Origin of the sequence: Flavobacterium phycosphaerae (genome assembly GCF_010119235.1) — a bacterium.
Taxonomy (GTDB): Bacteria; Bacteroidota; Bacteroidia; order Flavobacteriales; family Flavobacteriaceae; genus Flavobacterium; species Flavobacterium phycosphaerae.
In genome coordinates this window covers 2,341,690-2,457,032 of sequence record NZ_JAAATZ010000001.1, presented here as the reverse complement: position 1 = coordinate 2,457,032, position 115,343 = coordinate 2,341,690, and the positions used below count along the sequence as shown (strand labels likewise).

Annotated in this window: 117 protein-coding genes and 1 pseudogene (2 of these 118 only partly in view); 56 read left to right on the top strand and 62 right to left on the bottom strand. The window is 37.6% G+C overall.

All coding sequences use genetic code 11. From position 1 onward, the window contains the following. The 7 genes from GUU89_RS10940 to GUU89_RS10910 form a co-directional block, all read left to right on the top strand. Nucleotides 1–1,336 carry the 3' portion of an HNH endonuclease family protein gene (locus GUU89_RS10940; RefSeq protein ID WP_394350922.1) on the top strand. The gene continues 44 nt to the left of window position 1, outside the view, so only the last 1,336 of its 1,380 coding nucleotides appear in the window; its start codon lies off the left edge, out of view; the stop codon is at nt 1,334–1,336. 2 nt (nt 1,337–1,338) lie between these two features. Further along, complete coding sequence (locus GUU89_RS10935) at nt 1,339–3,195, top strand: AAA family ATPase (protein WP_162127944.1); 1,857 nt, start codon at nt 1,339–1,341, stop codon at nt 3,193–3,195. A 3-nt stretch (nt 3,196–3,198) separates the two neighbouring features. Further along, entirely contained in the window at nt 3,199–3,540 is a 342-nt protein-coding gene (locus tag GUU89_RS10930; protein ID WP_162127943.1) for a hypothetical protein, read from the top strand. A gap of 103 nt (nt 3,541–3,643) precedes the next feature. Further along, a complete protein-coding gene (locus GUU89_RS10925) occupies nt 3,644–6,316 on the top strand; it encodes a UvrD-helicase domain-containing protein (protein WP_162127942.1) in 2,673 nt (890 codons plus the stop codon). Between the two features lie 88 nt (nt 6,317–6,404). Next, nucleotides 6,405–6,638 (top strand): hypothetical protein, encoded by a 234-nt coding sequence (locus GUU89_RS10920; protein WP_162127941.1) that lies wholly within the window; start codon nt 6,405–6,407, stop codon nt 6,636–6,638. A gap of 23 nt (nt 6,639–6,661) precedes the next feature. Continuing rightward, the gene (locus tag GUU89_RS10915; protein WP_162127940.1) at nt 6,662–7,300 is read left to right on the top strand and encodes a tetratricopeptide repeat protein; all 639 of its coding nucleotides are present in this window, start codon (nt 6,662–6,664) and stop codon (nt 7,298–7,300) included. A 584-nt stretch (nt 7,301–7,884) separates the two neighbouring features. Then, a complete protein-coding gene (locus tag GUU89_RS10910; protein ID WP_162127939.1) occupies nt 7,885–10,143 on the top strand; it encodes a CocE/NonD family hydrolase in 2,259 nt (752 codons plus the stop codon). Between the two features lie 409 nt (nt 10,144–10,552). Here the strand turns inward: GUU89_RS10910 and GUU89_RS10905 are convergent, their stop codons facing one another. Then, the gene (locus GUU89_RS10905) at nt 10,553–11,641 is read right to left on the bottom strand and encodes a Fic family protein (RefSeq protein ID WP_162127938.1); all 1,089 of its coding nucleotides are present in this window, start codon (nt 11,639–11,641) and stop codon (nt 10,553–10,555) included. A gap of 489 nt (nt 11,642–12,130) precedes the next feature. Here GUU89_RS10905 and GUU89_RS10900 point away from each other — a divergent pair, with 489 nt between their 5' ends. Then, nucleotides 12,131–12,832 (top strand): VIT1/CCC1 transporter family protein, encoded by a 702-nt coding sequence (locus tag GUU89_RS10900; RefSeq protein WP_162127937.1) that lies wholly within the window; start codon nt 12,131–12,133, stop codon nt 12,830–12,832. 484 nt (nt 12,833–13,316) lie between these two features. On the opposite strand, the gene GUU89_RS10895 is transcribed toward GUU89_RS10900, so the two are convergent. The 3 genes from GUU89_RS10895 to GUU89_RS10885 form a co-directional block, all read right to left on the bottom strand. Further along, nucleotides 13,317–15,305, bottom strand: a complete 1,989-nt coding sequence (locus GUU89_RS10895) for a TonB-dependent receptor plug domain-containing protein (protein ID WP_162127936.1) — start codon at nt 15,303–15,305, stop codon at nt 13,317–13,319. Between the two features lie 68 nt (nt 15,306–15,373). After that, nucleotides 15,374–16,222: a hypothetical protein gene (locus tag GUU89_RS10890; RefSeq protein ID WP_162127935.1), complete on the bottom strand. Its 849-nt coding sequence runs from the start codon at nt 16,220–16,222 to the stop codon at nt 15,374–15,376. A gap of 111 nt (nt 16,223–16,333) precedes the next feature. After that, complete coding sequence (locus GUU89_RS10885) at nt 16,334–16,708, bottom strand: hypothetical protein (RefSeq protein ID WP_235922025.1); 375 nt, start codon at nt 16,706–16,708, stop codon at nt 16,334–16,336. Between the two features lie 157 nt (nt 16,709–16,865). On the opposite strand from GUU89_RS10885, the gene GUU89_RS10880 reads away from it, so the two are divergent. The 5 genes from GUU89_RS10880 to GUU89_RS10860 all read left to right on the top strand — a co-directional run bounded on the left by GUU89_RS10880 (nt 16,866) and on the right by GUU89_RS10860 (nt 21,261). Then, nucleotides 16,866–17,507 (top strand): Crp/Fnr family transcriptional regulator, encoded by a 642-nt coding sequence (locus tag GUU89_RS10880; protein ID WP_235922024.1) that lies wholly within the window; start codon nt 16,866–16,868, stop codon nt 17,505–17,507. After that, nucleotides 17,507–18,727, top strand: coding sequence for a hypothetical protein (locus GUU89_RS10875; protein ID WP_162127934.1), 1,221 nt, complete (start codon nt 17,507–17,509; stop codon nt 18,725–18,727). Before GUU89_RS10880 ends, GUU89_RS10875 begins: the two co-directional genes overlap by 1 nt. A gap of 80 nt (nt 18,728–18,807) precedes the next feature. Then, nucleotides 18,808–19,365: a fasciclin domain-containing protein gene (locus GUU89_RS10870; RefSeq protein ID WP_162127933.1), complete on the top strand. Its 558-nt coding sequence runs from the start codon at nt 18,808–18,810 to the stop codon at nt 19,363–19,365. A gap of 110 nt (nt 19,366–19,475) precedes the next feature. Beyond that, nucleotides 19,476–19,937 (top strand): c-type cytochrome, encoded by a 462-nt coding sequence (locus GUU89_RS10865; protein WP_162127932.1) that lies wholly within the window; start codon nt 19,476–19,478, stop codon nt 19,935–19,937. Further along, nucleotides 19,927–21,261, top strand: a complete 1,335-nt coding sequence (locus GUU89_RS10860; RefSeq protein WP_162127931.1) for a cbb3-type cytochrome c oxidase subunit I — start codon at nt 19,927–19,929, stop codon at nt 21,259–21,261. Before GUU89_RS10865 ends, GUU89_RS10860 begins: the two co-directional genes overlap by 11 nt. On the opposite strand, the gene GUU89_RS10855 is transcribed toward GUU89_RS10860, so the two are convergent. From GUU89_RS10855 to ric, 4 genes are read right to left on the bottom strand one after another with little or no spacing between them, the layout of a single operon-like run. Next, nucleotides 21,251–21,922 carry an anaerobic ribonucleoside-triphosphate reductase activating protein gene (locus GUU89_RS10855; RefSeq protein WP_162127930.1) on the bottom strand — a complete coding sequence of 224 codons (672 nt, stop codon included), beginning with the start codon at nt 21,920–21,922 and terminating at the stop codon, nt 21,251–21,253. The two genes, GUU89_RS10860 and GUU89_RS10855, sit on opposite strands and share 11 nt — an antisense overlap. A gap of 2 nt (nt 21,923–21,924) precedes the next feature. After that, nucleotides 21,925–22,089 carry an anaerobic ribonucleoside-triphosphate reductase gene (nrdD, locus tag GUU89_RS15145; protein WP_162127929.1) on the bottom strand — a complete coding sequence of 55 codons (165 nt, stop codon included), beginning with the start codon at nt 22,087–22,089 and terminating at the stop codon, nt 21,925–21,927. After that, the gene (locus GUU89_RS10845; protein ID WP_162127928.1) at nt 22,073–24,187 is read right to left on the bottom strand and encodes a ribonucleoside triphosphate reductase; all 2,115 of its coding nucleotides are present in this window, start codon (nt 24,185–24,187) and stop codon (nt 22,073–22,075) included. The genes nrdD and GUU89_RS10845 overlap by 17 nt, the downstream gene beginning before the upstream one ends. Nucleotides 24,188–24,199: 12 nt before the next feature. Then, entirely contained in the window at nt 24,200–24,946 is a 747-nt protein-coding gene (ric, locus tag GUU89_RS10840) for an iron-sulfur cluster repair di-iron protein (RefSeq protein WP_162127927.1), read from the bottom strand. Between the two features lie 162 nt (nt 24,947–25,108). Here ric and nadA point away from each other — a divergent pair, with 162 nt between their 5' ends. Continuing rightward, nucleotides 25,109–26,038, top strand: coding sequence for a quinolinate synthase NadA (nadA, locus tag GUU89_RS10835; RefSeq protein WP_162127926.1), 930 nt, complete (start codon nt 25,109–25,111; stop codon nt 26,036–26,038). After that, the gene (nadB, locus tag GUU89_RS10830) at nt 26,038–27,588 is read left to right on the top strand and encodes an L-aspartate oxidase (RefSeq protein WP_162127925.1); all 1,551 of its coding nucleotides are present in this window, start codon (nt 26,038–26,040) and stop codon (nt 27,586–27,588) included. Before nadA ends, nadB begins: the two co-directional genes overlap by 1 nt. On the opposite strand, the gene GUU89_RS10825 is transcribed toward nadB, so the two are convergent. From GUU89_RS10825 to GUU89_RS10785, 9 genes are all read right to left on the bottom strand, one after another. Then, nucleotides 27,565–28,008 carry a CopD family protein gene (locus tag GUU89_RS10825; protein ID WP_162127924.1) on the bottom strand — a complete coding sequence of 148 codons (444 nt, stop codon included), beginning with the start codon at nt 28,006–28,008 and terminating at the stop codon, nt 27,565–27,567. The two genes, nadB and GUU89_RS10825, sit on opposite strands and share 24 nt — an antisense overlap. Continuing rightward, nucleotides 28,008–28,379, bottom strand: coding sequence for a group III truncated hemoglobin (locus tag GUU89_RS10820; RefSeq protein WP_162127923.1), 372 nt, complete (start codon nt 28,377–28,379; stop codon nt 28,008–28,010). Before GUU89_RS10820 ends, GUU89_RS10825 begins: the two co-directional genes overlap by 1 nt. Nucleotides 28,380–28,381: 2 nt before the next feature. Continuing rightward, the gene (locus GUU89_RS10815; protein WP_162127922.1) at nt 28,382–29,149 is read right to left on the bottom strand and encodes an ABC transporter permease subunit; all 768 of its coding nucleotides are present in this window, start codon (nt 29,147–29,149) and stop codon (nt 28,382–28,384) included. Further along, nucleotides 29,133–29,855 (bottom strand): ABC transporter ATP-binding protein, encoded by a 723-nt coding sequence (locus tag GUU89_RS10810; protein WP_162127921.1) that lies wholly within the window; start codon nt 29,853–29,855, stop codon nt 29,133–29,135. The genes GUU89_RS10815 and GUU89_RS10810 overlap by 17 nt, the downstream gene beginning before the upstream one ends. Continuing rightward, the gene (locus GUU89_RS10805) at nt 29,852–31,087 is read right to left on the bottom strand and encodes a nitrous oxide reductase family maturation protein NosD (RefSeq protein ID WP_162127920.1); all 1,236 of its coding nucleotides are present in this window, start codon (nt 31,085–31,087) and stop codon (nt 29,852–29,854) included. Before GUU89_RS10805 ends, GUU89_RS10810 begins: the two co-directional genes overlap by 4 nt. Continuing rightward, nucleotides 31,087–31,515 carry a nitrous oxide reductase accessory protein NosL gene (locus GUU89_RS10800; protein ID WP_162127919.1) on the bottom strand — a complete coding sequence of 143 codons (429 nt, stop codon included), beginning with the start codon at nt 31,513–31,515 and terminating at the stop codon, nt 31,087–31,089. The genes GUU89_RS10805 and GUU89_RS10800 overlap by 1 nt, the downstream gene beginning before the upstream one ends. A 4-nt stretch (nt 31,516–31,519) precedes the next feature. Continuing rightward, nucleotides 31,520–32,107 (bottom strand): hypothetical protein, encoded by a 588-nt coding sequence (locus GUU89_RS10795; RefSeq protein ID WP_162127918.1) that lies wholly within the window; start codon nt 32,105–32,107, stop codon nt 31,520–31,522. Between the two features lie 53 nt (nt 32,108–32,160). Continuing rightward, nucleotides 32,161–34,143, bottom strand: coding sequence for a Sec-dependent nitrous-oxide reductase (nosZ, locus tag GUU89_RS10790; protein ID WP_162127917.1), 1,983 nt, complete (start codon nt 34,141–34,143; stop codon nt 32,161–32,163). Nucleotides 34,144–34,208: 65 nt separating this feature from the next. Further along, nucleotides 34,209–34,685 (bottom strand): c-type cytochrome, encoded by a 477-nt coding sequence (locus tag GUU89_RS10785; protein WP_162127916.1) that lies wholly within the window; start codon nt 34,683–34,685, stop codon nt 34,209–34,211. Nucleotides 34,686–34,891: 206 nt separating this feature from the next. Between GUU89_RS10785 and GUU89_RS10780 the strand changes: the two genes are divergently transcribed. Next, nucleotides 34,892–35,545 (top strand): BON domain-containing protein, encoded by a 654-nt coding sequence (locus GUU89_RS10780; RefSeq protein WP_162127915.1) that lies wholly within the window; start codon nt 34,892–34,894, stop codon nt 35,543–35,545. A 5-nt stretch (nt 35,546–35,550) separates the two neighbouring features. Here the strand turns inward: GUU89_RS10780 and GUU89_RS10775 are convergent, their stop codons facing one another. Next, on the bottom strand, nt 35,551–36,600 hold the full coding sequence (locus GUU89_RS10775; protein ID WP_162127914.1) for a response regulator: 1,050 nt from the start codon (nt 36,598–36,600) through the stop codon (nt 35,551–35,553). Then, a complete protein-coding gene (locus GUU89_RS10770) occupies nt 36,597–37,784 on the bottom strand; it encodes a PAS domain-containing sensor histidine kinase (protein ID WP_162127913.1) in 1,188 nt (395 codons plus the stop codon). The genes GUU89_RS10775 and GUU89_RS10770 overlap by 4 nt, the downstream gene beginning before the upstream one ends. Nucleotides 37,785–37,977: 193 nt before the next feature. On the opposite strand from GUU89_RS10770, the gene GUU89_RS10765 reads away from it, so the two are divergent. From GUU89_RS10765 to GUU89_RS10705, 13 genes are all read left to right on the top strand, one after another. Then, nucleotides 37,978–38,415: a response regulator gene (locus tag GUU89_RS10765; protein WP_162127912.1), complete on the top strand. Its 438-nt coding sequence runs from the start codon at nt 37,978–37,980 to the stop codon at nt 38,413–38,415. 268 nt (nt 38,416–38,683) lie between these two features. Beyond that, on the top strand, nt 38,684–41,746 hold the full coding sequence (locus tag GUU89_RS10760; protein WP_162127911.1) for a PAS domain S-box protein: 3,063 nt from the start codon (nt 38,684–38,686) through the stop codon (nt 41,744–41,746). Between the two features lie 6 nt (nt 41,747–41,752). Then, entirely contained in the window at nt 41,753–42,178 is a 426-nt protein-coding gene (locus tag GUU89_RS10755) for a response regulator (RefSeq protein ID WP_162127910.1), read from the top strand. A gap of 11 nt (nt 42,179–42,189) precedes the next feature. Beyond that, nucleotides 42,190–43,212: a PAS domain S-box protein gene (locus tag GUU89_RS10750; protein ID WP_162127909.1), complete on the top strand. Its 1,023-nt coding sequence runs from the start codon at nt 42,190–42,192 to the stop codon at nt 43,210–43,212. A gap of 157 nt (nt 43,213–43,369) precedes the next feature. Continuing rightward, nucleotides 43,370–43,783, top strand: a complete 414-nt coding sequence (locus GUU89_RS10745) for a response regulator (RefSeq protein WP_162127908.1) — start codon at nt 43,370–43,372, stop codon at nt 43,781–43,783. 31 nt (nt 43,784–43,814) lie between these two features. Then, nucleotides 43,815–46,517 (top strand): PAS domain-containing protein, encoded by a 2,703-nt coding sequence (locus GUU89_RS10740; RefSeq protein ID WP_162127907.1) that lies wholly within the window; start codon nt 43,815–43,817, stop codon nt 46,515–46,517. Beyond that, nucleotides 46,504–46,821 (top strand): Hpt domain-containing protein, encoded by a 318-nt coding sequence (locus GUU89_RS10735; RefSeq protein WP_162127906.1) that lies wholly within the window; start codon nt 46,504–46,506, stop codon nt 46,819–46,821. The genes GUU89_RS10740 and GUU89_RS10735 overlap by 14 nt, the downstream gene beginning before the upstream one ends. A 10-nt stretch (nt 46,822–46,831) precedes the next feature. Next, complete coding sequence (locus tag GUU89_RS10730) at nt 46,832–47,548, top strand: LytR/AlgR family response regulator transcription factor (protein WP_162127905.1); 717 nt, start codon at nt 46,832–46,834, stop codon at nt 47,546–47,548. A 265-nt stretch (nt 47,549–47,813) separates the two neighbouring features. Next, nucleotides 47,814–48,626, top strand: coding sequence for a hypothetical protein (locus tag GUU89_RS10725; protein WP_162127904.1), 813 nt, complete (start codon nt 47,814–47,816; stop codon nt 48,624–48,626). 171 nt (nt 48,627–48,797) lie between these two features. Continuing rightward, nucleotides 48,798–49,250: a hypothetical protein gene (locus GUU89_RS10720; protein ID WP_162127903.1), complete on the top strand. Its 453-nt coding sequence runs from the start codon at nt 48,798–48,800 to the stop codon at nt 49,248–49,250. Nucleotides 49,251–49,267: 17 nt separating this feature from the next. Beyond that, on the top strand, nt 49,268–49,567 hold the full coding sequence (locus tag GUU89_RS10715) for a hypothetical protein (protein ID WP_162127902.1): 300 nt from the start codon (nt 49,268–49,270) through the stop codon (nt 49,565–49,567). Between the two features lie 309 nt (nt 49,568–49,876). Then, nucleotides 49,877–50,080, top strand: coding sequence for a hypothetical protein (locus tag GUU89_RS10710; protein ID WP_162127901.1), 204 nt, complete (start codon nt 49,877–49,879; stop codon nt 50,078–50,080). Between the two features lie 44 nt (nt 50,081–50,124). Beyond that, the gene (locus tag GUU89_RS10705; RefSeq protein ID WP_162127900.1) at nt 50,125–50,616 is read left to right on the top strand and encodes a DNA-deoxyinosine glycosylase; all 492 of its coding nucleotides are present in this window, start codon (nt 50,125–50,127) and stop codon (nt 50,614–50,616) included. Nucleotides 50,617–50,953: 337 nt separating this feature from the next. Here the strand turns inward: GUU89_RS10705 and GUU89_RS10700 are convergent, their stop codons facing one another. From GUU89_RS10700 to GUU89_RS10690, 3 genes are read right to left on the bottom strand one after another with little or no spacing between them, the layout of a single operon-like run. Next, nucleotides 50,954–51,421: an acyl-CoA thioesterase gene (locus GUU89_RS10700; RefSeq protein ID WP_162127899.1), complete on the bottom strand. Its 468-nt coding sequence runs from the start codon at nt 51,419–51,421 to the stop codon at nt 50,954–50,956. A gap of 5 nt (nt 51,422–51,426) precedes the next feature. Next, nucleotides 51,427–52,314, bottom strand: coding sequence for an NHL repeat-containing protein (locus tag GUU89_RS10695; protein WP_162127898.1), 888 nt, complete (start codon nt 52,312–52,314; stop codon nt 51,427–51,429). A 60-nt stretch (nt 52,315–52,374) separates the two neighbouring features. Then, nucleotides 52,375–52,968, bottom strand: a complete 594-nt coding sequence (locus GUU89_RS10690) for a TetR/AcrR family transcriptional regulator (protein WP_235922023.1) — start codon at nt 52,966–52,968, stop codon at nt 52,375–52,377. A gap of 640 nt (nt 52,969–53,608) precedes the next feature. On the opposite strand from GUU89_RS10690, the gene GUU89_RS10685 reads away from it, so the two are divergent. Continuing rightward, a complete protein-coding gene (locus tag GUU89_RS10685) occupies nt 53,609–56,872 on the top strand; it encodes a zinc-dependent metalloprotease (protein ID WP_235922022.1) in 3,264 nt (1,087 codons plus the stop codon). A gap of 130 nt (nt 56,873–57,002) precedes the next feature. On the opposite strand, the gene GUU89_RS10680 is transcribed toward GUU89_RS10685, so the two are convergent. Together GUU89_RS10680 and GUU89_RS10675 are read right to left on the bottom strand one after the other, a co-directional pair. Further along, nucleotides 57,003–58,043 (bottom strand): PLP-dependent cysteine synthase family protein, encoded by a 1,041-nt coding sequence (locus tag GUU89_RS10680; protein WP_162127896.1) that lies wholly within the window; start codon nt 58,041–58,043, stop codon nt 57,003–57,005. A 79-nt stretch (nt 58,044–58,122) separates the two neighbouring features. Next, nucleotides 58,123–60,186 carry a S9 family peptidase gene (locus tag GUU89_RS10675; RefSeq protein ID WP_162127895.1) on the bottom strand — a complete coding sequence of 688 codons (2,064 nt, stop codon included), beginning with the start codon at nt 60,184–60,186 and terminating at the stop codon, nt 58,123–58,125. Nucleotides 60,187–60,310: 124 nt separating this feature from the next. Between GUU89_RS10675 and GUU89_RS10670 the strand changes: the two genes are divergently transcribed. Both GUU89_RS10670 and GUU89_RS10665 read left to right on the top strand, forming a co-directional pair. Continuing rightward, on the top strand, nt 60,311–60,634 hold the full coding sequence (locus tag GUU89_RS10670) for a YbaB/EbfC family nucleoid-associated protein (RefSeq protein WP_162127894.1): 324 nt from the start codon (nt 60,311–60,313) through the stop codon (nt 60,632–60,634). 54 nt (nt 60,635–60,688) lie between these two features. Next, nucleotides 60,689–61,564: a class I SAM-dependent methyltransferase gene (locus tag GUU89_RS10665; RefSeq protein ID WP_162127893.1), complete on the top strand. Its 876-nt coding sequence runs from the start codon at nt 60,689–60,691 to the stop codon at nt 61,562–61,564. 14 nt (nt 61,565–61,578) lie between these two features. Here GUU89_RS10665 and GUU89_RS10660 read toward each other — a convergent pair whose 3' ends face one another. After that, nucleotides 61,579–62,604, bottom strand: coding sequence for a threonine aldolase family protein (locus GUU89_RS10660; RefSeq protein ID WP_162127892.1), 1,026 nt, complete (start codon nt 62,602–62,604; stop codon nt 61,579–61,581). Nucleotides 62,605–62,676: 72 nt separating this feature from the next. Between GUU89_RS10660 and prfB the strand changes: the two genes are divergently transcribed. Together prfB and lpxD are read left to right on the top strand one after the other, a co-directional pair. After that, nucleotides 62,677–63,772 (top strand): peptide chain release factor 2 gene (gene prfB / locus GUU89_RS10655; RefSeq protein ID WP_162127891.1). Its coding sequence is split into 2 segments (ribosomal slippage): nt 62,677–62,739 and nt 62,741–63,772, totalling 1,095 coding nucleotides; the frame shifts between segments, so codons are not numbered across the junction. A gap of 85 nt (nt 63,773–63,857) precedes the next feature. Continuing rightward, nucleotides 63,858–64,856 carry a UDP-3-O-(3-hydroxymyristoyl)glucosamine N-acyltransferase gene (gene lpxD / locus GUU89_RS10650; RefSeq protein ID WP_162127890.1) on the top strand — a complete coding sequence of 333 codons (999 nt, stop codon included), beginning with the start codon at nt 63,858–63,860 and terminating at the stop codon, nt 64,854–64,856. A gap of 229 nt (nt 64,857–65,085) precedes the next feature. Here the strand turns inward: lpxD and GUU89_RS10645 are convergent, their stop codons facing one another. From GUU89_RS10645 to GUU89_RS10630, 4 genes are all read right to left on the bottom strand, one after another. Continuing rightward, nucleotides 65,086–65,853: a dienelactone hydrolase family protein gene (locus GUU89_RS10645; RefSeq protein ID WP_162127889.1), complete on the bottom strand. Its 768-nt coding sequence runs from the start codon at nt 65,851–65,853 to the stop codon at nt 65,086–65,088. A gap of 108 nt (nt 65,854–65,961) precedes the next feature. Then, a complete protein-coding gene (locus GUU89_RS10640) occupies nt 65,962–67,185 on the bottom strand; it encodes a porin (protein WP_162127888.1) in 1,224 nt (407 codons plus the stop codon). Between the two features lie 148 nt (nt 67,186–67,333). Then, complete coding sequence (locus tag GUU89_RS10635) at nt 67,334–68,653, bottom strand: inorganic phosphate transporter (protein ID WP_162127887.1); 1,320 nt, start codon at nt 68,651–68,653, stop codon at nt 67,334–67,336. 21 nt (nt 68,654–68,674) lie between these two features. Next, the gene (locus tag GUU89_RS10630) at nt 68,675–69,319 is read right to left on the bottom strand and encodes a DUF47 domain-containing protein (RefSeq protein WP_162127886.1); all 645 of its coding nucleotides are present in this window, start codon (nt 69,317–69,319) and stop codon (nt 68,675–68,677) included. Nucleotides 69,320–69,948: 629 nt separating this feature from the next. Between GUU89_RS10630 and GUU89_RS10625 the strand changes: the two genes are divergently transcribed. From GUU89_RS10625 to GUU89_RS10610, 4 genes are all read left to right on the top strand, one after another. Continuing rightward, nucleotides 69,949–71,577, top strand: coding sequence for an acyl-CoA carboxylase subunit beta (locus GUU89_RS10625; protein ID WP_162127885.1), 1,629 nt, complete (start codon nt 69,949–69,951; stop codon nt 71,575–71,577). A gap of 5 nt (nt 71,578–71,582) precedes the next feature. Beyond that, on the top strand, nt 71,583–73,232 hold the full coding sequence (locus GUU89_RS10620; RefSeq protein WP_162127884.1) for an RluA family pseudouridine synthase: 1,650 nt from the start codon (nt 71,583–71,585) through the stop codon (nt 73,230–73,232). A 45-nt stretch (nt 73,233–73,277) separates the two neighbouring features. Next, nucleotides 73,278–74,888 (top strand): M1 family metallopeptidase, encoded by a 1,611-nt coding sequence (locus tag GUU89_RS10615; RefSeq protein ID WP_162127883.1) that lies wholly within the window; start codon nt 73,278–73,280, stop codon nt 74,886–74,888. An 81-nt stretch (nt 74,889–74,969) separates the two neighbouring features. Continuing rightward, complete coding sequence (locus GUU89_RS10610) at nt 74,970–75,395, top strand: DoxX family protein (protein WP_162127882.1); 426 nt, start codon at nt 74,970–74,972, stop codon at nt 75,393–75,395. A 66-nt stretch (nt 75,396–75,461) separates the two neighbouring features. Here GUU89_RS10610 and GUU89_RS10605 read toward each other — a convergent pair whose 3' ends face one another. From GUU89_RS10605 to GUU89_RS15345, 3 genes are read right to left on the bottom strand one after another with little or no spacing between them, the layout of a single operon-like run. After that, a complete protein-coding gene (locus tag GUU89_RS10605; protein WP_162127881.1) occupies nt 75,462–76,502 on the bottom strand; it encodes an AMP-binding protein in 1,041 nt (346 codons plus the stop codon). Beyond that, a complete protein-coding gene (locus GUU89_RS10600) occupies nt 76,495–77,244 on the bottom strand; it encodes a CPBP family intramembrane glutamic endopeptidase (RefSeq protein WP_317163887.1) in 750 nt (249 codons plus the stop codon). Before GUU89_RS10600 ends, GUU89_RS10605 begins: the two co-directional genes overlap by 8 nt. A gap of 14 nt (nt 77,245–77,258) precedes the next feature. Beyond that, a complete protein-coding gene (locus GUU89_RS15345) occupies nt 77,259–77,450 on the bottom strand; it encodes a hypothetical protein (protein ID WP_317163886.1) in 192 nt (63 codons plus the stop codon). Nucleotides 77,451–77,519: 69 nt separating this feature from the next. On the opposite strand from GUU89_RS15345, the gene GUU89_RS10595 reads away from it, so the two are divergent. Together GUU89_RS10595 and GUU89_RS10590 are read left to right on the top strand one after the other, a co-directional pair. After that, the gene (locus tag GUU89_RS10595; RefSeq protein WP_162127880.1) at nt 77,520–77,861 is read left to right on the top strand and encodes an ArsC/Spx/MgsR family protein; all 342 of its coding nucleotides are present in this window, start codon (nt 77,520–77,522) and stop codon (nt 77,859–77,861) included. Nucleotides 77,862–77,948: 87 nt separating this feature from the next. Then, nucleotides 77,949–80,498, top strand: coding sequence for an outer membrane beta-barrel family protein (locus GUU89_RS10590; RefSeq protein ID WP_162127879.1), 2,550 nt, complete (start codon nt 77,949–77,951; stop codon nt 80,496–80,498). A 55-nt stretch (nt 80,499–80,553) separates the two neighbouring features. Here the strand turns inward: GUU89_RS10590 and GUU89_RS14795 are convergent, their stop codons facing one another. Continuing rightward, a complete protein-coding gene (locus GUU89_RS14795; protein WP_202924447.1) occupies nt 80,554–80,727 on the bottom strand; it encodes a hypothetical protein in 174 nt (57 codons plus the stop codon). A 217-nt stretch (nt 80,728–80,944) separates the two neighbouring features. On the opposite strand from GUU89_RS14795, the gene fumC reads away from it, so the two are divergent. Beyond that, the gene (fumC, locus tag GUU89_RS10585; protein WP_162127878.1) at nt 80,945–82,330 is read left to right on the top strand and encodes a class II fumarate hydratase; all 1,386 of its coding nucleotides are present in this window, start codon (nt 80,945–80,947) and stop codon (nt 82,328–82,330) included. A gap of 94 nt (nt 82,331–82,424) precedes the next feature. Here fumC and GUU89_RS10580 read toward each other — a convergent pair whose 3' ends face one another. The 4 genes from GUU89_RS10580 to GUU89_RS10565 form a co-directional block, all read right to left on the bottom strand. Then, complete coding sequence (locus tag GUU89_RS10580; protein WP_202924446.1) at nt 82,425–82,928, bottom strand: CAP domain-containing protein; 504 nt, start codon at nt 82,926–82,928, stop codon at nt 82,425–82,427. A 272-nt stretch (nt 82,929–83,200) separates the two neighbouring features. After that, nucleotides 83,201–83,845 (bottom strand): pyridoxamine 5'-phosphate oxidase, encoded by a 645-nt coding sequence (gene pdxH, locus GUU89_RS10575; RefSeq protein ID WP_162127877.1) that lies wholly within the window; start codon nt 83,843–83,845, stop codon nt 83,201–83,203. A gap of 139 nt (nt 83,846–83,984) precedes the next feature. Next, nucleotides 83,985–84,893 carry a ribonuclease Z gene (locus tag GUU89_RS10570; RefSeq protein ID WP_162127876.1) on the bottom strand — a complete coding sequence of 303 codons (909 nt, stop codon included), beginning with the start codon at nt 84,891–84,893 and terminating at the stop codon, nt 83,985–83,987. 4 nt (nt 84,894–84,897) lie between these two features. Beyond that, on the bottom strand, nt 84,898–85,230 hold the full coding sequence (locus GUU89_RS10565) for a ribonuclease Z (protein ID WP_162127875.1): 333 nt from the start codon (nt 85,228–85,230) through the stop codon (nt 84,898–84,900). A 524-nt stretch (nt 85,231–85,754) separates the two neighbouring features. On the opposite strand from GUU89_RS10565, the gene GUU89_RS10560 reads away from it, so the two are divergent. Further along, the gene (locus GUU89_RS10560) at nt 85,755–85,961 is read left to right on the top strand and encodes a hypothetical protein (protein WP_162127874.1); all 207 of its coding nucleotides are present in this window, start codon (nt 85,755–85,757) and stop codon (nt 85,959–85,961) included. An 83-nt stretch (nt 85,962–86,044) separates the two neighbouring features. On the opposite strand, the gene GUU89_RS10555 is transcribed toward GUU89_RS10560, so the two are convergent. From GUU89_RS10555 to GUU89_RS10515, 9 genes are all read right to left on the bottom strand, one after another. Further along, nucleotides 86,045–86,581: a Smr/MutS family protein gene (locus tag GUU89_RS10555; RefSeq protein WP_162128669.1), complete on the bottom strand. Its 537-nt coding sequence runs from the start codon at nt 86,579–86,581 to the stop codon at nt 86,045–86,047. Next, nucleotides 86,562–86,777: a hypothetical protein gene (locus GUU89_RS10550; protein WP_162127873.1), complete on the bottom strand. Its 216-nt coding sequence runs from the start codon at nt 86,775–86,777 to the stop codon at nt 86,562–86,564. The genes GUU89_RS10555 and GUU89_RS10550 overlap by 20 nt, the downstream gene beginning before the upstream one ends. A 72-nt stretch (nt 86,778–86,849) precedes the next feature. Then, nucleotides 86,850–87,329, bottom strand: coding sequence for a DUF5362 family protein (locus GUU89_RS10545; RefSeq protein ID WP_162127872.1), 480 nt, complete (start codon nt 87,327–87,329; stop codon nt 86,850–86,852). A gap of 34 nt (nt 87,330–87,363) precedes the next feature. Further along, nucleotides 87,364–88,644 (bottom strand): ornithine--oxo-acid transaminase, encoded by a 1,281-nt coding sequence (gene rocD / locus GUU89_RS10540; protein ID WP_162127871.1) that lies wholly within the window; start codon nt 88,642–88,644, stop codon nt 87,364–87,366. A gap of 275 nt (nt 88,645–88,919) precedes the next feature. After that, the gene (locus GUU89_RS10535; protein ID WP_162127870.1) at nt 88,920–89,621 is read right to left on the bottom strand and encodes a DUF1003 domain-containing protein; all 702 of its coding nucleotides are present in this window, start codon (nt 89,619–89,621) and stop codon (nt 88,920–88,922) included. Between the two features lie 43 nt (nt 89,622–89,664). Next, nucleotides 89,665–90,213, bottom strand: coding sequence for a DUF1697 domain-containing protein (locus tag GUU89_RS10530; protein WP_162127869.1), 549 nt, complete (start codon nt 90,211–90,213; stop codon nt 89,665–89,667). A gap of 90 nt (nt 90,214–90,303) precedes the next feature. Beyond that, nucleotides 90,304–90,873 (bottom strand): hypothetical protein, encoded by a 570-nt coding sequence (locus GUU89_RS10525; protein WP_162127868.1) that lies wholly within the window; start codon nt 90,871–90,873, stop codon nt 90,304–90,306. Between the two features lie 158 nt (nt 90,874–91,031). Beyond that, entirely contained in the window at nt 91,032–91,625 is a 594-nt protein-coding gene (locus tag GUU89_RS10520) for a hypothetical protein (protein ID WP_162127867.1), read from the bottom strand. Between the two features lie 179 nt (nt 91,626–91,804). After that, nucleotides 91,805–92,305 (bottom strand): hypothetical protein, encoded by a 501-nt coding sequence (locus tag GUU89_RS10515; protein ID WP_162127866.1) that lies wholly within the window; start codon nt 92,303–92,305, stop codon nt 91,805–91,807. Nucleotides 92,306–92,764: 459 nt separating this feature from the next. On the opposite strand from GUU89_RS10515, the gene rlmD reads away from it, so the two are divergent. From rlmD to GUU89_RS10500, 3 genes are read left to right on the top strand one after another with little or no spacing between them, the layout of a single operon-like run. Next, nucleotides 92,765–94,177, top strand: coding sequence for a 23S rRNA (uracil(1939)-C(5))-methyltransferase RlmD (rlmD, locus tag GUU89_RS10510; protein WP_162127865.1), 1,413 nt, complete (start codon nt 92,765–92,767; stop codon nt 94,175–94,177). A 39-nt stretch (nt 94,178–94,216) separates the two neighbouring features. Beyond that, a complete protein-coding gene (locus GUU89_RS10505) occupies nt 94,217–94,714 on the top strand; it encodes a DUF6452 family protein (protein ID WP_162127864.1) in 498 nt (165 codons plus the stop codon). Continuing rightward, nucleotides 94,686–95,441 carry a DUF6048 family protein gene (locus tag GUU89_RS10500; RefSeq protein WP_162127863.1) on the top strand — a complete coding sequence of 252 codons (756 nt, stop codon included), beginning with the start codon at nt 94,686–94,688 and terminating at the stop codon, nt 95,439–95,441. Before GUU89_RS10505 ends, GUU89_RS10500 begins: the two co-directional genes overlap by 29 nt. Nucleotides 95,442–95,546: 105 nt before the next feature. Here GUU89_RS10500 and GUU89_RS10495 read toward each other — a convergent pair whose 3' ends face one another. Continuing rightward, a complete protein-coding gene (locus tag GUU89_RS10495) occupies nt 95,547–95,780 on the bottom strand; it encodes a hypothetical protein (protein ID WP_162127862.1) in 234 nt (77 codons plus the stop codon). A gap of 136 nt (nt 95,781–95,916) precedes the next feature. Here GUU89_RS10495 and GUU89_RS10490 point away from each other — a divergent pair, with 136 nt between their 5' ends. The 7 genes and pseudogenes from GUU89_RS10490 to GUU89_RS10460 all read left to right on the top strand — a co-directional run bounded on the left by GUU89_RS10490 (nt 95,917) and on the right by GUU89_RS10460 (nt 100,377). Next, nucleotides 95,917–96,135, top strand: a complete 219-nt coding sequence (locus GUU89_RS10490; protein ID WP_162127861.1) for a hypothetical protein — start codon at nt 95,917–95,919, stop codon at nt 96,133–96,135. Beyond that, on the top strand, nt 96,122–96,505 hold the full coding sequence (locus GUU89_RS10485) for a hypothetical protein (RefSeq protein WP_162127860.1): 384 nt from the start codon (nt 96,122–96,124) through the stop codon (nt 96,503–96,505). Before GUU89_RS10490 ends, GUU89_RS10485 begins: the two co-directional genes overlap by 14 nt. 7 nt (nt 96,506–96,512) lie before the next feature. Further along, nucleotides 96,513–97,355 carry a GNAT family N-acetyltransferase gene (locus GUU89_RS10480; RefSeq protein WP_162127859.1) on the top strand — a complete coding sequence of 281 codons (843 nt, stop codon included), beginning with the start codon at nt 96,513–96,515 and terminating at the stop codon, nt 97,353–97,355. Nucleotides 97,356–97,408: 53 nt separating this feature from the next. Then, a pseudogene (locus tag GUU89_RS10475) lies at nt 97,409–97,932 on the top strand (hypothetical protein). Nucleotides 97,933–98,003: 71 nt separating this feature from the next. Beyond that, on the top strand, nt 98,004–98,531 hold the full coding sequence (locus GUU89_RS10470) for a superoxide dismutase family protein (protein WP_162127858.1): 528 nt from the start codon (nt 98,004–98,006) through the stop codon (nt 98,529–98,531). A 6-nt stretch (nt 98,532–98,537) separates the two neighbouring features. Then, complete coding sequence (locus GUU89_RS10465; RefSeq protein ID WP_162127857.1) at nt 98,538–99,113, top strand: YdeI/OmpD-associated family protein; 576 nt, start codon at nt 98,538–98,540, stop codon at nt 99,111–99,113. 70 nt (nt 99,114–99,183) lie between these two features. After that, nucleotides 99,184–100,377, top strand: coding sequence for an LETM1-related biofilm-associated protein (locus tag GUU89_RS10460; protein WP_162127856.1), 1,194 nt, complete (start codon nt 99,184–99,186; stop codon nt 100,375–100,377). A 48-nt stretch (nt 100,378–100,425) separates the two neighbouring features. On the opposite strand, the gene GUU89_RS10455 is transcribed toward GUU89_RS10460, so the two are convergent. From GUU89_RS10455 to GUU89_RS10445, 3 genes are all read right to left on the bottom strand, one after another. Then, on the bottom strand, nt 100,426–101,061 hold the full coding sequence (locus tag GUU89_RS10455) for a carbonic anhydrase family protein (protein ID WP_162127855.1): 636 nt from the start codon (nt 101,059–101,061) through the stop codon (nt 100,426–100,428). Nucleotides 101,062–101,073: 12 nt separating this feature from the next. Next, nucleotides 101,074–102,669 carry a SulP family inorganic anion transporter gene (locus tag GUU89_RS10450; protein WP_162127854.1) on the bottom strand — a complete coding sequence of 532 codons (1,596 nt, stop codon included), beginning with the start codon at nt 102,667–102,669 and terminating at the stop codon, nt 101,074–101,076. A gap of 63 nt (nt 102,670–102,732) precedes the next feature. Continuing rightward, nucleotides 102,733–103,041, bottom strand: a complete 309-nt coding sequence (locus GUU89_RS10445; protein ID WP_162127853.1) for a hypothetical protein — start codon at nt 103,039–103,041, stop codon at nt 102,733–102,735. Between the two features lie 92 nt (nt 103,042–103,133). On the opposite strand from GUU89_RS10445, the gene GUU89_RS10440 reads away from it, so the two are divergent. Then, a complete protein-coding gene (locus GUU89_RS10440; protein WP_162127852.1) occupies nt 103,134–104,075 on the top strand; it encodes a LysR substrate-binding domain-containing protein in 942 nt (313 codons plus the stop codon). 34 nt (nt 104,076–104,109) lie between these two features. Here GUU89_RS10440 and GUU89_RS10435 read toward each other — a convergent pair whose 3' ends face one another. From GUU89_RS10435 to GUU89_RS10415, 5 genes are all read right to left on the bottom strand, one after another. Then, nucleotides 104,110–104,304, bottom strand: a complete 195-nt coding sequence (locus GUU89_RS10435; protein ID WP_162127851.1) for a hypothetical protein — start codon at nt 104,302–104,304, stop codon at nt 104,110–104,112. A gap of 476 nt (nt 104,305–104,780) precedes the next feature. Next, on the bottom strand, nt 104,781–104,978 hold the full coding sequence (locus GUU89_RS10430; RefSeq protein ID WP_162127850.1) for a hypothetical protein: 198 nt from the start codon (nt 104,976–104,978) through the stop codon (nt 104,781–104,783). Nucleotides 104,979–105,095: 117 nt separating this feature from the next. Next, a complete protein-coding gene (gene mnmD / locus GUU89_RS10425) occupies nt 105,096–105,767 on the bottom strand; it encodes a tRNA (5-methylaminomethyl-2-thiouridine)(34)-methyltransferase MnmD (protein ID WP_162127849.1) in 672 nt (223 codons plus the stop codon). Between the two features lie 3 nt (nt 105,768–105,770). Further along, the gene (locus tag GUU89_RS10420; protein WP_162127848.1) at nt 105,771–106,235 is read right to left on the bottom strand and encodes a hypothetical protein; all 465 of its coding nucleotides are present in this window, start codon (nt 106,233–106,235) and stop codon (nt 105,771–105,773) included. A gap of 12 nt (nt 106,236–106,247) precedes the next feature. Further along, nucleotides 106,248–106,751 (bottom strand): DUF4920 domain-containing protein, encoded by a 504-nt coding sequence (locus tag GUU89_RS10415; RefSeq protein ID WP_162127847.1) that lies wholly within the window; start codon nt 106,749–106,751, stop codon nt 106,248–106,250. Nucleotides 106,752–107,033: 282 nt separating this feature from the next. Between GUU89_RS10415 and GUU89_RS10410 the strand changes: the two genes are divergently transcribed. The 3 genes from GUU89_RS10410 to GUU89_RS10400 all read left to right on the top strand — a co-directional run bounded on the left by GUU89_RS10410 (nt 107,034) and on the right by GUU89_RS10400 (nt 110,357). Continuing rightward, nucleotides 107,034–108,101 (top strand): branched-chain amino acid aminotransferase, encoded by a 1,068-nt coding sequence (locus tag GUU89_RS10410; RefSeq protein ID WP_162127846.1) that lies wholly within the window; start codon nt 107,034–107,036, stop codon nt 108,099–108,101. A gap of 112 nt (nt 108,102–108,213) precedes the next feature. Further along, complete coding sequence (hemN, locus tag GUU89_RS10405; RefSeq protein ID WP_162127845.1) at nt 108,214–109,581, top strand: oxygen-independent coproporphyrinogen III oxidase; 1,368 nt, start codon at nt 108,214–108,216, stop codon at nt 109,579–109,581. Between the two features lie 44 nt (nt 109,582–109,625). Beyond that, complete coding sequence (locus tag GUU89_RS10400; protein ID WP_162127844.1) at nt 109,626–110,357, top strand: sulfite exporter TauE/SafE family protein; 732 nt, start codon at nt 109,626–109,628, stop codon at nt 110,355–110,357. Nucleotides 110,358–110,405: 48 nt separating this feature from the next. Here GUU89_RS10400 and GUU89_RS10395 read toward each other — a convergent pair whose 3' ends face one another. The 7 genes in view from GUU89_RS10395 to ccoN are tightly spaced (at most 32 nt apart) and all read right to left on the bottom strand, a layout consistent with a single transcriptional unit that may run on beyond the window. After that, nucleotides 110,406–110,636: a YdcH family protein gene (locus tag GUU89_RS10395; protein ID WP_162127843.1), complete on the bottom strand. Its 231-nt coding sequence runs from the start codon at nt 110,634–110,636 to the stop codon at nt 110,406–110,408. Between the two features lie 25 nt (nt 110,637–110,661). Further along, nucleotides 110,662–111,366: a sulfite exporter TauE/SafE family protein gene (locus tag GUU89_RS10390; RefSeq protein ID WP_162127842.1), complete on the bottom strand. Its 705-nt coding sequence runs from the start codon at nt 111,364–111,366 to the stop codon at nt 110,662–110,664. A gap of 3 nt (nt 111,367–111,369) precedes the next feature. Then, nucleotides 111,370–111,825: a FixH family protein gene (locus tag GUU89_RS10385; protein WP_317163885.1), complete on the bottom strand. Its 456-nt coding sequence runs from the start codon at nt 111,823–111,825 to the stop codon at nt 111,370–111,372. A gap of 15 nt (nt 111,826–111,840) precedes the next feature. Then, a complete protein-coding gene (ccoG, locus tag GUU89_RS10380; RefSeq protein WP_162127841.1) occupies nt 111,841–113,262 on the bottom strand; it encodes a cytochrome c oxidase accessory protein CcoG in 1,422 nt (473 codons plus the stop codon). A 32-nt stretch (nt 113,263–113,294) separates the two neighbouring features. Next, the gene (locus GUU89_RS10375) at nt 113,295–114,239 is read right to left on the bottom strand and encodes a cbb3-type cytochrome c oxidase N-terminal domain-containing protein (RefSeq protein WP_162127840.1); all 945 of its coding nucleotides are present in this window, start codon (nt 114,237–114,239) and stop codon (nt 113,295–113,297) included. Nucleotides 114,240–114,258: 19 nt separating this feature from the next. Further along, on the bottom strand, nt 114,259–114,426 hold the full coding sequence (locus tag GUU89_RS10370; RefSeq protein ID WP_162127839.1) for a CcoQ/FixQ family Cbb3-type cytochrome c oxidase assembly chaperone: 168 nt from the start codon (nt 114,424–114,426) through the stop codon (nt 114,259–114,261). A 9-nt stretch (nt 114,427–114,435) separates the two neighbouring features. Next, a protein-coding gene (gene ccoN, locus GUU89_RS10365) for a cytochrome-c oxidase, cbb3-type subunit I (RefSeq protein ID WP_162127838.1) crosses the window boundary here: on the bottom strand, nt 114,436–115,343 show its 3' portion. Its footprint extends 1,276 nt past the window's final position; only the last 908 of its 2,184 coding nucleotides appear in the window; its start codon lies off the right edge, out of view; it ends in the stop codon at nt 114,436–114,438.

The following is a 115,343-nucleotide window of genomic DNA, read 5'->3' as shown; positions in this document are numbered from 1 at the left end:
TTTTGAATACAAAGAAGATTTTGTTACTCGTCCGCCCTATCAAAGGAAAGTTGTTTGGAGTAGAAAGAAAAAACAAGCGCTTATGGATAGCTTGTTCAGACGTTATTACATTCCAAAATTAGTTGTTCGTGAAGTTCGATTAGCGGACAATAGAACCGTTAATGAAATTGTAGATGGTCAACAAAGAATTACTACTGTTCAAGATTTTTTTGACAATCAATATCCTCTACCAAAATCGCTTCAAGATATTTCTAAGGATTTAGCCGGTAAGTATTATAAAGATTTAGATACTGAAATCAGGAAGTTTATTGACAAGTCCTTAAAATATCAAGCCGATGTAATCAAAAATATTGACCAACCATCAAGTGTAGAGCATCAATTAATTGCAACTGATATTTTTTGGCGTTTACAACAAGGCGAAACACTAAACTACATGGAAATTGCTCATGCACAATTATCTAGTTTAACTCGCAACTTCATAGTTAAATATTCTGATGACTTAACTTTTGATTATACTAAATATGAGCCAATTGATAGTAATCCTGACAAGATGCCTTTCTTTAAATTATTAAATGTTGATAATGACAGGATGAAACATTTACAATTTATGGCTCGTTTCATTTTAATAGAAAATGCTAATGGCTATGCCGATTTAAGTGATAAAAAAATATCAGAATTTATAGATGATGAAAAAAAGGAAGACGGGATTGGTAATTATTCCTTTGAAAACAAACCTATTGCGATTGAAGTAAGAAAAAATCTTAAAGCTTTTTATGATATTTTTAAAGACGATCCAATGCTTGATGATACAAATGGTATCAAAGAGCTTTCGATTGAGTATTTTATTATTTCAGTCTATATGATTATTAGACACCTCAGAATGTATTATATTTTGGATGAATCAACACAATTAATGATGAGAGAATTCATATATGATTTTCATAAAAGGTGGAAAACCTATGATGAAACGACAGATAATGATATGTTAACGTTTTGCAACAGAAGACAACAAGGGGAAAATGATTTGGAAGTAAGAGATATGATTATGAGACAAATATTCTTCCAATATTTAAAAGATAAAAATTTTGAGCTAAAAGAAAAAGACCAACAAAGAGCATTTTCTGAATTGCAAAGAATACTTATATATAGAAAAGGTAAAGGACATTGTCAAGCATGTTTAAGAGAAGGAAAAACAGAAAAAGATGCTAGAGTAAGTTGGTCAAAATACCAAGCAGACCATGTAATACCACATTCTAAAGGAGGACAAACACACATTGATAATGGAGAGCTTTTATGTACTTATCACAACCTATCGAAAGGAGCTAAAACAAATTAAAGATGAAAATTAAAACCATTTCCATTAATAAATACAAAGCTTTTACCAAAGAAGAAAAAATACCAATAGACGAAAAAAACGTTTTTATTTATGGTGAAAATGGTAGTGGTAAAAGTTCCTTTTATTATGCTTTGAAAGATTTTTTTCAATCAAGTGTTGAACCAATAGATATGGCTTCTTTGAGAAACTATACTTTAACAGATGGATTAACAGATTGTTCTATAGAGATAGAATTTACGGGTACAATACGAAATATACTAAACGAGACAACTAAAAGTACTAATACACCTCAAATATCAGATGCAAATCGGTTAAAAAGTTTTCTAACATACAAGCATTTATTAGGTATTCATAATGTAAAAATTTCACAAGAAATTGATGTTTTTGAATTAGTAGTGAATGGTGTTTTAAAACATTTTAAATCAGCCACAATAACTGGAGGTGTAGAATTAGGAGTTCTTTGGCTGGATTTGCTTAATGAGCATAAAAAAGATTACGGAAGTGGTAAAGAATTTTATTTTGCTCGTCAAAAAAAAGCGTCTGTAGAACGAAAAGCAATTGCTTTTAATAACGCCATAAACAAACTTTTTTTAACTGGAAATCCAGATTATTTAGCTCCAGGAGTAAATAAAATATTAGAAAAATTATCACCCGGGTTAAAGATAGAATTTAATAGGCATACAGTTACGGTTAATGAATGGGGTTATATAACAATGCCTAAAATAATTTTAGAAGTTGAATCACAAGGAGTGTCACTAAATACTAAAGCTCCGCATTTTTCATTAAACGAAGCTAAACTATCGGCAATTGCAATAAGTATTTTTTTAGGAGCAATTGTCAAACAGAGTCCATTTTCAAAAGAAATTAAACCACTATTTTTAGATGATATTTTAATTGGTTTAGATAATGAGAATAGGTTAAAACTTCTTCATTTATTACAAGAAAAAGATGTGCCTACTGCAGATAAAGTTTTCAAGGATTTTCAAATTTTTATTACTACTTACGACAGGCATTGGTATGAAGTTGCAAAACTAAATTTATCAAACTGGAAATTTATTGAGTTCTATAAAGGAACAAATGGTCCAGAAATAAATCACAATCAAAAAACTAATATTGAAAGAGCACGGTGTTATTTAAATGCCTATGATTTTCCAGCTTGTGCCAATTATTTAAGAAAAGAATGTGAAAATGTATTAAAAGAGAAACTTCTTGAAACATACAAAGTTGGTAAAGGAATAAAAGGGTTAGTCAAACCACCCGATTTAGAAACTTTAATTAATAGGTTAAAAGAATATTACGAGGATCTTGGATTGGAGCCACCTTTTAATTTAGTGGAAAGTTTACAAAATTACAAAAGCATTCTTTTCAATCCAATGTCACATAGCGATTTGGAAAGTCCAATTTATAAAAATGATCTCGAGTTAGCATTTAAAACAATCGACGATTTGCAGAAAATAGTTTTGCCTACAAGAAAGATAATAATAAGTAAAGGAACTTTATTTAATCTTACACTGCCTACAATAAATTATTCAGCTGAAATTGTTACTGCAAAAGATATTTATTTAGTTGAGCATAATGCTATTAAGAGTATTAGTCCAATAGATATATTTTTTAAAACTTGGAGGAGAGAAGGTGTCGAGTATGCAATACCAACGGGTAGTCCTGCAATAGCTTACGCCAATGCTGGGCTTCTTGATAGAATAAAGAATAGTCCATTTTCAATTGAAAAAGCAATAAATGGTTTAAATATTACCTGTAATGATAGAGGTCAAGCTGAAGTCATAGAGGAGGAAATTTTAAAAGCATTGGTCTCTGATGGTAAAACTGTTTTCGACATTATTGATGAATCAAAAAAATAGAAAATGGAAGAATTTAGAGGGTTAGTTTTATACAACTTAGAACTAGATGGTAACTTAAATGGTGTTTATACTAATAATCATCCAGACTTGAGAGGTCAAATTTTTACCGAAACAGCAAGGTTACGCGACGATACAATAATAGTTGACGAAACTCAAATTCGAGTTTATGATTGTTTTTATTTTGATGCAGTTGATGGTAGCATAAATTGCACTTTAACTTTTAATATCACTAACAGAATTATTACAGCAACCTGGACACTTAACGGTAGAGTTATCTTTACAGGGGAAGGCTTTCAAATGAATGACAGACAAATTGCTATTTCTTATTGGCACGCTGATAATTAATAAAATATGGAAGCTAGTTTATGATTCGTTCCAATAGCTATATTACCCCGCTCTGCCAAGTCTCCAGACTTCGCCCTAGTTTAGTACTATAACACCATAATATATGATAGTAAACTTAATTATCATTATTGCCACACTAAGCGGTTGTGTATTTGTGTATCGACATTACAGTGCCCAAATAAAATACGAAGACCCTACTTACCTAGCCAACTTGCAACAAATCCATGTGTTCTTTGATACAATACAACGATTTGATGATTATGTTACTTGGGTTGAGCGCGACCAAATAAAAAAGGAGTTTGCTGCTATCGGAGAATATTTTAAGAACAAATCCAACTATTACAGCAAAGAAGAAAAAGTAGCCCAATTTAATGACGTCTTTCAAAATTTTGACCATTATATAGTGACTTACAACCAAAAGTATGTACTATCTCAAAAAGAAAAATTACAACTGTATTTTAACAACATTGAAGGCAAACAATTGGATGAGCAACAACGCACAGCCGTCATCACAGACGAATACTCCAACTTAATCATTGCCGGTGCCGGTTCAGGGAAAACCTTGACCATACTTGGCAAAGTAAAATACTTACTGGAACAGAAAAATGTGGCCCCCGAAGATATCCTCTTGCTGTCGTTTACCAAGAAAACCGTTGATGAATTAAATGAACGACTCCAAAAAATTGGACTGGGTGCCCGAGCCACAACTTTTCACAAATTGGGGTATGACACCATAAAAAAATTCCAAGCCACGGTTCCTGCCGTAACCAATGAAAACACCTTAAGTAAAGTAGTCAAAACGTATTTACAGGAAGAAATCTTTAACGAAGAAGAAGCTTTAAAAGCCTATATTACCTATGTGGCTTGTTATATGAATATCCCGGAGGGACACGAAAGTTTTGAATCGCTTGGCGAGAAGCTAGACACTGAAAAAGGGATTGATTTTCAAACCTTAAAATCCAAATGCGAGCCTGAACCTTTGAACAAAGTGGCTAAAGCCGACCTAGACACCCTACAAGGCGAAAAAGTAAAAAGTGTAGAAGAACTTACTATTGCCAATTTTTTCTACTTGAATGGTATTGCGTACGAATATGAAAAACCATATCCTCACGGAGATACGATGTATCGACCTGATTTTTATCTGAAGGATTACGATATTTATTTAGAGCATTTTGGCGTTGATGAAAATAACGAAGCCAAGTGGCTCACTCCGTTCAAGGAGAAGGAATACATTGAGCAAATGGAGTTAAAAAGAGCCAAGCATATAACACACAATACTAAACTATTAGAAACCTATTCTTATTACAGTAGAAAGAATATTTTGCTGGACAAATTAACCGAAATGTTGGAAAACGAAAAGGTTGTTTTTAAGCCTAGGGATATAAAAAGCATCTACACCAAAGTCACGGAAAACGACAAGAGTTTCGGAAAAGAAATCATTAAACTTCTTGAAACCTTCATCACGCTAAGCAAATCAAGACAATTAAACTATGATGCGATAACGACGTTGTTTTTAGACCGTAAGAAAGCCGCAAATAGCTTCATGCTGGAAAGACAAGAAATCTTTTTAACGTTTGCCCTTCCCATTCTGAAAAAATACGACAATACACTCAAAGAGTTAAGTGAAATTGATTTTAACGATATGATTAATCAAGCCACTGATCTCATAAAAGCAAACCAACCGCCCTACTCCTATCAACACATTATTATTGACGAATATCAGGACATCTCCTATTCCCGCTTTAGTTTGATTAAAGAAATCAGAGAATTATCAAGAGCCCGATTAATCTGTGTGGGTGACGATTGGCAATCCATTTATCGCTTCGCCGGTAGTGATATATCGTTGTTTAGTAATTTTGGCAACTATGTGGGTAAGCACGAGCAATTGTTTATTGAACAAACCTACCGCAATTCACAATCGCTTATTGACATCACTTCGACCTACATTCAAAAAAACAAAAAACAAATAAAAAAGAATCCAAAATCCAAAAAAGAACCTTTGGAAAACCCCATCAAGTTAGTTTATTATTCCCAAAACAATGCCGATGCCGTTTTCATCAATGAGATTCAAGCGCTAATAGACAAAAATGGTAACAAGCCAATTTTGGTTTTAGGCCGTCACAGTTTTGACATCAATGAATTTATTAAGCTTACCCCCAACAGCAGCATAAAGTATTACGAACGCACTGATAAATTAGAAGTTAAAGGATTTGAAGACATAGACATTAAATACATAACGGTACACAAATCAAAAGGTTTAGAAGCAGATAATGTCATTGTAATCAACCTCAAAAATCATTTACTCGGTTTTCCTAACAAAATGACCGATGACCCGATGTTATCATTATTGCTCAGTGATGATGAAGAATATCGTTTTGCGGAAGAACGACGATTGTTTTATGTAGCACTAACCAGAACAAAAAACGAAGCCGTGTTACTGATCCCGAATGATGTCTCATTATTTGCTGAAGAATTGGCAACAGACAATGAGTTTTTGATTACGGCAAATCATGAAACACTAAGCAAAACCAATTGTCCTTATTGCCAAACAGGGCATCTTGTCATTAGAGAAAACCCTATTACAAACAATCAATTTTTAGGTTGTTCACATTATCCGAGTTGTAACCAAACATTTAACACCATAGAAATTTTAGAAAACTCTATCCTATGCCCAACTTGCAAAAGTGGTTTTATGGCAAAAAGAAAAGGACCTTACAGCACTTTTTTAGGTTGCACTAATTACCCTAAATGCACTAAAACGATACATTTGCACTAATTATGCTCAAGCATATCGGATGTCGAAGACCCATTGCTCTTCAAAGTCTCCCGACTTCGCCCCTGCAAAACCCTATAATTAATAAAACATGAATAAAACAACACTCCTGCTTTTCTTACTGATTACGAGTTCACTATCCTTTGGGCAACAGTATAAAACGGTAACCATCATCAAAGAGCGCACCTATGCCTTAAACGGAGGAGCTCGTTCGTATATTGATGGACAGTCAAGAGAAATTATAAAGATTGACTTACCGGAAAACGCTAAAGGGTGCTATTATAGTTTTACCACAACCCCGGGACTAGTGGGACCCCATTATTAAATTTAGGGTTACAATTAGGCGCAATGGTTTATGGCGGTCCGGCAGGTTCAGCCATTGCTTCTCAAATAAAAGTACCCGAGGGATCCCAAGCCATAGATGTCTATGTCCTTACAGCGAAAAACACTACGCTTTTTATGAATAAAGAGGATGCTAAATTCAAATACCATAGAGACATCAGTATCTTAAATGCCAAAGAGGCCGTGCAGTATATTGATACCGGTAAATATGGTAACTCTTTTTATATAGGGTTAAGAAATCCGTCGGCTTTGAGTGGCATCAACATCAAAATAGAAGTCGTAGCTGTGGTAGATGAAGCCAAAATTGATACTAAAAAGGCCATTTTGTATGGCAATATGGGTTGGAAAGCCTATGAAAATAAAGACTATAAAAAGGCGCTGTTTTATAACAAAAAAGCCGTGACTTTTGATCCTAATTTATCATTTGTAAAATTTAATATTGGTTTATTGTACTTGGTACAAGGCAAAGAGGAAGCGGAAGAAAGTTACTTAGAAGCCATCGCTACTTGCAAAAAGGACCAAGACCCCATAGGTTCTCTAAAAACAGCTTTAGAGGATATTAGAGAGCTTAAAGCTACAAACCCAAACCTCAAAAGTTTAAGTGAAATAGAGTATTTGCTAGTTAATGAAATTGGCGAAAAGTAACTTCTCCTTATTTAGCAGCTTACAATTGTAAAAGGTGCCAATGGTTAAAAGAGGCCCTTCGACAGGCTCAGGGTGACAGTAGTGTTTTGGATTGTATCTATCTTATAAAAGTAATACATCATAACTTTATGAACTTACAATTAAACCCACCTTTGTCAGTCTGAGCTTGTCGAAGACCCTTGTTTGGTGTTTAGGATTGAATGAAGCCCTTCGACTGGCTCAGGGTGACAGTTGAGTTACGGATTGTATTTATGGTAAAAAAGTAACACATCATAACTTTATGAACTTACAATTAAACCCACCTTTGTCAGTCTGAGCCTGTCGAAGACCCTTGTTTGGTGTTTAGGATTGAATGAAGCCCTTCGACTGGCTCAGGGTGACAGTTGAGTTACGGATTGTATTTATGGTAAAAAAGTAACACATCTTAACTTTATGAATTTACAATTAAACCCACCTTTGTCAGTCTGTCCCGATAGCTATCGGGAGTCGAAGACCCTTTGCTCTTCAAATTCTCCCGACTTCGCAATCCACCCATTTGCCACTACTAAAACTATTTTGTAGTATTGTATATCAAACCGTTAGCCATGAAACAGAACACTACGCTTTTCCGTACCGCTTTGCTCCTGCTGTGGGCCACCATGGGAATGGCTCAAACCATCTCCTTTCCGCGTCAACAACATACCGACAGTCTTTCACTCGCTAAATACATGCCGGTGTTGGCTCAAAAAACCATTGCCGTATACCAAAAGAAAAAGGGACCCAACTATAACGATAATTTGTTTCGACTGCAACTGGTGGCTCAAAACTATGCGGTGGTCGCCCCTATCATTCGTGACTATGCGCTGGAGAGTTTTGGCGACAGCGTTTCACTCAAAGCCATGGGAATTGCCTATCGCTGGTATGCCAATGTGATGCTGGCAAAACCTAAAAACAAAAAAGAGTTTGCTGCCTTGTTTCAACAGCAGTTTCAAAAAAAGTACGACACCTTTGATACCGAAGGCCAAAATATGGTGGAGGGCTACTATAACAAAAACCTCAAAGAGTTGCGAAGCGACTTCCATACCAAACTGGGCCACCTCGCCGGCAAAGATGTCATCACTCTCGAAAACGCCATCGCCCTGTGCAAGAGTTATTGCAGTTATTTGGTGTTTAGCCACACGTTGGCGTTGGGTCAGGAACAACTCAAAATAAGTTCGGACAAAAAATACCATATCGATGAAAATGTAATCGTACCACTCCGAGATGGCGGCACGGTAGCGCTGACGGTAGTGCGCTCCAAACAAGCCACTACGCCCCTGCCCGTGGTATTGAGATTTAATATCTATGCCGGCAATGATACACCCCAATGCAAAGATGCGGCCAACCGAGGCTTTGTGGGAGTGATAGCCAACACCCGAGGGAAAAGACTCAGCAACGATGCCATAGAACCGTTTGAACACGATGCCAAAGACAGTTATGAAATCATCGATTGGATCAGCAAACAGCCTTGGTGCAACGGCAAAGTCGGCATGTATGGCGGAAGCTATTTAGGCTTTAGTCAGTGGGCCGCTGCCAAATACAAACATCCGGCCTTAAAAACTATCGTACCGCAGGTGTCAGTGGGTATCGGCATTGATTTCCCGAAACACAACGGCGTATTTTTAAGTTATATGTTGCGATGGCTCCATTTTGTGACCAATAACAAACTGACCGACCTCGCTGAATTCAGTGATGCCACCCGTTGGAGTAAGGTGTTTAAAGATTACTACACTTCGGGTAAACCTTTTAATACACTCGACAGTATCGAAGGCCGCCCTAATGTCTTGTTCCAACGCTGGCTGGCTCACCCGGACTACGACAGCTACTGGCAAAACATGACTCCTCAAAAGGAAGAGTTTGCCGATATCGATATTCCGATACTAACCACCACCGGCTATTATGACGACGACCAGGTGGGTGCCCTGCACTACTACAAAGAATATCAAAAATGGAATAAAAATGACCAACAGTATTTGCTCATAGGGCCCTATGACCATTTTGGTGCACAAGGGTATCCGTTGGCGACTTTGAACGATTACAAGATTGACGAAGTGGCCAATATATCCATACAGAATATCGTTTTTCAATGGTTTGACTACACCTTAAAAGACGGTCCCAAACCGGAACTGTTGAAAGACAAAGTTACCTATCAAGTGATGGGCGCCAACACTTGGCGGCATGCCCCCTCTATCGACGGCATGCACAATGCTGTGATGCGACTGCATGTGGGGAGCCATCACCAACTGACCAAAACTCCCGAAAGCACCACGGGTTTTATCACCCAGGAAATCAATTTCAAAGACCGAACCGATTACAAGGAGGTCAGCGACAATGCCTATTGCGGCTTTGAAGCTATAGCACCCAAGACGCTGCCGGCAGACAACAACCTGATGGTACTGGAAAGCGACCCGTTAGACGCTCCTATGGTGCTAAGTGGTTTCCCAAAGGCCTACCTCGATATCGAAATCAACAAAAAAGACTTGGATATCGTATTCCAACTGTATGAAAAGAAACCTGACGGTAGCTATTTTGCGCTGTCCAACAACCTACAAAGAGCCAGTTTGGCCAAAGACCGCACCAAAAGACACTTACTGACGCCCAACGAAAAACAGCAGATCCCTTTTGAGAATACGTTCCTCACCTGCCGCCAATTGCAAAAAGGAAGCCGTATCGTGATTTTGCTGGGGGTTAATAAAACGGCAGATTGTCAAATCAATTACGGTACCGGCAAGGAGGTCAGCGAAGAATCGATCAAAGATGCGGAGGAGCCGCTCAAAATCAAATGGTACCATTCGAGCATCTTTGAATTGCCGGTGCAACCCTAACCATGGTCATTGGAAAACAATATCGGTTTGCCTACGGAAAGAGACTATCAATGCCCATTTGTGCTCTGCGAAGTCTCCCGACTTAGCCTCTGCTCCCATACTTATAAAATTTGATCACTCGAGAACTAATCACCCCGAGCTAAGCCCTTCGACCCTTCGACAAGCTCAGGGTGACAGTTGAGTTATGGATTGTATTTATCTTATAAAAGTAACACATCATAACTTTACGAACTTACAATTAAATATACCGTTGTCAGTCTGAGCCTGTCGAAGACCCTTGCTGCGTGCTGATGGTAAAAGAAGCCCTTCGACCCACGACAGGCTCAGGGTGACAGTGAGGTGTTAATTGTATTTGTGTCAAAAAAGAAACACATCCTAATTTAAACAACTTACAATTAAATATATTGATTTAAGAAGTTTTCATAGCATACGAAGTACTTCTACCACTACCTTCCTGTTCAAGAATACCTTTACTCATTAAATCCTGAATATCTCTAAGCGATGTATCAGTAGATACTTTGGTTATTTTGGCATATTTAGAAACCGTCAGTTTACCAAAGAAATCATCAAGCAGCAACTGAAGTATTTTTTGTTGGCGTGGGTTAAACTCCGTAATACGATGCGTTTCCCAAAATTGAGCCCGCTTCAAGGTGGCTGCTATCGTTTCATCGGTCTGTTCCATCGAGTGTAACAAGCAAGTAAGAAACCATTTCAACCAAGAGGTGATATCGGAATCTCCTTTTTGGGTGCTTTCCAGTATAGCATAATAACCATTGCGGTCGGCCTGTATTTGTGCCGACATCGAGTAAAACCGTTGTTTACTTTGGTCAGCACGCGCCAATTGCATATCCGTTAATGCGCGCGTAATTCTGCCGTTACCGTCGTCAAAGGGATGTATCGTAACAAACCACAGATGCGCAAAAGCAGCTTTAAGCACAGGATCCATATCTTGATCGGCATTAAACCAATCTAAAAAGGCATTCATTGCTGCCGGTATTGTATCCGCACTCGGAGCTTCAAAATGGATGGTTTCTTTTCCCATCGGTCCGGAGGTTACTTGCATAGCATCATCACGCCAAGCGGCCGTCTTTATTTTATACATACCGCTTCGGCCGGTCGGGAAAAGTGCCGCATGCCAGCCAAATAAGCGTTCATCGCTTAATGGAATAGTATAGTGCTGCGTAGCATCCAATAGCATTTCTACAACCCCTTCAACATTGCGTTCGGCAGGAACAGCTCCGGCAATTTCAATACCCAAACGTCGCGCAATAGAAGAACGTACTTGCTCCGGATTCAATTGCTCTCCTTCAATCTCACTCGACTTCACCACATCCAAAGTCAATGTTTTAAGCACGGTCTCCTCTTGCAGCCTAAAGCCAAGTCCTTGCATTACACCAAGTATTTTACCTTGCCTATGCCTAACTTTCCCAAGCAACGGAGTAATTACTTCAGCATCCCAAGTGAATTTCGTCCAATCTTTTCTTTGATGAATATACATATTTACCGCATTTTTGCGGTAAATATAAGCCTTTTTTACCGCAAACAACCCATAGTGCGGTGATTAGTTCTCTTTATCACCGCTTTTTTGCGGTAAAAAGAAATGTATATCACCGCATAAAAACCAAAAGCCCTTCGACAAGCTCAGGGTGACAGTTGAGTTATGGATTGTATTTATCTTATAAAAGTAACACATCATAACTTTACGAACTTACAATTAAATATACCGTTGTCAGTCTGAGCCTGTCGAAGACCTTGCTTAGTACCTAGGGATGAAAGAAGCCCTACACTACGCTGCCCTATCCGGAGTTACAAAGATAAACGGAGGCGTCGAAGAAGGCAATGAGGATTAAACCGTATAATCAAATTAAAATTTGTAAATTTAAATGCGATTCAAAAACAGGGTCGCATTTGGAGTAGGCAAAGTAAAACAGTTACTCTTTTTTACTGTATGCCTGATTTTAAGCCAACCTTTTAAAAAGTATAAAAAATGATAACCATCGACAATTATTTAGACAGCCATTACATTCACCGAAGCAATTGGTTACGAGCGGCGGTTTTAGGCGCTAACGACGGCATAATATCTATTTCGAGTTTGGCCATTGGAGTGGCTGCCGCCAGTGAAACCAGAGAACCTATAGTTTTAGCCACCGTGGCAGGACTTGTAGCCGGAGCTTTATCAATGGCTGCCGGGGAGTATGTTTCGGTAAGCTCACAAACCGATACCGAAAAGGCAGACATAGCCAGAGAAATGCAAGAACTACAAGACATGCCGGAAGAAGAGCTGCAGATATTAGCCCAAATCTATGAAAAGAGAGGCCTGAAGAAAGAAACCGCATTACAAGTAGCCATGGAACTAACAGAGCACGATGTACTAGCCGCTCATATCAGAGATGAACTGGGAATAACCGAAATCAGTCAAGCCAAACCAATTCAAGCGGCCTTAGCTTCGGGAGCCGCCTTTACTGTGGGAGGAGTGTTACCAATGCTTGGGGTACTTTTTGCCCCGGTTAAAGGAATGGAATATTGGCTGTATGGCTTTACCATAATTTCGCTAATGGTTTTGGGTACCATAGCAGCCAAAACGGGCGGCTCAAATATAAGAAAAGCCATTTTACGGATAACGATTTGGGGGACTATCGCGATGGTATTATCAGCCGGTGTCGGCTACATTTTTGGAGTCAAAGTATAAAGGGAAAACTGCCATAAAAACGGAACAACAATAGGTAAATCTTACGGCTTGAATTTTATGTAAAAAAAGGCCCTTCGACAGGCTCAGGGTGACAGTTAGGTATTAATTGTATTTACCTTATAAAAGTAATACATCATAATTTTACGAACTTACAATTAAACCCACCTTTGTCAGTCTGTCCCGATAAGCTATCGGGAGTCGAAGACCCAGCTTAGTACTGATGGATGAAAGAAGCCCTTCGACAGGCTCAGGGTGACATTGGATTTATTGATTGTATTTATCTTATAAAAGCAACACATCAAAACTTTACGAACTTACAATTAAATATACAATTGTCAGTCTGAGCTTGTCGAAGACCTTGCTTAGTACTGATGGTGAAAAAAGCCCTTCGACTAGCCTGGAATGACAACCATTTTATATGTAAAAAAGCCGATTAGAAAACTAATCGGCTTTTTGGGTATGTAGTAAGACAATCCTATTGGCTTTAAAAACTAACCGTTACATTGATAAACCCATTGCGTCCCATACGAGGCAGGTTGTTCCAATCGGTATAGGTAGAATAATAAGTATCTAGCACGTTCTCAACTCCGGCTTTCAGTTGCAGTTTGCTTTGATACCAAGAAAACTTATATCCGAAACTCATATTGACGATGGCATAGTCAGGCGTCTTGTCTTCTCCATATGCAGCATTGTAGTTAGTTTGCACCGCGTTGCCTTGCAGGGCGATTTCGGCTGAAAATTTATCTTTATAATACTGCAACGAAGAGGCATAACTAAACGGGGCAATAAAAGGTAAATTGTCGTTATGGTTGTCTGTGCCGGTACTTAGCACCCATTGTGAATGCCATTTCAACTGTTTGGTGAATTGATAATCTGCTGTAAGGTTCACATTGGCAATGGTAGCATAATCCAAAGCGGTGTACACTTTTACCCCGTTGGCTCCGATAGTCATCGGAACTAAAGTGGCATTGGGCTGCGCCATGATATAGTTGGCAATATGAAAATAGGAACCCGAAAGTTTGAGCCCTACTTTTCCTTTTTTATAGCCTATGTACCCATTACCTTCCCATGATTTTTCGTTTTGCAACCCCGGATTCCCAATGTGATCAAAGCCGTCAAAACTGTTGAACAAATAAAATCCGTAGCCTTCAGACACCGAGGGGGCTCTTTCGCCGTAGCCTCCCCCTATGCCGTATTCCCAACCGGCTTTGGCATAGTTGTAATTAACAGCCAAACTTTTCAGAAAGCGTTGTTTGGGCGAAGCCATTTCGGGATAAAAAATCTGTAAACTTTCGAGTCCGAATGTACTGGCCACGGTATTGGAATGAAAACCGGCACTGGCCGAAACTTTAATCCCGGAGTGGCAATTCAGCAGGTAATTATCTTCTAAAAAGAGCCCTTGATAAAAGGTTCTGACATCCGGCCAAGTATACATAAACATAGCACTTTCAGTAGGGTCAGCAGGATACATGGTCATTTCGGCCACCGATTGGTTGTAAAAAGCATTGAGATTCAACAGCCAATGATGACGCTCCCACTGGGCTTTCAGTTTAGAGTAATAGCCATAGGTTTTACTCCAACCCGGCATGTCCATGTGGATGGGAACAAAAGGACGATTAGTATCATCCATGCGGTGGGTAATGGTATTAAAATAAACTTTGGTTTCCCAATCTTTAATAAAAGAATGCATCGGGATGTACTGCAACTTCAACGAACTGATAAGAGCCTCAGCCAAAGAAACATCCATAGGCAAAGCGGGATAGCCCACATCGGTGGCTTTATCATAAATTACGGAAGCTTCGACCAGTTTGTTTTGGCCCAGTTTATAGCCCAAGGTGGTAGACAGATTCATTTTCCTGAATTGGGAAAATTGGATTTCCTTATGGTTACCGTCGGTATAATTTTCGGCATCTCGAAACATAAAATCGGTATCCGCATAAAACAAACTGTCGGCATAACTTACCGAGGTACCGATGATTTTTTGTCGGTTGTTGGTTTCATACCCACTGTTGAGATTAACCTCCCACTTTTTTTCGCCAAATTGGTTGCGGTTGCGTTTTAAGTCGATTGACCCTCCGATGGTACTGCCAAAACAAGCGCCTTCCTGCCCCGAACCAATAGTGGCCTCGGATAAATTAGACACTTCCACATAGGAAGTAATGGGATCCATTTTATCGGTACAGGCCCCAAAAATTCGCATCCCGTCAATGGTAATTAAGGTTCTTTCGGTGGCCATGTTATTGATAATAGGTTCCCAGGCATAAGACCCTCGTTTAATCATATCCACTTTGGCGGATTGTTGAAGGTATTCATCCAGAGAAGACAGTACTTTGCTTTGCTTTTCAAAAAGTGGGGCCTTTTTGCCAATCACAATAACTTCCTGCAATTCTTTGGGTTTGAGGGTATCGTTTACTTGTTGTTGTGCCAGCATAGAAAAAGAAGACAGCAGCAAAAGCGGTATATAATATTTCATGATGCTTAGGGTTAAAAAGGGTCAGAAAAAGTAGCGCGCACTGACCCTTTATTACTTTTATAGGCGAATTAAATTTCTAAATCAAAGTACAAGCTACTCTCGGTAACCGTATCCGAAATGGCTTCTCCTTTCAATACGGTACCGTCAGAGTTTAGTAATTGTAAATTGATTTTCCAATAGCCGGTCATCGTCAACGACATTTTGCCGGCGTATAAATCACCTGAACCCAATTGTAGAGCATCCACATTATTAGGAGAACCGTGATTACCCATACTTGGCATTCTCGGATCGATTTTTAGAGTATAACCATCCACTACCGGAAAGTGCATCATATCCTGCATTTTAAAAATACCCACTATCATATCATTAACCGCCACTTTAGGATGGTGAGGCTCAGCATAAGCCACAACATATTTTACTCCGTCAGTACCGGTAAACGTGGCTACTTTTCTTCTTAGTGATGCCGGTACATCAAGGGTAGTCGTAACCGTATAAGCCACGCCGTTGATGGTGTAGTCAATTTTTAAGTCCCAATATTCCGTGTCATTTTGAGGCATTTGAAAAACAATGTAGCCTTCATATAATGTACCGTTAGGAGTGGTTTTTTCTACAGCAGAATTGGGGCAGGAATGCGTCATCATGGTCATGTGCATCAGCGGCATCCAGCTCACTTCGGCATCCTTTACATAGGCATTGGTAGCATTGTCTTTGATTCTTAGTTTGATTTCGTTGTAACCTTGTTCTACAGTCATGTGCGAATACAATTCAATGGTATGGGTGTCATTGCTTACTTCTTTGAATTTAGTGATATCCGCTAATTCGTCGGTTACTTCAGTGGTGTCATCAGAAGAAGAACAAGAAGTTAATACCATGGTCAAGGCTAATACAGTCAGTATATTTTTTACAATACGTTTCATTTTTATTATTTTTAAGATTATAGAATAGTAGGTCTGAAAAGAAAACTCTTCAAACAATTTGGACATAAATCGTCCGGTTGATTTCAAGATAAAACCAACAAAGAATAAAACTTAAACGCTAAAAAGGGGTGGGTGAAATACGGAATGATTAGTCAAATAGCCGTATAAATTAGTATATCCTACAGGGCTTTCGGTAACTCCTGCATCATACACAAGTAAAGATTCAAAGGATGGTAACGCTTCACAAAACAATACTTCATTTTCAGTTCCCGTATTTTTTTTATCGGAGGAAATCGGCTTTTCGTTTTCGGCCGCTTTAGCCAATTCTTTCATCAAATGACATTTTCCGTTACAATGCATTTGGGGTTTGGCCTTATTGACACAAAGTACTTTAGCGATGTAATCATAATTCACCACATAATCCACCACCGGAAACACCGGTTTAAATAATAGGAAAAATGTTAATATTACAATCGTTACTTTCACTTGGCTAAAAATTGTTTAACTTTATAAAGCTTAAATTAAATAGTTGTTAAACTACTTCTCATTCTTGTTGCAAATTTAAGTCAGGAAAAAGGAAAGACAATATGACCACGGTCATATTTTTAATGTTTTTATATCCTCTACTTTTGCGAACTAAGAAGTGATTCCGGCGCTAGGTTGGGATTATGAGGTTAATACACTTAAAATCAATATGCAAATAGATTTAGATTTACTCTTTACCTGGGGAGCAATAGCTAAGGAATACAAAAAAGGCGAAATGATTTTTTGTGAAGAGGAAATGGCTAATTTTTATTTTCAGATTATCGAAGGGAGTATCCGAATGTACAATTCAAATGATGAAGGAAAAGAATTTACACAAGGCTATTTTTCAGACGGACAAAGTTTCGGTGAACCGCCGCTGTTTATTGATGAATGCTACCCCTCTACGGCTGTAGCCTTTCAAGACAGTAAAATTGTAAAGTTGTCCAAAGACAAACTGCTCAAAATTTTGGATGAATATCCCGCCGTGCAAAAGAAGTTTTTAAACCTAATGTGCCGTCGCATACACTCTAAAGCCCTCACTTCTAAAGACATTATTAATCAAAAGCCCGAATTCAGAATTATGGCATTTTTAAACGCACATAAAAAAGGAAAGAACTGCAACGAGAAAGAACTGGTCCCGTTTACCCGTCAGGAAATTGCCAACTTCACCGGACTCCGAGTGGAAACGGTAATCCGAGCACTCTCAAAGATGAGTAAAGGCAGAAAAGTGGACATTATCAATCATAAAATATATTACTAATGACCTTTAACAGTAAGTTTTGGTTAAAATTCTCCCTAATCAATCTGTTGCTTGTAGCCCTGCTTGGACTTTTGATGCGATACAAAATTGGGTTTGAATTTCCTTATTTCAATCAAAAAAGCCTGCAACACTCCCACTCCCATTTTGCTTTTGCCGGTTGGATTAGCCATACCTTAATGGTGCTGATGATTACTTATTTAAGTAAAAAAAGTAACCTAACCATCAATTTTAAAAAATATAACTTCATTCTTATCGCCAATTTAGTTTGTGCTTACGGCATGTTACTTGCCTTTATCATTCAGGGCTATGGTGCGTTTTCGATCACTTTTTCTACAGTATCGCTATTCGTTTCTTATGCGTTCGGCTATACTTTTATCAAGCATTTGAAGTCATTGCCTGCCGGTGATTTGACCAAAAAATGGTTTACAGCGGCTATCTTTTTTAATATCATTTCTTCATTGGGCACCTTTGCTTTAGCTTACATGATGATTACCCAAAATATACATCAGGAAGAATACTTAGCGTCTATTTACTACTACCTGCATTTTCAGTACAATGGATGGTTTTTCTTTAGCTGTATGGGATTAGTCTACGGTTTTTTAAACCTGACCAAAGCCGAAAATCCGTTTTTTGATATAGCCTTCAAATTATTTTTCTTTTCGTGCCTGCCGGCGTATTTCTTATCCACCCTTTGGGCTGATTTACCGGTTTGGTTGTATGTGCTAACCGTGTTGGCGGCTTTGACACAAGCCATAGCTTGGTATAATTTATTAATCATCATAGTTAAAACCAAAAGAGACTATCTGACCAACTTCCCTTATTTTTTACGCTACATTTTGCTTTTTGTAGCCTTGGCAGTTAGTATCAAAGTACTGCTGCAATTGGGGTCTACCATACCTTCCGTCAGCAAATTGGCTTTTGGTTTCCGACCGATAGTGATTGCTTATTTGCACTTAGTGCTATTGGCTATTATCAGCCTATTTTTGTTGTTCTACATTTATGCCAATCATTTAATCCACAGCAGCCCAAAAATAAAACTGGGCGTGATTATTTTTTCTGTCGGTGTGCTGCTCAATGAAATTATATTAGCGGTGCAAGGTATTGCTTCGTTTAGTTATACACTGATTCCTTATGCTAACGAGCTACTTTTTGGTGCCGCCGTGGTCTTGGTCAGCGGTATAAGTCTAACGGCATTTTACTCTATAAAAAAAGTAAAATAGCTATTAATTTATGACTCAACGCATAAAATAACCGTTTCATAATTAAGTACTTTGTATGTATAAACCAAGTATTTATTATCATGAAAAAATCAATTAAAACTTTGCTATTGTTGGGCTTACTTGTAGCCGTAGGTTGCAAACAAACCGATCAAGCTCCCACCGAAACCACCACCGAAACCACTACAACCGCAGGTCCTACAGGGCAATCCGGAGTGAAAGATGAAACTTCCAGTCCTAATATTGTTCAAACGGCTGTAGGCAGTAAAGACCATACCACTTTAGTAACCGCAGTAAAAGCTGCCGAATTGGTAGATGCCTTGAGCAACGCAGGTCCATTTACTGTATTTGCACCAACTAACGCGGCCTTCGACAAACTACCGGCAGGCACCGTAGAGGACTTATTAAAACCGGAAAACAAAGAAAAACTGTCTAACATCTTAGGGTATCACACTTATGTAGGTTCGCTTAAAACCGAGTATATGCAGGATGGTCAGGAGTTTGACATGGTTTTTGGCGGCAAAGTTAAAATCACCAAAAAAGGCGATAAAACCTTTGTCAACGGTTCCGAAATACTAGCCTCTATCCCAACCTCTAACGGAATTATCCATGTTATTGGCGATGTACTTTTACCAAAATAAAATATAATTATTAATTCAAATCAATTATTTCTTTTAGTAAAGTTGAAAAAGCGTGAATTGTTTTAATTCACGCTTTTTTGTGACTCAAATCATATAGAATTTGTACTGTAATGCTTCAATTTGCAGTATTCTATCACGTTAATGTAATGCACACCTCTTTAAAATATCTAATCCTACTGCTGAGCCTGATTACCTTATTTGCACTATACAATACGGCCATTTATACTTCAGACAGAGCCGTAACCCTATCTGCAAAAGCCATGGAAGGCGAAAATCTTTGGCTCAACCACAATTGCAATGCCTGCCATCAAATTTATGGTTTAGGCGGCTATCTGGGGCCTGATTTGACCAATACTTATTCGAGAATCAACAATGAAAAATACTTCAAAGCTATAATCAACAGCGGTGTAAAAGCTATGCCTCAATTTCATTTTAACGAAAAAGAAAAAGTCGCGCTGATTCAGTTTTTGAAAGAGATTGATCATACCGGGTATTATCCGAACCAAAAAGCTGTTATTGAACCTAACGGCTGGGTAACCCTGAAATACAAAAGCCCTGTTTATGAAAAATAACCGCTATCCTTTTTATTTTATCTCAGTTGGTTTAGTAGCTTTACTGCTGGGACTACTATGTGGTTTATTGGCCGGATTTCAATACATCATCCCCGATTTTATAAAATCGGTTTTACCCTTTACGGCCTTGCGCCCCTTGCATACTTTGTTGGTGGTATCGTGGATTTTACTAACAGCGATGGGTGGAATATATTATTATTTAGAGTTGAATTTTGAAGAAAGAAAAGCCAATACAAATCTAATTCGTTGGCACTTTTGGCTGTTTATCGCTACCGGATTGGGAATCATTTATGCCTATGTGGGTAGCCATTTTGGTGGAAAAGAATACCTGGAATTCCCAAGCTACTTCTACTTCCCGATACTGTTAGGCTGGATACTGTTTGGTCTGAATTATTTTAAAATCACCAAAGCTTCCTTTAAAAGCTGGCCGGTGTATTACTGGATGTGGGGCACCGGAATTGTGTTTATGATTTACCATTTTACCGAAGCTCATCTTTGGCTTTTACCCTATTTTAAAGGGCATTTCATTCAAAATACAGCCCTGCAGTGGAAAGCCGGTGGTTCTTATGTTGGTTCCTGGAACATGTTGGTTTACGGCACTTCGTTGTATGTCATAACTAAAATCAGCCAGGATGACCGTTATGCCCATTCCAAGAAAGCCTTTTTCTTTTATTTTCTCGGACTCACCAATCTAATGTTTGGCTGGGCGCATCATGTATACATAGTACCCACAGCTCCATGGATCAGATATTTGGCTTATGGCATCAGCATGACCGAGTGGATCATTCTTTTCTCTATACTGTACGATTGGAAAAAGAATTTAGGCAAAGAAGCTATCCTGAATTATCCTTTGGCGAATGGTTTTATGAAACTGGCTAATTTTTGGGTGTTTTTAAATATTATTTTAGCCTTGTTAATCTCTATTCCGTCTATTAACCTTTTTACCCACGGTACCCATATAACAGTAGCTCATTCTATGGGAACGACTATCGGAATAAATACTTTGATTTTATTGTCTTCGGTTACTTTTATTTTAGAATCAACCCATCAAATTACGGCACAGGCCAAACGCAAAATACAACGGAGCCTCCGCTTTTTTAATAGTGCTTTTGTGGGATTCTGGTTGACGCTGTTGATTTTGGGAACTAAGAAAGGGTATTGGACTTACTTTGACCAACAAAGGACATTCGGCGAATTTCAGGATTCATTACATGGCTTCTACATACTGTTTTTCCTTTTTGGAATAAGCATGGCCATTGGACTTTACTTGATTGTATTTGAATTGCTCAACAGTGTAAAGACACTCCTAAAAATCAATCCCTGAAAACCACATTGATAGTGGGACCGGCGTTGAGTTGGGCAGCTTTAATTTTAACCGAAGCAGGCAAAGGCACTAAGGTTTCTGTATTATTTCGGAAGAACTGCAAGTAATAATTTCCGGAATAGTGATGGGTTTTTAAATACCCTATCATTTCGTTGAGTTCAGTTATACTAAGCAACTCCGAATGATAAGTGGTTCTGATTTCAAACGGAATGCCGCTCTGCTGAAGCAGAAGAAAAGATTCTTCAAACGCCAAAAACAAATCCGATTGTGTAATTTTTTGAAATTGCTGCGGTGTAGCTTTAAAATCCAAGGCTACATAATCGATTAAATTTTTATCGATTAATTGGTGTAAAACCTCAGGGCGGGAACCGTTAGTGTCTATTTTGACCAAAAACCCCATGGCTTTGACCGCGCTTATTTGTTCAATACTATTTTTGTGTATCAAACATTCGCCCCCACTGAAAACCACGCCCTCCAACAACCCTTTTCGGGATTGTAAAAAAGAAATTGCTTCAGGAAAAGTTACGACACCTTTTCCTAAAACAATTTCCGGATTATAACAATACAAACACCTCATGTTGCAACCGGCATACCAAAAAATGCAAGCTGATTTATGGGGAAAATCCAACAACGTAAACGGTGTTATACTGTGAAGGGCCATGCTCAGTTTTTACATTCCTGAAAATGGATGCGTTGCTTGTGCTCCCCTTTTTTGCCGATATTAAAACTTTCTACCGGTCGGTGATAGCCCATTACGCGGGTGTAAACCAAACATTTGGTTCGCAAATGCTGATTTTGTGCGGCAATTTCGTTAGTCTTTGTTTTCATATTTAGCTTGATTTTGGTTTTCCAATATAACTTCATCACATTTCGGACAGTATTCGTGTTCACCGTTCAAATAACCATGAATCGGGCAAACGCTGAATACCGGAGTTACTGTGATATAAGGCAATTTGAATTTAGTCAGTACCGTTTTCACAAAGTTTTTGCAAGCTTCGGCCGAACTGATTCGCTCATTCATATACAAATGCAGTACGGTACCGCCGGTGTATTTACACTGCAATTCATCCTGCATCAATAACGCTTCAAAAGGGTCTTGGGTATAATCCACCGGAATTTGAGAGCTGTTGGTGTAATAGATATTCTCCTCCATTCCGGCTTGAAGAATGTTCGGATATCGCTTTTTGTCTTCTTTGGCAAAACGATAGGTAGTCCCCTCAGCAGGGGTGGCTTCGAGATTGTAAAGGTTGCCGGTTTCTTCCTGAAATTCTTTCATTCGGTTGCGGATATGATCTAAAATCTCCATACAAAATTCGTGACCAAACTTAGTGGTAATATCCTCTCTGTCATCGGTAAAATTGCGGACCATTTCATTCATTCCGTTAACTCCAATAGTCGAAAAATGATTTCTGAAATGCGGTAAATAACGTTTGGTGTACGGGTACAATCCACGGTCGTACATTTCCTGAATAAATTGGCGTTTTTTCTCTAAAGTTGATTTAGCCAGCAGCATCAATTTATCCAATTGTTGCAGCAACCCTTCTTTATCTCTTTCATATAAATAGCCCAAACGCGCCATATTAATGGTAACAACACCAATACTTCCGGTCATTTCGGCACTGCCAAATAATCCGTTCCCGCGTTTCAACAACTCTCTCAAATCAAGTTGCAAACGACAGCACATACTGCGAACGGCATTGGGTTTATAGGCATTAGGGTTTTCCACTCTTTGGCCTTCCTCATCCAAAACATACTGACTTCCGATAAAATTCTGAAAATAAGAAGACCCTATCTTAGCCGTGTTTTCAAACAGCAACTCGGTATTTTCGCCCTCCCAATCAAAATCCTCCGTTATATTAACTGTCGGTATCGGAAAAGTAAACGGTTGTCCGTTAGCATCTCCTTCAGTCATAACAGTATAATAGGCTTTATTTATCAGATTCATTTCAGTTTGAAAATGTTCGTAACGCAACTCTGAAAGCGAAGTAACACCGCGTTCATTAGCACGAGTTAAGACATTTTTATCAATAATGTTTTCCAATAAATGCCTGTCATTTTTGGTCGGAATCTGCTCTTTCAAATCGGCCGGAACGACCCAATCCAACGTAATATTGGTAAAGGGCGATTGTCCCCAGCGTGCCGGTACATTCAAATTATAAACAAAACTCCGAATAGCTTTCAGCACCTCATCAAAAGACAAATTATCTTTAAAAACATAAGGCGCTAAGTAGGTATCAAACGAACTGAACGCTTGGGCTCCGGCCCACTCACTTTGGAGTATTCCGAGAAAATTGGCCATTTGACCCAAAGCCTCTCTGAAATGTGACGGAGCTTTACTTTCTACTCGGCCTCTTACGCCGTTGAAGCCGTCATTCAGCAAAACTCTTAAACTCCAGCCGGCACAATAACCGGTCAGGCAATCTAAGTCGTGAATGTGTACATCCCCGTTGCGATGGGCATAGCCTTCTTCTTTAGAATACACTTTATCCAACCAATAATTGGCGATAATCTTGCCGGCTACATTATTCACCAAACCGGCATTAGAATACGAAGTATTGGCATTAGCATTGATACGCCAGTCGGTTTGAGAGATGTATTCTTCTATGGTTTGCGTACTATCAACATAAGTGGTGTCGTCATTTAATCCCTGAATGTGCTCACGTTGCAGTTTTCGGGTATGCCGATACAACATAAAAGAGCGCATGACAGCAAAGTACTCTTTCTCAAAAAGGGTTTTCTCAATGATATCCTGAATTTCTTCTACCGCCCAAGTATCTTTGGTGTCGATAATGGCCATAACTTTTTCAAAAACCTGCTCGTCAAAAGGCACTACCACGCTGTTAAAGCTTTTAATGATAGCCTCTTTTATTTTATACCGAGCAAAGGGTTTGTACTCACCGTTTCTTTTGATAACATATTTTTCCATGAAGAATAAGTTTTACAGTAGTGAATGTTCTAAATTGTCGAGAATGGTAAACTGTTTTTCCAATACTTGAGCTCCGGGAAAAAGAATGTTATTTTCCAAATGGATGTGTTTGTGCAAATCTTCTTCAAACTCTTTCAGCATCGCAAAAGTTACTTTATACGTTTCGCAGGCATCGGCCGGTGGCGTATATTGATTAGTCAATTCGGCTATTTTAGCAAATCGCTCCCCTTCGATAGTGTGTTCATCCTGCATCATACTAATGGGATTATCCACCGTTCCAAAATGTGGTACTGATATCGAATCGCTCTTGGTTTGGGTCATTCGTTTGATAAATGGGAATAAGATTAGTTCTTCTTTCATCATGTGCTTGGCTAACTCACCCGAACCTTCGATAAATAAGGTATTGATTTCAAATAACTCCGGATGGTGACCACCGTGTACTTTACAGAGTTTATCCAAATACATACGAAGCACCGCTGATTTTTCCTCTACATAGCGATGGTGTGTTTTTTCGATATAATCCACCAATAAATCCAAAGGCCAGGATTTAAAATCGATACTTTGATTATTTCCCATGTTCATGACAGCGTTGATTTCTGTTTCTAAAACAGCGGAACTAATTTGTTTTTTTTCGCAGGCTTCGGCCAAAGTACGATGCCCTTTGCAGCAAAAATCTATTCCGTATTTTGAAAATACAGCAGCAGTTCTGAAATCATCAGCTACGTATTCACCAATTGTTTTTTTGTTTATGGTTTCCATTTTATATGTGTTTTAATTTATTTCAATATTACACACTAATGAGGTTAGCCGAATATGATTTAAATCATATAAAAGCTTAGTTTTCAGCAGTTATTTTGCATAGCAATCAGGGTTTACTTTTCACTACTGAATTTCACCCGTTTACCCTTACTATACAATACTATGCAAGCACTTAAAGAAAAAATACTGGCTTTAAAAAAAGTCAAAAATGCCGTAATCTTGGCGCATTATTATCAGGAACCCGACATTCAGGAAATAGCCGATTATGTAGGCGACAGTTTAGGATTATCCCAAGAAGCGGCCAAAGCAGATGCCGACATTATACTGTTTGCCGGGGTACATTTTATGGCCGAAACCGCTAAAATTTTGAATCCGAATAAAAAAGTAATCCTTCCTGATTTGAACGCCGGATGCTCGTTGGCCGAATCGTGCCCGCCGGAAATCTTCCAAAAATTTATAACCGCGCATCCCGATCATATTGTGATTACTTATGTCAACTGCTCGGCTGAGATTAAAGCGATGAGTCATTTGGTGTGTACTTCTTCCAATGCGGTGAAAATAGTGGCCTCAGTACCTAAAAACATTCCCATTATTTTCGCTCCCGATAAAAACCTCGGACGGTATATAGAACAACAAACCGGCAGAAAGATGGTGCTGTGGGATGGTTCTTGTGTTGTACACGAAGCTTTTTCGTTAGACAAGCTGATTGCCCTACATCAAAAACATCCGAACGCTAAAATCATTGCGCATCCCGAATCGGAAAAGCATATACTGGACACTGCGGCTTATGTCGGCTCTACTTCGGGTATGATTGACTATGTAAAAACCAGCTCGGCCAGCGAATTTATAGTGGCTACTGAAGCCGGAATCCTTTACAAAATGCAACAGGAAGTTCCCGATAAAATCTTAATTCCGGCACCCTCCGTAGAAAACAATACTTGCGCTTGCAGTGAATGTGGTTTTATGAAGATGAATACGCTGCAGAAAGTATACGATTGTTTGGTAAACGAAAGTCCGGAAATCAAAGTCGCTGCAACCATCAGAACCAAAGCTTTAGTTCCCATTGAACGCATGCTCGAATTATCTAACTAATGATACATACCGATTACTTAATTATAGGTTCCGGAGTCGCCGGATTGACATTGGCCCTGAAAATGGCAGAACGATTCCCTGACCGAACAGTAGCTATAGTCACCAAATCTACAGCAGACGAGTCTAACACCAAATACGCTCAGGGCGGCATTGCTGTGGTGCAAAACGAGAGCGATGACAGTTTTAAAAAACACATTGAAGACACACTTATCTGCGGGGATGGTTTATGCGATACCAGTGTAGTAGAAATGGTCGTTACCGAAGGGCCGAAACGCCTGCAGGAGCTCATTACTTGGGGTGCCCAATTTGACGTGGCCGCTGATGGTCATCTTGATTTAGGCCGAGAAGGCGGTCATTCCAAAAACCGCGTGGTGCATCATAAAGATCAAACCGGTTACGAAATTGAAAGCACCATTTTAGCGCAAGTTCGAAAAATGAGCACTATTGCGTTGTATGATTTTCATTTTGCACTCAATTTAATAACCCGTGACGATAAATGCCTGGGGGCTTTTGTGCTGAATGAACAAACCCATGAAATTATGGTGTTTGCATCCGATTATACGATACTCGCCACCGGGGGCATTGGGAAGCTTTACGGGCATACCACCAATCCGGCTATAGCTACGGGTGACGGAATTGCCATGGCCAATCGGGCCGGTGCGGTTATAACGGATATGGAGTTCATTCAGTTTCACCCAACGGCTTTATACCATAAAGACTTAAGCGCAACGTTTTTAATTTCGGAAGCGGTTCGTGGTTTTGGCGCTTGCCTGAGAACCAAAGTCGGTCGGCAGTTTATGCCTGATTATGATACCAGAGGTGATTTGGCTTCCAGAGATATTGTATCGCAAAGCATTGAAAAAGAACTTAAAAAATCAGGCGATGCTTGTGTTTATTTGGATTGTACCCATTTGAATGCTAGTGCCTTTCAAGAACATTTTCCAATGATTTATGAAAACTGTAAACTTTTGAATATCCATATTGAAAAAGATTGGATTCCGGTTATTCCGGCGCAGCATTACTTGTGTGGCGGGATTTCGGTGGATCAACATGGACAAACCTCAATAGCTAATTTATTTGCCTGTGGAGAATGTGCCCGCACCGGCTTACATGGAGCCAATCGATTGGCATCTAATTCGCTGTTAGAAGCTTTGGTTTATGCGGATAACATCTTTCAATTTCTGGCTAAAGCAACTATAAACCAAGCCGAACCGGTACAAACGCTTTCGGAATGGAAATACAATTACGGTTCCTTGATTGATCCTGAGTTTTTACTGAAGATGAAATCGGAATTGCAGGTACTGATGCAAAAAAATGTGGGAATAGTTCGGAATGACACTGCTTTATTTCAAGCGCAAATGCAACTCAAAATTTGGCAGAATCAAGTTGCCGGTTTGGAAAGAAGACACCGAACCAGTAAAGAAGTTTATGAATTAAAAAATATGATAGCCGTTGGTATACTCGTTGTAGAACAGTCGATTAAGCGAAAAGAAAACAAAGGCGGCTTTGTAAAAGAATCAGGCTCCTTACAAACCACCAATTCTTATTAAACTACCCAGTACCAACATGGCTACGCCGATAAGCGTTACTAAAATAATTTGCAGCGCTGCTTTGGGAAGTTCTTTTGAAGTCAGTTTAGGGAATAAAAACAATTGGGCATTAACCGCCAATCCTACTGTAATCAACAGCAAAATTAATTTGACAGAAACCACCTTTTCTATACCGCCGGAAAATGAAAACCAATGGGTGAAGGTTACATCATAATCATACGCCATTAAAATTCCGGTTAATACCGAAACAACTAAAGCGGGCATGCCGATAGGTTCAAACTTGTCTTTGAAGTTTTGTATTATAGTTACATCCTTATTTCTCATAGCTTCCGATAAGAATCTGAGCGATAAGAATAAATGTCCTCCCACCCAAATGGTGGCAGCCAATAAGTGCGCAATTAAAAGAAGATGGTGGTACATTAGGTCAATGTTTTATACATCATAAAGGAAGCAATATTCATAGCCCTGTTTTTAATTTCTTCGGCTTTCGGTCCTTCAAAAAGTTTGTCTACTGTAGCCGTAAATAATAAGGTCCAGTGGATAAACTGTTCTTGGTTCATGGCGCTTTTGGCGTGTAACTCTTTGTGTTTCATCATGGGATTTCCGTTGTAATTGGCGGTACAAAAGAGTATGTTTTCCCAAAAGTCATACATTTTGGGCAAGTGCGTATCCCAATTCACCTTGGCCACTTCGGTAAATAAATACCCTATAACGGAATCGGTTTTGACTTTTGTATAAAAAGCATTGACCAATTTTTCAATGTCTTTACGGTTTCTTATATCGGTTTTCATCACTATAAATCTTTACGGTTGAATCTTCTGAGGGAAATAAAAAACGGAATGATGGCCCAAAAACAAAGCAGTAAAAAAGAAACGGTCAGTCCAATGGTTGTGCCGAAAAAATCTTTAAAAATAGCTCCGGTATAACCCATCATCGCGGAAACGTCGAGGTGCAATAAAATTTGGATACGAGCCAAGTCAATCGGACTCAAAGCGGTAACGCCTACCATCGCATTTTCGATAGGATAATCGGAAAACTGGAATAACAAAAACAGCACCATACCGTCAAACAGCAACGCAAAATAGAGCCAAGTCATAATAGCAATCCCAATTCCTTTGGCCTTATCACGCGTCATTATCGAACTCAGAAAAGCTAAAGCCACGAACACGACGGAGATCAAACAGCCAACCACAAGCATCATCAGTCCTACTCCATCGGGAGAATTAACCAATAACGGAATGCCGGCACCAACAAAAAAGGCCAATATCATAGACAATGAAAGTCCGAAAAACAAACTCAACCATATCTTTCTACGTTTAACCGGTTGGCTCAACAACAATTCAATAAACTCTGAACTGTTGTATAAATAAATCGTGGAAAACAATATGGAAACTAAGGGAACGGTAAATAAAATTACGTTCAATATCGTGAGTATTCCTTTGGCGGAATTGTCTTCTAAAGCAAAGGAACTCCAAGACAACACAGCCAAAATAAGCGTATAGGCCAATACGATTTTGTTCTTCAGTATGTCGAGCAAAATGATTTTAATGATTCTGTTCATCTTTGTTTTTCTTTAGGATTTGGGCAATGGCTTTGGATATTTTATCTTCTCCGGTTTCTGATTGTAACAAGTCGACTTTTTTATGAAAATAGACCTTTCCTTCCTGCATGAAAATAATTTCGGTAATCAAATCATCCAACTCGCTTAACAAGTGGGAAGTAATAAAAATGAGCTTACCTTTCTCTTTTTCCTTTATGATTTTTTCTTTCAGAATTTCAGAAGCCAAAGGATCTAAACCGGCTGTCGGCTCGTCTAAAATCAAAACATCCGGGTTGAACAAAAAGGCCAAAACAGCACTTATCTTTTGGGTAGTTCCGCCGGATAAGGTGCGCATTTTTTTATCGTACATTTTTTCGATTTCAAAAGCTTTCAGCAAGTCTTCATCCAACTCACTTTGACAGTTTCTGATTTTTTTAATCATGTCGATAATCTGACCGATACTCATGTTATCCGGATAGCGGCCAATTTGTGGCATATAACCAATGTTTTCTCGGTACAAATATTCTTTGAGCACAGTTTTTCCGTTAAATTCTATTGAACCTTTATCGGGCAAAACCATTCCGAGTATAGATTTAATCAAAGTGGTTTTTCCGCAACCATTTGGTCCGATTAGCGCGATGCATTCCCCTTTTTTACAGGAAAGATTCACATCCGAAAGCACTTCGAGTTTACCGAATTTTTTATAAATATTTTTTATTTCAATCATAGTGGTAGTGACTTCATTAGGGGCGTTTTGTCAACAAAATTATCCGGAGTTATGCTGGGCAGTACTTTTTCGGATTTGTCCAGTAAGGTAATCATAAAGCTTCGGTAGAGTAACATGGTGGAAGCATTTTTTTCGGTCAACACCGCAAATAAGCTCAAAGGATGGTAAGGCACATCTCCTACTCCGTTTTTATCTAAATCGTAGCCTTCATATTTATCCCAATAATTGCTGTTAAAAGTGTTTAATACCAAGCTTCCGTTGGTGCTGATATCAAAAGTATTTTTAAGATAGTTGTTGTTTACAATTTCGTTATCCATGCAACTGGCTTGAATCTTCATGCCCCAGCCGTTGGATATAAAATCATTTTTTTCCACTTTCATTCGGGAGGTCCCTTCCATGTAAATTCCGGAAGTGTTTTTGACAAACTTATTGTTGAAAATATACCCGTCAGCGATTTCTTTGAGCAATAAACCATAAGCGGAATCCCCCCAGTTTTCTTCAAACGTATTGTTAATCATTTTAACCTCTTTGGAAAACATAACAGCTACTCCGGCTCCGTTGTTTTTAAACAAATTGGTAATATAGGAATCGTCATTGGAAAACATAAAATGCAAGCCGTAACGAATATTTTGGGCGGAAATGTTTCTCCAAATCACCGAATTGGTTACAAATTCAAAATAAATACCGTCACGATGGCCCGAAATGGTATTGGCAATAATTTGCAAATTGTCACTTTTCCAGCAATGAACACCGTTTCCGATGAGTTGTTCTTGGGTGCCGTGGGAAACTATATGGTTTCCTTTTACAATGCAATTAGAACAGTTTTGCAGATAAATACCAAAGAAATTATTGTCAAGACGGTTGTTATAAATTTGGACAAACTTTTTGTTATACACTTTGATTCCACACGGATCGTCTAGTGCTGCAAAACCGGAGTTGATAATTTTAAACCCCTGAACTACTACACTATCCGCTTTAACCGATAAAACTTCGCCTTTCTTTTGGGCATCTAAAACCGGGTAATCCTTTCCCAGAAAAGCAATCTTTTTGTAGATTACTATGTTTCCTTCTCTATACAATCCTTTGTGCACCATAACGGTATCACCATCTACAGCAAGGGCAATGGCTTTTTTAATACTTTTTACGGGATAGTGACTTCCCACATGAATGGTGTTGGCCATCATTAGTTGAAAAGCAAAAAGGCAACAAGCTATATAGAGACTATTTTTCATTAGTAACTGCTGTAAAGTTCTTTCCAGGTTAACAATGCGGCTTTATATTTTGACTGATAATCTTTGGCTTCTTTTTCGGAAGTAAAAGCTATGGCATTGCCATGCATCGGGCTGTTTATGGTCCCTCCTTGTAGAAAGAAAGATTTCTCAGCCGGAATCAATGTATTGGCCATTAAATAATCGGAAACAAAAAAAGCTTTATAAGGCACTACTGTGTTTGACTTTGCAAAATGAATCATACAAGCAACATCGTCAAATTTGTAGTATCTGCCTTTTTGGGTAATCAGTTCGGCTCCATATTGGCCGTTGGAGATAGTCATTTTACAAAAATCGCATGCGTCAGTATTTAACTGAATTGGCTTAGGTTCGCCGGAAACACAAGAAGCGAGCACCAGTAAAAGGGCAAAGAAAAGCATCGGTTTTTTCATGAGACTATTGTTTTTTCTTTAGCAAATTATATTCTTTAACTACAATGAACAAAAGCAACACGGCTGCTCCGGTCATCAACCATCCTCCTGTATCCGGAATAGAATAGGCACCAAAATTCAATAACTGTTTGTACCCTAATAACGGTGGCTGATAGGCCATACCCGGAACTTTAATAGCAGCATTAGGATCTAAATTGTGTCCGTATTCATAATTCCAACGGTAAAAATCTGCGGCGGCTAAAAGTATGAATCCAATATAGGTAAATAAGAAGATTTTCACTCCTTTGCGTTTATTGATAAAAATCAAAAGCAATGAAACTAAAGCAAACAGTCCAAAAACAACCGGTAATACCTTGAATTCGGGGAAGTTTTCGGTATGCAACGTTGACATACCAATGTAATGATTCAATCCGTTGATAATATCTACATCACCTCCTATTTTGTTGGCAAACAATTGCAAGACCAATCCTTCCGGATATTGAGGGGCTTCCAATTCTATTCGCCACATCGGAACAAACAGTGAACCGGCAAAGAGCGCTGCTACCATCAAAAGTAACGCTTTTGACAGTAAGGTAATTTTTTGAGTTTTCATAATTGAAAAATAAAAAGGAGCAATTAAAAATTGCTCCTTTGATGAAATGATTTCTATTTTTGGTCGGGAGCAGGTAAATTGGTTCCTAAACTATAAGTTAACGGAACATTGCTTCCTGCCGGAGATACTCTCAAGTACCCTTGCATTTCTTGGTGTAAGGCACTACAGAAATCGGTACAGTAGAATGGGAACATCCCTACTCTGTCCGGACTCCATTTAAGCGTTGAAGTTTCCCCAGGCATAATTAGCAACTCAGCTGTGCTGGCTCCTTTGATGGCAAATCCGTGAGGAACATCCCAGTCTTGCTCTAAGTTAGTGATGTGGAAGTATACTTCATCTCCCATTTTTATACCTTCAATATTATCCGGTGAGAAGTGAGAACGGATACAAGTCATATACACATCAACACGTTTACCGTTACGAACCACTTTGGTTTCTTTTTCTCCTTTGGTTACAAACGGGTGTTTGTTGTCATCCAGTTTGTAGAATTTAAGTTGGCCGTTATTTCTAATCAAGTCAGCCGGTGCCGCTTGAGCGTAGTGAGGCTCTCCAATGGTTGGGAAATCCAAAATCAATTGCATTTTATCGCCGCTGATGTCAAAGATTTGAGCTGATTGGGCTAACTCAGGTCCGGTTGGCAAGTAACGGTCTTTAGTAATTTTATTGTACGCGATTAAGTATTTTCCAAATGGTTTTTTACTGTCACCACCAGGGATACATAAGTGACCAACAGAATAGTAAGTTGGAACTCTGTCTAATACTTTAAGCGATTTGATATCCCATTTTACTACTTCAGAAGATACGAAGAACGTAGTATAAGCATTTCCTTTTCCGTCAAACTCGGTGTGTAATGGTCCTAAGCCCGGTTTTTGAACTTCTCCGTGAAGCGCTGCTTCATATTTAACAACCGGAATACCATCATATTCTCCTTCAAATTGTTTGTTTTTGATAGCATTTTGCAATTTATCAAAACTAAACACCGGAATTAAAGCGGCCAATTTTCCTGAACCTACAATGTATTCTCCTGTTGGGTCAACATCACAACCGTGAGGTGATTTTGGACAAGGAATCATATAACAGATATCTTTCAATTCTTTAGAATCTAAAATCAATACTTGTGTTTTGATTTCAGAAGTGGCGGTATGCGTGCTTTCATTATATACGTTATGCGCATATTTGGTTGGAGTCAGTTTTCCTTTTCCGGCTTTGATATACTCTTCTGCTTTTTTCCAGTTTACGGCCATGATAAAATCTTTATCTTTTTGCGAAGCATTAACTTCTAACAAGGTATTGGCTTGTTCTGTATTGTAGCAAGAGAAGAAGAACCAACCGTGAGATTTTCCTTTACCGGCGTGAGACAAGTCGAAGTTCACCCCAGGACATTGGATTTGGAAAGCAATATCCATTTGGCCTTCCTTACCTACTTTTACAAAGCTTAAGTGACCTTTAAAGTTCTTTTTATAAGTATTAATCGGAACATCACCATTTGAATTATCAGCAGGTACACTAAAACGAGTTCCCGCTACTACATACTCTGTATTCTCAGTGATAAAAGGAGAAGAGTGATTCCCGGCGCTGTTAGGCAACTCGATGATTTCTTTGGTAGTAAATGTTTTTAAATCAATTCGGGCGATACGTGGCGTATTGTTGGCATTACCAAAAACCCAACGACCGTCAACTTCACCATTAGTTTGTGACATTTCGGTATGGTGTAAATCATCCCATGGCACAAATCCGTGCGAGGTGTTTAGCATTGGTTTGGTTTCTTCATTGTAACCGTACCCTTTTTCAGGATCTACAGAGAAAACCGGAATTACACGGAATAATCTTCCGCTTGGCAAACCGTACACACTTAATTGTCCGCTGAATCCACCGGACACGAAGTTGTAAAACTCATCGTATTTTCCCGGAGCTACATAGGCCTTTTGAGCAGCATCACCGCTCACGGCATCTCCGGAGTTTTTAGGTTTACAGGAAATGAGCAAAGCACTCCCCATAGCAATAGTGAATATTGCTTTTACAAATTTATTTTTCATTTTGGTATTGGATTAGATTAACAAATCATTTAAACTCATCACAGAGTTTGACCGGTTATTTTAGTTTATTTAACGCCGTCTATTTTTCGCATATACTCCAAAATATTTCTGGCTTCTGTATCATTTAAGCCTTGATTTGGCATACGTACTAAACAAATTTCTAATTGCGCCTGTACCTTTGGATCTTTGTTTATCATTGGGTCAGGATTGGTGATGAAATTCATAATCCATTGAGGTTGGTGACGTGAAGTAACTCCTTTCCAACCAGGTCCGACTAATTTTTCATCAGTCGCTTTGTGGCAAGAAGTACATTTTACGCCGGATACTTTTTCACCTTCCGTAGCCATGGCTTGATCTAAAGTAGCTCCTAAGTCAACTTTGTCAAATTTTCCTTCTCCTCGGTTTGGATCGTAAGAAGACGGATCAGCTTTGGTTGTAGCCTCTTCTGTTGTAGGTTTTGAAAAATCATCGCCTGATTGTTCCTTTTTGCCACAAGATACAAATAGTAAGCCCACAGCAATAAATAATGATAGTTTGTACATGATAAATCTGTTTTAAAATTTCTTATACAAAGTTGCGGATTAAACAACTGTTAATTTATGACTGAAATCATAACATGAAAAATTTCACAAATAAAACAGTATCCTTTTTCAAAGTGGAAAACCTGAAAAGTATGATATATATCATTTTTTTAGAGTACAGTATGTTACGAATTTTGTACAGTTAAAGACCGTAGATACATTTTCAAATGAAAAGCAACGAAAGCTTACCATTAAAAGTAGCCAATCAGCTCAAAAAGGACGCCTTGTTAAAGGATGTCGAGATAGCTGTGGCCATAAGCAATCGTGAGGTCTTGGTTACCGGTAAGGTCGATAAATTTTTCAAAAAGGAATTGGTATGCAAGCTGGTAAAAGAAGTAACCGGAATTAAAAATGTAGTCGATGCCATTGAGGTAGTTATACCTGAGGAAAATCAACCTCAAGATAAAGATATTATAGCCTCTATTGCCGAGAAATTGGAGAAAAACTTAGGTAGTTCTTATAAAAATATTGACGTTGCTGTAAATGCCGGTCATGTAGTGTTGGATGGCATATTAAAATGGCACTACCAAATACTATTGGCAACGGAATGTATTGCTCTTATTGATGGAATTGTGACTATTCAAAACAACATTACTACAGGTGCTGTTACTGAGCTTCTTCTTAGTGAAAAAGATATCTTAGCAGCTATTTACAAAGAGAAAATGATTACTGCTGATATTACTGTGGATTTGAATGGCCGAAAAGTAACACTAACCGGAAAAGTTCCGACAGCCGCCCAGAAAAATCTGGTGGAAAAAATTGTAACTGACCTCTCCGGCATAGAGGAAGTGGTAAGCAAACTACAAATAGAGAACAACTAACCCTCTTAATTCTTTAGTCGCTCCAGTTTTTGTTCGTTAAGAATAATAATAGTACTCCCCTCCTTTTTGATTAATCCTTCATCACAAAAATCTGTCAGTGTGCGACTTACAGTTTCTTGTGCGGTGCCGGTCATGGCAGCCAAGTTATTGCGACTTACCGTTACACTTTTATCATTGTTGCCCTGCTGGCGGTAAAATTTCAGTAGTCCCTCGGCTACTCTTTTTCGCACCGAATTGTAGGCCAATTGCATTAAATGATCTTCTTTTTCCCTAACCTGATTGGATAATATTCTGATAAACTTTTCGCCTACATCGGGATACTGGCTGATGAACTCTTCAAATTGAGCAATCGGAAATAATATAAGTTGGGAGTCTTCAATAGCAACGGCACTGTCAAGATAAACGCCTTCAGCAAACAAAGCGTTGATGGCCAAAAAATCATCAGGTTCAAAAATTCCGGTAAGCAATTCGCGACCCTCTTCAGTCATTTTGATAGTCTTTACTTTTCCGGATAGCAGCAACCATATTCCTTTTACACTTTCACCTTCGTCATAAATAACGTGTCTTTTTTTGACTGATTTTACCTTTCGCTCATCCAAAGCTTCCTTAAGTAAACCTAAACCGTCTTGTTTTAAGATAAGCTCTTTGATTTTTTCAAAAGATTTGCTGTAAAAGTCTTGTTGAATCTGTTTCTTTTTTAATCTACTTTCAATTGCATTGATTAATTCCACATCATCAAAAGGCTTGGTAAGATAATCATCAGCGCCCATCTCCATCCCTTTGCGAATGTCAATTCTTTCCGATTTGGCCGTAATAAAAATAAAAGGAATGGCTTTCGTTTCTTCATTGGAATGCAATAGTTCAAATACACCATAGCCATCCATACCGGGCATCATAATATCACACAAGATAATATCCGGTTGGTTTTCAATGACAATTTCTGCTCCTTTTTTTCCGTTGTCAGCCTCAAAAACGGTATAGCCTGAAAGACTCAGGATTTCAACAACATTTTCGCGAATGTCGTTGTTGTCTTCAATGATTACTACTTTCGTCATAGTTTGTCAAATAAAAGTGTGAATACTGTTCCTTCATTTACAGTACTGTTAAAAGTTATCTCTCCACCCATCAGCGATACATGGCGGGCCACGATGTTAAGTCCGAGTCCGGTGCCGGGTATACTTCCGGTATTGTGTGCTCTGAAGAAAGCATCGAAAAGGTATTTTTGATCTTCTTTCGGAATTCCGATACCATTGTCCTTGACCGTTATGGTACACTTATTATCATTAAGGGCTGTAATGAATTCAATTTTTGCATTATCACCCGAATATTTTACCGCATTGGTAATTAGGTTTACTATGGAGTTTTTCAATAAATTTTTATCAAGAGTGACTTGGGTTTGTTGTCCTTTGTGTTGATAAGTAATAATCTGAGCTCCTTTAACTAGTAATTGCATTTCTTCAGCAATCTCTTCCCCTAGTTCACTAAGATCAAAGTCGGTATAAGCCGCAGCTACTTTACCGCTTTCCAGTTTTTCCAGTTGAAGGAAGTTATTGAGTATGAAGGTTAGTCCGGCCACCGAACTCTTTATCTTTCCTATATGTTTACTTATATCTTTGCTGTCAAAGGGTTGCGCATATTTGTCAATCAATGACGCCGATAAAAGGACAGCGCTTAAAGGGGTGCGAAATTCATGTGACGCCATCGAAAGGAACCTACTTTTCAAACGGTTGAGTTCTTTTTCATTCTCAAGTGAAATACTGATTTGTTCCTTAGCGTTTTCTAATTCCTGTATGGTATCATTTAATGATTGTGTTCGCCTTTCAACTAATTCTTCCAGGTGCAAGGCATAGTCTTTCAACCTCTCGGTGTCTTCTTTTTGTTGGGTAAGATCGTGTATAAAACCAACATAAAACGTTTGATCAGTATAATGTACTTCGCTTACACCAAGTTGCATTGGAAATTTAGTACCATCTTTTCTAAGGCCTGTCACTTCTCTTCCGATACCAATAATTCTGGGTTTGTGAGTAACATCATAACGATGCAAGTATTGATCATGTTGCAGGCTATCCGGTGGTGGCATTAACATAGAAATGTTTCTTCCAATCATCTCAGAAGGCTCATAACCAAAAAGCTTACTGGCCGATGGATTTACGTGTTCAATTATCCCTTTGGTATCAATGGTTATGATACCGTCAATGGCATTTTGTACAATCGCCTGTAGTAATTCAGAGTTTTTCATTTTTTGGAAAGGCTATAGCGGTTGGATTTCAAATTTAAGCATTTAAATCTTATTTCATCAAAATTTAACTACAATCAGGGACATAATACTTGGTATTTTCAAAAAAACAGTATTCTTGACTACCGTCATATTTTTATAAAGAGCTGTCCTTTAGTTTTGTCCGAATAAAAGAAAACTCTTTAAGTAAACTACTATGGGAACGGAAAAAAATACCGTTAATGTACTGCTGATAGGTGATAATATCGAAACTCGAATTGTGTTTAAAAACGCCTTATCCAAATTAGACCGGTTTTGCCATATTGGAGATTACTACTGTTTAGAAAAAGCGGTGACCAATGCTGCAAAATCACACGAGACTAAACCGGATATCATTTTTCTGGATACCAACATTGATTGCAGTGATGAAGTTAGAAAAATAAGAAACTTGGACAGCTTTAAGAATTCTTCGCTAATCGTTTATGATTCCAATTCAGTTTTAAAAGATACCAACGCTATATTTTCTGAAGGAGCTGATGCTTTTATCAACCAACCTTATGATTTTTCGAGACTTAAAAAGGTCATCAGCACCTTTGTGGATACTCATTTTACATCCAACGGTTTTGAAGGAAACAGACAAACTTATTTCCTGTAATTTTCTTTAAAACATTTACATTTACACAACTTGATATAGCTTTGACTTTTTATCGGGATTTATTTCAAATAAAGAATTGGTAACTCCCAAGAAATGAGCAAAAAACAACTTTTTATTACTTTCAAGTGATTTTTTAACAGTAAAATCATATAAAAACTCAAAATAAAAAGTTAACTTTGGAAAACCACAAAATGCCTCCATTAATAGTAAATTATTAATATTTCTTTTTTTTTCAGAGAAAGAAGCCGGTTTATATTATACTAATATTATGATTGGAAAAAAGGCGCTTTTTGAATTCTTCAAAATTTCACCAACTCCCAGTTTGGTACTATCTCCTGATGCTCCAAAATTTACCATCGTTGATGTAAATGAGGCTTATCTTGAAGCTACCAATTCAAAAAGTAGTGATTTAATAGGAAAAGGAATTTTTGAAGCTTTTCCGGACAATGATAACGACCCTAAGGCAGATGGCGTCAAAAACTTATCTCAATCGCTGCAGACGGTTATTAAAACAAAACTTAAGCATAAAATGGACATTCAAAAGTATGATATTCCTATTCGGGGAACATCCGCTTTTGAAATAAAATATTGGGAACCCGAAAATATTCCTTTGTTGAATGATGACGGGCAATTAAAATTCATAATCCATACGGTAAGAGATATTACAGAAAAAATAACCGCCCAAAAACAGATTAAAGAGTTTGAATATTTTTTTAACAACAGTAATGACTTTTCCTGTATTGCCAATACTGATGGCTATTTTGAAATTACCAATTGTAGTTTTAATAAAATTTTAGGGTATTCTGAAAACGAACTAATCGCAAAACCCTTCATTGATTTTGTGCATCCTGATGATATCGACAACACAATGGAAGCCTATAGTCAATTAAAATCAGGAGCTACGGTAATTCATTTTTTTAATCGTTACCGCAAAAAAAACGGTGAGTATATTTGGTTAGATTGGAATGCTACTCCCAATAACGTTACCGGAAAACTCTATTGTATCGCCAGAGACTTTACAGAGCGCAAAAAAGCAGAAGAGGCTCTTAAATTACTAAACGAAGAATTAGAGCAACGTGTACAAGAACGAACTTCAGATGTTGAAAAAGCGCTGAAACGATTTGAATATGTAACCAAAGCTACTTTTGATGCCATTTGGGACTGGAACCTAATAGAAGATAAAATTTATTGGGGTGATGGTATTGAAAAAATATTCGGCTACAAGTTGTCCGAACTGAAAGATGAAAGTATTGCTTGGACTCAAAACATACATCCGGAGGATATTAAAAAAATAACGGCCAGTTATTATGCCACAGTTAAAAGCAACAAAACCAATTGGATTGAAGAATACCGATACAAAAAAAGTAATGGTCAGTACGCTTATGTAATTAACAAAGGAATTGTAATTCGGGATACTAAAGGCAAAGCTATACGAATCATCGGAGCCATGCAGGACATTACCAAGAGAAAAGAAGAAGAATTGCGATTAAAACTGTTAGAATCGGTAATTACCAATACCAATGATGCCGTAGTTATAAAAGAAGCCAAACCTTCTAAAAATGGAGGGCGTAAAATTGTTTATGTTAATGAATCGTTTACCCGCATGAGCGGTTATACTCAGGAAGAAATTATTGGCAAAACACACAAAATATTACAAGGTCCTAATACCGACAGTAAGGAATTAGAACGTTTTTACAAATCTCTTGATGAGTGGAAACCTTGCGAGGTAACTATCATCAATTATACCAAAACGGGTGAAGAATATTGGGTACAACTCTCTCTAAATCCGGTAACTAATGCCGAAGGAGAATATACCCATTGGATTTCTATTGAACGTGATGTAACCGAGAAAAAAATTGTTGAAGAAGAATTACTAAAACGATTAAAAGAAATATCCGATTATAAATATGCCATTGATGAATCCTCAATAGTGGCTATTACCAACCAAAAGGGAATTATCACTCACGTGAATGATAATTTTTGTAAAATATCCAAGTATGACCGCGAAGAATTATTGGGTCAAGACCATCGCATCATTAACTCCGGTTACCATCCGAAAGAATTTATAAAACGGCTTTGGACCACTATTGCTAAAGGTAAAGTATGGAAAGGTGAGTTAAAAAACAAAGCCAAAGACGGATCCCCATATTGGGTTGATACCACCATAGTTCCTTTTTTAAACGAAGATGGTAAACCTTATCAATATGTAGCCATACGATCTGATATTACTGAAAGAAAAAATCAGGAACAAAAAATAATAGAAACGACACAGCTACTTTCAGAAACTCTGGAAAGTATACAAGATGGATTTTACACGCTTGATAACCAATGGAATATAACCTATTGGAATAAAGAAGCCGAAAGGATATCCGGTAAAACTAAAGACGAAATGATTGGTCGAAACTTTTGGGAGTTGTATGAAGGCCGTATCTCTGAAAAAATTCACACCGCATTTTATAAAGCCAAGGCTCAAAATAAACCGATCAGAATTGAGGTGTATTCTAAAATAACAAGAAATTGGTTTGAATTGAATGCCTTTCCTTCCATAATGGGATTGACGATCTATTTTAAAAATATAACCGAAAGAAAAAAGACCGAATCTAAACTCAAAAAAATAAATCGATCGTTAGAAAATCACGTCAAAGAGCTAGCCATATCCAATCAAGAACTGGAACAATTTGCCTATGTTGCTTCACATGATTTACAGGAACCGCTGCGAATGGTTACCAGTTTTCTTTCTCAAATTGAAAAGAAATACGAAGACGTATTGGATGATAAAGGTAAAAAATACATCTTCTTTGCCGTAGACGGAGCCAAACGAATGCGTCAAATTATACTGGATTTATTAGAGTTTTCAAGAATAGGTAAATACGAAACCAAACTGGAAGAAGTTGATTTGAACTCAGTAGTGGAAGAAATCAAACTTTTGTACTATCAACAAATTGAAGAAAAGAAAGCAACAGTAAATAACGAAGTTTTACCCAAAATAAGGACGCATTCCGCTCCGATAAAACAAGTTTTTCAAAACTTAATCAGCAACGGACTCAAATATTCAGCGCCGGGAATAAATCCAATCATTACCATTTCATGTCAGGAAACCAACACAGCATGGAGATTCGAAATAAAAGACAATGGCATTGGTATCAACAAAGAGTATTTTACTAAAATATTCATCATTTTTCAGCGTTTACACAACAAGGAAGAATACTCGGGAACCGGTATGGGACTCGCGATTACAAAAAAAATTATTGAAAATCTAAGAGGTCATGTTTGGCTAGAATCAGAAGAAGGAAAAGGAACCTCGTTCTTTTTTACTATTCCTAAAAAATAAAATATTATGACGAGACCCATTCACATTTTACTGGTAGAAGACAACGAAGGAGATATTCTTTTAACTACTGAAGCTTTAGCAGAAGGCAAAATAATCAATAAAGTAAGTGTTGCTAAAGACGATAAACAGGCTATAGATTTTTTAAACCAAAAGCCCCCTTTTCAAGATGCGGTAGTGCCTAACCTGATTTTGCTCGACATTAATTTGCCTAAGAAAAACGGCCATGAAGTATTACAATACGTCAAAGACAGTAAAAATTTCAGGCACATTCCTATTATTATGCTTACCACTTCCTCCTCAGAGAAAGATATAATTGAAGCTTATAATCATTACGCTAATTGTTTTATCACCAAACCGGTAGATGTCAATGAATTTATGCAAGCAGTCGCCAAAATAGAAAGTTTCTGGATTAGCGTAGTACAACTTCCTTAAAAAAAACTAGTATGAAACCTATTAAAGATCATAAGCCCTATCAAATTCTGATTGTTGAGGACAACTTAGGCGATTACACGCTCATTGTAGACTATTTGGAAGAGCGTTTTGAGTCACCTGTAATTTCATGGGCAAAAAATTTTAAAGATGCTAAGACCATACTAACGGATAGCAACATCAAATGTGATTTAATATTATTAGACTTAACATTACCGGATAAAAGTGGTGAAGAACTCATTACCGAAATTATACAGCTCAGTCATGAAATTCCGCTAATCATTTTAACGGGTTATTCGGATATTAATTTTGGAATTAAATCCTTATCCCTTGGGGTTTCTGATTACCTGATTAAAGATGAATTGGATTCGAATTCTTTATACAAAAGTATTGTTTACAATATCGAGAGAAAGAAAACACTATTACAACTCGAAACCTCTGAAAGACGCTACAGCGATTTGTTTCACTTGAGCCCACAACCTATGTGGGTTTACGATATTGAAACACTCCGGTTTTTAGATGTAAACTTAGCTGCAGAAAAGCATTATGGATACTCTTTACAGGAGTTTTTGGGAATGACCATTAAAGACATCAGACCTGAAGAAGACATTCCGGAGTTAATTGAAAGAGTAGAATTTCTTAATCAAACCAAAGGCTCCTACTCTATGGGCACCTTCAGGCACAAAAAGAAAAACGGTGAAATTATTTATGTTGAAATTCAAAGTAACACCCTGCCTTTTCAAAATACAACAGGTCGAATTATATTGGCTAATGATGTCACCGAACGATTTACTTATATTGACGCCATCGAAAAGCAAAATGAGAAACTAAAAGAAATTGCCTGGATACAATCACATGTGGTTAGAGCACCGCTTGCTCGAATGATGAGTTTAATAGATATTATCAAAAATTACGGCATCGATGATAATGACAATGAAAAACTATTAACGCACCTATTAGAATCGGCAGAAGAATTAGACATAATTATTAAAGACATCTCAAGAAAATCAGAAGGTATAAACCTAAATAAAAAGTAGAAAACCAAATCAGTATTTTTTTTCATTCATCTGCTAATATAAACCACTCGTCTACATTATTACGTTATTCAACTATAGCTAACGACTGTCAGACGAAATTAAGAACAAACTCAACACCATTAAAATATTTTTGTAATAGAATAACTCCCAAAATCTAATGGTAAAAACATTAAAAATACTATTCATTGAAGATGACTCCATTGAAATTATGAAATTCAACAGAGTCATATCCGCATTGGGATTAACACATCAAATTATTGAAGCCAATAACGGAGAAACTGCATTATCCCTTTTAAAAGAAAAGGATAATTTGCCGCACATCATAATATTAGACCTGAACATGCCAAAACTTAACGGAATAGAATTTTTAACCATTTTAAAAAATGATGCTTTATTAAAATATATTCCAACTATAATCTTAACCACTTCCAGCAATTTTAAGGATGTGAAAGAATGTTACAAAATTGGCATTGCCGGATATATTTTAAAACCTCTGAAATACGAGGACTATGTTTTTAAAATTCAAAAACTATTGGAGTATTGGAGTTGTAATGAATTGATAACGGAATAAAATTAATCGTTTTTCAAAGCAAAGGTATTTTATGGCTGACTTACAATTTACTTTTACGGGGCCTACTTTAAATCATATTTTTCCCTTCTATATCCTAATTGACGAGAATTTGACAATTAAGAGTTTTGGGAACAGTATGGCTAAAATAATGCCTGAATTGGAGGAAGATAAATCGTTTACAACCTATTTTACGATAGTCAGACCTTTTAAAGATAACGTTACCCCCGAAAATTTCAAATCACTCCTCAATCAGTTAATAGTACTTACCTCTAAAGGATTTAATGCTATAACATTAAGAGGCCAGTTTGAGCAACAAGCCAACGGATTTCTTTTCATTGGATCGCCTTGGTTCATGTCTTTGGAAGAAGTTGACAATAAAAAATTGGAAGCTACTGATTTTGCTTACCACGATTCATTATTAGATATACTGCATGTTTTAAACAACCAAGAAAAAAACAACAATGAATTAAAAAACCTCATCGAAACTATTGATAAGCAAAGAAAGCAACTCAAAATTGATAAAGACGAATTAAACAAACTCTCTCTGGTAGCCAGTGCCAATAAAAATGGTGTGGTTTTTACTTATCCGCAAGGCGATATCTTTTGGTGCAACGAAGCCTTTGAATATCTTACCGGATTTTCAAAAGATGAAATTATCGGTAAATCACTGATTGAAGTAGGCCGAGGCAAATTATCCAACAAGAAAGAGATTTATAAAATGATTGATGCCTTTTATAAAGGAGAAGCTTTTGACGTTGAATACATACATACCAAAAAACAAAAAGGAACCTTCCGTTCCAAAATAACAGGTCAACCTATTCTGGACTCTCGAGGCTTAGTATTACAGTACTTTGCTATTATTGAAGATGTCACGCTCGAAAAAGAAAGAGAAGAACAATTAGTACTACTTTCCTCTATAGCTGAAAAAAACAGTAATCCTGTACTCATTTCAGATAAAGATGGAAAAATTGAATGGGTGAATTCGAGTTTTTTAGAACTAACCGAATACTCCTTAGAAGAAGTAATAAAACAAAGACCAGATGTTTTGTTACACGGCCCGGAAACTGATTCGAAAACCATAAATTATCTCAATGAGCAAATCAAAAACGGATTACCTTTTTACTGTGAGATTATAAATTATACCAAATCCAAACAAAAATACTGGGTCCGCATTCAAGGACAGGCCTTACACGATGAGTATGGTAAGATTAAAAAATATTTCACTATACAAGAAGATATTTCCTTTGAAAAAGAATTCAGTCAACAACTTATAGAATCCGAAAACCGATTAAATACTTTGATTGCCAACCTGCAATCCGGAATTTTGTTTGAAAGTGATCATAATAAAATACTATTGGTTAATACCAAATTCTGTTCTTTGTTTGAAATAGATGCCGATCCTGAAGTGCTCAAAGGATTGGATTGCGAGATGATAGCTGTGGGAGTAAAAGATTATTTTAAAAATCCGGATCAATTTTTAACCCGAATTAAAGAAACCTTAGAGCAAAAAGAAATTGTTATTGCTGAAGTAGTTGAACTTACCGATGGCCGCATACTCGAAAGAACGTTTATACCTATTTACAAAGGAGAACGATTAGACGGTTATTTGTGGAGTTATGAAGATGTAACCATCAAGAAAAAATACCGGGAAAGTCTGGAAGCCGAAAGAGAAAAGTACAGCAATATTATTGCCAATATGAATATGGGACTCTTGGAGGTCGATAGTCATGATATTATTAAATTAGCCAATCAGTCATTTGCCGAAATGAGTGGCTACACCACTGATGAATTGCTGGGACATAAAGCCTCTGAATTATTTTTAAACGAGCAAAGCATAGCCATTTTTGAAGAAAAGATAAAAGATCGGTCTGACGGGCTCTCAAACTCCTATGAAATCGCCGTTAACATCAAAACCGGTGAAGAAAAGCATTGGCTTATCAGTGGGGCCCCCAATTATAACGTAAATGGGGAAATCATAGGTTCTATTGGTATTCATTTAGATATTACCGAACAAAAAAAGCTGGAGCATCAAAAAGAACAATTACTAAAACGATTAGAAATACAAAACGAGCGCCTAAATGAATATGCGCATATGGTATCCCACGATTTAAAATCTCCTTTGCGAAGTATTCATGCCTTGATTACTTGGATCAAAGAAGACAATGAAAAGTTGTTTAATAAAGAAACCAACCGCTATTTTGAATTAATTGAAGACAAGGTTGAAAAAATGGATAACCTGATTCAGGGAATTTTGATGTATTCAAAAGTAGATTCCAGCAAAGAAATTACAGAAAAAATAGACTTAAATGAAATAGTAGAAAACTGCATTACCATTATTCATATTCCTGAACATGTGGCAGTAACGATTAAAAAGAAATTACCAACACTGGAAACGGACCGTTTCAGAATGCAACAATTATTTCAAAACTTAATCAGTAATGCCGTCAATTATATAGATAAAAAAGAAGGGCTGGTTGAAATATCATATGTAGAAAATGCAAAAGATTATGTTTTCTCTATCAAAGATAATGGTCAAGGAATTGACACTAAATACCAAGCCAAAATATTTGATTTATTTCAGTCTTTTTCAGATGAAGAAAAAGCAACCGGGATTGGACTTGCCATTGTAAAACGAATAATTAACAATTATAATGGCGATATTTGGATAGAAAGTACGGTAGGAGTTGGCACTACTTTCTTCATTAAACTACCAAAGCATCATGGAAAAGCCTAATATTGAATACATCTTAAAACTTTCAAGAAATGATAAGGTGATAAAACAAAATTTTATCAACATCCTGAAATTTGAATTGCCTATAGAAATTGACGCCTATTACGTGAGTTTGCATCTCAAAAAATGGTCACAAACAATGGGTTGCATTCATAAATTAAAAAATAAAATAGCTATTTTAGGGCTTGAAAACAGTTATCATTTAGCCGATGAATATGAAAAATCGGAACCCAATAGTAGAAAAGATTTACAAATTGAATTTGAAAAAACACTAACTTTAATGCAGCATTATGTAAACTGCCTATAACCCAAAGCATATGAATTGTATTATTATAGATGACGAAATGATGGCCCGAGCGGTAATAGCTCAAATGATTTCATTACATACCGAACTTACTGTCGTAGAAGAATTTTCTAACGCCATAGAAGCCATTAAATACTTAAATAAAAACGAAGTAGAAGTTGTATTCCTTGACATACACATGCCCGATTTTACCGGTTTTGATTTCATAAACACCATCAAAAATCCGCCAAAAATTGTCCTGATTACTTCGGATAAAAATTTTGCTATCAATGCGTTTGAATACGATTGTATAGTTGATTATCTGGTAAAACCAATCACCGAAGAGCGTTTTGAAAAAGCCATGCAAAAATTAAACTGGCGAGTAGATACTCCCAAAAAAGAAGGCGCACTTGTTGATGATAAAATGCCTGCTGACAAAACCAATGAGTTTTATGTCAATATTAGTAACCGTTTGATTAAAATTGATATTCCAACCATAACGATAATCAAAGCCAAAGGAGATTACATTAGTATTAAAACGGATACCAATTCTTATACGGTACACACCACCCTGAAAAAAATTGAAGAGAAATTACCCAAAAACCTGTTTTTAAAAATCCATCGCTCCTATATCATCAATACCAAAAAAATTATTGACATCGAAGACAACAGTGTGTTAATTGGTAAAGATGTGATTCCGGTAAGTCGAGGTAATAAACCCGAGTTAATGAAACGACTTAATTTATTGTAGTCAAGTAGCTTAAATTTATATAGTACCAAAGCCCGAGAGTAAACTAGGAACCAAAACTTAGTTTACTCTTTTTTTATGCGTATTATCGATACCAAAACCCTATAAACAAGCATTATATCGATAAAAAACACCTTTTGTCTTTCAAAAAAAACCATTCGTCTACAGAAAAGCGATACTCAACCGAATTTGAAAAACCTGCAGAACCATTTGTAATAGATTTGCTATAACAAACCCGAATTAGTATCATAACTTAACCCCTAATGTCATGAAAACAATTACTCAAAATCAGATGAAATCAACACGTTGCATCAAACTGTTTTTACTTGTTGTTATTGGTGCTTTTAAAATGCAAGCGGCTACTGTATCAACTGTTAAATCAAAATATTTTGCAGAAACCAACCGTGTTTGGCTAAATGTAACCAATACCAATGGTGCCTTCTCACAAACCTTATTTGGTTACCGTACAGGAGCCACTGACGGTTATGATAACGGTTATGACGGTGCTTATTGGAATGATGGTGCAGTCGCTTTAGCTTCACTTATAGGAGATACCCGATACGCTATCCAATTCAAAGGGCTCCCTTTTTCTGTTAATGATGTGGTCCCTTTAAGTTTTACAGCCTCTCAAGGCGGAACTTATACCTTTGCTATTGATCATATGGATGGCTTTTTTACCTCCTCAACATTTATCGTTTACCTGCACGACAAGTTAACCAATACATATACTAATCTAAAAACAGGAAACTATACTTTTACCAGTAGCAGCGGTAGTTATAACAATCGCTTTGAGTTAACCTATGCCACAGCATCCTCATCTTTAGGAACTGTAACTAACGAGTTCTCAGCCAGCACGCTTGAAGTTTATCATACTGCTAATCAATCCGTAGTTATAAAATCAGGAGATACTATGTTAAATACCATACAGCTTTATACAATTAATGGCCAGGTATTATATGAAAACAAAAAAGTTCACGCTGCTGAAACTACTATCAACAATCTTAACATTACGCAACAAGCAATAATTATTAGAGCCACAACAGAAGACGGCAAAACCGCTGTCAAAAAATGGCTTTATTAGCAAAGAAAACCCTCAGATTTGAGGAAATTCAAGGGTGGTTTATTATATTATTTATTTATTTGACACTAAACCGTTCCGAGAAATCGGGACGGTTTTTAAACTAAATCTTAGCTAAAAGCCCTCTATCAAAAACTACCATGCAATCTGTCGCACAAAAAAATATATTACCTCATGAACACTATTTTCCACAGCCCACAAGATAATCATTTAGAGCATTTTAACACTATTGGATTACTATTTCAGAATCGTATTTACCTGAACAAAAATGACGAATTAGTACAATTTGACATCAGCGAGATTAGAAGAATTTATTTCAAAAAACAACGAAACATAAAAAACAACTCTTTCTTATTCATGCTTTCCTGCATTTTTGCAACGGCCACTGTTTTTTTGGAAAAATATTTAGAACAAAATTATAAGCTTCCACTTTTTCTGTTCTCCGGAATGTTGTTAGTATACTCTTTGGTTAAGAAAAGTTATCGTTATGAAATTTTCCTGATAACATCAAATCATAACTTTACTTCTATACATGTAAATGCCGCTTGTAAAGATCAGGCATGCGAACTTATCTCTTTAATCAAGAGAAAAATTAAAAAGAACAAACAATACCAACAAGCCAGTTAGACAAAAATTACAATGCAATGGGAGTCTACAAATCAAAATTTGGGATTATAAATGAAAGTAACTTATTGCTTTATAAACTAAAGCATCAAGCCATTTCGTTGAATGCTATTGTTGAAGTAAAAATCAGTAAGAAAAAACAAGACTTGAATTATTTTTTAAACTATTTTAAAAGTAATGATTATGATTTTACTATTGTGTTGGATAATCAAGAACAAATTGAATTCTCATTTAACAAAAAGAGTCTGAACAATGCTGCTGCTTTCAAAAACAGAATTCTGCATATGAAATTTAGCCTGCAGGATACTATAAAAGAATAAAACAGGCAACCAACTGCTTAGCAGTACAAGTTGCATACGATTTAAGGGTTATAAATTGAACTTTGAGTTGCCTGTTTCTTTATCATTTAAGTTGTTATAAATTGAGAAAACCCTATATACTACGACTTAAACCTCAATTTGATTAGTTGAAAAAATTAAAAAGCATTTTTAAAACCGTCTCTTTAAATCGAGGCGGTTTTTTTATGACAGGATGTAAATTTTAAAACTTATACAAAAAATACTGTAACACCTTTTCAACTCATTATAAAGAACTTAGCCTAACAGTATTATTACTTAAAAACAGTAATCATGAAAACATCTTATACACTAAGCCTCCTTTTCATAGTAATAATAACAAATCTATGGATACTGCAACAGACAGAACTATCAAGCAAAAAATCAGTTGCACCACCACTACAGCCAATTACTAAACCCGAAAGTATAAAAGATGCTTCAATAGTAACTAAAGAAGATAAAGCGGCAGAGATAGTAGCTCCTTTCAAAGTCTTGTAACCTTTATGATGAGAGATGAATAATCAAAAGTGTATCTTTGGATTATGACTATTACCTCCTTTGCTGCCCTTGCCACTCCCGATGCCAAAACCTTGATTTTAGGCACTATGCCCGGAATACAGTCATTACAAATGCAGCAATACTATGGCAATCAACAAAATCACTTTTGGAAGATAATGTTTACTCTGTTTCAGGAAGAATTTACAACTGATTATGAAATCCGAAAAAAAATGTTACTTAAAAATAACATTGCCTTGTGGGATGTACTGCAGGCATGTGAGCGTTCGGGCAGTTTGGATAGTGCTATTGTAAAAGAAGTGCCTAATGATTTTAACCATTTCCTAAAAAACCATCCTGCTATTACTCACATCTTTTTTAACGGACAAGCTGCGGCAAAATACTTTAAAAAGTATGTTTCTGTTGAAAGAAATTATACTTTAGTCATTCTACCTTCTACGAGTCCTGCTCATGCCGGGATGCCACTTGATAAGAAATTAGCACTATGGCAGGAAATACTTCAGGGTAATTTACTCTAATAAAAAAAAGACTTAATTCCCTCTCATCTAACATTTTATACCGTTTATCTATACCAAAATTCCTATCGTCTTATTTTATTAAAACACTTATAATCAACGACATATATTTGTATCATAATAATGTCAGCAAATTGATTTAGACCATTACGATACCATATACCCTTTTTAGCCCAAAACTTAAAAGTCTCTGAAACAATACTGAATATAGCCCCCTATTACCAACTGTATTCAGTATTGCTTCCCCAAAAAAAACCTGTCAAAATTCAAACAATTATTAGGTTATAGTTTTTTGGATTTTATTTCAACCGAGGCTTACTGAGTCTCGGTTTTTTTGTTACTATATTAATTGCTCTATTCTTTCCTGCAAGGTAGTATATTCAGCTACTTCCCTATTTTCAATGGTTTTAGCCCACTCCATAAAGGAAGGCTCGTGCGGAATTTTTCTTCCTGTTTTAGTGTTTACCGGCACAAAGCGGGTGCGCATTATAGCTTTTAGGTGATTTTGGTTTTCATTTTTCATTTGGGTTTCGACCAAAAGGTATTCGGTATCAGCTTTGAGCAAAGTTGATTGTATGGTTATTGTCTCATTGTATAAGGCCGGACGCAGGTAAGCAATTTCGTGTCCGCCTACTACCCAAGCTATATTGTTTTGGTAAAACTCTTCTAAATTAAGATTGTGGTAATGCTTCAGGTGATCTTCGCGAGCATTTAAAAAATAATCAATATAACGAGCGTTATTTAAATGTCCGAACAAATCACAGTCGCTAAAGCGAACGGTATAAACCGATGTGGGTGTAGTTGTCATACTGTTTATAGTTTTTGGGTTAGTGAAGTATCAATTGAGATAAAGTGCAGCTCTCCTGTGAGCATTGCCGGTACTATCATAGTGTTTCCATTAATAATGAAATCAGCAGGGCCGGCTATGGGTTCGAATAATGGCAATCGATTAATGCGATGGTTAGACAATTGAATGGAAAGCAGTATCCCTTTCTTTTCAAAAGCTACCCAATTACTGGCATATAAAACTTCATTTACTACAGCCAGTCCATCGTATAATCCTTCAGCAGTAGCCAATTGTGTGAAAGTATTGTCTTTCAGATTGATGAAGCCTAGTACACCATTAGCTTTGTTGTTGCTTCCCAATCCATTTACATAAAGCAGGCTTGATTTTTTGTTGCAAAATAAGCCATTGATACCTTGAACCGGTTTATCAATAATGACTTCGGTAAACGCTTTATTGATAAGATTCACTTTGAACAACTTGTTGGTATCGGTTGCGGAAACATAGAGCGTGTTACTGTCCCATACCGCAATATCGTTCAGAAAATGTGTCACTGTGCTAAAATCGATTTGATATAATTTAGTACCCGTCTTTAGTTCAATGGCTACCAAACGATCAATGTCGGTAAGAAATAAAACCCCTTTATCAACGGCTAGTCCCTTGGGAGCATTTAGCTGTTCTTTTACGAAAGCAGAATCTAACACAGTTCCATTGGCATCGAGTTTCCTTACTTTCCCATCTCCGTCTTTGGCATCGGGAGTTAAGGCTTTGCCAATATCCGCAGCATAAAGATAACGTCCTTCTTTCACCACACTTTCAACGTGTTGAAATCCTTTAATGGTTTTGATGCTTTGAGCCTGAATAGCAGTAGCCACTACTAGGCTTCCCAGAAGGAATGTTTTTACCAACTTTTTCATTTTATTTAGGTTTTAATTGATTAATTATATACCGATTGGTATATTTTTTTATAAATTTTTTTATTGCTTTAAATCTTTGATCAAACGTTCTAAATAATCCATACCACTTTTAAGAGCCATAGTGTTACCCGTTACTTTGGTCTGCATCACACCGCCCTGTATTAATGAAATAATCACTGTACACACTTCATTGATATTAATATCAGATTTGATTTCACCTGAGGCAATACCTTCATTCAGTTGTCGTTCCATAGAGCCGCGCCAAAACTGTATCGCATTGGCAGCTTTTGACTTCAGTTGAGGATGAGTATGATCAGCTTCGATGGCGGTATTTAACACTGGGCACCCTCCTTGAAGAAAAGGTAGTTGGAGATAGTTTCTATAAGTTTCGGGATATACCAGCAGTTTATCAATAATCGAAGAGCGGGTTTCCATTTTACTTCGAATATGTGAAACTACACATTGAAAATTATAATCAAAAGCTGCCAAAGCTACCTCATCTTTGTTTTCAAAATTGCCGTATATACTCCCTTTTGTAAGTCCGGTAGCCATAATCATATCACTGAGTGAAGTACAAGCATATCCTTTGCAATTAAAGATAGGTGCGATTTTCTCGATAATAAATTGCTTGGTACGGTCGGCTTTAGAAATCATTTTATTGTTATTATAAAACAAAGATATAAATTAAATATACCGATTAGTATATTTTTCATAAAATAAAAAAACAGCCTCTGTATTATCCCGAAAACAGAGGCTGTCATTCACTATGAAAATTACAAATACAATTCAATTTCACATACTTAAAAGTATTTAATTTTTGTATTAAAATAATACGCAATCCAAAAGCTTATTAAAATCTTATTAACAAACATTCAACTAGTTAGAAATGGGAATTGTATAATTTTTGTCCGTAATTCTATAACACGCCAAAGCATAAAAAGAGTCATCTTCGTAATAGTAAAAGCAATGTTATTTAGTCAAGAGAAGAAGACTTTCACCAAAAAACTAATTTGGTCCTAACAGATAACATTGAAGCTTTCTCGGCAGAAGCAAAAACGTCCCGGTACATCGGGACGTTTTTTTTGCTGACAAAAAGTACCGAAAACTATAAGCTTTACAGGTCATTAGCAATTATACCTTTTAGCCTCAATCAAAATAATAAGTTTTTAACAATTTTCACAATTTATTAAACATTCATCAAGGATATTAGTTTTATTCATAAAACTTATTAATAAAAACTTATATTTGACGCAACTAATTTAACCGAATTATAAGTATGAAAAACAAATTACTCATGGTAGCACTTGTAGCTATCAGCGGGTTTTCTTGGGCTCAAACGAAAAAAGATCCATGGAAACCTACTTCAGAAAAAGCAGATGCTGTTGTTGTAGCCAACAAAAAAAACCTAAGAAGTCCTAAATTATTTGAACTGAACATTGCAGAATTAAAGCAATCTTTAGTGAACGCTCCCAATCGATTTACTTCTGGAAATTCAACTGTTGTTGTATCATTTCCAAATTCAGATGGAGTGCTAGAACGGTACCGCATTAAAGAATCATCAAACATGGAACCTGCTTTAGCTGCGAAATACCCAGAAATTAAATCCTATATCGGACAAGGTATAGACACCCCTACGTCAACTATCTATTTTAGTGTATCACCACTCGGGCTGGAAACTATGGTAGTACATGCCGATCAGTCGGCTGAATTTATAGAACCATTTACAACCGATTTAAGTGCCTATGCTGTATATCGCAAAACGGATAAAGTGGCCTCATTGGATAAATTTGATTGTAAATTAATTCAAAAAGCACATAACGATAGTAACGACAACAGTATGTTGGCCCGACCTAATGCTGACGATGCTTTATTACGTACTTACCGTTTGGCTATGTCGGTTACAGGAGAATATACCACTTATTTTGGCGGAACTAAAGCTTTAGCTTTGGCAGCTATTAACAACACCATGACTCGTGTAAACGGAGTATTTGAAAAAGATTTCTCTGCCCGAATGATATTGATTGCTAATACAGATTCCGTTATTTATACCAGTGCTTCAACTGATCCATATTCACCAGCTTCAGGTTTGGATAATTGGAATTTACAATTAATGAACACATTGAGTTCCGTAATTGGCAATGCTAATTTTGACATTGGTCATCTTTTCGGAGCAACCGGTGGAGGCGGAAATGCAGGTTGTATAGGATGTGTATGTAGTAATGACATGACCACTGAGGTTGTTGGCGGCATAACATCACCTGTTAATTATAAAGGTAGTGGTTATACTTCGCCAAGTGATGGCATACCATCGGGAGATAACTTTGATATCGACTATGTGGCTCATGAAATGGGTCATCAATTTGGTGCCAATCATACCTTTACCCATAGCAACGAAGGGACAGGAGTTCAAATGGAACCGGGCTCAGGCTCAACTATTATGGGCTATGCCGGTATCACCACTTTAGATGTGCAACCTCACTCCGACCCTTACTTTCATTCGGTTAGCATACAACAAGTAACCAATTATATTAAGACAACAACTTGTCAAACCAATACAGCCACAGGAAATGCTATTCCAACTGCCAATGCCGGCTTGGATTACACCATTCCAAAAAGCACTCCGTTTATGTTAACCGGAACCGGTACAGATGCAAATGGTGATACACTAACTTATTGTTGGGAACAATTTAATTCACAAAGCACCGCTGCTGCACCAAGCGCGACTAAAACAACAGGAGTAAATTACAGATCCTATAATCCAACAACATCCCCAACAAGGTATTTTCCTAAAATGTCTTCGGTATTAACCGGAGCTACTACTACGGCTGGTTCTGAAATCACAGTGGAAGCTTTATCTTCTGTTGCCAGAACATTAAATTTCCGATTAACGGTTCGCGATAACAGAGCCGGTGGTTCAGGAAACAATAGTGACGACACAGTTATTACAGTTAACGGAACAGCAGGGCCATTTAGTGTAACTGCCCCTAACACAGCCGTTTCATATGTTGGAAATTCAACTCAAACTATCACTTGGGCTGTGGCCGGAACTACAGCTAATGGTGTAAATTGTGCCAATGTTGATATTTTGATTTCAACAAACGGCGGAACCACTTGGTCTACCCTATTGGCTGCAACACCAAATGATGGAACACAAGCTGTTACGATTCCGAATACCCCGGGAACCACTAATAGAATCATGGTAAAAGGTACTAATCATATTTTCTTTGATGTATCAAATACCAACTTCACTATCACAGCAGGTTCAAGCGACACTACAGCTCCCACCGCACCAACAAGCTTAACCGCTTCAGGAACTACTCAGACTACCACCAACCTATCTTGGACAGCCGCTACTGATAACGTAGCTGTAACCGGATATGATGTGTACCAGGGAGCTACTTTAAAAGGTTCGACTACTACGGCTACAACTTTTGCTGTAACAGGTTTAACTGCTTCAACAGCTTATACTTTTACAGTAAAAGCTAAAGACGCTGCCGGTAATATTTCAGTAGCCAGTAACACTGCTAATGTAACCACTTTAGCCGCCACTGACACAACAGCTCCAACTGCCCCAACCAGCTTAACAGCTTCGGGGACGACACAAACTACAACCAATCTGTCTTGGACTGCCGCTACTGATAACGTAGCCGTAACTGGGTATGATGTATATCAGGGAGCGACCGTAATAGGTTCAACTACCACAGCTACTACTTTTGCTGTGACCGGTTTAACTGCTTCAACAGCTTATGCTTTTACGGTAAAAGCAAAGGACGCTGCAGGAAATATATCTGTGGCAAGTAATACAGCAAACGTTACTACTTTAGCTAACTCGAGTAATGCAACTGACTTATTATTTTCTGAATATATAGAAGGTTCATCCAACAATAAAGCGTTAGAAATTGCCAATAATACCGGAAGCGCTGTTAGTTTATCTGCTTACACAGTAAAAAAACAAACCAATGGAGCCGACGCATGGAGCACAGGTATTACTTTAACCGGAACATTAAACAACGGTGCTAAATTTGTTTTGGTAAACAGTTCCATTAATATTGCTTGTTACAGTACAGCTACGGCCAATGTTTCTTCAGCTGGTGCTGAATTGACTTTCAATGGGAATGATGCTGTCGGTTTATTTAAAAACGGAGTGTTGATTGATATCATAGGAACATTTAATGGAGGAACAGCCAACTTTGCTATAGATGTTACTTTACGCAGAAAAGCAACGGTTTTATCTCCGAATACTACTTTCAATTTAGCAGGTGAATGGGATTCTTTTGCCACTGATACTTGTGGAGGATTAGGAAGTCGACCTGCTGCTGATACTACTGCTGATTTGAATACTATTAAAATGTATCCGAATCCCCTAAAAGGCGATGTAATGTCACTTTCAATGGTTACAAACGGAAACTATAGAATTCTGAATTCATTAGGACAACAAGTAACTATAGGAAAAATTGATAACGGGAATATTACGGTTGGCAATCTAACTACAGGAGTTTATTTATTAGAACTAACTGCTAACGGACAAACTGTGGTAAAACGTTTTATCAAACAGTAAACCCTTAGATTAAATATTAAAAAACAGCCATAAGTATTGCGGCTGTTTTTATTTTACATCATTCAGGAATAATATAAAAAGAAAAACTCCGAGTGGTACTCGGAGTTTTTCTTTTTATCTGTTTTAAAACTTATTTGATAAATTCTACTTTTTGGGCTTCTTCAGCGTTGATACTGTCAAAAAAACCTTGCTCATTCATCCAATCATCACTGAATACTTTACTCATGTAACGAGATCCATGGTCAGGAAAAATAGCAATTACATTACTTTCTTCGGTAAATTCACCTTCTTCAGCATATTGCTTAATGGCTTGCATTACCGCTCCCGATGTATAACCTACAAACAATCCTTCTTTTTTAGCTATTTCACGTGTAGTGTGAGCACTTTGCTCATCATTCACTTTCATAAAATGGTCTATCAAATCGAAATCAGTAGCTGTTGGAATTAAGTTTTTCCCTAATCCTTCTATACGATACGGGTAGATTTCATCAGCATCAAATTCTTTGGTTTCGTGGTATTTTTTCAATACAGAACCAAAAGCATCCACTCCTAAAATTCTAATATTCGGATTTTTTTCTTTTAAATATTTAGCAGCACCCGAAATGGTTCCACCGGTACCACTACAAGCAATCAAGTGGGTAACTTTTCCGTTAGTTTGTTCCCAAATTTCCGGCCCGGTTGATTTGTAATGGGCATCAATATTCAATTGGTTAAAATATTGATTGATGTAGATTGAACCTTTAGTTTCTTCGTGTAAACGCTTTGCTACGTTGTAGTATGAACGTTCATCATCAGCAGAAACATGAGCAGGGCACACATAAACTTTGGCACCTAAACTGCGTAACATATCTATTTTATCTTTAGAAGATTTTGAACTTACCGCCAAGATACAATTGTAACCTTTAATGATACTAACCATAGCCAAACTAAATCCGGTGTTACCCGAAGTCGTTTCGATAATAGTATCACCCGGAGATAAAATTCCTTGTCTTTCAGCTTCTTCAATAATATATAATGCAATTCTGTCTTTGGTAGAGTGACCAGGATTGAAAGCTTCAACCTTAGCGTAAAAATTTCCTGGTAAAGATTCGGTGATTTTATTAAGCTTAATTAGTGGAGTATTCCCTATTAAACTTAATACATTATCGTGAGCTTTTATATCTTCTTTCATAAAATAAATTAGTCAAGGCGTATTAACAAGTCGTTTTTACGGACTTTATAACTTTGCAAATTTAATAAAATATTTTAAACTATCTTTTTATTCCTTCTAAATCTAACAAAAAACTGTATTCTTTGGCTATTTCTCTGATGGCTTCAAATCTCCCTGAAGCACCACCGTGTCCTGCATCCATATTGGTATCTAAATACAGCTGATTAGTATCTGTTTTTAAAACCCTAAGTTTGGCTACCCACTTGGCTGGTTCCCAATACTGTACCTGTGAATCGTGCAATCCGGTTGACACATACATATTCGGATAATCTTGTTTTACTACATTATCATAAGGCGAATAGGAAAGCATATAGTTATAATATTTTTTCACATTCGGGTTTCCCCATTCATCATATTCTCCTGTGGTTAATGGAATCGTATCATCCAACATAGTGGTTACTACATCCACAAACGGCACCTGAGCGATGACTCCATTATACAAAGATGGTGCCATATTCACTACAGCCCCCATCAAAAGTCCTCCGGCCGAACCTCCTTCAGCATACAAATGCTTAGCAGAAGTGTATTTAGTGTCTATTAAAAATTGAGAACAGTCTATAAAATCGGTAAAGGTGTTTTTCTTTTTCAATAATTTGCCGTCTTCATACCATTGCCTGCCCAAATCTTCTCCGCCGCGAATATGTGCAATAGCATAAATATAACCTCGATCAAGCAGCGTTAATCGAACTGATGAAAAATAACAATCCATAGTAGCTCCGTAAGAACCATAAGCGTATAACAAAGTGGGATTGGTTCCGTTTTTCTTTATGCCATTGCGATAAATCATTGATATAGGTACTTTAGTCCCGTCTTTTGCGGTAGCCCAAAGACGCTCTTCAGTATAATTATTTTTATCAAATTGCCCGCCAAGAACTTCATGCTCTTTGAGTATTGTTTTTTCTTTAGTTCGCATATTGAAATCAATGACCGATGACGGAACAGCTAACGACTGAAAACTATAGCGAAGGATTTCGGTATCAAAATCAAGATTGGTAGTGGTGTAAGCAGTGTAAGTTTCACTATCAAAAGGCAAATAGTACTCCCCTGTTCCATCCCATGGCATAATGCGAATATTGTTCAACCCATTGAATCTTTCAGCCACAACAAGATAGTCTTTGAAAATATCAATATCTTCCAATAAAACATCCTCACGATGTCCGATAACATCTACCCAATTTTCCTTTGAAGTAGCGTTTTCAGGTGTTTTCATCAACTTAAAATTAGTGGCTTTGTCTTTATTGGTCACTATATAAAAATGGTCTCCAAAATGCGACATCGAATACTCTAACCCGCGGGTTCTTTTTTGAAACATTTTGAACTTCGCATCAGGCGTGGCTGAAAATACCGTTTGATACTCAGTAGTCAAAGTGCTGCTCGAATTAATGATGATATATTTCTTCGATTTAGATTTATATACCGAAACATCAAAAGTTTCATCTTTTTCAAAATAAACCAAAGTATCCGCCGAAGCTTCAGTACCAACTTTATGCTTATAAATTTTATCTGCACGCAAAGTTTGCTCGTCTTTTCGGGAATAGAAAAGGGTTTGGTTATCACTGGCCCAAGTGGTGCCACCAGTAGTGTTTTCTAATTTTACAGGAAGTATTTCCCCGGTCACTAAATTCTTGATTTGAATAACATATTGTCTTCTGGAAACCGTATCCACTCCATAGCTCGCCCAAATATTATCCTCACTGATACTCAAACCGGCTAAGTTGAAATAAGCGTGACCTTGGGCCATTTCGTTACAATCAAATAAAATTTCTTCCGGAGCTTGTAAACTTCCTTTTTTGCGCGAATGAATCGGATAATCTTTCCCTTTTTCAAACCGGGTGATATAGTAATAACCATTATAAAAATAAGGCACCGATTCATCGTCTTCCTTGATACGAGCTTTCATCTCTTCAAACAAACTGTTCTGAAAATCTTTTGTGTGCGCCGTAGCCTGACGATAGTATTCGTTTTCTTTATTCAGGTAATCAATAACTTTAGGATCTTCTTTTTGGTTTAACCAATAATAATTATCCGTACGGCTGTGACCGTGCTTTTCCAAAATATGTGGAATACTGTCAGCTACCGGTGGAAGTAATAATGTTTCGGGCATGAAATGGTGTTTATTAACTACAAAAATAACCATTCTACTGCCTTTATTTATAGTTTCAATATGAAGTTATACACTTAAAAATTAACAAATCTTTGCTATTTTTGTCACACTAAAACTAAAAAATATGTTTGGAGATATTATGGGTATGATGGGTAAACTAAAAGAAACCCAACAAAAAATTGAGGAAACCAAAAAACGATTAGATACCGTTTTGATTGATGAACAAAGCAATGATGGTTTACTGAAAGTAACACTAACAGCTAACCGAAAGATAAAACACATTGCTGTGGAAGAAAGTTTGTTAACCGACAAAGAGCAACTGGAGGATTATTTGATTCTAGTACTCAATAAAGCTATTGAAAGAGCAACCTCTATAAATGAAACAGAATTGGCAGCAGTGGCCAAAGACGGAATGCCTAATATTCCGGGGATGGACAAATTTTTATAAAAAAAACAATTACTTTTAAAAACTTATTTAGAATAAGTACCTAAAGCCAATAATATGAACCTCAAAGAAAATACGCTAAAGAACGAACAACATTTTGATGCCATTTATGAAAACGTTGACATTACATATACCATAAACGCACTCAACAATTTAGACCATTTTCTTGCTGATGCTAAAGTTACTGACGCCAGTTGGGTTGGGCTGTATCATAACAATTTCGATCAAGATTTAAAAGGGAAAAAAGTACTTGAATTGGGATGTGGCGATTGTCTGAACGCTGCCATAATGAGTGTCCTTGGTGCAGAAGTATACGCCAATGACATTTCGCAAGTGAGCGGTAAAATCATAGAGCAACTGAATAAAAACTATCCATTTGAAAGACCAATACAGTTTGTTTATGGTAATTTTTTGGAAAGTGATTTCCCTGATAATTTCTTCGATATTGTAATTGGTAAAGCTTTTGTTCATCATCTGACCAATGAACAAGAAATTCTTTTTACCGAAAAAATTGTAAAAATATTAAAACCGGAGGGCTTAGTGCGTTATTTTGAACCAGCCATAAATAGCAAATTTTTAGATAGTTTGCGCTACATGGTACCCGTCTCCAAACGACCATCAAGTTTACAACGAAAAAAGTTCAAACTATGGAAAGAAGAAGATCCGCATCCTGAAAGAGATGATTCATCAAAAACCTATAGAGATATAGGGGAAAAGTATTTCAAAAAAACAGAGATAGTCTGCTTTGGAAGTATCGAAAGGTATTACAGATTATTACCTTATGGCAATTTTGCCCGCAAGTTTAGACGTTTGGCCTTCAAAATGGAGCGCTTACTGCCTAAATTTATCAACAACACCTTTTCGCGTTCACAATTGATTATCTATCAATTTCCTTTAAAAAATAAAACTACAAAAAAAGAGTTCTTACTTTAAGAGCTCTTTTTATATCAAAAAGTCATTTTCTCCAAAGCCTCCAAAACATAATCATGCATGACCTGACGGTAATCCAAGTGAGTTACTATACGTAATTTACCTTGCCCCATTGAACTAATTAGAATGCCTTTCGTCTTGAATTTTTCAATCACTGTTTTTTCATCTATTGGTGCTTTCACAGTAAAAATCAAAATATTGGTTTCAGCAGGTTCCACTTTTTCAACCCAAGGCAATCGTTCTAAAACAGCTCCTAATTCTTTGGCTCTTCTATGGTCATCTTCCAATCGGTTGATGTTGTTTTGCAATGCATAAATTCCGGCTGCCGCCAAATAGCCTGACTGGCGTAAATTGCCTCCAAATATCTTTCGAATCCGCAGCGCTTTATGCATCGTTTCTTTATCTGAAATCAAAACTGAACCAATAGGTGCTCCCAATCCTTTAGAAAAACAAACTGATATGGTGTCAAACAATTCTCCAAACTGTTTCGGATGTTGCTTTTTTGTCACGATGGCATTCCACAATCGGGCACCATCCAAATGGTATTTTAAGTTGTTATCGGTACAAACTTGTCTAATCTTTTTTAATTCTTCAATATCGTAACAAGCTCCGCCTCCTTTATTGGTCGTGTTTTCAATACTAACCATTTTAGATAAAGGCGCATGATAAAACTCCGGATCATTAATCCCTCCTTTAACCTGCTCGGCAGTAATCATTCCTCTGTTTCCATCAAGCAAGTTGAAATTTACACCACTGTTAAACGAAGCGCCACCGGCTTCATAAAGGTGAATGTGCGACCATTTATCACAAATAATTTGGTCTCCCGGATTGGTATTCAACTTAATCGCTGTTTGATTAGCCATAGTGCCCGAAGGAAAAAATAAGGCGGCTTCTTTACCAAACAAATCGGCTACCATTCTTTCAAAAGCATTCACGGTAGGATCTTGTTTAAACACATCATCACCCACTTTGGCATTGAACATGGCTTGTAACATTTCCGGAGAAGGTTTGGTTACGGTATCACTGATTAAATTAATTTCCATAAAAAATTTATTTTTATGTAGGGACAAGTCGTGACTTGTCCCTACATTTGCGACTACAAAACTACATTATTTATGACAAATACCGAACAAATTAAAGGTATTGTAGAACGCCTTGGTGCGTTGAGGAGGTATCTTTGACATTGATGCCAAACTTATAGAAATTACCAACGAAGAAGAAAAAACCTTCGCGCCTAACTTTTGGAATAACGCCAAAGAAGCTGAAGTCATTGTAAAAAACCTCCGTTCCAAGAAAAAATGGGTCGAAGATTTCGAAAAAGGCAATGCCATGGCGGAAGAGCTTCAAATTATCTACGAATTTTTCAAAGAAGGTGATGCCACCGAAGAAGAACTCGATAATCAATACGAGCTCACTAATACTCATATAGAAAACCTTGAATTCCGAAACATGCTTTCGGATGAAGGTGACAGTTTGAGTGCCGTGCTGCAAATTACTGCCGGTGCCGGTGGTACTGAGAGTTGCGACTGGGCCTCTATGCTGATGCGTATGTATATGATGTGGGGCGAAAAAGAAGGGTATAAAATCAAAGAATTGAATTTCCAGGAAGGCGAGGTTGCCGGTATTAAAACAGTGACCTTAGAATTTGAAGGCGATTATTCTTTCGGATACTTAAAAGGTGAAAACGGTGTACATCGTTTAGTGCGCATCTCTCCGTTTGACAGCAATGCCAAGCGTCATACTTCTTTTGCTTCTGTTTATGTATATCCGCTGGTAGATGACAGTATCGAGATTGATATCAATCCGGCCGATATTGAAATTACTACTTCCCGCTCCAGTGGTGCCGGTGGTCAGAATGTAAACAAAGTAGAAACCAAAGTACAATTGGTTCACAAACCTACCGGAATTCAAATTCAATGTTCTGAAACACGTTCACAGCAAGACAACCGACAACGAGCTATGCAAATGCTTCGTTCTCAATTGTACGAAATTGAATTAAAAAAGCAACAAGAACAACGCGCCGATATAGAAGCCGGTAAAATGAAAATCGAATGGGGTTCGCAAATCCGTAACTATGTGATGCAACCTTATAAATTGGTCAAAGATGTTCGAACAGGTTATGAAACCAGCGATGTTGACAGTGTCATGAACGGAAATATTGATGCCTTTTTAAAAGCCTATCTGATGATGATGGGACAAAAAGAGGAATAATCAATTCCATTTTTCAGGTTGGAAATATTAGGATATTAAAATCCATTTTCATTTATTTGAGAACTTATTCCAAATCAAAACTACTATGAACACATACACCATTCAGGAAATTAACGACATCTTAGGCGGCGAAATTGTTGGCAGTATTACGCAAAAAATAACAGCTCCCGAGCAATTAGAAACCGCTACTGAAACCGAAATTTCTTTTATTGGTAACAAAAAATATGAAAAATACTGGGAAACTTCCAAAGCTTGTGCTGCGGTGGTGAATCAAGATATTGGTATTGAACCCGGAAATAATCGTGCTTTTATCAAAGTAAAAAATGCGGATTTGGCCATGTCGCAAGTGTTGAACCTCTTTGCACCGTCTCCACCAGTTTTCCATGTTGATATCCATCCAACGGCTGTTATTGACGATAGTGTTTCTCTCGGAAACGGAGTTAAAATAGGCGCCAATTGTTATGTAGGTCCTAATGTTGTTATTGGCGAAAATGTTACTATTTATCCCAATGTTACTATTCTTGATGAATGCACCATCGGAAAACATACCATCATTTGGTCAGGCACTGTAATTCGGGAACGTTGTCATATCGGAATGTATTGTATTTTACATCCCAATTGCACCATCGGAGCAGACGGATTCGGATTCCGCCCTTGTCCGGAAAAAGGCTTGGTCAAAATCCCGCAAATCGGAAATGTAATTTTGGGGAACGGAGTCGAAATTGGCGCCAATTCTTGTGTAGACCGAGGTAAATTCAGCTCTACCGTTTTGGGCGATGGCTGTAAAATTGATAATTTAGTTCAAATCGGACATAATTCTAAATTGGGTAAATTCTGTATTATGGCAGGAAATTCCGGTTTAGCCGGTTCAGTAACTTTAGGCAATGGGGTGATTATAGGCGGAAGTGCTTCGATAAAAGACCACACTTCAATTGGAGACGGAGCCATTGTAGGTGCCGGTTCTGGAGTGGCGTGTGATATTGAAGCCGGTAAAACGGTATTAGGTTATCCGGCTATAGATGCTCGTGATGCCTTAAAACAATGGGCCATTCTAAAAAGATTAGTAAGAGACTCAAACAAATAGTTATGAGTTATGAGTTGAAATGCAAGTTTAATTTTTTTTAAAATAACTCATAATTCATAATTCATAACTCATAATTAAAACCTATATTTGCACCGAGGATTCCGAAAGGAAGTTACACCTCACCGCAATAGTCGATCGCTCCAGATCGACTTTTGTATTTTATATACCTAAGCAAAAGCCCAAAGCAGTATACTGTTTTGGGCTTTTGCATTACTAAATAATAATTGTGTTATAAGGTCTCTTTCAAAAAAGCTAACAGGGCTTCCCAAGAACGTTTGTCTGCCAATTCGTTGTAAGCCGCTCCTTTTGAATTATCGTTTCCAGCATTTTTATCGGTAAAAGAATGTACGGCTTTGGCATAATAAACCATTTGCCAATCGGCTTCAGCTCTTCGCATTTCTTCCTGAAAAGCAGCTATCTCTTGTGCTGATTCATAAGGATCATCGGCTCCGTGAAGCACCAATACTTTGGACGCAATTTTATCAATATCTCTAGTAACATCTCTGCCTAATCCTCCGTGAAATGATACCACTCCTTTTACTTTCATATTGGTTCTGGCAGCTTCAATAGCTCCGGTACCACCAAAACAATAACCCAAAACCACAATGTTATCCGGATTAGCTCCTTGTTTAACCAATTGGTCTAAAGCCAACTTAATTCGGATATGGTATTCTTTGATATTCTTTTTGAAGTATCCGGCTTTTTCTCCGGCTTCGCTGTAGTTTTTCGGACGCTTGCCAGCCCCATAAATATCGGCAACAAATGTCGTATACCCCATGGCAGCCAGTCTGGCAGCGGTATCTTTAGCATGATCATCAATGCCCATCCACGCAGGAAGAATTAAAATCCCCGGTTTGCTCTCAAGCGATTTCTTCGGGCTAACACTAATACCGCTCAAAGCTTGCTCACCATCACGATAGGTTACCTCTTTACCTTGTGAAAAAGCGGTTACCGCACTTTGCAACACCACCACTAATAGTAAAATTTTAGTTTTCATAAGAATTGTTTTTAGCTTATAAATTTAAGAACTATTGGTGAAAACAATTGTTAATTATAAAAATAAAAAAGCGACCGTTAAGCCGCTTAAAATTTATAAAGAAGAATATCAAATTCCGATTTCTACTTGAAAACGTAAGTACCAGTTTTTCTTTGAAGTCCCATTGAAATAATCCAATTCATCAAAAGTAACTTCGGTTTGCATTTTAAAAGTATGTTCCCAAATGTATTTGGTAACTCCAAAGCTGTATTCTTTTGTATTGGGCGTTAACGTTCTGATATCATGCCCTATTTTTTGTATCGAATACCTACCAATGAGTTCATAATTAGAACGTAAATTATAACTCAATTGATAATCAAAACCATTACCCACAAACACATAATTGCTTTCGGTACTATCTAAAGGGTTAATAGCAACAGCATTTTCAGTAGTGGTTCTTGACATATAACTCATCATAGCGGCCCAACCATTGTATTTAAACATAGCATCCAACAGCACTGATTTCATAGTCTTGGGTTCAAACAAATCGTTACCTAACTGACCCTGAGTTCTTCGAGCTCTGTTGTTCTGTTGAAAAGCTCCTGAAAGCATCAACTTAGGCTTTTTCTCGCGAAGCACATCGCCTTCAAAATAAGTCCCGTCTTTGGCAAAAGCACCAAAAGGCAATACTTCTACTTTACCTGTAAAGGCTACCCCATCATCGGCCTTTCCGGTTACATTTCTACCTTCACCTGTAGAAACTGCCGTTTTAAAATTATACGAAAACTTATCCTTGTATTCATTCATTTGATGAACTTGAAAACCAAAATCACGGTCAATAGTAAACTTTGCATTGTTGATGGTTCTGTCTGTTAGTTGCAAGCCTCCGGATGAATTCACGCGTTGACGGTTTCCCGGTAATTTGGTTTGTCCGAAACTAATATTCCAATGCTTGTTAGGACGATAAAAAACTACCGCATCTCGAATAATATTAATATTCTCTCCTTCTTTAACTTCGCCTACATCGCCGGGTGCAAACGATAATTGAATGGCATACAAGAATTTAGGATTTCCTACATAACCGTCAAAACGCAAGCGCAACCTACGAATCTGCCCGTCATAAGCTCCTCTTTCGTCTTCGTTCTTAATATAGGTAACTCGGTTTTGCAAACGAAAACGAATATTTAATTGAAATAAACTATCCGGCGAAGTCATACCAATTCCCTTTCCGTAACTGTAGTAAGGAAGCGCCGATAACTTTATGTCATTATCATGCTTGGTTTGCTCAATCGTTATTTGAGAATAAATGGTTGCTGTGCAAAGCAGCAACAGTAATTGTAAAGATTTTTTCATGTGTAGTGTTGTTGTTTGTTGTTTGTCGTAGTTAGTGTTCGTTTTGGTTTAACGATTAAGTAATGATTAGCAAATGATTTTTTAACAATTAAAAATAGCTTATAAAAAAAGCCAACGATAACGGTTGGCTTTTCTGAGTATAAAAAGATTATAAAAATAATTTCAAGAAATAATAGGTCAACGCAGCCAAAACAGCGGAAACCGGAATGGTCAATATCCAAGCCCATAAAAGCTTAACGGTTACACCCCATCTAACGGCAGAGATTCTTTTAGTTACCCCTACTCCAATAATAGAACCCGTAATGGTATGGGTAGTTGATACCGGAATCTTAAAATGCTCTGTAGTAAATAACGTCAATGCTCCGGCAGATTCAGCCACAACGCCTTCAAAAGCTGTTACTTTCGTGATTTTAGAACCCATCGTTTTGACAATTTTCCAACCACCACTTAAAGTTCCCAAGGCAATTACCGTATAACACGTTAACGGAATCCAGCCCGGCATATTCGATTTAATACCTTTGTCTTCGTCCGGCAAAATCACATTCAAATCCAACCAGCCGTCAGACATATTAAAATGCGGATGAGTTTTCAAAAACACCGCTACCGCAGCAGCAATGATACCCATAACCTTTTGCGAGTCGTTTCCACCATGGCCCAAACTGAAAGCGGCCGAAGATAACAACTGCATTTTTCTTAAAATCTTCTCTGCTTTGGCGGTAGAAAAACTACTGAAGAACAAATTAAATATGGCTAAACTGTAAAATATAATAGCTACCAAGAACCATTTTATATTCGCCGGCTCAAAGAGTACGCTCCATAACTCACTTTCAAATCTTGGCTTTTTAATATCCTCGTAGCCTACCATTACGGTCGACATAAACCAAAAAACCAATGCCATTAAAACTACGGTAAAGATTTTAGGATAAACATTCTTTTTAGAAGAATACATCAGCCAAAGCGAAATGAAATACGAAATGATCATCCCCAATAAAGGCGCAAATACAATAAATAAAATCACTATAAAAACTCCCGAAGGCAACAATTCTCCTTCTTTAGCAGCTTTGTACCAGTTTACGATTTTAAACCCAAAATGCTCCGCATCGGTAACTCCGCGAAAACCATGAGCAATGGCTGCTCCTGCAAAACCACCAATCAAAGTGTGTGAGGATGAGGACGGAATTCCTTTCCACCAAGTGAATAAATTCCAAATAATAGCGGCAATAATCCCGGCCAAAATAACCACCAAGTCAATGCTGGCAGTATTAGCCGTCTTAGCTACCGTATCAGCTACTCCAAATCCAAATACCCAATAAGCCAAAAAGTTAAAAAAAGCCGCCCAAACTACCGCTTGAAATGGCGTTAATACTTTAGTGGCAACAATCGTAGCAATAGAGTTAGCCGCATCGTGAAAACCATTGATATAGTCAAATATCAGGGCCAGAACTATAATTACAATTAGTAATGTCATAATTTCCTAATTGGTTATAATTTATGAGTGTTTAACAGAGATTTGCTCCATTACGTTAGACACACTTTTACATTTATCAGAAGCCATTTCCAAGGCAGACAATACTTCTTTATATTTGATAATGTTTTTAGCATCGGTCTCGTTTTCAAAAATATCCGCAACGGCTTTGTCAAAAACCGAATCGGCTTTGCTTTCCAATTTGTTGATTTTTTTACAAGTATCTTTAATCGCTTTCGGATTCTTCAAATCTTTCAATTCTTTAATTCCAACACCAATCAATTGACAAGCTTCTAAGTTGATTTCCGTCAATTTACGAATCGATTTGGTGATTTTCTCAATTTGGTACAAACGCATTCTACTGGCAGCACCATGCATGTTATCCGCCACGTTATCAATCGCTTTGATTAACGAGTGAATATCCTCACGGTCAAACGGCGTGATAAAGTTACGACTCAATTCTAAGTGCGTTTTATGCGTTATCTCTTCTATGGTAGCTTCAAGCTCTTCCACTTTTCTGTAATATTCTTCTCTTTCCGATTTCGGAGCGTTTACCGCTTCGTGCAGGGTTTCGGCTAACAGAATTAAATTGGCTGAGGCTTGCTCAAATAAAGGAAAGAATTTTTTATCCTTAGGAACTAAAAACTGGAAAATACTGTTTAAAGACATTTTATTGATTTTTTGATGCTGCAAAGGTATTTATATTATGTTAACTCAATATTAACTTATCCATGCAATAACCTGTTTGTGTTTACAATTTCTTAACATTCGCCCAAACGCCTTTTCCAACTTCAAGAGCACCACTCAAAACTTTATCAGTACGTGCTGTCCCGCTGTCCGCGCTACACGGTAGCTCGCTCCCATCGGGGCTAAAAAGTACGTTGGGTGGTCTTCAGGAAAAAATAAAAACTACCCAAACAAAGACACCTAACCAAAAAGTTCGGTACATTGCTTAGTCAGTTCAGAACATTGCTTAGTCAACTCGGAACATAATCTAGTCAGTTCGCAACATTGCCTAGTCAGCTCGGCGCATTGCTTAGTCAGTTCGGGACATTGCCTAGTCAGCTTGGCACAACCTAAAGTAATAACAAGTACTACCTCAGTAAAACCGAATAGGCGCAAAAAATGCGGCCGTTAATCTCAACACATTTACTTTCAAATTTTGAAAACGTTTTCGTATTTTAGCGCACATTTGATATTAAGAGGAGGAAGCCCAGTGGGCTTCAGGTACACGAACTTTAGTTCGTTTAACAGTTAACATATACTAAAACAACACCCAATAAAGCACAATTCTAGCCATGGACATCAACTTCAATAAAAACGAAGACCACAACAAACTCTTACTATCCGATTTAAAACAGCATTTCGCCAAAGTAAAATTAGGCGGAGGTCAAAAACGCATTGAAAAACTGCATTCAGAGGGCAAAATGACCGCCCGCGAACGCATCGATTACCTACTCGACCCAAAAGCCAAAAGCATCGAAATCGGTGCCTTTGTCGGCGATGGTATGTATGCCGAACACGGTGGGTGTCCATCAGGCGGTGTGGTGGTAAAAATAGGCTACATCAAAGGAAAACAATGCATCGTCGTGGCCAATGACGCCACCGTAAAAGCCGGAGCTTGGTTCCCCATCACCGGAAAAAAGAACTTACGTGCCCAAGAAATAGCCATAGAAAATAGATTACCTATAATATACCTGGTCGATTCAGCCGGAGTGTATCTCCCAATGCAGGATGAAATCTTCCCCGATAAAGAACACTTCGGACGTATCTTCCGAAACAATGCGGTGATGAGCAGCATGGGCATTACTCAAATCGCTGCTGTCATGGGCAGTTGCGTTGCCGGTGGTGCTTATCTTCCCATCATGAGCGATGAAGCCATGATAGTAGACAAAACGGGAAGCATCTTCTTGGCCGGAAGCTATTTGGTAAAAGCAGCTATCGGTGAAAACATTGATAACGAAACCCTGGGCGGAGCGACAACCCACTGCGAAATCTCAGGGGTAACCGATTATAAAGCCAAAGACGATAAAGACGCTTTAGACCGAATCAAAAGCATAGTCGGGAAAATTGGCGATTATGACAAAGCAGGTTTCAACAGAGAAACTCCTCAAAAACCGACTTTAGAAGAAAAAGATATTTACGGCATACTACCAAAATCACGCAGCGACCAATACGATATGATGGAAATCATCAAACGCTTGGTTGACAACTCCGAAATGGACATGTACAAGCCTGATTACGGGAAATCCATTATCACTTGCTACGCCCGCATTGACGGTTGGGCAGTAGGAATTGTGGCCAATCAAAGAACAGTTTCCAAAACCAAAAAAGGCGAAATACAGTTTGGTGGCGTAATCTATTCTGATTCTGCGGATAAAGCCACGCGTTTTATTGCCAATTGCAACCAAAAGAAAATTCCGTTAGTTTTCATGCAAGACGTTACCGGATTTATGGTAGGCTCTAAATCAGAACACGGTGGTATTATTAAAGACGGTGCCAAAATGGTAAATGCCGTTTCCAATTCGGTTGTGCCAAAATTCACTGTAATAGTAGGAAACAGCTACGGTGCCGGCAACTACGCCATGTGTGGCAAAGCCTACGACCCTCGATTAATCTTTGCCTGGCCAAGTGCCGAATTAGCGGTAATGGGCGGAACACAAGCCGCAAAAGTATTAGCACAAATCGAAGCCTCTTCGCTAAAAGCCAAAGGAGAAGTCATTGACGAGAAAAAAGAACAAGAACTGTTTGATAAAATTAAAGCGCGTTACGATGCCCAGGTGTCTCCTTATTACGCCGCAGCAAGATTATGGACAGACGCCATCATTGATCCGTTAGAAACACGAACTTGGATTTCCATGGGAATCGAAGCCGCCAACCATGCTCCTATTGAAAAGAAATTTAATTTGGGAGTGATACAGGTTTAGATACAATGCCTAAAACTTTATTTCAAAAGTTCCAACAAAACATCTCGAGCATTCCCATGCCTGAGAAATTCACTTTTCCGTTTTATTACGAGCCGCATCCGTTGAGCCTCATTGCCGCTAAGGAACTACAAGACTACCTGAAATCACAAACCGATTTTGAGCACAATTTTGGTTTAAATGAAAGTCAGCAAGGCCTTGTAATCGGAAAAATGTTTGGCGTATTGGTAGTGCAAAATCAACAAGGGGAATTAGGCTATTTATGGGCCTTTTCCGGAAAATTGGCTGAACAAAATCATTGGCCTTTATTTGTGCCTACGGTATTTGACATGCTAGACCACGATGGTTTCTTTAAAAAAGAGGAAATCAACATCAATCAGCTTAATCGCGACATTGAAATTTTAGAGAATTCGACCGATTATTTAGCTTCAATTGATAATTTGCAAAAAGTCACACAACAAGCTGAAAAAGAAATTTTTGAACAAAAAATAAAAATAAAATCAGGTAAAAAAACTCGTGCCGAAATCAGAAAGAATCCAACCTCTGCTATCGACTTAGAAACCCTCAATAAAGAAAGTCAGGAAGAAGGGATTTTGCTCAAAAAAATGACTCAATATTGGCAATACAAAATTGAGGAAGCAGAAAAAAAAGCAGAAGAATTTACCACCAAAATCAACCAACTCAAAGAAAGCCGTCGTCAAAAATCGGCTGCTTTACAACAACAATTATTTGAGGAATACGCCTTCTTAAATCAGTACAATGAGTTGAAAAGTTTAGGGGAAATATTTAACGGAAATCCACCGGCGGGAGCAGGAGAATGTGCCGCACCCAAGTTGTTGCATTATGCTTTTCAACACGATTTGAAACCCATAACCATGGCGGAGTTTTGGTGGGGACAATCCCCAAAATCTGAAGTCCGAAAACACGAGCAATTCTACCCGGCCTGTACCGGAAAGTGTGAACCCATTTTGGCACACATGCTGAAAGACATTCTTATGGATGACAATCCTTTTAAAGTCAATCCGGCGGAAGGAAAAGAATTAACCATTGTTTTTGAAGATGAGTATTTGGCTTTGGTCAATAAGCCTTCAGAATTTCTTTCGGTTCCCGGAAAGCAAGTGAAAGATTCTGTTTATAGCCGAATGAAAGAACGATATCAGCAAGCCACCGGCCCTTTAGTGGTGCATCGTTTGGATATGTCGACTTCCGGTTTGTTGCTTATCGCCAAAACAGCCGAAGTCCACAAAAAACTGCAATCCCAATTCATCAAACGACAAGTTCAAAAGTGCTACATCGCCTTATTAGATGGCTACATAAAAGAAGACAAAGGCCTAATCGATTTACCCTTGCGAGTTGATTTAGACAACCGTCCTAATCAATTGGTTTGTTATGACTATGGCAAACCGGCTCAGACAAAATGGGAAGTAATTACAAGAAAACCCAATCAAACGTTAATTCATTTCTATCCTATAACAGGCAGAACGCATCAATTGAGGGTTCATGCCGCACATCCATCGGGTTTAAACGCTCCTATCGTTGGCGATGATTTGTATGGAACAAAAGCTAATCGGTTGCATTTGCATGCCGAAAGTATTACCTTTCAACATCCTATCTCGAAAGAAATGATGACGATTACCGTGGCGGCTGACTTTGAGTAACAAAACCTTTAAACCAACTACTAATCCGCAAACAATTTGGGTAACATGAAAAAAATATTGATTTTTAGTTTTGCTTTAATTAGTTTTCAATCGCTTTGGGCACAATTTACCAGAAAAGATTCGTTGCAAGGCGGTTTGCGCCCGGAGCGCACTTGTTATGATGTACTGCGTTATGACTTAAACATCAAAATCAACCCGGACGATAAATCAATTACCGGATATAATGACATTACTTTCAAAGTAGTTGACAATACGGCTAAAATACAATTGGATCTGTTTAAAAACATGCAGATTGATTCCATTATTTGCAATACCAAAAAAGTACGTTACAAAAGAGAATTTAATGCCGTTTTTCTTGATTTCGTTGAAAAACTAACTGCCGGTGCTGAGCAAAAGATTCGCTTCTATTATTCGGGAAAACCTATAATCGCTAAGCGTGCGCCTTGGGATGGTGGTTTTGTTTTTGCTACAGATATTCAAAAAAAACCTTGGGTTGGTGTAGCCTGTCAAGGCACCGGAGCCAGCTTATGGTTTCCTTGCAAAGATTCTCAAAGCGATGAACCTGATTTTGGAGCCACTATGAAAATTGCTGCGCCTACCGGTTTAACAGCCGTTTCTAACGGAAAACTGTTAGGCTCCGAAGACCTATCTAATGGATATACTCGGTGGGATTGGGAAGTTAAAAATCCGATTAACAGTTATGATATCAATGTAACTATTGCCGATTTCGTGCATTTTCATGACAATTACAAAGGGCTGGACTTAGATTATTATGTTTTGCGTGACAACGAAGAAAGAGCCAAAAAGCAATTTGAAGGAGTAAAACCAATGTTGGATTGTTTTCAGTCTAAATTTGGCACCTATCCATTTGCTGAAGACGGATACAAACTAGTGGAAACGCCATATTTAGGTATGGAACATCAAAGCGCTATAGCCTATGGCAATATGTACCTGAAAGGTTATTTAGGACACGATCGTTCTGAAACCGGAATCGGAATGAATTTCGATTATATTATTGTGCATGAAAGCGGACACGAATGGTTCGGCAACAGTATCACAGCCAAAGATATAGCCGATATGTGGCTGCACGAAAGTTTTACCACATACAGTGAAGCGGTATATGTGGAGTGTCAATATGGGTACAACGAAGGGCAAATCTATGTCAACGGATTAAAAAAAACTGTTAATAATGATGGACCTATCCTTGGAAAATATGGTGTGAATCATGAAGGTTCGGGCGATATGTATTCTAAAGGAGCGTTGATGCTCAATACAATTCGTCATTTACTTAATGATGATGACAAATGGTGGAAAATACTTTTGAAATATGCTGAAACCTACCGTCATCAAATCATTGACGGGTCAACAGCTATTGCCTTTTTCAACACCGAAACGGGAATGGATTTAACCAAAGTCTTTAATCAATATTTGCGTTACGGAACCATTCCGAGATTGGAATATCGCATTAACAAAAACCGATTGGAATACCAATGGATAGCCATGGTCGAAGATTTTGACATGCCGGTTGATATTAAAATAAAGGGCGAAAAAATCAGAATCCAACCTACCACAAGTTGGAAAACTTCTAAATACAAAGTAACCAACCTTTCAGAAGTAGAAGTGTTGACCAATGATTTTTTTATTAATGTTAATTAAACGGTTGCTAACTTTTTAAGCTCAAATTTTTATATCTCACTAATAAATAGTAACTTAGATTGAATTTTAAACTTTGTTATTATGGATACTTCAGTAAAAGGTTTGAACAAATGGGCTAACGCTCACACAAATTATTGGCTAGACGCACTTCGAATTGCTTTAGGCGTTTTCTTCATCTACAAAGGCGCTCATTTTATTACCAATAATCAAGATTTTGAAGATTTAATTTCACCTGTCAGTAATTTTATGGGGGGCATGCTTACCTTTCATTACATAGCTGCAGCGCACATTATGGGTGGCATCATGATTATTTTCGGGTTGCTTACCCGATGGGCTATTATTGCACAATTACCCATTTTGGCAGGAGCCATTCTGATTAATTTCTTTGGGCAAATGAATGTCGGTAATTTGCTGTTAGCCTTAGTTATTTTTGGAATCAGTCTGTTTTATGCCTTCTACGGTGGCGGAAAACACTCGGCCGATTATTATTTCAAAATGGAAAAATAAAGTTGCTTGTTCCCAAACGCAACAAAAAAAATGCGCTAAGAGTTTGTTCTTTTAGCGCGTTTTTGATTATAGTAAACTTTCTTTTCTGAGGATTTTGCCGGTGGGAGTATCTTTAAACTTGGGAAGAAAAACAACCTCTTTAGGTTTTTCATATTTGTCTAATGCATCAAATAACGTTGTTTCAAAATTCTCCTCAGCCCCTTCTACAACCAGTATAACTTTTTCGCCCAACTCCGTATCGGGTTTAGCAGCAATAAAAAAGCGCTGATGAATTTTACCGGACAATTTCTGCTCTATCTGTTCAGGAATCAGTTTTATCCCGCCACTATTAATTACGTTGTCCATACGTCCTAAAAACACAAACTGATTTTCATTAACTAATTCTACAATATCATTTGTCACAATAACATCATCGGAAATTCGGGGTGCATGAATAACCAAACAATTTCTATTATCATAAGAAATAGTAACGTCAGGCAAAACCGTGAATGCCTTTTCTCCCAATTTACGAGCCGCAATGTGAGTAATGGTTTCGGTCATCCCATAGGTTTCATATACCTCGGTTTTCAGTTTTAATAATTGTTTCTCTAATGTTTTATTAAGGGCTGCCCCGCCAATAATGACCTTTTTCACTTTCTTTAATTCTGCTACCGAATGCTGTGCCTGCAAAGGAACCATAGCCACAAAATCAAATTCGGTTTCATTATTACGCAACGGATGAGAACTTGGCGCCGTAAATTCTAAATCAAACCCCAAAATCATAGCACGTACCAGCATCATTTTTCCGGCTACGTATTTTACCGGTAAACAATGCAAAGCCTTATCACCGGGATGCAAATCGAAGAAATCTCCCGTAGCTAAAGCCGAATGCACCATCGCCTGCTTACTTACACTGATGGTTTTAGGCGTTCCTGTGGTTCCCGAGGTTTGCATTTCAATATAATCTTTAGAATCAAACCAATCCAGTAGAAAATCGCCCACCGGCTTTTCAAAATCTTCTCCTTCTTTAATGAAACTGTACGCCACACGGCACAAATCCTCTCGGTTAAGATGAAATCCATTCAGTTTAAACTGATTGTGTACATTTTCGTAGGTTGGGTTATTCATAATTTTCGATGTTTTGTGTTGGTGTTGCAGTAGTTTCGACAATATTACCCATTAGCTTTTCTCTCCAATTGGTCCAATGGTATTTTTTACTAAAGATAAATAATAGCAACGGGAAAATGATAAGAACAGGAGCCAAAATTTCAAACCCAACTGAAGGTGTAGAAGTATCTTTAAAGATCGAATTCGTTTGAAAAGCAGACCAGTCTGAAGTAATCAGCAAAGCACCAACCAAGTTATTGGCAGCATGAAACCCCAAAGCCAGTTCCATTCCTTCATCCATCAATGTTATAATACCCAAAAAGAAACCTGTTCCTATATAATAAACCAAAATGATGTAGCCCATTTTGCTGACTTCCGGATTGAAAATATGCATGCTCCCAAATATCACTGAAGTCAATACCAGAGGAAACCAACGGTTCTTAGCCAAAAGCGCGAAACCTTGCATCAAATATCCTCGAAAAACATATTCTTCTGTACTAGTTTGAATGGGAATCATCAGTATACCAATTATCGCCAAAATCAAAAACGGAATCGGTTTAAAATTATAAACAAAGTCACTCGGGTTGCTATAATACATTACCAAGGTTGACCCGGCGGTAAAGGTTCCCCAAACAGCAAAAGAGAAAAATATCCTGCTCCAATCTACTTTTTCTCTTGAAGTGGTGACCGATAAAAAGGTTTGTTTATGAAAATGGCGTACCACCAAAATTATACCCACAAAAGCAAAAACAAAGGAAAGCAAGATGAGAAATAAAGTCAGATTTGGAGATAAAACTTCATCATTCCAGTATCAGTCGTTGGGTAAGGTTTTCCGCTGGAAAATGATTTAAACGCAACAGCAATAGCTAAAGGAATTTGACCAATAGTAGCTGCCAAAATAATTAATATAGAGCCTACAATATATTTCCAAAATTTATTGTGTGGAAAAAAACCGTTTTCTAAAAACATATGCTTGTATTTTTGTTTTGCCTAAATTAACTTTTTTCTAGGAATATTAATTACTTTGCAGAAAAAAAGATGGTACAAGTACTTCATAACCCAAGATGCGGAAAATCAAGAACCTGCTTGGCTTTTCTGGATGATTCCCACAAAGAATACGAAATCATCAACTACTTAACCCACCCTCTTTCGGTAGATGAAATAGAAGTGCTGCTCCAAAAACTTAAGGTAAAACCAATTGAAATTGTTCGTCAAAAAGAGTCCATTTGGATAGAACAATACAAAGGAAAAACACTGTCAGACAAAGCCATAATCGAAGCCATTGCTAAATATCCAATCTTGTTGGAAAGACCTATTGTTATTGACGGAGATAAAGCCATTATTGGTCGGGAACTGGACAAACTGAACGATTTCATTTAGCTTCAACAACTGTTATTTAACAAAGATTTGTGAAATTGAGCTTAAACCAAAACGTACTTTTGCAGTTCTAAGCGCTAAAAATTTCAAATGAGAAACTTCCAGATTATTGCTACCTTATTGCTTTTATGCACTACCTTCTTAGCTATTTCGCAACAAAAACAAGAACGAGCCAAAATCACTATCACCGGAAAAGTAATTGAAAAAACCAGTAAACTTCCTCTGGAATATGCTACGATTACTTTAAAAAACAGTAAAAATCCGAAAATGATTTTTGGAGGAATAACGGATAACAAAGGTGACTATTCAGTTGAAATTAATCCCGGCGTTTATGATGTTACTCTGGAATTCATTTCATTTAAGCCAACCGTAATGGCTCAAAAAAAATTAACCGAAGCTACTAATTTAGGGACGATTGGTTTAGAAGAAGATGCTACACAATTAAACGAAGTGGTGGTTCGTGCCGAAAAAACTACGGTGGAAATCAAACTGGATAAAAAAGTATACAACGTTGGACAAGACATGATTGTAAAAGGAGGAACGGCCAGCGATGTATTGGATAACGTACCTTCTGTAACTGTTGATGCTGATGGGAATGTAGCCCTGCGTGGCAATGATAATGTCAAAATCTTAATTGACGGAAGACCTTCCAATGCCATTAATATAGCCGATGCTTTGCGAACCATTTCGGCAGATGCTTTAGATAAAATTGAAGTAATCACAAATCCATCAGCGCGTTATGATGCTGAAGGCGGTGGCGGAATCATCAATATTGTATTGAAAAAAGGAAAAAACCAAGGTATTAACGGAACTGTAATCGCTACCGTTGGTGATCCGAGAAACTACGGATTAGTAACCAATGTCAATTTCAAAAGCGAAAATTTCAATCTGTTCTCCACCGTTGGCTACAATGACAGCAAATCTCCCGGAAAATCTTTAACCGATACCGATTACCTGAACCCTGACGGAAGTATTCAAAAAACCATCAACGAAAGAAGTACCAGAGAAAGAGGTCGAAAAGGATTCAATTACACCATCGGTATGGATTGGTATTTAGACAAATCGTTGACATGGACAAACTCGTTCAACTATAGAAAAAATGACGGCGCTAACCCGGATAATGTGTTTTTGTATAATTATGAAACCAACAACAATTACATCCGAAATCGTTACAACGACCAATTCACCAATACCCGAGATTTAGAATATGCTTTTAATTTTACTAAGAAATTCAAAAAAGACGGCCATAAATTAACGGTTGACGGCTCCTTCTCTAACAATTTGGATGATGACGATTCCACCATCACAGATTATGTATTGGGACAGGAAAGTTTAGCAAAACAAGAATCAACACTGAATTTACAAACCCAAAAAAGAAACTTATTCCAATCAGATTATGTATTGCCAATAGGTAAAAACAGTCAGTTTGAAGCCGGCTACAAAGGTGATTTTAATGAACTGTTAACCGATTTCAGAGTAGGCAATATTGATGGAAGTGGAAATTACATTCCAAATGCCAACTACACCAACAAACTCGACTACAAAGAAAAAATCAATGCTTTGTACACTCAATTTGGTTCTAAAATCAATAAATTCTCTTATTTGTTAGGCTTGCGCTATGAAGATTCCAACATCGATATCAACCTGTTGACCACAAATGATTTCAATAATAAAAGATACCATAACTTTTTCCCTAGTGCCTTCCTAACCTATCAATTGAATGAAGAAAGTACCGTTTCATTGAATTACAGCAAACGTATTTCAAGACCACGTTCCCGTTTTATCAATCCGTTTTCCAATTATTCGAGTAACGTAAATATTTTTCAAGGAAACCCCGACATCAATCCGTCACTAACCGATGCTTTTGATGTTGGCTATATGAACAAATGGGGAAAAGTTACCTTCTCCACCTCTATGTATTTTAACACCACGAAAGACGTTTTTCAATTCATAAGAAGACCCAGTGGAAATTATGTTGTGACTACAGTTGTTGACGGTGCTGACATACTGAATGAAAACGGACAAGTAATTCAAGTCGTAGGCGGTGCCGATATTACCACACCGGTGATTTTGTCTACGCCTATCAATTTATCCAAAGAAGAACGTTTCGGGTTTGAGTTTAATATCAATTATACACCCTACAAATGGTGGAAGCTAAACGGGAACTTCAACTTTTTCCAAAGCAAAACCTATGGAAATTACTCTTACACCTTAGAAAATACCGAAGAAACAGTTTATCAGGATTTTGGCAATACCGCTGCCAGCTGGTTTACCCGCGTTTCTTCTAAAATAAACCTGCCGTATAAAATTGACTGGCAAACCAACGCCACTTACAATGCACCGCAAACCAATGCACAAGGAAGAAGTTTGGGTGTATTGAGCGCCAATTTAGCCTTCAGCAAAGACATCCTGAAAGACCAAGCCACTATCGCCTTAAACGTAAACGATGTTTTCAATTCTCGAAAAAGAATCAGCGAAACCAATCTGGCTACATTAAATGCCTACAGCGAACAACAATGGCGTCAACGTCAAATCAATCTTTCTTTCACTTACCGTTTCAACAAAATGAAAAACGACAAGGAGAAAGACAAAAGACCAAAAGGAAACCAACAAGACGATAACGGCGATTTCCCCGGTTAACATAACAAAAAAGTCCCGAATTATCGGGACTTTTTTATAAACGCTTAGTTTTAAACTACGCTGTTTGTTCGGCTTCTCTTTTTGCTTTTCTTTCTTGCAATAATTCTTTCACACCACCAAAAATCCAATAAGGAACGATGAAAGTGACTAAGAACATCATCAACCAAAAACCAATGGTTAAAATGGTTAAGAACGCTAAGAAACCTAAATACTGTTGAAATTCAAACATGTTTTCCGGAATTTTTTGAATTATACGCAAATGTAAGTTGAATAATTCAGTCGACCAAAAACAAAACTATTTTTATTCAACAGTTTTAACCGTAAATTTGTTAATAATCATTAGGAGCTGTTCCGGCTGTCCACTATATCTTTTGCCTCGTTTGCAACGAGCCAAAAGGATGCCGTTACCATCCGGGCTAGGGTTCCTCCTATAAACAACACATATTATGGAATTTAGGATAGAAAGTGATACCATGGGCGAAGTAAAAGTCCCTGCCGATAAATACTGGGGCCCCCAAACCGAACGCTCCCGAAACAATTTCAAAATCGGGCCAACTGCTTCTATGCCCAAAGAAATTATTTACGGTTTTGCCTATCTGAAGAAAGCAGCAGCCTATACCAATTGTGATTTAGGAGTACTTTCCGCAGCAAAACGAGATGCCATTGCTCAAGTCTGTGACGAAATCCTCGCCGGACAATTAGAAGACCAATTCCCCTTAGTCATTTGGCAAACCGGTTCAGGCACCCAAAGCAACATGAACGTGAATGAAGTCATTGCCAACAGGGCTCAAGTACGCGCCGGTTTTAAAATTGGCGAAGGCGAACCCGTTTTAAAAGCCAATGACGAGGTCAACAAATCACAATCCTCCAACGATACTTTTCCAACAGCCATGCATATTGCGTGCTACAAAATGGTTATAGAAACTACAATTCCTAATATTGAAAAACTCCGCGATACATTAGATACCAAAGCCAACGCTTTCAAAGACGTAGTTAAAATTGGCCGCACTCATTTGATGGATGCTACCCCATTAACGCTGGGTCAAGAACTTTCAGGTTATGTTGCACAACTCAATCACGGAATTAAAGCACTTAAAAATACCTTACCTCATCTTTCCGAATTGGCGCTTGGCGGCACAGCGGTTGGAACCGGTTTGAATGCCCCGATTGGTTATGATGTCAAAGTCGCCGCATACATTGCTCAATTTACCGGCCATCCGTTTGTAACAGCGCCCAACAAATTTGAAGCCTTAGCTTCCCACGATGCAATAGTCGAAAGTCATGGTGCTTTAAAACAATTAGCCGTTGCCTTAACGAAAATCGCCAACGATATCAGAATGATGGCCTCAGGTCCGCGTTCCGGAATTGGAGAAATCCTCATTCCTGAAAACGAGCCGGGTTCGTCTATTATGCCCGGTAAAGTGAATCCCACCCAATGCGAAGCTTTGACTATGGTTTGTGCTCAAGTCATGGGCAATGATGTAGCCATTACGGTTGGCGGGCTGCAAGGGCATTACGAACTGAATGTCTTTAAACCCATGATGGCAACCAACTTTTTACAATCGGCACGCTTGTTAGGTGAGGCTTGTGCTTCGTTTGACGAACATTGCGCTCAAGGTATTGAACCCAATTACAAACGCATCAAAGAGTTGGTAAACAATTCACTGATGCTGGTTACCGCTTTAAATACCAAGATTGGATATTACAAAGCTGCCGAAATTGCACAAACTGCTCACCAAAATGGAACCACCTTAAAAGAAGAAGCCATTCGTTTGGGCTATGTAACAGCTGAAGATTTTGAAGCTTGGGTAAAACCGGAGGATATGATATAACTAAAAAACCCACTTGGGGAAGTGGGTTTTTAGATCTGTCAAAATCAAACAAAACAATAATCAAACTATTATTTTCTCTTTGTACGCATGGTTATTAAGGTAATTTTTTAATAAACATGTTAGTGTAATATTTTCTCCCGGATACCGGGTCAGTCGTTACGGAAATTCCGAAATGGGTGAAATTCCCTTCAATGTTGGCTCTGTGTGTCGGACTGTTCATCCAGGCACTGAAAGCACTCTCTGCAGTGTTGTAATTGTAAGCTACGTTTTCGCCTACTCTTTCTGCTCCTAATACTTGTTTGAAATTGTCTGAGCGTTGTTGAAAGTAATCGTGGTTTACCACTTTATTCTCAATCATGTAAAGGTTGTGCTCTTCTGATTTGTAAGAGATGTGATTGATAACTTCTAAAGTATTCAATCCAATGCTTTGACGGTAATTGTTGATTAAAGTAACCAGCTTTGACTCAGTGTCGTTGTAATTGTAGGTAGTTACAACTTTTTTGTCTGCTGTAGTGTCTTCAGAAGAATCAGAAGAACAAGATACCATAGTGAACACGATTGCTAACGGCAACAATGCTCTAAACATTTTTGCTTTCATAGTAGTAGGTTAAGTTTTTAATAAAGTAGATGTGGGGCAAACACTTTATTGAATTAATATTGACAGAACGTATTGTTTGATTTGGTTAGACAATTTTACGTATTTTATCGTTTAAAACACAAATAAAATCGATAAACTACACTTTTTATTGTTTTATATAAGAGTAATTCTTACTTAAGTGCATTTCATCGATGCTGAAATTGCATACCGCCAAAACTAAAAAACCACTCCGAAGAGTGGCTTATATAATTACACGATTTGTTTATATTATTTCAAGGTGACAGACGATCAATCTTCCAAGCATAATCGTCTTGGAGTTGATAACGTATCCTATCATGAAGACGATTGGCTCTTCCCTGCCAAAATTCTACTTCAACAGGACGGACTAAAAAGCCACCCCAATGCTCAGGTCTTACTATGGTTTTTCCTGCTAAGTCGGTTTCAAGTTGTTTTAATTTTTCATCCAAAAAATCGCGTGACGGAATCACTTCACTCTGTGGCGAAACAATAGCGCCCAGCTTGCTGCCATCGGGTCTGGAATCAAAGTAATTATCCGAAATGATTTCAGCGGTTTTCTCGGCTATTCCTTTAATTATAACTTGACGCTCCATACTGTGCCAAAAAAACGAAAGACATACCTTAGGATTGGCAATTATGGCTTTTCCTTTTTCAGAATTGTAATTGGTGTAGAAAATAAATCCTTCTTCGTTGAACTTCTTGAGTAATACCACACGAGATTTTGGGAAACCATCTAAACCATGAGTAGCGACCGTCATAGCATTAACTTCTTCGGTACCGTTAAACGCTTCGGTTTCGTAAAACCATTTATGGAATAGGTTGATAGGATCTTCCGGAATGTTGGTTTCCAGCAGTTCGCTTTTCTCGTAGGATTTTCTATAGTTGCTTAAGTCTTTCATTATAGTAGGATTCTCTTGGTGTAAAGTTACTAAGTTTTTAGGTAAAATAAGGACTCCTCTTTAGCCCTGATGGGAGTGGCTACCGTGTAGCGCGGACAGCAGGAATTGCGATTACTCACAAAGCCCGAGCCTTTCGCTCCTACTTATAGTCGAATACTTTACCATCATCAGCCAAGACCGTGTGAGGAAAAATGGTAACCGCTTCTTCTTTAAAAAGTTCAATATTGCTGTAACGCGTGCTGTAATGGCCCAAAATCAATTCGCCCACATTGGCTTTAAGAGCAATTCTAGCGGCTTCTTTGGCGGTACTGTGCATGGTTTTTTCGGCTTTGTCGGCTTCGGTTTCCAGGAAAGTGGTTTCGTGGTAAAGCACGTCAGCGTTTTGAATTATCGGAATAATGGATTCATCATACATAGTGTCACTGCAAAAGGCGTAGCTTTTCGCCGGTTCAGGGTCAAAGGTTAATTCGGCATTTGGAATGATGGTTCCGTCATCTAAAGTGATGTCGCCGCCGTACTTTATTTTTCGGTAATAAACGGGATCTATATTATAGTCTTCGGCTGCTGCAACATTTAGCTTTCTTTCTTTGGCTTTCTCCTGAAACAAAAAACCATTGGTATAAATGCGGTGTTTTAGCGGAATGGTTTTAACCACTACTTTCTCATCTTCAAAAACCACTTCGCTCTCTTTGGATTCCAGTTCGTGAAAATACAGGTTATAGCCCGTAAAAGAATTAGAATAGCGCAGTTGCAACAATATTATTTCTTTAATGCCTTTGGGTCCGTACACATGCAAATCGGTTTGTCGGTTGAGCAGCATGAAGGTAGAAATCAACCCAACAAGTCCATAAAAATGGTCGCCATGCAAATGCGAAATAAAGATGTGGTTGATTTTGGAAAACTTGAGCTTGTTTTTGCGCAACTGCACCTGCGTTCCTTCGCCACAATCAATAAGGAACATACGGTTTCTTATTTCCAGAATTTGAGCCGTGGGATTGGTAATCGATCTTGGGGTGGCAGCGTAGCAGCCCAGTATGGTTAATTTCATTATACTAAAATCCTAAGTCGCGTTCAATTTCTTCCATTTCTATGATGTCATGCGCTTCCAATAGTGTGGGCACCAAAGTAATGCTTTTAGGCACAGCATTGTAGTTCACATTATCGGCTACCAAAACCAAAGACTTTTTCTCCTTTTTATGTGATTTGGTTATATCAGCAAATGCTTTTACATCCTCCATGGTGAGTTCTTTGTCGTGCGATAGGTCGAGGATTAGGTTTTGGTTTTTATACGAATGGCATTCGTGAAGCAGCTTTTGCAAAAAATCCGCTGTATTGCCTTGGGTGTTTTTAATAATAGTGGTGTGGCCTTTGTGTTCTACTTTCATTTTGATTAAGGATTTGATGATTTAGGATTTTTGAAAAGTTTGAAATCCTAATTCCTAATTCCCAAATCCTAAATAATAATATGACGCTAATTTACTAAGATTTGGTCACTCATCGACTATCCGGTCGATAAAATGTAAAGGGTAATGTCGTTCATGGAATTTATTGGTTTTTCATCGGTAAACTACACGTTTTTTTAACATTTCCTAGACGAACGACACAAAAAAAACGCTGAAAACCCCCGAATTCATTGGTTTTGTCGATTAAACGACTTTTGAGGTTAGTTATCGAAAATATTTCCGCTGTGAGGACTGTCGCCGTAGTTTTGACTCAAGAAATAACAACAAAAACAAAATATCATGACAACAGCTAATAACACTTCAACTCAAAAAATGTAACTAACGTTAGATTATTTGTTTTATTCGTTTTATTAGTATTATCATCAACTGGAGTATTTGGACAAAACACTACTACTAAAGTTTTACCAACTACTACAACTCAAGTTTCTGTTGCTAAAGAAACTACAATGGTTGTTACAACTGAAACTGCAGTAGCTTCTAACACTATGGATGTTGCTTCTTGGTTAGTTGGAGGAAACAACACTAACAAAGTAAAAACAAACGCTTCTAACTTCGGTAAAAAACAATTAATCAACGCCGGTGTTACTACTAACAGTGTTTTGGTTAGATCTATCTTGAAAAAAGTTGTTTCTCAAGAAAGCGCAGTAGCTTAATTAATAATAAAGTTTAGTTTAGAGTAAATATATAATTTGGTTAGTTTTGGAAATGAAAAGTCCCGATAAGAATCGGGACTTTTTTATTTAGTGTTTTGTTTGAAATAAACTTCGGTGGCGCCTATACCATATTTTTGATAGTTGGCATCTTGAAAGGTTATCATCTCATAACGCCCCAACATAAAGTCGAGTTCCGCTTTTAAAACCCCATCACCTACTCCATGAATAAATACTATTTTGGGAATTCGGTTTCTAAGAGCAAACTCAATGTGCTTTTTAGCAGTTTCCGATTGCAGGGTTAAGATTTCGTAATTGCTCATCCCTTTATAGCTTTTGACTAACTTCTCAATATGCAAATCAAATTCGGGAATCGGATTTTCTCTTTTATTCTTCTTTTCTTTATTGGTATAGTTGGGCTTGGCAACTTCTTTTTCGCTGATGACCTGATTTTTATTGAAATTAATATTCATAGCACCGGCTGTTTTAATCAGCTCACTGCTTTTGAAGGTCATCATAAAACCGTCTGTGGTTTCAATAGTAACCTCCGAACCTTTAACCTCCATCACAATGCCGTCAATAGCATCGTCTAAAACCGAAACCTTATCTCCCTTCGTTAGCATCATCTTCCTCTTCTATGGTTTTGTCTTCAATACTGTGATTCTGGTTGTGCAATGTTTTAGCACTCAATCGCATCATACCATACATAAAGATTACGATGGCAATGATTAAGATAAATATATTAGGCTTGGCCTTGGTTTGTTCGTATAAACCAACCACTATAGCCACAAGCATTACGGGCAGTATTAGTTTTTTCATAACATTTCTTTAATGCTCAAAAATAAAAAAACCAGCCGGATAAGCTGGTTTTAAACTGTATATATTTTTTTATTACATTCCGGATGCTGCACTGCTTGCGAAACTGGCAGCAAATATGGCAATACCAATAAAAAACAAGATGTACATCGAAATACACACTATGGCAACTATCCCTAAAAACTTATGGTGTGATTTTAAGTTAACCAAAGCATTGCACAATAAATCACTGTTACTGCTATCAATCGCGTCTTTAATTCCTTTTGAATATTTGTACAAATAATAAATAGGGAAGAAATAAACTAATGCCAGGACAATATATACAACTGCTATAACTCCTTTCATGGCACCGAGCATTCCGCCCATCATACCGCCACCCATTACGGGTGCTTCTGTTGGCATAGCAGACATTGCGACCGACATGAATAGGCCCACCAGCAACATAAATCCGATGCCGATAAAACCGAGAATTGATAAAAACATAGTCCATTTAGCACTTACTCTAAGGGCATCAACAGCTTGATCATTTAACGTTAAATTGTTTTGGTTTTCCATAAATATAAAGGTTGGTTGGTTAAAAGGTTACTGATTAGTTTTCAAACTGCTTTAAGGTTTTGATAATGATCGAAACACAATCCAATAATTGCTCTTCATTCATAACCAAAGGCGGTGCAAAACGAATAATATTACCATGAGTGGGTTTGGCCAATAAACCGTTATCACGTAAAGCCATACAGATATTCCAGGCGGTATCACTTTCTTCGGTATCATTAATCACTACAGCATTAAGTAATCCTTTACCACGAACCAACGTAGCAATATTGGACGTTTCAATATACTTAGCCAATTCAGAACGGAAAAGTTTACCTAAACGTCTTGCATTTACGGCCAATTTTTCCTCAGTTACTACATCCAAAGCAGCAATAGCTACTGCCGCAGCGATAGGATTACCGCCAAAAGTAGAACCGTGTTGTCCCGGTTTAATTACATTCATAATAGCATCATTAGCCAATACAGCCGATACCGGATAAGCGCCACCTGACAAAGCTTTTCCTAAAATTAAAATATCCGGGGCAACATATGTGGGTTGTTTTTCACATTGTTTTTCGCAACTACAATTACCGCAAACGGCTAATAACGAACCGGTACGAGCAATTCCGGTTTGAACCTCATCGGCTATAAACAATACGTTATTGTCTTCACACAATGATTTGGCTTTAGCCAGATACCCTTCACTTGGTACATAAACACCGGCCTCTCCTTGTATAGGTTCTACCAAGAATCCGGCAATATTTTTAGACGACTTGATGGCTTTTTCCAACGCCTCGATATCATCGTAAGGTATTCTTATAAATCCTGCAGTATACGGACCAAAGTTTTTACGGGCATTTTCATCATTGGAAAACGAAATGATAGTAGTCGTTCTTCCGTGGAAGTTGCCTTCACAAACAATGATTTGCGCTTCATTTTCGGAGATGCCTTTCTTTTCGTAAGCCCATTTTCTACACAATTTCAAAGCGGTTTCTACAGCTTCGGCACCGGTATTCATCGGCAATACTTTGTCAAAACCAAAATACTTAGTGATATACTCTTCGTAAACGCCTAATTTATCATTGTAAAAAGCACGCGACGTTAAGGTTAACGTTTGCGCCTGCGCTGTCATAGCTCCCACAATTTTAGGGTGACAATGACCCTGATTCACGGCCGAATAAGCCGAAAGGAAATCATAATATTTTTTACCTTCTACATCCCAAACATATACGCCTTCTCCTCTGTTGAGTACAACCGGTAAAGGGTGATAATTGTGGGCTCCATACTTGTTTTCTAATGCAATGGCATCGGTTGAAGTTACTTTTTCTAAAACTGACATTGTAATTGAATTTTTAATCTGCTCTCACTACAGATTACTTTATTAAATCGCCATTCCTTCTTGTGGAGAGAAATCATCCATGTTGTACAAAAGTAAAATTTAATTGCGAATTACGAATTATGAATTACGAATTGTTAGTCCGTAATGTTGATATAGTTACACAACTTTAATTGCAAAATCATAACTTTTAACCTGAACTACATTTTCCTTAACCTCAGCTTATACTATTTATATTCGTAATTCGTAATTCGTAATTCGTAACTCGTAATTCGTAATTATTTCTTAATCCGTTCAAGGATATCATTCATCATCTCAATTTGTACTTTCTGAATTTCAATCAGCTCCTGTTGTTGGTGCATGATAAGATGGTCTAATTTTTCATCCAGCATTCTAATTTCAAGTTCTGATTTCAAATTAATCATATAATCTTTTTTAGCTCTTTCGCGGTCCTTTTCTTCCTGACGGTTTTGACTCATCATAATCACCGGTGCCTGAAGCGCTGCAACACAAGAAAGTATCAGATTCAGTAAAATAAAGGGATAAGGATCAAAGCCTTTGTTCAAGAGTAAAACAACATTAGAAGCTATCCATAAGGAGATAAAAACAAAAAACGAAATAATAAAGGTCCAGCTTCCGCCAAAATCAGCTACTTTATCAGCAACCACCTGCCCTACCGTTCGGGTGTCTTCCTCTTCCTCTACTTTAGAAACAAAGGATTTATCAGTCCCCAAAGATTTCATAACGTTTTTGTGCAAATCTGTAAGCTCTCCCACTTCCGATTGCAAAAAGGCCGCTATATATTTCTCCCGATAAACATTGAGTTCACTACCGGCAATACAGCCGTTGACATCAAAATCAGGATAGTCTTTTTTGATTAAATTAAAAATAGCCGAGCGTATTGACTTGCCCCAAACTCTATCGCTTTCCGGAAAATCAGCACCCGAAATTGAACTTTTAAAAGTGGTTTTGGTTCCCATACTTTAGTAGATTTTTGCTAATTTACAATTAAATAGCGCTGTTCTAAAGTCGCTCCTGAAACATTTTCAACAAAGTATTCACCGTATTCCAATTGCGGGTGGTCGACATCACGTTCATGTTTTTCTCAATCCATTTGTTGTCTAATCGGGTTTTGGCCGGTGAAATGTCATATTTCAAATAAATGCGCTTGCCGTCCAACTGTATTTCGTCGGGTTTAATAAAGTTCAGATTGAGCTGGGTAATCATATTATCGGGCAGTTCCGAAGAAATAAAAGACACATACAGCTTTTTCAAATCAACCCCTTCCTCGTTCAAAAACCCATTGCGGTCTAAACAGGCCTGCAAGTCTTCCTGACCAATAACAATCACCGGAACATCATGACCAAACTGTTTAAAAATTTCCTGCTTGATGTCGAAACCAACCTTACCCGGACTCTCCTCTTCGGTATCCACAAACACATTCCCCGATTGGATATAGGTTACCACATTGGTAAAACCAATACCCTCTAAGGCCTTTTTCAAAGCAACCATATTAATCATTTTATGTCCCGAAACGTTGATGCCGCGAAGAAGGGCTAAGTGGGTTTTCATACACTAGTATTTAGTTCTAAAGATAATAAAATATTTTTGGTTGGGGAATTGGAAGGAACTATTGCGCGAAACCGCTGTTATGTGCAGATTTTATTCTCCACAATGCAAGTAGTTTTTTAAAGCTAAATTCCATGATTCCTGGCTGTTAAATCCATCAACCAGACCGTTTCCATTATTATCAGTAAATGCTTGAATTCCGTGCTGAACCATGTATTTTGGGTGATATTTTGGAATTCCAACTTGTTGAATTGTTTGGCAAATATTACTTAATTCTTTAGAGCCTGATTTAAGTTCTTTTTTTAAACTATCCATCAAATTGGTTTTGTCGTTTTCGTCAATATTTTCCAAAATACTCATTTGGAGAACCATTAAAGCTTGATGTGCACTTTTATCTTTAACTCTAAAAGTGTCATATTTTCCATATACTCCTGCAATAGCAAATAGGCGAGCAGCCTTTTCAAATTGTTTTAATTCAATGCACTTTCCCATTCCAGTTAGAATATCTGCAGGGTTATTTTCGTTTGTAACTTCGGATAAATCAATGCATCCACAAGGTTTTGGAGATTCTAAGTTTCCTTTTGCTTCAATCGAAATGTTCTGCTGAGCATTTGTAAAATTAATTCCAAATGTGAGTAGTGTAATGATAAAAAGGTTCTTCATTGTAAAGGGTTTAAATTTGCACTTAACGTACCGCGGCTTCGCGTCAGTGGCGGGAAGGTTAGCGGTTAGTTGTAAAGATATGTAAATTTCCTCTCGATTTTCCGTTTAAGGAAAATCGATTGCAACTATTGCGTGAAACCGCTGTTAGCGGTAGGCATTTATTGAATTTTTATTAGATACTCTGTAACAGTAAATATTTTTTCGATGAAAACAATAGCAAGCAGTACAAAACCGGTAAAATAGAATAATGAACAAGCAATTCGAATTATCGGTTTAGAGTAGTTTAGAGTATCATGAACAAACCAAAAATCAGTTTTATGTCCACCCCAAATGGTACGCGTTATTATATCTTCGATGCCAGCTTCATTTTTCAGATGTGCAAAAGTGTATTTTTGTAATAATTCAATTAAATTTCCTTGAGTCTTCTGTTTGGACATTATTTTAGATAATTGATTATACAGATATGCTCCTCCTTTTCCAGATTTATCAAAATCTTCAAAAGATTCGAATTTTGAAACAATTTCAGGGCAAAAAATTCCATATAAAAGAGTTCCTAGTGAAATAGACAATGTACTGTAATATAACAATAGCCATGAAATTGGTATTTCAAAGTGTATTTGATACTTCTCAATTAATTGCGCAATTATTGGTAATAAAAAGAATATTACAAAAGCAGATCTTAAAAGTTTAATTTTTCCGACTTGATTAATTGTCGTCCAGTTCAAAAAATATGCTCGATAATTTTTTTCCATGTCTTTATATGTTGAGTGTGTTTATGCTTACCGCTAACGTTTTGGCGCTTGGCGAAGGTGGCGATTTTCACCACAAATGTTGATGCGGAGAACCAAACTTTGGAGAACCCCAAAACCGTCTGCGGAGAACTGAACCGCCACTTTTGCCAAACGCCTGTTATAGCCAGTTTTTCTTTCTGTCAGCATGGTTTCCGTCCAAAATTTATTCCACCACGCTCGTCCAAAGTTAACACTTGTCCGTGCACGTATTTGGGTTGTTGTCTTACAATTTGTTCAAGACCATATGACTTCAAAGTTATTTGTCCTTGTTGTAACTCGATTGTCCATTCGTAAACAAACTTATTTTTCTCTTGCTCTATTTTGCTTTTTAAATAAAGGTCAGCTATTTCCATTAAGTCAAGACAACCACCATCTGTTTTGAAGTCAATATGCAAGTCAAAACACTCTTTAAAAATTAGAGTACATGGAGCAACCCAAAATGTAAATGTCTGTGCTGGAGGAATTGGATGAACCCATTTAAAAATGTAGTCTAAGTCGAGCAAGAAGTCTGCTGTCCAATTATCTTTGCTTTTCTCAATTGTCAGCCCATAAATGTTTGCGTCATGCCAACCCATTTCTTCAAAGTCGTCATGTGTCCAGATACTTTTGTCAAGTTTATATATTTCTGTTTGTTCTTTCATTTTCGGTCGTCCTAAAATTGGCTATAACTCATTAATACCCGAACAACCATTAGTCATTCACTTAACTCTATTTAAGAGCCGGTATAAATTAGTCATTGTAATTTTCCCAAATATACAAATTTCCTACAACAACTGTTAAATTTCGATGCTTTTCATAGGTCCTCAATTGTCTTTTTTAAATTTCTCTAGATTGCCTCTAGATTGCCTCTAGATTGCCTCTAGATTGCTTCTAGATTGCTTCTAGATTGCCTCTAGAGTGCGGCAAGAGTGCCACACATTGCCATAAAGGCAGTTTCTATAGTGCCATAAACCGTTTTTTCACCCCAAAAAGGCATAGATTCATCTCCCCTCACCCACCTACAAAATCCAAAATAAAATTGTAATTCCTAATTCCTAATCCCTAATCCCTAATTCGTAATTCGTAATTCATAATTCGTAATTAAATTCTATTTTTGCGCCATGGGAAGAAAAGTAACCAACAAAGTCATATTTGAAAACATAACGGTTTTAGATGCCGGTGCCAAAGGCGTATCGGTAGCCAAAGCCCCCGAAGGTCAAGTCATCTTTATCCCCAACGTCGTACCTGGCGATGTGGTGGATGTACAAACCCTCAAGAAAAGAAAAGCCTACTTTGAAGGCAAAGCCATTAAATTCCACCAGTATTCTGCCGACAGGGTTGACCCGGTTTGTCAGCATTTCGGGGCTTGTGGCGGCTGCAAATGGCAAAACATGAACTACGACAAACAGTTGTTCTATAAAAACCAAGAGGTATTCAACAACCTTAAACGCATCGGTAAAATTGAGTTGCCCACCTTTGAGCCCATCTTAGGTTCAGCCAAACAATTCTTTTACCGAAACAAAATGGAGTTCGGTTTCTCCGACACCCGTTGGATGACCGATGCCGAAATACAATCAGGAGTCGAATTTGGCAATAAAAATGCCTTAGGCTTTCACATTCCGCGTATGTGGGACAAAATCTTAGACATTGAAAAATGCCATTTGCAAGAAGACCCTTCGAATGCCATTCGCAACGAAATCAAACACTTTGCTACTGACAACAACATAGAGTTCTTCAACGCTCGTCATCATACCGGCCTATTGCGTACGCTGATGATTCGTACCGCCTCTACCGGAGAAATAATGGTGCTGTTGCAGTTTTACAAAGAAGACAAAGCCCAACGCGAACTGTTGCTGAACCATATTTACGAGAAGTTTCCGCAAATTACCTCTTTGCAATATGTGATTAACGGCAAAGCCAATGATACGCTTTACGACCAAGACATCAAACTGTTCAAAGGCCGAGAGTATATCTTAGAAGAAATGGAAGGCTTGCATTTTAGCATTAACGCCAAATCGTTCTACCAAACCAATTCGGACCAAGCTTACGAACTATACAAAATCACTCGTGAATTTGCCGGACTTACCGGTAACGAAGTGGTATATGATTTATACACCGGCACCGGAACCATTGCGCAATTTGTTTCCAAACAAGCTCAAAAAGTGATTGGTGTAGAAGCCGTTCCTGAAGCTATTGCAGATGCTAAAGAAAATGCCAAGCGCAACAGCATCACCAACTGTGAGTTCTATGTAGGCGATATGAAGAATGTTTTCAATGACGACTTCATTGCACAACATGGCCAACCCGATGTCATCATCACCGACCCACCGCGTGACGGGATGCACAAAGATGTAGTGGAACAAATCCTGAAAATAGCGCCTGAGAAAGTGGTTTATGTAAGCTGCAACAGCGCTACCCAAGCCCGTGACTTAGCTTTGATGGACGAACATTACAAGGTAACCCGCGTACGACCGGTAGATATGTTTCCGCAAACGCATCATGTTGAAAATGTTGTACTTTTGGAGAAAAGATAATTAATTACGAGTCACGAATTACGAGTTACGAGTTGTGTTATGAAGAAAATACTGTTACTGTTATTAATTGCTGTTTCGTTCTCCGGTTGTGAGAAGGATGACATCTGTACCGAGGACACTACCCCGCGTTTGGTTTTAGAGTTTTATGACAGTTCTAATCCGGCCAACGTTAAAAATGTAGTGAACCTGAAAGTCAAAGGCGAAGGAGCGCTTAATGACCTAGACCTTGATGTTTTTAATGCAGAAAGTAAGATTAAGTTACCGCTTGACCCCACTAAAAACTCAGTCAAATACAGCTTGATTATGAACAGCACCAGCACTTCGGCTAATGAAGATTTTCTGGAATTTAATTATACCACCCAAACCGTTTATGTGTCCAGAGCTTGTGGCTATAAAGTCGTTTATCAGCTCAATGCTGATGATGGTGTAGTGCAAAGCAACGCGGCCTCACCTGATGTTCCTTGGGTTCAAAACTTAACTATTCAAACCAACGCTATTACCTCTGAAAATGAAACACATATCAAAATTTACTTTTAGTATACTCTTGGTGTTGCTTTCGTTGACAGGCAAGGCTCAAGAAAAGAATACTACGCAAAAAGATAGCATAAAGAAGGACAGTATCGCTCCCAAAAAAGAGCGCTACGGATTACGAGTGGGAGTTGATTTATTCAAACTAACGCGTTCCTTTTACGAAAAAGACTATCGCGGTTTAGAGCTCGTGGGCGATTACCGTTTGACCAGAAGACATTACTTGGCTGCTGAAATTGGGAATGAAGACAAAACCGTTGACGACGACCGCGTAAACTTTACCACCAAAGGAACTTATATCAAAGCCGGTTTTGATTACAACACCTATCAAAATTGGGGCAACATGGAAAACATGATTTATGTGGGCTTACGCTATGGTGTCAGTAGTTTTAGTCAAACATTGAACAGCTATAAAATTTATAACCCGTATCCTTACTTTGGTGAAGCAACAGAAGTCCCGTCAGGAGATAAATTCAATGGATTATCCGCACAATGGATAGAAGTAGTAGCGGGGGTAAAAGCTCAGGTTTTCAATAACTTTTATGTGGGCTTCAGCTTTCGTTTAAACCGCCTGATGTCACAAAAGAAACCCGATACTTTTGACAACCTGTACATTCCGGGCTTCAACCGAACGTATAATGGTAATTTCGGCGTAGGCTTCAACTATACCGTTTCGTATTTCCTTCCGTTATACAAATCAACGGTAAAAGCAAAAAAGACAGAGAAGAAGAAGTAACAATTACGAATTAGAAATTATGAATTAGGAATGGATAATGTTGATTAGTAACTCTTATATATTCTTATCAACTGAAACTCGTAATTCGTAATTCATAATTCGTAATTATTTAACCTCCTTCACTCCTTTCAGGAATATCCATTTCACAAACAGCTTCTCCCCATCTTTGGTTTTAACGGCTTGGAACTTTGGTCCGGCCAACGTTAACACCACAAAAGCGGTAACCGGTACCCAAAACCCTGTAAGGCTTGTATAGCGTTGTAAAATAAAGATTAATGGCACAAACAACACCACAAACGAAAGTAAGTTGTATAGAAAAGCTTTGATTTGTTTAGACATGGTATAATTGATTTTGGTGACCAAAGATAAGCAAATTACCAAATCCGAAAATAACCGTAGCACCAAAGATTCTCCCTCAGCTTTTTTGATTAAATTTGGATACTGTTTAAGGCATACAAATCCCAAATGACGCATCATGAAAACACTGAACCAACTCATGCAGGACATTATACAACTGACTACAGTAATTGAAACACATTATCCTGAGCTGTATAAGTATTTGAGCGAAACTCCTATGGCCTTGGGCGAAGCTACCGAAAAAAAGATCAGCACCACCGATTTAGCGCAATACTTGGAAACACTAAAATCGCAACTGCAACATCACATGGATACCCACACTAATGGTAAAAAATAAACCAAACATAACAACACTGAAGTATATCGCCACCGGGTATTTTATGCTCATTGCCGCCTTGAGTCTGGCAGAAACCCTATGGAATTCAAAAGCCTTTGCTTGGCGCGATATAGTACTTTTAGCTATAGCTTCCCTCCCCTTACTGGTCAATAAACGATTATTTTACTTGGGGTATGGCATCCTGATTAGTTTGATCACCCTAACCATATTGATTGCTTATATTGCCATGCACAACTATAGTCAACCGGACGATTCTTTAGCTTACTTTCTACTGGGTTGCTTGGTGCATGCTTTATCTTTGAGTTGTGCCTTAACATTGATTTATGTCGGAACCTATTCAGCCGAAAAGAACCGATTCCTATTGTTTTAAAAAGAGTATGATTACACTACAAACCCTCGAAAATACGAGCATTGATACTATCCTAAGTACTTTTAATTTAGCGTTTTCCGATTATGTGGTCCCGATGCGGATTACCAAAGAACAATTGCTTCATAAAATCAATGCCGAAAACATACGGTTAGACTATTCCGTTGGCGCTTTTGAGGATAATGAATTAATCGCATTCATCTTGCATGGTTACACTATCAATAACAACAAACACCTGATTTACAATGGCGGAACCGGTGTTATTCCTTCCAAAAGAGGCAACAAACTCACCGCTTTACTATACGACTACCTGCTACCGAAACTTCGTGAAAAACAAATAGATTCCGTTACATTGGAAGTGATTACCACTAATAAACCGGCCATCGTTACTTATGAAAAAACAGGCTTTAAAACGATTCGGACTTTAGATTGCTTCAAAGGCACTATCCAACAAAAAGTTATGCTCGGCACTGCTGATATCCAAGTGATGAATAGTTTAGATTGGAAACAGTTAACCGCCTTTTGGGACTGGCAACCCTCTTGGCAAAATGCCGCTCCCGCTATCGAAAAAAGTAAAACCGATTTAGTTTCCTTAGGTATTTATCAAAATAAGGAGCTCTGCGGGTATTTAATTTTTAATCCGAAAAGCAACCGTATTCAACAATTTGCCATTGCTAAAACCCATCGAAATAAAGGACTGGCCGGTCAATTGATTGGTTTCATTGCCGCCAACTATACTCCTGAAGTTTCGATGATTAACATAGATTCTTCTTCAGCAACCACTATCGCCTTTTTACAAAACTCAGGATTCCAAAAAACCGTTTCACAATATGAAATGGAACTGAAACTGTAGACCCTTTTTTTATTTCAGGCAAATTGCTATTTTAGTGGCTTAATACTATTTATATGAAACTACTTGGAATAGGCTCCAGAATCAATCACTCCGAATACGGAAAAGGCGTAGTAACCAATGTATCTTCCAAAGACTATTGGGTAACTTTTATTGACGGCGGATTAGAAACCATAGCCATTGACAGCGAATTTGAAGTAATCGAAGCCGCTGAAAACGAAGTTGACACCATCAGCTTTTATGATGTTGAGCAAAGTTTATTAACTATCCTGAAAAAATGGAATGGCCTGGGAGAACCGGTAGCCATAGCCGACAAATGGAAAGGCGGCAACATGAAACTGGAACCGGGACAAGCGGGGTTGGCCGGAAAAGACGTGCCGATTGATACCTTCTTTCACAAAATTGTAATGCTCCGCGACCGTCTTAGGGTAATGGAACAAAAATCAACGCCAGTAACTTGGAAGAAATTGAAAAAGTAGAACTGCAACAATACATCACGCGTATTTACGGTAGTTTAACCACTTTCAACGTATTGTTCAAATCGCAAAGTGATTATTTTGTAGGCGAAAAAACCAAGTAAACTTTAACCTTATTTTAAACGAATTTCATTGGGCAATTGCGTACATTTATGCTTCTAAAAAATAAGTTCTCATGAAAAAAATAATCTTAGGAATCGCAGCAGTAGGTTTGCTGATATTCAGTTGCAAAAGTTCAAGTACCAATGACAATACTAAAAAGTTGGAGATTACTTTTGAATCAAAAAGCGGTAGTAACGTAAAAGGAAATGCGGTCTTTACCGAAAAAAACGGCGAAGTAACACTTTTGGCCAAGCTCACCGGATTAAAACCGGGCATCCATGCCATCCACATTCATGAAAAAGCTGATTGTTCTGCAGCCGATGCCGCTTCAGCCGGTGGTCATTGGAATCCCACTTTCAAAAAACACGGTAAATGGGGCGATGCTGAACACCACAAAGGCGATATAGGCAACTTTACTGCCGATGTTGACGGAAATGCTACCGTATTATTCAAAACCGATGAGTGGTGTATTGGCTGTGGTGATGCTACCAAAGATATTTTAAACAAAGGACTGATAGTACACGCCAATCCGGATGATTACACTACACAACCTACCGGAAATGCCGGCGGAAGAGTAGCCTGCTCGGCCATCATAAAATAGTTTCGTTTGGAAGAAAAGGAACATTTATACTTCAAAAATGCTCAGGAATGGCGCGAGTGGTTGCACGAAAATCATCACACTTCAACCGGAGTTTATTTAATCTTTTATCGGGTTGACAGTACGTACGAAAGCATGCGCTGGGAAGAAGCGGTTCAGGTGGCTATTTGTTACGGCTGGATAGATTCTACCGTCAAAAGATTAGACGACGAACGAAGACGCCAAATGTTTACCCCTCGTAAAGACAAAAGTGTTTGGAGCAAACTCAACAAAACCTATATAGAAAAACTGATTGCCGAGAACTTAATGCACGAAAGTGGCTTGCGTAAAATTGAGCTGGCCAAGCAAAACGGTTCATGGGAATCTTTAGACCATGTAGAAGATTTAATTGTACCGAAAGATTTGGAAGCTGCTTTTAAGAAGAATAAAACGGCTTTTGACAACTACAACAACTTTAGTAAAACCTACCGGAAAAGCTATTTGTATTGGCTCAATCAAGCCAAGCGGGAAGAAACCCGAGCCAACCGAATCATTGAAATAGTCAGCCTTTGTGAGCAAAATATAAAAGCACGGGGCACGTTTTAAATTTGATAACGCTTCGGTTACACAATCATCACAAAAATGATTTAGTTTTGCAGAACCAAATTAGGAGCTAATGATTAACCCATCAGTACACGGTTGGATCGATAAATACTTTGCAGAACAGCAACCTTTGCCTCAGACTTTCCCTAGTGATGAGTTGGCATTCTATAGCCAAACCCGCGCTACCGGATTTATATTTGGGCACATCATCAGCTTTGACACACCAAAACCTATAGCTCAACAAGATTGGCTGCCGGAAGAGATTTCAAAACTGGGCATGTTGAATACTTTGTTTCAAATGTACCGTTTGACAAGGCAAAACAATGATTTCGGGCACTTTATTAATGAAACCGTAGCCTTTTATAATCTGTTAACCCCAAAAGGATTTAATCCGTTGCAGAAAATGTTGGCCAGCAGTTCACCCGCCAGTAAACTGGAGAAAATCATACACGAAAGAGTCCAAACCAACGAAGATTTATTCAGCAAGAATTTTTCGCATGTGATCACCAATGCGCTGCTGTTTATTGATGTGTTGGCTTTCAAGCAATATTTGGATAAAGGGGCTTTACCTGAAAAGTATTTCAACCGAATTGAAGATAGTGTCATCAGTGTGATTTCGCTTTCGCTAAAAACCAAAACCGGTATTTCGGCTCACGATGATTTGTTGCTGAAACTATTTGAATCTTCCGTTAGGTATAATAAGTTCAGTCCGACAACCATTCCCAACATAGAGGCGTTGGATTTAAGTTATTTGCAAAATGATTTGGAAAAATTCTACATCATCGATTTGGCCGGCATCAGTTTGTGGAGCGATGAGCAAGTGGAAAATGAAGAACGGTATTTTCTATATAAACTAGGAGAAAAACTAGGTATAGCAGATACATTTGTCTTAGACAGTATTACTTTTGTCAATACTTTTATTTCTAAATACAAAGCGGAAATTCCTTATTTCAACAACTCTAATCCGGTTAAAACGTTTTACGATCAAACTACCGATAGTGTGGTGGTGCTAATCAAAAGAAACAAAAACCGCTTCTTGAAAGAAATCACCGAGAGCAAAGAACTGATGCAACTTTTGGCCAAATCAACCCATAAAGATTTAGATAAAGACGAGAAGAAAAAAATCAAAAAGCAATTGCTCGATATATGTAAAACCGTTCCTTCCTTGACCATTTTTCTTTTACCGGGCGGGAGTTTATTGCTACCTATCTTGATAAAATTTATCCCCAAAATGCTGCCGTCAGCCTTCAACGAAAACGCAGAATAAGCATAAAAAAAGTCGCCTTAAAGCGACTTTTTTCTTTTCCTTTCCATCTTAATCGTGGAGAATTTCTTTTAAAAACTCTACTTCCCCGGTTTCTACATCATAATAACCGCCTACAAAACCAACTTCTCCGTTATTAAACATTTCTCTTAAGACATCGCTGCGTTTTAAGATTTCATCCATAGAATGAATTACGTTAAAATGCGCCACTTCTTCAACAAATTCAGACGACGATTCATCTGTTTTTCCTTGAGCTGAAACTTCGTGTATAGCCGGTTTTATTTTATCCAAAAGTCCGGTAAGATGCCCCAGTTGTACATTACTGCAAGCTCCTTTAATAGCACCGCATTTGCTGTGTCCTAAGACAACCACTAATTTTGAACCGGCTACTTTACAAGCAAATTCCATACTGCCTATGATATCATCGTTCAGTATGTTTCCGGCAACTCTCACGCTAAAAATATCACCCAAACCTTGATCAAAAATAAGCTCAGCAGAAGTTCTCGAATCAATACAACTTAAGATAATGGCAAAAGGCCACTGCCCATTTTTGGTATCATTTACCTGCTCTAATAGGTTACGGTTTACTTTTAAATTACTCATAAAGCGTTTGTTTCCTTCTTTTAAAAATTGAAGGGCTTTGTATGGAGTTAAGGAGGATTGTGTTTCTAATGTATGTGCTTTCATAGTTCTTTTATTTTATTTGTGTTCAACAAAAACGTGTTTTTCTTCTTCGCCGGAATTCACTAAATCATATGATTTTTTGAACCCTACTAATTTAACTTTTATATTTTCTTCTTTGGCTCTGATTTTTTTGAATTCCTTAATTAAATCCAATACATCATGAGCGATATACACCGTGTCATCGGCATTAATAATTACTTTGGAATTCTCCGGAATTGAGTTGAGCGTGGCCTTAATGGCAGCTTTGTTTAAAAAAGAAACTTCTTGTGCCAAATCGATGTGAATGACATCACCATCCTGATATTCTTCTTTTCGGAATAAATAAGCACGTTTCATATTTCCTTTCAGTACAAAAATAACACTGATTATCATTCCGAGTGCAACTCCTTTAAGCAAATCGGTAAAAACTACGGCTACAAAAGTAGCGATAAAGGGAATGAACTGATACTTTCCTTTTTCCCAAAAATGTTTGATAGTCTTGGGATTTGCCAACTTATAGCCTACTAATAATAACACAGCGGCCAGCGTTGCCAAAGGTATTTTGTTAAGTATAACCGGAATAGTCAAAACACTGATCAGCAATAAAAGCCCATGAATGATAGTAGACATTTTCGACTTGGCTCCTGCCGTATTGTTGGCCGTAGTTCTTACCACTACCGAAGTCATCGGTAAGCCTCCTAAAAGAGCGCTAATCATGTTACCGATACCTTGGGCTTTCAACTCCACATTGGTATCTGTATAGCGTTTTTGCGCGTCCATTCTGTCGGCTGCTTCAATACATAAGAGTGTTTCGATAGAGGCTACAACTGCTATCGTAATGGCTACTATCCATACTTTGGCATTACCAATTGCTCCAAAATCAGGCATTATTATTATTGCCTTAAATTCCTCGAGCGAAGTAGGAACCGGTAAGCTCACCAAATGATTTTTAGTAATGGCTAAATTACTTCCTGATTGAATAAAAAACTCATTGAGTAGTACACTCACAATAACTGCTACTAAAGCTGCCGGGACTAATTTTAGCTTCTTTAAAAACTCAATTTTTGTCCAAGCAATTAGAATAAATAATGAAATAATGGTAATAATTATAGAGCCTAATTGAATATGGTGCACTACCGAAAATAACTCCGAGAATGTATTCTCACCATCGGGTTGTAAAAACCCCATGTCGCCTTCATAATCAGGATCATAGCCAAAAGCATGAGGGATTTGTTTAAGAAAAATAATAACCCCTATACCTGCTAACATTCCTTCTATAACATTGGTGGGAAAATAATTGGATATGGAACCCGCCTTGATAAATCCTAATGCCAGCTGTATTAATCCCGCCAAAAGAACAGCAAGTAAAAATATATTAAATGCACCAAGATCTGTTATCGCGGTTAATACTATTGCTGTTAAGCCCGCAGCAGGACCGGAAACGCTTAGATGAGACTGACTGAGATAGCCAACTACAATTCCGCCAATTATTCCGGATATAATCCCGGAAAATAAAGGAGCGCCACTCGCCAAGGCAATGCCAAGACATAAAGGTAACGCCACTAGGAAAACCACTAAACCTGATGCAAAATCAGCTTTAAGGTTCGCCAAAAGATTGATTTTTTTTGTCATACCTATAAATTAATTAAATACATAATGACTCTGTAAAGACAGAGTTTTGAATCATCAGATGTATTAAATCAATTCGGGTGGTGGTGAAAAAATGGTTGAAAAAACATTATCGTGTTTAGATAAGTTTTCAAAAGTAATTTTAGAATTCTTTTGTTGACTCCAATCGAAGAATACAATGGGAGTATCTACATTTAAATTGGCTTTAATCTCTTTTACATTCTTATGAATTTCTTCTTCAGAAAAATTATAGAAAACAGAAATATCAGTGTTCTTTTCAATCAAAGTCACTATGGTTGGTGTTGAAAGAAAAGTAACGAACAAGAGTAATAGCAATCTTGATACCTGTTTCATGCCGCAAAAATAGTGATTCATTAGGTGAATAAATAGCTATTATAAAAAATTTAACAACTGATTACTATAAAGTAAATTGATAGGTTTTATATTTGTATCAAATTTTACTATAAATGACTATTACTCAACTTAAATATGTTTTGGCCGTGGCCGAGCATAAAAATTTTACACTGGCAGCTGAGAAGTGTTTTGTGACACAACCCACCTTGAGCATGCAAATTCAGAAAATAGAAGAAGAATTAGAGATTCAGATTTTTGACCGAACCAAAAAACCGATTCAGCTTACGGAAATCGGACAAAAAATTGTGAATCAGTCTAAGAATATAGTTAATGAAGCTGATAGAATTCAAGATATCGTTGACCAACAGAAAGGGTTTATCGGTGGTGAATTCCGCCTAGGTATCATTCCTACCGTGATGCCAACATTGTTGCCAATGTTCTTAAACAATTTTATTAAAAAATACCCCAAAGTGAAATTGGTTATTGAAGAGTTGAACACCAATGACATTATTGAAAAATTAAAAAACGGGCATTTGGATGCGGCTATAGCGGCTACACCATTGGAAGAAGAAAAAATAAAGGAAATCGTTTTGTATTTCGAACCTTTTGTAGCTTACATTCCGGAAAACAATACTGCTTACAACAAAAAAGAAATCGAAATAGATGATTTAAATATTGATGAGATTTTGTTGCTGCAGGATGGACATTGCTTCCGAGATGGTATACTGAACTTGTGCAAAAATCAGAATCAGAATGAGAAAAACCATTTTCAAATTGAAAGCGGAAGTTTTGAAACCTTGATTAAATTAGCTGATGAAGGATTAGGAATAACGCTCCTTCCCTATTTGCACACTTTAAATTTAAGCGAAAAAGATCAACTGAAATTAAAACATTTTGCCGAACCGAAACCGGCGCGTGAAGTGAGTTTAATTTTTCCTAAAAACGAATTAAAAATTCACATTATTGATGCTTTAAGAAGTACCATTTCAGGAGTTATCAAAGGAGCGATTGCGTTTCAGAATGTACAAATTATCAGTCCGCTGCAAAAAAAATAAGGAGCTGTTGCACCAACTCCTTATTTTCTTTCTGTTAACTAACTACAGATAAACATTGCTTCAGCTCCGGATGTTCGGTTGTGAAATATTGAAGCCATTTTTTTAATTGTTCAACCTCATAAGGCAGTAAATTTTTTACTGCTTTTTTTAATTCTTTAGCAAAAAGAATCGGGTCGAAGCTCACTCTTTCGAGTACCGATTTTGTGTAATCATAAATCATTCTAGGCATAGTGGTTAAGATTTGGGGTTATCTTAGTGTAAGAACGTTTAGTAAATGTAAAACAAAAAAAGTTTTATCACAATGATTTTTATAAAAAAACATCGTTTATTCACGATTTTAATCGTTGAAATGCACTATTTAATATTTTTTTAAGGTTTTAACTTACTAATTTATTTTTATCTAAGTACTCATAAAGCCAATTTTGCAATTCGGGCTTGTCAGCCGTAAAATAAAATAACCAGTTAATTAAATTTTCTTGTTCGTGAGGCATCAAAGTTTTTGACGCTCTTACCAATTCCTTCACAAAATGTGACTTATTGTGACTTCCTTTTATAATGCAGGATTTTGTATAATCATAAAGCATTCGTCCCATGATTTCTCCGTTTTAAAAGTTAATACGACTATATATACGTAAAACAATTACGAACAAAATTTCCCTGCCAATAAAATAAAAAAAGGAACCGTTTAAGTTCCTTTTAGTTTTATTAATTATTAATACGCAACATACAATGCTGCAATTCCGGCTTTTCTTTGGTAAATTGTAAAAGCCAAGATGTTAATTCTTCTAATTCGTAAGGCAATAACACCTTACAGGCTTTTTCAAGCTCTTTGGTAAAAAGAGAGACATCAAAACTTACTCTTTTCAATACAGACTTAGTGAAGTCTAACATTGATTTAGACATAAAAAGTAATTAGATTAAGTTAAAATAATTAAGTAAGAACGAATTTGGTTTCTCAAAAATAAAGAATATCCTTTTTGGCTCAATCAAATTTAAAGTTAAAAATAACAATGTAAAATGTTAAAGTTTGGCAACAGCTTTAGTAGCGCGCAACATCTCTCTTTTGCCGGGAGCACCGGGCAGCTTTTCTACAGAAAAACCTGCTGATAGCATCGCATTTTTAATGGAAGTTCGACAAGCATAAGTAACCAAGACTCCGTTTGATTTTAAAGCTCGAAACATTTGAGCAAAAATGGCCTCCGACCATAATTCAGGTTGCACCCGAAAGCCGAAAGCATCAAAGTAAATCAAATCAAAAGCATTCTCATCGTTAATATCCTGAAAAAACTGCTTACGCTTGGTTAGCGTGAAATCTTGAGAGATGGTATTTTTTTCTTCCCAGTGATGCTGATGGATTTGCTCAAAAACAGCACTTTCATCAGCTTCAATCGTATGGGCATAATTCATTTGCAATGCTTCTTCCATTGGAATTGGATACGCCTCTACTCCAACATAGTCAATAGTTTGATTCTTTTTTTTGGCCTCTAAATAGGTAATAAAACAATTGAGTCCGGTGCCGAAACCTATTTCCAAAATAGAAATGGGTCTTCCTCCGAAAAGAGAAAACCCATTTTTAATGAATACATGATATGCTTCCTGAATAGCTCCGTGTTTAGAATGATAACTTTCATTCCATTCCGGCAAATGAATGGTAGTCGAACCATCATCGGTGGTGATGATTTCGCGTTTCAAAACTTATTCAATATAAAGTTTCTTAATCCTCGGAATCGGGCCACCACATTTTTGTTGGTGACATTGAATACAAGCATCAACTCCATCATTAAAATGCTCCTTTGCATTCTTTGGATCTTTATAAATCAATTCCTGAGCTTTGATAAACTTAGCGGCTTGTTCTTTAAAAAAAGCATCATTATCAGAATCATCAGTCATCACGGCTTTGTGGATTTTGAGAAAATGTTGCGGAAACTGACCAATCGTATCGCCTTTTTTAATGCGCTCTTTCAATCGTTGATTATCCACATACATTTGTTCCATCAAAGCAGCCATTTCAGACATCTGGTACATTTCCAACTTTTTGCCGGAACCTGAGGAGCATTGCTTTTCTTCTTTTTTAACCTCTTTTTTAACCTCTTTTTTTTCTTCTTTCTTTTGGCAAGAAAATAAGCTTATCGTTAAAACAACCAGGAATAATTTTTTCATGTTATGGCCTAATTATTTTTTGATATAAACCCCATCCGCAGTAAAGGAATAAGTAACTTCGGGTTTAGTGATTTTGGCAATCTCAGCGGCCGATTTTCCACCATCTTTGGCGTAATGTTTTAACTCATCAACCGAAACTACGTCTACAAAAGCTTTCCCATTCACAATAGCGTCACTGTTGTCAGCATTAAGCGGAACAAAGAATCCGTAATCTTTAAATTTCACGAATGAATCATCATCACCGGCTAGTTCCATTTTCATCCAACAGCCTTTCTTTTTACAAACGGCTTTAATATTAGATTGAAATTGTACTGTAATAGTATCGCCTTTTTTAAGGGTTTTGTATTTTTTAAGCATTTGATCTTTGGTCAAAATCTTGCTCACTTTAAATTTTTCGCCAAATAAAGCGTAGTCTTTGCTGTCAAATTTCTTTGCGGCTTTAGTGGCTGATTGTGCCATTGCGCCTACACTAACGAACATTGCCAGAGCAAATAAGATAGTTTTTATAGTCTTCATAAGTTTAGTTTTTATAATTGAGTTACAAATGTAAACAGATTAACAAATTCACATAATATATTAACAATTAATTTTCCGAATTCTTGTGAAATTAGTTGGTCTCAACAAGCTGAAATTAGGATTTCGGAAAAAGTTTTCAATATTTTTTGGCGATGCAAAAGACAAACATATTTTTATTAGTTTTACAAAAAACTAACAACACAACACTAATTTTCAAGAAACAGTAGTAAAAAATTGATTATCAATTTATTATACTTTTCTCTTGACAAAAACCAAACCTAAATGATGTTAAAAAATACTTCCGAAATCGATATAGTTAGAGTTCCCTCTTCTAAAATTAACGAAGTCGATTTTGAAAACCTTGCCTTCGGAAATGTATTTACAGATCACATGTTAGTGTGTGATTTCAAAGAAGGACAATGGCAAAAGCCAATCATCAAACCTTACGAACCTTTCCTGATTGATCCTTCGGCAAAAGTTTTTCATTACGGCCAAGCCATATTTGAAGGTATGAAAGCTTACAAAGATGAAAACGAGGAGGTGTGGCTTTTCAGACCGGATCAAAATCTAGATCGTTTCAATAAATCAGCCGTAAGAATGGCCATGCCCGAAGTCCCGGAATCTATTTTCATTGACGGCCTAAAAACCATCGTTGATTTAGAAAGAAACTGGGTGAAAAAAGGATTAGGCAATACATTATACATAAGACCTTTTATGATTGCCATTGGTTCGGGCGTTATCGCTCAGCCTTCAACACAATACCGTTTTATGATTATCCTTTCGCCGGCCCGTGCCTATTATTCGGGTGAAGTTAAGGTGATTATTGCCGAACATTACAGTAGAGCAGCCAATGGAGGAATTGGTGCTGCCAAAGCCGCCGGAAATTATTCTGCTCAGTTTTATCCGCAAAAGTTAGCACAGGAACAAGGTTTTCAACAAATCATTTGGACCGATGACGCCACGCATACCAAACTGGAAGAAGCCGGAACCATGAATGTCTTTTTCCGAATCAACGATACCTTATTTACTGCACCTGTTAGTGAAAGAATTCTGGATGGTGTTACCCGTAAAAGCTTAATCGAATTGGCGAAACGCGAAGGTATCAAAGTAGAAGAACGTTCGGTTTTAGTAGATGAGTTGGTGGCCGCCGCCAAAGACGGAAGTTTAAAAGAAATCTTCGGAGCCGGTACGGCCGCTGTGGTAAGCCCTATTGTAGGTTTTCAATACAAAGAAACTTATCATGAATTGCCGAAAACGGAGGACTCTATTGCCTTACAGTTGAAAGAGAAACTAACCAAAATTCAATACAAACTGGCCGAAGATACTTTTGGCTGGACCGTGAAAATCTAAATTGATTACACCAATAAGAATCCTCCTCTCGGAGGATTTTTCGTTTCTATGATAATTGTCATTTTTATTCCGTATGCAGGATGCTACTTTTGACCTTGCAAATTATAAGGAAATGTCAATTTCATTAGTACAAAAATACAATGTTCCAGGGCCAAGATACACCAGTTATCCTACGGTTCCCTATTGGGACGAAAGCACTTTCACCTCTAAAAAATGGCAAAAAACATTTATCAAGAGTTTTCAAGAAAGTAATACAACGGAAGGCATTAGCCTCTACATTCATTTACCCTTTTGCGAAAGCCTATGCACGTTTTGTGGGTGTCACAAACGCATTACAAAACGACATGAGGTAGAGAATCCTTATATTGAAGCGGTTTTGAAAGAATGGCAACTGTATTGTGCGTTGTTTCCCGAAAAACCAATTATTCGTGAAATTCACTTAGGCGGTGGGACACCAACCTTTTTTTCTCCGGAAAATTTAAAACGATTAATTACCGGAATTTTAAGTCTGTCGGAAAAAGCAAAACAGTATGAATTCAGTTTTGAAGGTCATCCTAACAATACAACTCGTGCTCATTTGCAGCAATTATACGATTTAGGTTTTCGCCGAGTGAGTTTCGGAGTTCAGGATTATTCAGAAAAGGTGCAAACCGCTATTCATCGTATTCAGCCTTTTCATAATGTTGCTAAAGTAACCTTTTGGGCCAGAGAGATAGGCTATACTTCCATCTCTCATGATTTGGTGTTTGGATTGCCATTTCAAACCTTAGCTAACGTAATCGATACCATAGACAAAACCAATTCACTGGCTCCGGATCGATTAGCTTTTTACAGTTATGCCCATGTTCCGTGGATAAAAGGCAATGGACAACGAGGTTTCAAAGATGAAGATGTGCCCAAAGATGAGGCAAAACGGGAATTGTATGAAATCGGAAAAGAGCTGTTGGCTCAAAAAGGATATCACGAAATTGGCATGGATCATTTTGCTTTGGCCAATGACAGCATGTTTGATGCTTTTAAAGAAGGAAAACTACACCGTAATTTCATGGGATACACCGCTTCCAAAACACAATTGATGATTGGGTTGGGAGTATCTTCCATCAGCGACAGTTGGTACGCATTTGCTCAAAATGAAAAAGAACTGGAAACCTACTATGCACGATTAGCACAAAACGAATTACCGGTTTTCAGAGGTCATGTCTTGTCGGACGAAGATTTAATTATTCGCCAGCATATCTTAAACCTGATGTGTCGTTTCGTCACTACTTGGGAAAATGATTCTTTTTACAGCAAAGTACTGCTTCCCGAAATTTTATCTCATATGGAGGAACTGGAAAGTGATGGTTTAATAGAAATTACTTCGAACTCATTAACGGTAACAGAAAAAGGCAAACCCTTTGTGCGCAACATTTGTATGGCCTTTGACTTGCGTTTAAAAAGAAAATCTCCAAAAACACAATTGTTTTCCATGACGGTTTAAGCACTTTTCAGTACCTTTAATTTTGCTTCTAAAACCAGTCACAATTGGATTATCTCGTTTATTTTATACTGCTGGCACTCTTAGCCGAAGTCCTTGGGACGGTTGGTGGTTTTGGCTCATCTTTGTTTTTTATTCCGATAGCCAGTTACTTTTTGGACTTTCATTCTGTGCTGGGTGTTACCGCCATGTTTCATGTACTAAGTAATGTGACCAAAATTAGTTTTTTTCATAAAGGCTTTGATAAAAAACTGATTGTCAGCCTGGGCGTTCCGGCCGTTGTGTTTGTTATTCTTGGTGCTTATTTAAGTCAATTCATTGCCACTAAGTGGTTGGAAATGGGCTTAGCAGTCTTCTTAATCCTCTTAAGCTTAACGTTCCTCATTTTTAAAAACATCGTGATTCAACCCACTACCTTAAACAGTGTTAGCGGCGGCATAGCTTCAGGGTTTATTGCCGGAATTCTGGGAACCGGTGGTGCCATCAGAGGTATAACTTTGGCGGCTTTTAATTTAAAAATGGAAGTTTTCATAGCTACTTCCGCCATTATTGATTTGGCTATTGACAGCAGCAGAACTGTCGTTTACGGATTGAATGGTTATATCCACAAAGATGATTTGTATCTGATTCCGATATTGTTGGTCGTAAGCATCATTGGCACTTTTATCGGAAAAAAAATACTGAATAAAATATCCGAAGAACAATTCAAAAAAACAGTATTGGTATTGATTTTAATTACCGGAATTATAACGGCCATCCGGGTTATCCAAACAATTTGACACAAAAAAACCACGCCAGTAACGTGGTTTTTTTCCAATTAATTCTAACTATTTATTCAAATAAGAATAAATTTCATCTTTCATGAATAACAATTTGGCTTTTAATTCGTGAACAAAGGTATCATTGGCCAGCTCTGAACCCATATTTATACGGTGAATTTGATGCTCAATTTCGTGGTATTCATCAAACAGTTTTCTGAAATGCTCATTCGAAATCTTAAGCTCGTGAATTTTATCCTTATGTTCCGGGAATTCGTGTAATAAATCGTGTTTTTCCATACTATATTATTTTGGTTATTGATTTTTATTTATGGCAATTGGCAACAGCCTGAACGAATAAATGCATGTTACTGGGCGACACATAAGCGATGTCTAAGCCCATGCCTCTCAAGACAAACAGCACTCCTATAACTACGGTAACTAAAGGTACAATTTTTTGGAGTTTGTGGCGAAAAGGCAGCGTTAAAAAATTAGACACATAAACCACAGCGCTCATTAACGGAATCGTTCCTGCTCCGTAAAGCAACATATAAAGCATACTCATACCTACATGCTGCATAGCAATAGCTCCGAACAAAGCGGCATAAACCAATCCGCAAGGCAACAAGCCGTTGAACAACCCAATGGTAAACAAAGCATCCGGCGTTTTTCGTTTGAATTGTTGTCCCAGGCTGCTTTTTACTTTTGAAATGAGTCTATAAATAGGTCTTGAAAAATTATATCGAGCAAAAACCTTTTCAGGTAGTATAGCTATAGTAATCATTAACACTCCTACTACTATTGAAATGTTTTGCTGTATTCCGGCCAAGTACAACCCTTTTCCCAATAGCCCGAAAAGAAATCCAAGTGTAGCATAAGAAGTTAACCTTCCGGCATGATACAACATAATCTGAATTACTTTTTTGGCAGGATTGCTTCTCGAAACCGGTAGCATCATGGCGATAGGGCCACACATACCTACGCAGTGCAAACTGGAGATTAAGCCAAATAATAGTGCAGTGTAAAGCATGACTTACTGAAAATACAATTCTTCTTTGTTCAAATAAGTTTGTCCGTCGTAAGTCCATTCGACAGTAATATCCCAAAGACCGCCCACCAGATTCTTTTTAGGTATGAGCAAATCGGAGTTAGCTAGTGCAATTGGGTTAGCAAAATCTAACTTTTTGTTGGACGGTCTGTAAAGGGATACTTTACCTTTAATTTTCTTATAATCTAAATCTTTTGGAAAGCTTATCATAATACCTTCCGCAGTGTTTCCGATGGTTAGTTTTTGACTTAACGCATTGGCGTTTTGTACACTGTTAATATCATCTTGTACCAAGGCTTCTTTTTTATAATATTCCTCGGTTACTAACTCATTGTCATATTTGCTGTCCGATTGTACACGGAAGACAAAAAACAATATAAAACTCATAAATAATGCAAACGCTATCACGATTGCAGTTCCCCAATTAATTTTGATTCTCATACCTTTTAATTTGTGTTATTCGAAACTTCTCGGCCCAAGGAAATTGGTAGTTTCGGTATCGATTAACTTGTTATCATTGTAAACGTCTAATACTAATTTTGTTTTGTCACTTTCTAAAAGCGCTTCTTTGATTTCAATAAATAGGGTTCCTTCGCTGATTCCTTCTCTTTTTACTTTAAAATAACGCGGTCCTACCATTTTGACTTCGCCTTTTTGATTGACTAATTCGATGTGCACTTTATCAAAGTTTATTGAAGTTTTATTGACAATTTTGAAGGTGTAAATATTGCTGATTTTATCTCCTTTGTGTTGAAACAATTGTCCCGGAAGACGCAATATGGTTGCTTCTACTTCGTTTCTTAAAAACAACATTCCAATGAATACCCCCGTTAATATGGCCAGTATCGCTACATAGCCTTTCATACGGTTGGTGAAAACAAACTTTTCTTTTTTGACAATTTCATCTTCACTGGCGTAGCGAATTAAGCCTTTTGGCAAGCCTACGTTTTCCATCATGCTGTCGCAAACATCAATGCAAGCTGTGCAATTCACACATTCTAGTTGCGTTCCGTGTCTAATATCGATTCCGGTTGGACATACATGCACACACAAACTGCAATCAATACAATCGCCTTTTCCGGAAGCCGCTCGGTCTTCATTTTTATTGAATTTGGCTCTTCCTTTTTCTTTTTCACCCCGCACATGATCGTAGGCAACGTTGATGGATTTGTTATCCAATAAAACCCCTTGCATTCTGCCATAAGGACAAGCAATAATACAGACTTGCTCTCTGAACCAGGCATAGATAAAATAGAATACGGCAGTAAAAATCAATAAAGCAATGAGCGTTGACGTATTATTGGCCGGTCCTTCTTTTATTAGCAGAATTAATTTATCGCTACTGATTAAGTAGGCTAAAAACACATTGGCTATCCAAAACGAAATCACAAAGAAAATGAACCATTTGGTTAATCGTTTTCTAATTTTTTCGGCATTCCATTCTTGTTTGGCTAACCGAATTTGGGCACCACGATCACCATCTATCCAAAATTCAATGCGGCGAAACAGCATTTCCATAAAGATGGTTTGCGGACAAAACCAACCACAAAAGATCCGCCCGAATGCCACTGTAAATAGGGTCAATCCTACCACACCAATAATCATGATGATTACGAAAATGTGGAAATCTTGTGGCCAAAAAGGAAAACCAAATAAGTTAAAACGACGTTCTAACACATTAAACATCATAAACTGATGGTGATTTACCTTTATAAAGGGCGCAGAAAACAGAAACAACAGTAAGAAGTAACTCAACCATTTTCTGCGCTCATATAATTTTCCTTTCGGAATTTTTGGAAAAATCCAAGCTCTTTTGCCTTTGGCATCAATAGTACTTATACTATCTCTGAAACTATCATCTTCGTGCTTGTCGGACATGGTATTGCGTTTTAGTAAAAACGTTTATTTAATTATTTTACGGCTACTTTAGTACTGTCAGCCACTGCTGGTGCAGCCGGAGCCGTAGCAGCGCCCTCTTCTTTCCACTCCTTAGCTTCTTGCTCTGTAGGTTTCGGATTCGCCGGTTTTGAACCTTGTAATGAAAGGACATAACTAGCTACTTTTTGAATATCGGATGGCTTGATAGTCGCTTTCCAAGAAACCATTCCTTTACCGTCACGACCACCTTCCATAATGGTGTTGAACACATTTTTAATACCACCACCGTTAATCCAAAACTCATCGGTAAGGTTCGGCCCGATTTGCCCACCACCATCTGCTCGGTGACAAGCAATACAGTTGGTTTGGAATATCGTTTTACCGGCTGCTAGACTAGGAGCATCTGTTAACAAGGTTACTTTGTCTTTACTCATCATATCCGGAGCGGTTTTCATATAAGCATCAACAGCAACTTTAGCCTCATTCATCTCGGTTTGAAATTCCTGATCCTGATTGTAATCGCCCATAATGTGGAAACGTACCAAGTAAATACCGGCAAAAATAATCGTACCATAGAACAAGTATACCCACCATGGTGGTAACACATTATCTAACTCGCGAATACCATCATAGTTATGGTCTAGCATAACATCGGCTTCTTGTTCAACGCTTTTAGAACGGGTTAATTTTTTCAAGATACTTTGGTAGAAAGCACTTTCGGTGAAAGGCACAGACTGAGCCTCGGCCAATTGTTTTTTCTGTTCTTCGGACAACATGTGATAGGTCACATTGTCTACCGCACTAATGACCATTTCAATGGCAACCAGCAAGAAAAGAAATACTACTAAAAACAAAGCTACCATCGGGTATTTGATAAAAGCTGGGCGGTCGCCTGAGTCGATGAAGTATTCCAATGCTGCAAAAACACTGGCAAAAATCAACGGTACTCTGACATATACTGGGATTAATTTTTTCATGATTATAACTTTTGATTTATTATTCTTTGATAGGAAGCTCGCTCAATTCCTGAATCTTTTCTTTTTTATAGGTAAACACCCAAAAGAACAGACCTACGAAAAAAGTAAAGCAAATCAGTAAGGAAATGATAGGATATATTGCTACTCCGGCAATAGATTCTAAATTATGTTGCACAAACTTTAACATGGCGATTTACTATTTAGTGTTTTTTACTTTGATATCCGTTCCTAAACGTTGCAAGTATGCAATCAAGGCTACAATCTCTCTGTCTTTCATTGGTACAAAAGCTTCTCCCTTAGCTACGGCTTTGGCTTTACTGGCTTCGTATGATTTTACAAAATCAGGATCGTTGTAAAGATTCTTCTCGATAGTTGAAGCTTGAGCTTCGATACTTTGTTTGGCATTAGTAATATCAGCTTCTGTGTAAGGCACGCCCATGGTTTGCATTACTTTCATTTTTGCTTCTGTACTTGAATAGTCCATGGCTTTGTTATCAAACAACCATTTGTAAGCCGGCATAATAGAACCCGGTGAAATACTTTGTGGACTCCACATGTGGTTAAAATGCCAGTTGTCATTATACTTACCTCCTTCACGGTGTAAATCCGGACCGGTACGTTTAGAACCCCATAAGAATGGGTGATCGTATACATATTCACCTGATTTAGAATAATCACCATAACGAACTACTTCTGAACGGAACGGACGAATCATTTGAGAGTGACAACCCACACAACCTTCACGGATGTATAAATCACGTCCTTGTAATTCAAGCGGTGTATAAGGTTTTACCGCAGCAATCGTTGGTATGTTTGATTTTACCATAATGGTTGGTACAATTTGAATAATACCTCCAATTAAGATAGCAACAGTAGCTAAGATGGTCAATTGAATAGGACGTCTTTCTAACCAAGGGTGGAATTTTTCACCTTTCAATCTTCCGGTAGTAATTTTAGATAACTCAGGAGCTTCCGCTAATTCATCTTCTACAGTGCTTCCTTGTTTTACTGTTTTTACAATATTGTAAATCAATACAAGCATACCGATTAAGTATAAAGAACCTCCAATAGCTCTCATCCAATACATTGGCATAATTTGCGTTA

What these genes read in the sequence shown, in the direction of transcription:
- GUU89_RS10935 (WP_162127944.1), top strand. Translation starts at nt 1,339, where the DNA reads ATGAAAATTAAAACCATTTCCATTAATAAATACAAAGCTTTTACCAAA.
- GUU89_RS10930 (WP_162127943.1), top strand. Translation starts at nt 3,199, where the DNA reads ATGGAAGAATTTAGAGGGTTAGTTTTATACAACTTAGAACTAGATGGT.
- GUU89_RS10925 (WP_162127942.1), top strand. Translation starts at nt 3,644, where the DNA reads ATGATAGTAAACTTAATTATCATTATTGCCACACTAAGCGGTTGTGTA.
- GUU89_RS10920 (WP_162127941.1), top strand. Translation starts at nt 6,405, where the DNA reads ATGAATAAAACAACACTCCTGCTTTTCTTACTGATTACGAGTTCACTA.
- GUU89_RS10915 (WP_162127940.1), top strand. Translation starts at nt 6,662, where the DNA reads ATGGTTTATGGCGGTCCGGCAGGTTCAGCCATTGCTTCTCAAATAAAA.
- GUU89_RS10910 (WP_162127939.1), top strand. Translation starts at nt 7,885, where the DNA reads ATGAAACAGAACACTACGCTTTTCCGTACCGCTTTGCTCCTGCTGTGG.
- GUU89_RS10905 (WP_162127938.1), bottom strand. Translation starts at nt 11,641, where the DNA reads ATGTATATTCATCAAAGAAAAGATTGGACGAAATTCACTTGGGATGCT.
- GUU89_RS10900 (WP_162127937.1), top strand. Translation starts at nt 12,131, where the DNA reads ATGATAACCATCGACAATTATTTAGACAGCCATTACATTCACCGAAGC.
- GUU89_RS10895 (WP_162127936.1), bottom strand. Translation starts at nt 15,305, where the DNA reads ATGAAATATTATATACCGCTTTTGCTGCTGTCTTCTTTTTCTATGCTG.
- GUU89_RS10890 (WP_162127935.1), bottom strand. Translation starts at nt 16,222, where the DNA reads ATGAAACGTATTGTAAAAAATATACTGACTGTATTAGCCTTGACCATG.
- GUU89_RS10875 (WP_162127934.1), top strand. Translation starts at nt 17,507, where the DNA reads ATGACCTTTAACAGTAAGTTTTGGTTAAAATTCTCCCTAATCAATCTG.
- GUU89_RS10870 (WP_162127933.1), top strand. Translation starts at nt 18,808, where the DNA reads ATGAAAAAATCAATTAAAACTTTGCTATTGTTGGGCTTACTTGTAGCC.
- GUU89_RS10865 (WP_162127932.1), top strand. Translation starts at nt 19,476, where the DNA reads ATGCTTCAATTTGCAGTATTCTATCACGTTAATGTAATGCACACCTCT.
- GUU89_RS10860 (WP_162127931.1), top strand. Translation starts at nt 19,927, where the DNA reads ATGAAAAATAACCGCTATCCTTTTTATTTTATCTCAGTTGGTTTAGTA.
- GUU89_RS10855 (WP_162127930.1), bottom strand. Translation starts at nt 21,922, where the DNA reads ATGGCCCTTCACAGTATAACACCGTTTACGTTGTTGGATTTTCCCCAT.
- nrdD (WP_162127929.1), bottom strand. Translation starts at nt 22,089, where the DNA reads ATGAAAACAAAGACTAACGAAATTGCCGCACAAAATCAGCATTTGCGA.
- GUU89_RS10845 (WP_162127928.1), bottom strand. Translation starts at nt 24,187, where the DNA reads ATGGAAAAATATGTTATCAAAAGAAACGGTGAGTACAAACCCTTTGCT.
- ric (WP_162127927.1), bottom strand. Translation starts at nt 24,946, where the DNA reads ATGGAAACCATAAACAAAAAAACAATTGGTGAATACGTAGCTGATGAT.
- nadA (WP_162127926.1), top strand. Translation starts at nt 25,109, where the DNA reads ATGCAAGCACTTAAAGAAAAAATACTGGCTTTAAAAAAAGTCAAAAAT.
- nadB (WP_162127925.1), top strand. Translation starts at nt 26,038, where the DNA reads ATGATACATACCGATTACTTAATTATAGGTTCCGGAGTCGCCGGATTG.
- GUU89_RS10825 (WP_162127924.1), bottom strand. Translation starts at nt 28,008, where the DNA reads ATGTACCACCATCTTCTTTTAATTGCGCACTTATTGGCTGCCACCATT.
- GUU89_RS10820 (WP_162127923.1), bottom strand. Translation starts at nt 28,379, where the DNA reads ATGAAAACCGATATAAGAAACCGTAAAGACATTGAAAAATTGGTCAAT.
- GUU89_RS10815 (WP_162127922.1), bottom strand. Translation starts at nt 29,149, where the DNA reads ATGAACAGAATCATTAAAATCATTTTGCTCGACATACTGAAGAACAAA.
- GUU89_RS10810 (WP_162127921.1), bottom strand. Translation starts at nt 29,855, where the DNA reads ATGATTGAAATAAAAAATATTTATAAAAAATTCGGTAAACTCGAAGTG.
- GUU89_RS10805 (WP_162127920.1), bottom strand. Translation starts at nt 31,087, where the DNA reads ATGAAAAATAGTCTCTATATAGCTTGTTGCCTTTTTGCTTTTCAACTA.
- GUU89_RS10800 (WP_162127919.1), bottom strand. Translation starts at nt 31,515, where the DNA reads ATGAAAAAACCGATGCTTTTCTTTGCCCTTTTACTGGTGCTCGCTTCT.
- GUU89_RS10795 (WP_162127918.1), bottom strand. Translation starts at nt 32,107, where the DNA reads ATGAAAACTCAAAAAATTACCTTACTGTCAAAAGCGTTACTTTTGATG.
- nosZ (WP_162127917.1), bottom strand. Translation starts at nt 34,143, where the DNA reads ATGAAAAATAAATTTGTAAAAGCAATATTCACTATTGCTATGGGGAGT.
- GUU89_RS10785 (WP_162127916.1), bottom strand. Translation starts at nt 34,685, where the DNA reads ATGTACAAACTATCATTATTTATTGCTGTGGGCTTACTATTTGTATCT.
- GUU89_RS10780 (WP_162127915.1), top strand. Translation starts at nt 34,892, where the DNA reads ATGAAAAGCAACGAAAGCTTACCATTAAAAGTAGCCAATCAGCTCAAA.
- GUU89_RS10775 (WP_162127914.1), bottom strand. Translation starts at nt 36,600, where the DNA reads ATGACGAAAGTAGTAATCATTGAAGACAACAACGACATTCGCGAAAAT.
- GUU89_RS10770 (WP_162127913.1), bottom strand. Translation starts at nt 37,784, where the DNA reads ATGAAAAACTCTGAATTACTACAGGCGATTGTACAAAATGCCATTGAC.
- GUU89_RS10765 (WP_162127912.1), top strand. Translation starts at nt 37,978, where the DNA reads ATGGGAACGGAAAAAAATACCGTTAATGTACTGCTGATAGGTGATAAT.
- GUU89_RS10760 (WP_162127911.1), top strand. Translation starts at nt 38,684, where the DNA reads ATGATTGGAAAAAAGGCGCTTTTTGAATTCTTCAAAATTTCACCAACT.
- GUU89_RS10755 (WP_162127910.1), top strand. Translation starts at nt 41,753, where the DNA reads ATGACGAGACCCATTCACATTTTACTGGTAGAAGACAACGAAGGAGAT.
- GUU89_RS10750 (WP_162127909.1), top strand. Translation starts at nt 42,190, where the DNA reads ATGAAACCTATTAAAGATCATAAGCCCTATCAAATTCTGATTGTTGAG.
- GUU89_RS10745 (WP_162127908.1), top strand. Translation starts at nt 43,370, where the DNA reads ATGGTAAAAACATTAAAAATACTATTCATTGAAGATGACTCCATTGAA.
- GUU89_RS10740 (WP_162127907.1), top strand. Translation starts at nt 43,815, where the DNA reads ATGGCTGACTTACAATTTACTTTTACGGGGCCTACTTTAAATCATATT.
- GUU89_RS10735 (WP_162127906.1), top strand. Translation starts at nt 46,504, where the DNA reads ATGGAAAAGCCTAATATTGAATACATCTTAAAACTTTCAAGAAATGAT.
- GUU89_RS10730 (WP_162127905.1), top strand. Translation starts at nt 46,832, where the DNA reads ATGAATTGTATTATTATAGATGACGAAATGATGGCCCGAGCGGTAATA.
- GUU89_RS10725 (WP_162127904.1), top strand. Translation starts at nt 47,814, where the DNA reads ATGAAAACAATTACTCAAAATCAGATGAAATCAACACGTTGCATCAAA.
- GUU89_RS10720 (WP_162127903.1), top strand. Translation starts at nt 48,798, where the DNA reads ATGAACACTATTTTCCACAGCCCACAAGATAATCATTTAGAGCATTTT.
- GUU89_RS10715 (WP_162127902.1), top strand. Translation starts at nt 49,268, where the DNA reads ATGGGAGTCTACAAATCAAAATTTGGGATTATAAATGAAAGTAACTTA.
- GUU89_RS10710 (WP_162127901.1), top strand. Translation starts at nt 49,877, where the DNA reads ATGAAAACATCTTATACACTAAGCCTCCTTTTCATAGTAATAATAACA.
- GUU89_RS10705 (WP_162127900.1), top strand. Translation starts at nt 50,125, where the DNA reads ATGACTATTACCTCCTTTGCTGCCCTTGCCACTCCCGATGCCAAAACC.
- GUU89_RS10700 (WP_162127899.1), bottom strand. Translation starts at nt 51,421, where the DNA reads ATGACAACTACACCCACATCGGTTTATACCGTTCGCTTTAGCGACTGT.
- GUU89_RS10695 (WP_162127898.1), bottom strand. Translation starts at nt 52,314, where the DNA reads ATGAAAAAGTTGGTAAAAACATTCCTTCTGGGAAGCCTAGTAGTGGCT.
- GUU89_RS10690 (WP_235922023.1), bottom strand. Translation starts at nt 52,968, where the DNA reads ATGATTTCTAAAGCCGACCGTACCAAGCAATTTATTATCGAGAAAATC.
- GUU89_RS10685 (WP_235922022.1), top strand. Translation starts at nt 53,609, where the DNA reads ATGGTAGCACTTGTAGCTATCAGCGGGTTTTCTTGGGCTCAAACGAAA.
- GUU89_RS10680 (WP_162127896.1), bottom strand. Translation starts at nt 58,043, where the DNA reads ATGAAAGAAGATATAAAAGCTCACGATAATGTATTAAGTTTAATAGGG.
- GUU89_RS10675 (WP_162127895.1), bottom strand. Translation starts at nt 60,186, where the DNA reads ATGCCCGAAACATTATTACTTCCACCGGTAGCTGACAGTATTCCACAT.
- GUU89_RS10670 (WP_162127894.1), top strand. Translation starts at nt 60,311, where the DNA reads ATGTTTGGAGATATTATGGGTATGATGGGTAAACTAAAAGAAACCCAA.
- GUU89_RS10665 (WP_162127893.1), top strand. Translation starts at nt 60,689, where the DNA reads ATGAACCTCAAAGAAAATACGCTAAAGAACGAACAACATTTTGATGCC.
- GUU89_RS10660 (WP_162127892.1), bottom strand. Translation starts at nt 62,604, where the DNA reads ATGGAAATTAATTTAATCAGTGATACCGTAACCAAACCTTCTCCGGAA.
- lpxD (WP_162127890.1), top strand. Translation starts at nt 63,858, where the DNA reads ATGAACACATACACCATTCAGGAAATTAACGACATCTTAGGCGGCGAA.
- GUU89_RS10645 (WP_162127889.1), bottom strand. Translation starts at nt 65,853, where the DNA reads ATGAAAACTAAAATTTTACTATTAGTGGTGGTGTTGCAAAGTGCGGTA.
- GUU89_RS10640 (WP_162127888.1), bottom strand. Translation starts at nt 67,185, where the DNA reads ATGAAAAAATCTTTACAATTACTGTTGCTGCTTTGCACAGCAACCATT.
- GUU89_RS10635 (WP_162127887.1), bottom strand. Translation starts at nt 68,653, where the DNA reads ATGACATTACTAATTGTAATTATAGTTCTGGCCCTGATATTTGACTAT.
- GUU89_RS10630 (WP_162127886.1), bottom strand. Translation starts at nt 69,319, where the DNA reads ATGTCTTTAAACAGTATTTTCCAGTTTTTAGTTCCTAAGGATAAAAAA.
- GUU89_RS10625 (WP_162127885.1), top strand. Translation starts at nt 69,949, where the DNA reads ATGGACATCAACTTCAATAAAAACGAAGACCACAACAAACTCTTACTA.
- GUU89_RS10620 (WP_162127884.1), top strand. Translation starts at nt 71,583, where the DNA reads ATGCCTAAAACTTTATTTCAAAAGTTCCAACAAAACATCTCGAGCATT.
- GUU89_RS10615 (WP_162127883.1), top strand. Translation starts at nt 73,278, where the DNA reads ATGAAAAAAATATTGATTTTTAGTTTTGCTTTAATTAGTTTTCAATCG.
- GUU89_RS10610 (WP_162127882.1), top strand. Translation starts at nt 74,970, where the DNA reads ATGGATACTTCAGTAAAAGGTTTGAACAAATGGGCTAACGCTCACACA.
- GUU89_RS10605 (WP_162127881.1), bottom strand. Translation starts at nt 76,502, where the DNA reads ATGAATAACCCAACCTACGAAAATGTACACAATCAGTTTAAACTGAAT.
- GUU89_RS15345 (WP_317163886.1), bottom strand. Translation starts at nt 77,450, where the DNA reads ATGTTTTTAGAAAACGGTTTTTTTCCACACAATAAATTTTGGAAATAT.
- GUU89_RS10595 (WP_162127880.1), top strand. Translation starts at nt 77,520, where the DNA reads ATGGTACAAGTACTTCATAACCCAAGATGCGGAAAATCAAGAACCTGC.
- GUU89_RS10590 (WP_162127879.1), top strand. Translation starts at nt 77,949, where the DNA reads ATGAGAAACTTCCAGATTATTGCTACCTTATTGCTTTTATGCACTACC.
- GUU89_RS14795 (WP_202924447.1), bottom strand. Translation starts at nt 80,727, where the DNA reads ATGTTTGAATTTCAACAGTATTTAGGTTTCTTAGCGTTCTTAACCATT.
- fumC (WP_162127878.1), top strand. Translation starts at nt 80,945, where the DNA reads ATGGAATTTAGGATAGAAAGTGATACCATGGGCGAAGTAAAAGTCCCT.
- GUU89_RS10580 (WP_202924446.1), bottom strand. Translation starts at nt 82,928, where the DNA reads ATGAAAGCAAAAATGTTTAGAGCATTGTTGCCGTTAGCAATCGTGTTC.
- pdxH (WP_162127877.1), bottom strand. Translation starts at nt 83,845, where the DNA reads ATGAAAGACTTAAGCAACTATAGAAAATCCTACGAGAAAAGCGAACTG.
- GUU89_RS10570 (WP_162127876.1), bottom strand. Translation starts at nt 84,893, where the DNA reads ATGAAATTAACCATACTGGGCTGCTACGCTGCCACCCCAAGATCGATT.
- GUU89_RS10565 (WP_162127875.1), bottom strand. Translation starts at nt 85,230, where the DNA reads ATGAAAGTAGAACACAAAGGCCACACCACTATTATTAAAAACACCCAA.
- GUU89_RS10560 (WP_162127874.1), top strand. Translation starts at nt 85,755, where the DNA reads ATGGTTGTTACAACTGAAACTGCAGTAGCTTCTAACACTATGGATGTT.
- GUU89_RS10555 (WP_162128669.1), bottom strand. Translation starts at nt 86,581, where the DNA reads ATGCTAACGAAGGGAGATAAGGTTTCGGTTTTAGACGATGCTATTGAC.
- GUU89_RS10550 (WP_162127873.1), bottom strand. Translation starts at nt 86,777, where the DNA reads ATGAAAAAACTAATACTGCCCGTAATGCTTGTGGCTATAGTGGTTGGT.
- GUU89_RS10545 (WP_162127872.1), bottom strand. Translation starts at nt 87,329, where the DNA reads ATGGAAAACCAAAACAATTTAACGTTAAATGATCAAGCTGTTGATGCC.
- rocD (WP_162127871.1), bottom strand. Translation starts at nt 88,644, where the DNA reads ATGTCAGTTTTAGAAAAAGTAACTTCAACCGATGCCATTGCATTAGAA.
- GUU89_RS10535 (WP_162127870.1), bottom strand. Translation starts at nt 89,621, where the DNA reads ATGGGAACCAAAACCACTTTTAAAAGTTCAATTTCGGGTGCTGATTTT.
- GUU89_RS10530 (WP_162127869.1), bottom strand. Translation starts at nt 90,213, where the DNA reads ATGAAAACCCACTTAGCCCTTCTTCGCGGCATCAACGTTTCGGGACAT.
- GUU89_RS10525 (WP_162127868.1), bottom strand. Translation starts at nt 90,873, where the DNA reads ATGAAGAACCTTTTTATCATTACACTACTCACATTTGGAATTAATTTT.
- GUU89_RS10520 (WP_162127867.1), bottom strand. Translation starts at nt 91,625, where the DNA reads ATGGAAAAAAATTATCGAGCATATTTTTTGAACTGGACGACAATTAAT.
- GUU89_RS10515 (WP_162127866.1), bottom strand. Translation starts at nt 92,305, where the DNA reads ATGAAAGAACAAACAGAAATATATAAACTTGACAAAAGTATCTGGACA.
- rlmD (WP_162127865.1), top strand. Translation starts at nt 92,765, where the DNA reads ATGGGAAGAAAAGTAACCAACAAAGTCATATTTGAAAACATAACGGTT.
- GUU89_RS10505 (WP_162127864.1), top strand. Translation starts at nt 94,217, where the DNA reads ATGAAGAAAATACTGTTACTGTTATTAATTGCTGTTTCGTTCTCCGGT.
- GUU89_RS10500 (WP_162127863.1), top strand. Translation starts at nt 94,686, where the DNA reads ATGAAACACATATCAAAATTTACTTTTAGTATACTCTTGGTGTTGCTT.
- GUU89_RS10495 (WP_162127862.1), bottom strand. Translation starts at nt 95,780, where the DNA reads ATGTCTAAACAAATCAAAGCTTTTCTATACAACTTACTTTCGTTTGTG.
- GUU89_RS10490 (WP_162127861.1), top strand. Translation starts at nt 95,917, where the DNA reads ATGAAAACACTGAACCAACTCATGCAGGACATTATACAACTGACTACA.
- GUU89_RS10485 (WP_162127860.1), top strand. Translation starts at nt 96,122, where the DNA reads ATGGTAAAAAATAAACCAAACATAACAACACTGAAGTATATCGCCACC.
- GUU89_RS10480 (WP_162127859.1), top strand. Translation starts at nt 96,513, where the DNA reads ATGATTACACTACAAACCCTCGAAAATACGAGCATTGATACTATCCTA.
- GUU89_RS10470 (WP_162127858.1), top strand. Translation starts at nt 98,004, where the DNA reads ATGAAAAAAATAATCTTAGGAATCGCAGCAGTAGGTTTGCTGATATTC.
- GUU89_RS10460 (WP_162127856.1), top strand. Translation starts at nt 99,184, where the DNA reads ATGATTAACCCATCAGTACACGGTTGGATCGATAAATACTTTGCAGAA.
- GUU89_RS10455 (WP_162127855.1), bottom strand. Translation starts at nt 101,061, where the DNA reads ATGAAAGCACATACATTAGAAACACAATCCTCCTTAACTCCATACAAA.
- GUU89_RS10450 (WP_162127854.1), bottom strand. Translation starts at nt 102,669, where the DNA reads ATGACAAAAAAAATCAATCTTTTGGCGAACCTTAAAGCTGATTTTGCA.
- GUU89_RS10445 (WP_162127853.1), bottom strand. Translation starts at nt 103,041, where the DNA reads ATGAATCACTATTTTTGCGGCATGAAACAGGTATCAAGATTGCTATTA.
- GUU89_RS10440 (WP_162127852.1), top strand. Translation starts at nt 103,134, where the DNA reads ATGACTATTACTCAACTTAAATATGTTTTGGCCGTGGCCGAGCATAAA.
- GUU89_RS10435 (WP_162127851.1), bottom strand. Translation starts at nt 104,304, where the DNA reads ATGCCTAGAATGATTTATGATTACACAAAATCGGTACTCGAAAGAGTG.
- GUU89_RS10430 (WP_162127850.1), bottom strand. Translation starts at nt 104,978, where the DNA reads ATGTCTAAATCAATGTTAGACTTCACTAAGTCTGTATTGAAAAGAGTA.
- GUU89_RS10420 (WP_162127848.1), bottom strand. Translation starts at nt 106,235, where the DNA reads ATGAAAAAATTATTCCTGGTTGTTTTAACGATAAGCTTATTTTCTTGC.
- GUU89_RS10415 (WP_162127847.1), bottom strand. Translation starts at nt 106,751, where the DNA reads ATGAAGACTATAAAAACTATCTTATTTGCTCTGGCAATGTTCGTTAGT.
- GUU89_RS10410 (WP_162127846.1), top strand. Translation starts at nt 107,034, where the DNA reads ATGATGTTAAAAAATACTTCCGAAATCGATATAGTTAGAGTTCCCTCT.
- hemN (WP_162127845.1), top strand. Translation starts at nt 108,214, where the DNA reads ATGTCAATTTCATTAGTACAAAAATACAATGTTCCAGGGCCAAGATAC.
- GUU89_RS10395 (WP_162127843.1), bottom strand. Translation starts at nt 110,636, where the DNA reads ATGGAAAAACACGATTTATTACACGAATTCCCGGAACATAAGGATAAA.
- GUU89_RS10390 (WP_162127842.1), bottom strand. Translation starts at nt 111,366, where the DNA reads ATGCTTTACACTGCACTATTATTTGGCTTAATCTCCAGTTTGCACTGC.
- GUU89_RS10385 (WP_317163885.1), bottom strand. Translation starts at nt 111,825, where the DNA reads ATGAGAATCAAAATTAATTGGGGAACTGCAATCGTGATAGCGTTTGCA.
- ccoG (WP_162127841.1), bottom strand. Translation starts at nt 113,262, where the DNA reads ATGTCCGACAAGCACGAAGATGATAGTTTCAGAGATAGTATAAGTACT.
- GUU89_RS10375 (WP_162127840.1), bottom strand. Translation starts at nt 114,239, where the DNA reads ATGAAAAAATTAATCCCAGTATATGTCAGAGTACCGTTGATTTTTGCC.
- GUU89_RS10370 (WP_162127839.1), bottom strand. Translation starts at nt 114,426, where the DNA reads ATGTTAAAGTTTGTGCAACATAATTTAGAATCTATTGCCGGAGTAGCA.